Origin of the sequence: Gordonia sp. 135 (genome assembly GCF_009720185.1) — a bacterium.
Lineage (GTDB): Bacteria > Actinomycetota > Actinomycetes > Mycobacteriales > Mycobacteriaceae > Gordonia > Gordonia alkanivorans.
In genome coordinates this window covers 4,767,955-4,882,440 of sequence record NZ_CP046257.1, presented here as the reverse complement: position 1 = coordinate 4,882,440, position 114,486 = coordinate 4,767,955, and the positions used below count along the sequence as shown (strand labels likewise).

The following is a 114,486-nucleotide window of genomic DNA, read 5'->3' as shown; positions in this document are numbered from 1 at the left end:
CCGTTGGCGTAGAAGCCCGCGATCGCGGGTGTGCACATGAAGGATGCGAGATGGCCGTTGCGCTTGGCGATCTGCTTGGTCGTGGTGCGGAACAATGCTGCCGCGTCGGCGGCTGCCAGCCCGTCGAGGATGTCGAAGGTGGTCTCCATCTGGCTGGGCGCCCACTCGTCGTCGAACGAACGGATCGGCAAGCCCATGTCCGACAGTGCGTTCCGGATCGGACGCAGGATGTCGTCGACCTCGTCGAGGTGGTCGACGAGCAGGTAGTTGTAGCCGCGCGCGACCGGAGCGACTGACGGCGGGTCGGCCGGGGAGCCGGGTGCGCCCAGCGAACATGTGCCCAGCCCGTTGTCGACGACCTTGGTGAGGTACCACTCCATCTCGATGCCGGCGACCAGCTTGTAGCCGTTCGACGCCATCTCGGCCAGCGTGTTCTTCAGGATGGTGCGCGGTGCGAGCGGGAACGGCTTGCCATCGGACATGTAGAGGTCGCAGAAGACCAGGGCCGTCTTCTCGGCCCACGGCAACACGGTGAAGGTGCCGGGGTCGGGGACCATCTTGACGTTCGGGCTGCCGCCGAGGCCGTCGAAGTCGAACCCGCCGTCGGGGCTGAACGGGTTGAACACGATGGCGTTGGCGGTGTCGAAGAAGAACGGGGCCATGGTGATCTCGTTGCCGGCCTTCATCGCGGCCAAGAATGCCGGGACGGTGAGGGCCTTGCCGCGCAGCAGACCGTGCTGGTCGGGCCAGACCACGCGGACGACCTCGATGCCCTCGCGGTTGATGGTGTCGATGGCGTGCTCTGCCGCACGGTGGTCTTCGGGTCGGTACAGGTCGTACTTCTCGACGAACTTCGCTGCGGTCATGAGAACCTCCTGGAGTGGTGACGGGTGGTGCGGATCTGGTCGGGATGGTCGATCGGTCAGGGGCGGGCGGGATCTCGTACCGGCACGTCGTCGAGCCAGGTGTCGAGGAGGCGGCGCCCCGGTTGGGGACCGCCGGTCGGGATGGATTCGCGGATGGCGTCGACGTCGACGCCGAACTGTCGGAGTTTGGGTCCCTCGAGGGCGAGTAGGGCGTCGATGCCCGCACCGTCGAGTTCGGGATGGAACTGGATCGCCGTGGACGTTCCGAGGCGCCAGGCCTGGAGGTAACGGTCACTGCGGGCCAGGATCTCCGCGTCCGGCGGAGGCTCCGCCGAATCGGAGTGGAAGGAGAAGAACGTGCCGTTGAGCAACGACTTCGGGTTGGTCGCAATGACATCGATGAAACCGCACTCCAGGCCGCTGTCCCCGGGACGCGATCGCCCACCGAGCGCGTCGGCGAGCAATTGCGAACCGAGACACAGGCCGAGAAGCGGGATCTCGCGTGCATAGACGTCACGAAGGTAGGCGACCTCGTCGGCGAGGTACGGATGGCTCTCGCCGTCATAAGCGCTCTGCGGCCCACCGAGCACGACGAGCGCCTCGACAACGTCGGCGTCGGGTAGCGGATCCCCGCGGAAGGGCCCGACCACCGACATCGTCCAGCCGCCGGCGACCGCGGATTCCTCGAGGACTCCGATCGACGGATTGTTCACGTGGGTGATCACGGTGAGCGTACGGGTACTCATGGTTGTGGCCTCGCCTCGATCGGCGTCGACCACGGTTGCCAGTGATCGATCTTGGCGAGGGCGGCGAGGAGTTCCGTCGCCGCAGTCCGGTCGATCGCCACCCAGTCGCTACCGGGGGCCACCCCGTACGGGGTGTAGTCCCAGATGTCGAGGGCGCGCACCGCGGCCACGAGAGGCCGTGAAGCGGCGACCTCGCGCTCGATACGTCCCACCCGTGCGCGCAGCAGTCCCAGCTCTGCGGTCAACGTGTCGACTGCCTGGGCGAGATCGGCTTGCCCTGCGGCGGACGAGGTTTCGATATCCATGGTCAGAACACCAGGGTCAGGTTCTCGTGATACTGCTCGGAGTCGATGAGGTTGACCGACTTGAGCCGAATCCGCCAGCCGTCGTCGGTCTCGCGCAGCACATGCCCGTACCAGCCGGTGTAGGTCTTCGCGGTGCCCGCGCGCATCTCGTGGACGACGAAGTTGGAGCGCACGTACCGGAGCCCGTCCGGATGGTCGAGACATTCGACGTTGGTGATCAGTCGTCGTGTGCGTGACGGCGGCAGCTGGCTGTAGGCCAGACCGGTCCGCAACCAGTAGACGCGGTCGGTGAGACGACGATGGTCGTCGAAGGCGTGACTGACCTCGCGACGGGGGTCGCCACCACCGGCCGTGACCGGAACCCAGTACAGGCAGTCCCCGGTGAACAGGTCGAGCCAGTCATTGAAACGGCCACTGTCGATCAGGCGGGCCTCGGCGAACAGGAACGACTGCGCGCCATGCCATTCGGTCGGCTGAGAGATGGGCCAGTCGTCGGACAGGACCTGTCGGAATCGGTCGAGCTCGTCGTACCAGTCGGCGTCGACGTGGTACGAGAACGACGATGTGTCGGCGTAGGTGTCCGGGAGGCGGTCGAGATTCATCGCTGTGCTCCTCGCATCCGGCGCTGCCACTCCTCGTAGTAGCCGCGCATGTGGATCTCATCGGTGACCGCGCTGCGGATCACGCCGTCGTGCTCGACGGTCTGCCAGTCGGCTTCGAGGCCGCGGTTCATGAAGACCCACTCGGCTTCCGGCGCGGCCAGACCGCGTTGCGCCTCTTCGAAATTGGCCTGGTCGTCGGGTTCGCCGAAAGCGGGGAAGTCCTCTTGGGAGCGCATCCGCATGGTGTTGATCTCGTCGGGGACACCGCCGATCGAGGTGGCATGCCAGGTGAGCTGGGTGCGGTCGACCGCGAGCGGCTCGACGACCTGGATCTGGTTTCCGATGACCAGCAGGTTGGGGAAGATGCTCAGGTTGATCTGCGCACCGATGGCCAGGTCGAGGAGCCGGTCGGCGTCGTCACCGTGTTCGGCGCGCACCTTCTCCTCGAACCGCTCGCGGCCCGGCTGGGGGCGCTGATTGGCCCAGAAGCTGCCCGGGCCCTCGTACACGGGACGCTGATCGATGACGCTGTGCCCGTTGCCCAGCGAGTACACCTTCATCGGTCCGTCGTCGGGGGTCTTGCCGAAGTACGACATGTCCTTCGAATCGCCCATACGAGAGGCCATTTCGAGCAGGGATCGGTGGGAGAACGCGGGATGGTAACCGTCGCCGGCATTGTCGAACGCCAGCTTCCAGTTGCCGCGGTAACCCATCCGGTAGGCCGCAGACTTCACCACGACGTCACTGGTGGGGGAGCGGTCGATCCAGTAGTCGAGCCAGGGCCGGGCGTGTCCGAGCCACTCGTCGACCGGAGGGGCGTCGGTGTTCATCGTGCCGAAGATGAAGCCGCGGTAGCTCTCGACGCGGGGGACGACGGTGAGGCCGAACCGCTCCTTGTCGAGTTCGCCGTATCCCGACGGCCACGGTGCGCCGACCAGCTCACCGGTGTTCCGGAACGTCCAGCCGTGGTATGGGCACTGGAAGCTCTTCGCGGTGCCCGACTCCTCGCGGCACACCGTCGCCGCACGGTGGGCGCACCGGTTGAAGACCGCGTGCAGGCCACCCTTGCGATCGCGGGTGACGATGACGGGTCGGAGGCCCATGCGGACCGACAGGAACGAGTTGGGGTCGGGTACCTGGGACTCGTGGGCGAGGTACACCCACGACTGACCGCCGAAGACCTTCACCATCTCCTCGTCGAAGACGGCGGAGTCGACGTAAAGCGTGCGGTGGACGCGGTCGTGCTGAATGAGATCGGACCATCGGCCATCGAGGGGGGCGGTCGTCTGCGGTGCATCCCACGTGGTGGTGGGTGCGTGCGACGGGCTGTTCTGCAAGGTCATCGCTGCTTCCTGGTCGAGCTGAACCGGGGGATGTGAGTGACGTTACATCTGTTACGCGGGATTGTGTAGACGTAACGTGTAAAACGTTTGTTTCCGGGTATTTGGACTCTTGCCCGTCTAGGATGCGCGGATCGTGGGCGTGGGCAGCGGTCTCGGTCCGTCCCGACCCGACCACGACAACTAGACTTCGCCCATGGCTCAGGGTGCACCGCTGGAGGGGACCGTCGCGCAACGCATCCGTCAGGTACGCGGATCGTTGGCCCCCGGTGAACTTCGGGTGGTCGCGGCCCTCACCGACGGGTATCCCACCGCAGGTCTCGTTCCCATCGCGCAACTCGCGGCGGAGGCGCAGGTCTCCGCGCCGACGGCGTTGCGCCTGGTGAGCAAACTCGGCTTCCCCGGTTACGGCGCGTTTCAGGAGTCCCTGCGCGCGGAGGTTCAGACGCGGTTGTTCTCCCCGGTGACGGTGTACCCGACCGACGATCCCGGCGTCGACCGGGCCGGGCCGGCGGATGACGCCGACCTCGCCGATGCGCTGGCGCTCTACACCGACGGTGTCCGGGCGACCATCAACAATCTGTCGCGGGCCGACCTGGCCGGCGCGGTTGCCGCGCTCGCCGACACCGATCGGCGCGTGATGCTCCTGGGCGGCCGGTTCACCTCGGTGCTGGCCGCCGAGTTACACCAGTATCTCCGGATGCTCCGGTCGGGTGTCGTTCTGGTGCAACCGAATTCGGGCGACCGGATGGCCGCGATGACCGATGTCGACGATCGCACCGTGGCTGTCCTCTTCGACTACCGGCGGTACCAGCAGACCACGATCGAATGGGGACTGCGCGCTGCCGAGCGCGGCGCGGAACTCGTGTTGATCACCGACGTCTACCTGTCACCGCTGGCGTCGCAGGCCGCGTCGGTCCTGACGACCAGTCACACCGGTCCGGGCCCCTTCGATTCCATGGCGCACGGCTTCGTCCTCGCCGAGCTGCTGGTCTCGCTGGTGACGAAAGAGCTCGGGGAGCCGGCGCGGAACCGACTCGCCGACTTCGAGGAGATGCAGCTCGCCGAGGAACGGCAGCGTCGCCTTCCGCGTAAGGGTTGACGCATCGGAGCAGGTCAGGGGTGGTCAGGAATATCCCCCGCCTCCGCGTGCCTTGAACCTGAACATGGTCGTGCGAGTCCGGGCCCGCGTGTCGGATGACCGGCGACCCGCCTGTCGAGGTAGGCCCTCGTCTCGCTGCAACGAAAGGACAGATCGCGTATGACAGTCCCCAACATCACGCTCAACAACGGCATCACCATCCCGCAGTTGGGATTTGGCGTGTTCCAGGTTCCGCCGGAGGACACCAGGGCCGCGACGCTGACCGCTTTCGAGGTCGGCTACCGGCACATCGACACCGCCGAGATGTACGGCAACGAGAAGGGCGTCGGCGAGGCGCTGCGCGAGTCAGGCCTCGCCCGCGACGAAGTCTTCATCACCAGCAAGCTCAACAACGGCTTCCACGACTTCGACGACGCGCTCAAGGCGCTCGACCGGACCAATGCCGATCTCGGCGTCGACCAGGTCGACCTGTTCCTGATCCACTGGCCATTGCCCGAGGTGGGCGACTACGTCCAGACCTGGAAGGCGCTGGAGAAGGCCTACGCCGACGGCAAGGCACGTGCCATCGGTGTCTCGAACTTCCAGCAGGCGCACCTGCGGCGCCTGTTCGACGAAACCGACGTGGTTCCGGCCGTGAACCAGATCGAGGTCCATCCGTACCTGTCGCAGAATCCTCTGCGGGCCTTCAATTTCGAGCACGGTATCGCCACCGAGGCATGGTCACCCATTGCGCAGGGCAAGGTCGTCGACGACCCGGTGATCACGAAGATCGCGGAGGCCAAGGGACGTTCGGCCGCCCAGGTCACGCTCCGGTGGCACATCCAGCGCGGCGACATCGTTTTCCCCAAGTCGGTGACGCGCGCCCGCGTCGAGGAGAACTTCGCGCTCTTCGACTTCGAGCTGTCCGACGACGAGGTCTCAGCGATCGAGGGCCTCAACGCCGATGAGCGCATCGGCCCCGATCCGGACACGTTCAACTACATCCCCTGACCTGACCTGTCGGGGCGCTAGCGGGCGGACCACCCGAACAGGTGGCCCGCCCGTTTTCTGCCTCCTCCTCAGTGGCCGGCTCGTCTGGTCAGCGAGGCACGCAACTGGCTGAACCGGAAGAGCGCGGGTTCGCCGACCGTCAACTGGTATCTCTCGATCACCTCGGCGACGAACCGGTCGGTCTCCGAGTCGGGGAGCCGGTTCGTCCAGTCCGGGGAGCCGACGGTGAACCAGGCGTGGAAGTCCTCGACGGAATCGAACGTCCAGGACAGGTTCTTCACCGTCAGGTCGTCGACGGTGAAGCCGGCCGCGGTGGCGAGTTCACCGAAACGGGCGGGCTCCACATGTTCGTACGGCGCGTCGAATGCCTCGAAACTTCCGGCCCACTGCGGATCGGTCGCGACCTGCATGGCGACGTCCTCGATGCTCGGCCGGTCGGTCGCGCAGACCATCTGCAGCACCGCGCGCCCGCCGTCGACGAGGCTTCGCGCAATCTGCCGCAACGCCTCTCCCTGGTCGTGCACCCAGTGCAGGGCGTTGAAGGAGACCGCGATGTCGAAGTCCTGGTCGAATGGCAAGGCCAGCACGTCGTCGACGTGGAACTGAACACGCAGCGTGTCGAATGGCACCCGCGCCAGGGCACGGTCGATCATCCGGTGGGAGGCGTCGACGCCGACCACCGATCCCTCGGGCAATCGCTCCGCCAGCAGCATCGTGATGAACCCGTCCCCGCAGCCGACGTCGAGCAGACGTTCGTTCCCGATGAGCGCGAGACCGGAGATCGACTCCTCGGCGACCATGCGTTGGAGCCCACTCACCTTCGCGTACCGTGCACCATCCCAGTCGGCCATCGCTTCTCCCGCCGTCGGAGCATCGGCCTCCATGGTCCACCGCTCCAGGCGGGTGCGGGCGGGTTCGCCTGAAACCGGGGCGCCCCTCTGCTGCCGGGTTGTGTCGCCCTCTTTCGGATCAGCGAGCGGAGGCGGCGACTGCGCCCGCGATCTCGCGGTAGCGTGCGTACACCTCAGGGGTGGCTGTTGCGGTGAGTGTTTCGCGAGCCGCCTTCCACTCCGGCAGTTCGCCGGCGAACGCCCAGGCAGCCTGGCGTGCTGCGCCGAGTGCCACGTGTTCACCGTCCGCGGGGACCTCGACCTCGCCGCCGAAGAGTGCCGGCGCGATAGCCCGCACCGCAGCCGATTTCGCACCGCCCCCGGTGAGGAGGACGCGGTCGACGCGCACTCCCTGGTCCTCGATCTTCTCCCGGCAGTACACGACGGACGAGATGAGCCCCTCGACCGCGGCGCGGGCGATCGACGACGGACCGAAGTTGGCTGCGGTGATGCCGGTGAGGGTCCCGGTGGCGTTCGGGAGGTTGGGGGAGCGTTCGCCCGCGAACCAGGGCACCATCGTCAACCCTCCGGCGCCCGGTTCGGCGGAGATGGCGAGCCGTGCGAACTCGTCGAGGTCGACACCGAGCATCTTCGCCGTCGAGGCCAGTACCGGCGCACCGTTGAGGGTGCAGACCAACGGCAGGTGCCGGCCGGTCGCGTCGGCGAAACCGGCGACCAGGCCGTCGGGGTCGTTGGGGGCGGTGTTCGAGACGGCACACACCACGCCCGACGTCCCGAGCGACACCACCGCGTCCCCGCGTCGGGCATGGAGTCCGAGGGCTGCTGCTGCGTTGTCTCCGGCCCCCGCACCCACGACCGTCCCGTCCGAGGTGGTTCCTGCGCGATCGCCTGCTCCGACGACGGTCGGCAGGTGCGGGCTCCGCCCGCGAAAAGCCAGTTCCAGCAGATCTTTGCGGTACTCGCCGGAGGCCGCGCCGAAGTAACCGGTGCCCGACGCGTCGCTGCGGTCGGTGGTCAGCTCGGTGATGTCGGCGCTGCCACGAAGCCGCCAGGTGAGCCAGTCGTGGGGAAGGCACACTGCGGCAGTGGCATCGGCGTCCCGGGGTTCGTTGTCGGCGAGCCAGCGCAGCTTGGCCGCGGTGATGGCGGCAACCGGGACCACGCCCACGGCCTCCGCCCATGCTCCCGGACCGCCGAGGTCGTCGACGAGATCGGTGGCGCTCGACGCCGAACGAACATCGTTCCACAACAAGGCATCTCGTACCACCTGCCCGGAGATGTCGAGACACACCATCCCGTGTTGCTGTCCCGCGACCGACACCGCGGCCACGTCGTCGAATCCGCCGGCCCCGGAGATGGCGTTGCACAGGGCATCCCACCACCGGTCGGGGTGTATCTCGGTACCGGCCGGGTGCGGTGCGCTCGCCGACCGGACGACGGTCCCGGTCTCGGCGTCGCAGATGACGACCTTGCACGACTGGGTGGATGAGTCGATCCCGGCTACCAGGGTCATGACAGCAGCTCGGTGAGTGTGGCGCGTGCGCCCTTGGTACGCAGGCAATCCAGCGTGGCCAGGTACGGCGTCGTGAATCCCTCCTCTTCGGCGAGGGTCCCGAACAAGTCGGGATCGGCGACGAACGCCAGTGGATCGGTGCGCGAGCGCTTGGCCCGCGGCACGAGCTCCGCGGCCAGGGGATCGACGACGTCGATGGGGTCACCCTGTTCGTCGGTGCCCTCGGCGTATCGGGTCCAGCTCGCGACGACGGCCGCGGCCAGTTCACTACGCTGCCCGGATGCCAGACGTTCGCGGATCACCGGCAGCAACCACTTCGGGATGCGGTCCGACGAGTCCTGGCACAGCCGCGCGATCGTGTCGGCGATCGCCGGGTTGGCGAAGCGCTCGAGCAAGGTGTCGATGTAGGACTCGACGTCAACGCCGGGCATCGCCTGTAGCGTCGTCCTGCCCTCTTCGATCATGTAGCGCCGCAGCAGGGTTCGGATGTCCGCATCCGACGCGGCGTCGTGGACATAGCGGTAGCCGAGCAGATATCCGAAGTAGCACAGGGCCTGATGGCCGGCGTTGAGCAACCGCAGCTTCATCAGCTCGTAGGGGATCACGTCGTCGACGACCTGTACGCCCACTGTTTCGAGGGCCGGGCGGCCCATCGAGAAGTCGTCTTCGAGCACCCATTGGGTGAAGGGTTCGGCGACCACCGGCCACGCGTCGGCGATCCCGGTGCGTGCGGCGACCTCGTCGGCGAGGTCGGGAGGCGTAGCGGGAGTGATGCGATCGACCATCGAGTTGGGGAAGCGGGTGTTCGTCTCGATCCAGTCGGCGAGGCCCTCGTCGCGGAGCCGTGCGTAGGCGAGGAACGTCGACCGGGCCATGTGTCCGTTGCCCTGAATGTTGTCGCAGGACATCACGGTGAACGACGGAATTCCGCGTTCGCGGCGTCGGGCGAGTGCTTCGGTGACCAGGCCGAAGACCGTGCCCGGCGGTGCCGAGCCCTCGAGGTCCGCGACGATGTCGGGGTTAGTGGCGTCGAATTCGCCGGTCGCGGGGGAGAAGTTGTACCCACCCTCGGTAACGGTCAGCGACACGATTCGGGTGGCCGGATCGCTGAGGCGTTCCAGGACTGCCTCGGGATCGTCGGGCGCGAAGAGGTATTCGACGATCGACCCGATCACGGCGGTCTCGGTGTCACCGTTCGGATGCTTCAGGGTGAGCGTGAACAGGCCGTCCTGGGGGACGAGCGCATCGCGCATCGCGGAATCTGCCGGCCGCACCCCGACACCACAGATACCCCACTCCTTCGCGGCGGGATCCGCTGCGAGCAGTCGATCGAGATACATGGCCTGGTGCGCGCGGTGGAACGCGCCGACTCCGAAGTGCACGATGCCGGGCGTGACGGCGGTGCGGTCGTACGCGGGAACGGCGGCCCCGTCGATGCGGGTCAACGATTCGGCGTTCAGCGGGGTGCTCATCGGCGAGCCTCTCCTGTCTGTTGGTCGGCGGCGCGCCACTCCGAGATGCCGGGATAGACGACGGCCTTGATGTTCCCGGGCCGGAGGTCGGCGTTGAGGGCGTCGGTGAGCTCGTCGAGACCGAACCGTGCAGTGACCATGGCGTCGAGGTCAACGGCGCCGGTCCGGACAAGGGCAAGGGCGGTCGGCCAGGTGTTGGAATACCGGAAGACGCCGGTCACCACGAGCTCTCGGTTCTGGATCAGCGTGACCGGTAGTTCCATTGTGTCCGAACCCATTCCGACGAGTACGACGTGACCGCCGGGTCGGACCCGGGTCATTCCGTCCCGGACGGCGGCAGCAACGCCGCTCGCGTCGACGAAGGCATCGACCGGGTCGGTGTCCTCGCCGGGCGCGATAGCATGCGAGGCACCGAAGTCGGTTGCGCGTTGGCGCCGCTGCTCGTCGGGTTCACTGATCACGATGCGTGCCAGACCCGACGCGCGGGCGACCTGGGCGATCATCAACCCGATCGGTCCGGCGCCCGCGATGAGGATCGAGTCGCCGGCCGCGACCGCCGCCTTGCGGAGTGCGGCGATGCCCACGCACAGCGGTTCGAACAGGGCCGCGGCCTCGTCGGAGACCTCCGGCGGTACCGGATGCGCGAAATCGGCTCCGATGGTGACGTATTCGGCGAAGGCGCCGTCGATCGGCGGCGTCGCGTAGAACTCCATGTGCGGACACAGGTGGTAGTCGCCGCGTTTGGTCTCGGCGGTGGTCGGGTCGGGTCGTTGCGGCTCGATGGACACGCGTTCGCCGACACGGTTCGGGCTGACTCCGTCGCCGACCGCCACGATCACCCCGGACGCCTCATGACCGAGAACGAGCGGTGCGTCCACGACGTGGTCCCCGATGCGTCCATGGCGCAGGTAGTGGGTGTCGGAGCCGCAGACGCCGACTGTCCGCACCTCGACCAGCACATCTCCGCGGGCGAGCCGCGGTGACCTGCGGGTTTCGGTGCCGACTGAGAGGTCCGGGTGCAGAACGCCGGCCCGCATCACCTGTGGAGCGCCCGGAACGTTCGTATCGGTTGTTGCGTGGGTCACACCAGGATGTTAGCTTACTGAGCATATTCACCGCTAGTGAGCATCTGCTCACAAGAGAACCGGAGTAGGCCATCGATGGCACCTCGTAAGCAGTCGGTCGACACCGCCGACGACCAACAGGGTTCGTCGGGACGGGCGGCGGGGCCGCGCGGCACCGACGCCGGCCAGGATCTGCGCTTGCTGGTCCGCGCCGCGACGATGTACCACCTCGAAGGCCTGACCCAGGCGGAGATCGCCGCCCGCCTCGGAGTCTCCCGACCCACGGCCGGCCGCCTGGTTGCCCGCGCCCGCGCGCAGGGACTCGTCCACGTCTCGGTCTCGGCGCCGCCGCATCTGTCGTCGTCGATCCACACCGAGCTCGAACGCGCGGTCGAGGAGACGTTCGGTCTGGACGAGGTCCTGGTGATCGACGAGGTCGCCGACGGATCGACCACCGGCAACGCTGCACTGGGGCGGGCCGGGGCGTCGGTTCTGACCCGACGTATCCAGGCCGCGGACACCTTCGGGTTCACCTGGGGGCCCGAGCAGGTCGCGGTCGCCGACGCCATGGGAGCCGCAGCCTCCTGTCAGCGGGTTGTGCAGATGGACGGTTCGATGACGTCGGTGGAGTACCACACGGGTGTCGACCACGCCCTGTCGCGTTTCTCCGAACGCCTGCACGCCCGGCCTCTGCGCCTGGTCGCGCCGCTCTACGTCGATCCCGAGACGGTCACCGCCGTCAACCGCGATTCGATTCTTTCGCAATCGCTCTCGGCCGCCCGCGGTGCGCAGGTCATGCTCTTCGGCGTCGGTTCGGTCTCGACCTCGACCACCCTCTTCGAAGGCGCTTTCATCGACGCGATCGTGCTCGACGAACTCGTCGAACTGGGCGCGGTCGGCGAGATCGGCGGCCGGTTCTACGACGCAGACGGAAACGCGGTGGCATCGAGCCTCGTCGACCGGACCGTCTCGGTCTCCCTCGACGCGGTCCGCGCCTGCCCCACCTCGATCCTGGTCTCCGGTGGTGAGCACCGGCGGGAGTCCATCCTCGGTGCTCTCCGCGGTGGTTACGCCACCATCTTGGTCACCGACGTCCCCACGGCGGAATGGCTTGTGTTGCAAGAGAAAGGTGAACAATGAAGTTCTCCCGACCCCGGATGTTCGGCGCCCTGGTGGCGACCTTGACGCTGGTGATGACCGGCTGTTCCGGCGCCGGTTCCCTCACCGGTGGAGGCGGGCGCGAGATCACCGTCGCGATGGTCTCCAACTCCCAGATGCAGGACGCGGTCGCGCTGTCCGACCAGTTCGAAGAGCAGAACCCCGGCGTCTCGGTGAAGTTCGTGACACTCTCGGAGAACGAGGCGCGAGCCAAGATCACCGCGTCGGTCGCCACCGGCGGCGGCGAGTTCGACGTCGTGATGATCAGCAACTACGAGACCCCGATGTGGGGCGAGTACGGCTGGCTGGTCAACTTGAGCCCGTACATGGACGCTGATCCGGAGTACGACGCCGACGACTTCATCCCGACGCTGAAAACCGCTCTGTCACACGATGGGTCGATGTACTCGGCGCCGTTCTACGGTGAGTCGTCGTTTCTGATGTACAACAAGAAGCTCTTCGAGCAGGCCGGGGTCACGCTCCCAGCGAATCCGACCTGGCCCGAGGTGGCGGAGGTCGCGAAGAAGCTCGACAACGAGCGCACTGCGGGGATCTGCCTGCGCGGCAAGCCCGGCTGGGGTGAGGTGCTCGCTCCGCTCAACACCGTCATCAACGCCTTCGGCGGCCGTTGGTACGACGAGGATTGGAACGCACAGCTCGACAGCCCGGAAGTCGAGGCGGCCGTGCAGTTCTACGTCGACACCGTCCGTAACCACGGTGAGGCCGGCGCGTCGTCGTCGGGCTTCCAGGAGTGCGGAAATCTCCTGTCCCAGGGGCAGGTTGCCATGTGGTACGACGCGACGTCGGCGGTCTCGGTCCTCGAGAGTCCGGAGACCTCGTCGATCGCCGGCGACGTCGGCTACCTCCCCGCACCGAGCATGGCCAAGCAGGACAACGGTTGGCTCTACACCTGGTCGCTCGGCATCCCCACCAGCAGCAAGCACCCGGACGAGGCGTGGTCGTTCATCCGCTGGATGACGAGCAAGAGCTACATCGAATACGTGTCGGAGAAGCTCGGACCCAGCCACGTTCCGCCGGGCAGCCGGCTGTCGACGTACGAATTGCCTGCGTACAAGGAACTCGCGAAGCCGTTCGCCGAGCAGACATTGACCTCGATGCAGGCCGCGAACCAGCTGAAGCCCACTCTGCAGCCGGTGCCCTACACCGGGGTGCAGTTCCTCGCGATCCCTGAGTTCCAGGATCTCGGTACCCGTGTCAGCCAACAGATCTCGGCAGCCATCGCCGGACAGATCAGCGTCAAGGACGCGTTGGCCCAGTCCCAGGAGTATGCCGAGGTCGTCGGCAAGTCCTACCAGAGGGAGCAGTGATCATGGCCACCGCAGTCTCGACGCGCTCGCCCGAGGAATCCTCGCCCGAGCGGACACCACTGACGTCATCCCGCGACCGCATCTCGCGGGCGGAGGGGTGGCGGCGACGCGGACCCCTGCTGCCGGCCCTGATCTTCATGATCGTGGTCACGCAGGTCCCGTTCGTGTTCACCCTGTACTACTCCACCCAGTCGTGGAACCTCGTCCGTCCCGACTCCCGGGCGTTCGTCGGCCTCGACAACTACGTCGCGGTCTTCGGTGACAGCCAGTTCTGGCGGGTCACGGTCAACACGATCCTGCTGATCGTCGGCACCGTGCTGATCTCGGTGATCCTCGGACTGATCTTCGCGCTGCTTCTCGACCGGAAATTCTTGGGACGCGGCGTGGTTCGGACCCTGCTGATCACCCCGTTCCTGGTGACACCGGTGGCGGCGGCACTGCTGTGGAAGACCAGCCTGCTGTCGCCCACCAACGGCTTGGTCAACTGGATGCTGAGCCCGTTCGGCGTCAAGGTCGACTGGCTCTCGGAGTTCCCCCTGATGAGCGTCATGGCCGAATTGGTCTGGCAGTGGACGCCGTTCATGATGCTGCTCATCCTTGCCGGACTCCAGTCGATGCCCCGCGACGTCCAGGAGGCCGCCCGCGTCGACGGTGCGACGAGCTTCCGGCTGTTCCGTGAGCTGACGCTGCCGCACCTGCGGCGGTTCATCGAACTCGGCGCCGTGCTCGGCGCGATCTACCTGGTCAACACCTTCGACGCGGTGTACATGATGACCTCGGGTGGCCCGGGAGTCTCGAGTTCGAACCTCTCGTACTACATCTACCAACGCGCCTTCCTCGGCTTCGACATCGGTCAGGCCGCCGCGATGGGTGTCGTGACGGTGGTCGGCACGATCGTGGTCGCCACGCTGGCGCTGCGTCTGATCTTCAAATCATTCTCCGGAACAGAGGAGCCGGCCTGATGAGCACCGACATCCGCCCCGACCGCACTGCGACCGAACCCGCAGAACAGCGCCCCGGCAGGGAGATCCGACGACGCCGCAACCCCCGAGGGGGTCTGTTGACCGCGGTCACCTGGATCATCGCGATCGGATTCTTCTTCCCCGTCCTGTGGATGGTCCTGACCGCGTTCAAGCAGGAGAGCGACGCGGCCACCAACCCGCCGACCTTCTTCTTCGAACCGACGCTGCAACAGTTCCGCGACGTCTTCGACGCGGGAATCGCGACACCGCTGCTCAATTCGCTGTTCGCGACCATCGTCTCCACCATCCTGGTGCTGCTGCTCGGCGTACCCGCCGCATTCGCCCTGTCACTGCGGCCGGTGCGAAAGACCAAGGACGCCTTGTTCTTCTTCATCAGCACCAAGATGCTGCCGATCGTCGCGGCGATCATCCCGCTGTACGTGATCGTCGGCGAGATCGGCATGCTCGACAGCATCTGGACTCTGGTGATCCTCTACACCGCGATGAACCTCCCGATCGCCGTGTGGATGATGAGGTCCTTCTTCCTCGAGGTCCCCGGCGAACTGCTCGAGGCCGCCAGCATCGACGGCGCGAGCCTGTGGACCTCGGTGCGGGAGGTCATCCTTCCGCTGATCTCGCCCGGGATCGCCGCCACCGCCCTGATCTGCGTGATCTTCTCGTGGAACGAATTCTTCTTCGCCGTCAACATGACCGCGGTCAACGCGCAGACGATGCCGGTGTTCCTGACCGGCTTCATGTCCGGGCAGGGCCTCTACTGGGCGCAGCTGTCGGCAGCGTCCGTCCTCGCCGCACTGCCGGTCGTCATCTGCGGTTGGATCGCCCAGAACAAGCTGGTCCGCGGGCTCTCGTTCGGCGCGATCAAGTGAAGCGGAGGTCGCGTGCCGCGGCACCAGTCCCAGCTCGGCGCCATCAAATGACCGCCCGCACCCACCGACTCGAAAACCTCTGAGACAGAACCGGAGAACATCATGGCTTCCATCACCTACGACAAGGCCTGCTGCGTCTACCCGGGCGCGGACAAGCTGGCCGTCGACTCCCTCGACCTCGACATCAAGGACGGCGAGTTCGTCGTCCTCGTCGGACCGTCGGGTTCCGGCAAGTCCACCGCACTGCGCATGCTGGCCGGCCTGGAGGAGATCGATTCCGGGCAGATCCGCATCGGCGGTGACAACATGGTCGGCGTCGCGCCCAAGGACCGCGACATCGCGATGGTCTTCCAGAACTACGCGCTGTACCCGAACAAGACCGTCGGGGAGAACATGGGTTTCGCGCTGAAGATGCGTGGTGTGCCTCTGGAGGAACGCAAGCGCAAGGTCGCCGAGGCCGCGAAACTGCTCGACCTCACCGACTTCCTCGACCGAAAGCCGGCCAAGCTGTCCGGCGGTCAGCGCCAGCGTGTGGCGATGGGACGCGCGATCGTCCGTGAACCGCAGGTGTTCTGCATGGACGAGCCGCTGTCCAACCTCGACGCCAAGCTGCGCGTCCAGACCCGCACCCAGATCGCAGCACTGCAGCGTCGTCTCGGCACCACCACGGTCTACGTCACCCACGACCAGGTCGAAGCCATGACCATGGGAGACCGGGTTGCGGTCCTCAAGAACGGCCAGCTGCAGCAGTTCTCGACGCCCACCGATCTCTACGACAAGCCGGTCAACGCCTTCGTCGCCGGGTTCATCGGCTCGCCGGGGATGAACCTGTTCACCGCACCCGTCACCGACGGCACCGTCGCCATCTCCGGTGGCACGGTGGACATCGACGCCGAATCCGAGGCGGCTCTGCGTCGTTCCGGTCTCGACTCGGTGATCGTCGGCATCCGCCCCGAACACCTGGCCCTCGCCGACGGTGGCACCGGCATCGAGGCGGAGGTCGCGCTGCTGGAAGAGCTCGGCAGCGAGACCTACATCTACGCCAACCTCGCCGATCAGTCGGTGAAGAGTCTCGACGGCGAATCGATGGTCATGGTCGCGCGGTCGGCGGAACGGTCACCGGCCAAGCGTGGCGAAGGCATCCGGCTGCGCCAGTCCGACACAGCTGTTCATCTTTTCGATCCGTCCACCGGCGACCGCCTGGTCTGACTCAGGCCAGCAACCGCCACAACCCGATCAGGCCGACGACGACGATCACCCCGCGTAATGCGCGGGGTGAGAGTCGTCTACCGTAGCGGGCCCCGATGACGCCGCCGAGGAGTGAGCCGACGGCGATGACTGCGGCCGCCGACCAGTTGATCCGGTCGAAGGCGACGAGCGTGTAGGTGACGGCCGCGACGACGTTCACGACCAGGGACAGCAGGTTCTTCGCGGCGTTCATCCGCTGCAGGTGGTCGGGGACCACGACACCGAGGATCGCCATCAGCATGATCCCCTGGGCGGCGGTGAAGTACCCGCCGTAGATGCCGACCGCGAACGTGCCGGCCACCATCGCGGCAATGCGGGCGGGGGTCAGGCGCGGCGTGCCCAGGTGCGTCGGCGCGGTGGACCGACGACCGACCCACTTCTGGATCCACGGTTGCACGACGACCAGGATCAGAGCCGCCACCAGCAGGATCGGCACGATCGCCTCGAACACCGTCTCCGGCAGATGGAGCAGCAGCCAGCAGCCGACGATCGCGCCCACGAACGACGCGGGGATCTGCCATCGCAGCTGCGGCCACTGGCCCTCGAGTTCACGTCGGTATCCCCAGGTACTGGACACTCCGCCCGCGACGAGACCGATGGCGTTGGAGATGGTCGCACTGACCGGCGGGACCCCGAACGCGACGAGCGTCGGGAAGGTGATCAGGGTGCCGCTACCGACGACCGCGTTGATCGCGCCCGCACCCACACCGGCCAGCAGGACGGCCAACAGTTCCCATGTGCTCACGACTTCTGAGGGTGCCCGGTGTCTCGGGTGGGTCGGTCACCGGGGTGAATCCCAGGGGTGCTTCTCAGTGAGCCGGGGGGCCGCGTCCTTCTTCTTGCGCTTGGGGATGACATGGAGAATCGCGACGAGGATCGCGCCCACGATCAGGCCGACGACTGCGGACAGGACGGTTCCGGCCGTCCAGGACAGCACGCCGCCGAAGCCGCCGTGCACCAGTTCGCCGAACCAGTGCTCGACGTGGTGCAACTGGTCGGCGGGCCAGTGGAAGCCGGCCTCACCCACGTTGACGATGAGGATGTGCCCGCCGACCCACAGCATCGCCGCGATGCCGACCACGGTGAGCGTCGACATGATCTTGGGCATCGCGGTGACCAGCCCGCGGCCGATCTTCTGACTGAACGTCGACTCCCGTTGTGCGAGCGCGAGCCCCACGTCGTCCATCTTCACGATGATCGCGACGACGCCGTAGACGAGTGCGGTGATCAGGAACGCGACGACGATCAGAACGCCCAGGCGAGTCCAGAACGGCTCCTCCTCGACCGAGGACAGCGAGATCACCATGATCTCGGCCGAGAGGATCAGATCGGTGCGGATCGCGCCGCTGACCATGTGCTTCTCGAACTCGGGATCGCCCCTCCGGGAGCCCGACTCCTCCTCGTGATGGCCTCCGGCGATCGCCTCGTAGACCTTCTCCGCGCCCTCGTAGCAGAGGAACAAACCACCGGCGATCAACAGGTACGGCAGCGCCTGGGGGAGGAACTGACTGAGGATCATCGCGACGGGCAGGATGACCAGGAGTTTGTTGCGGATCGATCCGATCGCGATCTTGCGGACGATCGGAAGCTCGCGGTCCGGGGTGAACCCGTCGACGTAGCGCGGGGTCACCGCGGTGTCGTCGACGACGACACCCGCAGCTTTCACGCTCGCTTTGCCGGCCGCAGCGCCGATGTCGTCGAGTGACGCGGCGGCGGCACGGGTGAGTGTCGCTATGTCGTCGAGCAAGGCGACGAGACCACTGGCCACGGGGACCTCCCGGTTCGGTGAGCTACATGCTCGATGAGCTTCGGTCATCGAACAGTATGCCGAAGACGACGGCGAGGCCGGTCATCCGTTCGCCCGGATCGGCGTATTGCCCGAATCGGCGGCCTGTGAGTGGCGGAATTCGGCGTCGGGCGCGCGCTGACCTGCGGGGACGCGGGTGCCGACCGGCGAAATTCGCCAGCCACTCGCGGGTTTCCATACCGACACGGAGACGGTGTCGAATGGCGTGCAGGTCGTGGGGACACCACGACGACCATTCTTCGTCGACGTCGAGGAGAACTGATGAACGCCATCGAGAACGCCATCGATGCCCTGCGTGCGGGCCGCCCGGTTCTGGTGACCGACGCCGCCGACCGGGAGAACGAGGGCGACGTCATCCTGGCCGCCGACCGGGTGAGCACCGAGTGGACCGCCTGGACCGTGCGCAACACCTCCGGTCTGCTGTGCGCCCCGATGACAGGCGAGCGTGCGGACATGCTCGAACTGCCGTCGATGGTCACCAACAACGAAGATCCCAAGGCCACCGCCTACACGGTGACCGTCGACGCAGCGGAGGGAGTCACGACGGGCATCTCGGCCGCCGATCGTGCGCTCACGCTGCGCATGTTGGCCGGGGCCGCATCCGGCCCCCGAGACTTCACCCGGCCCGGACACGTACTACCCCTTCGTGCCCGGCCGGGTGGGGTCCTCGAACGTCCCGGACACACCGAGGCCGCCGTCGACCTGTGCACGCTCGCCGACGTCGCCCCGGTCGGCGTGATCGCCGAACTCGTCGCCGCCGACGGTTCGATGATGCGCTACCCGCAGGTCGCCGCGATGGGTTCGCGCATGGGCCTTCCGGTGCTCACCATCGAGGAGCTGGTCAACTACCGCCGTATCCACGACGCGGACCGCTGGTCGGTGGCACCCCGGGTGCGTCGCGGGGCGGAGACGGTCCTGCCGACCCCGACCGGTGAACTCCGCGCGATCGGTTACCGCGACACCGAGACCGGCGCTGAACACATCGCCCTCGTGAGCGCCGGGATGTCCGGAGACCGCCTCGACCTGCGTGCCCCGCTGGTGCGGGTCCACTCCGAATGCCTGACCGGAGAGGCATTCTCGTCGCAGCGATGCGAATGTGGACCGCAACTCGACGCGGCGATCGAACGCATCAGCTACGACGGTGGGGTCGTGGTCTACCTGCGCGGGCACGAGGGCCGGGGAATCGGGCTGCTCAAGAAACTGGCCGCTTACCGGTTGCAGGACCAGGGACTCGACACCGTCGAGGCGAACCTCGAACTCGACGAACCGGTCGACGGACGTGAATACGGCGCCGCTGCAGCCATTCTCGCTGACCTCGGGATCGACCGGGCGCGCGTCATGACCAACAACCCCGACAAGGTCCGCGGACTCACCGACTCCGGGATCGAGGTCACCCAGCGTGTCCCGCTGATCGTGGGCGTGATGCCGGCCAACGTCCGCTACCTCGACGCCAAGCGCCGGCGACTCGGGCACTTGCTGGGCGGCACGTCCGGCGGCGGGTTCGACGCCAGTCAGACCGGCGACTTCTCGGTGGGGTCGCGCGCGAACTAGCTTCCCTTCACTTCGCGGGTCACCGTCGAGGTGGACACGAGTCGGACGCGATCCGCCCGGAAGAGGTCGAAGGAGTACTCGAACGGGATGCCCGCCCAGTCGCGGGACACCCGGGTGATGGCGAGAAGCGGACGGCGGACGCCGATGTCGAGCCAGTCGGCTTCGCGCCCGCTGGCGGCTCCGACCTCGACGGTCTCCGTGGTCTCGGCGGCGGCGAGTCCGTAGTGCGTGCGCAGTAGTTCGTAGAGCGATCCGTCCAGCGGGTGCGCCGGCAGGCCGGGTGCCAGTTCGACGGGGAAGCAGGCCAGGTCCACCGACAGTGGTGCGCCGTCGGCGAGACGGATGCGCCGGATCGCGAACACCTCTGCACTCGAGGTGATCTCGAGGGCGCGCGCCTCGATCAGTGTCGCCGGTCGTCGTTCCACACCGACCACCCGCGTCGCACTGGCGTGTCCGGACTCCGCCAGCAGCTGTGGGAGACTCGATGATTCGGCGGCGTGTCGCTCGACGACATCGGCTCGGATGAATGTTCCTCCGCCGCGGCCGGTTCGGCGTTCCAGGACACCCGCCCGGCTGAGGGGGAGGAGTGCACTGCGCAGGGTCGATCTCGACACCGAGAACTCCTCGGCCATATCGCGCTCGGTGCCGAGCCGGGCGCCGGGCGTCAAGGTCCCCTGGGCGAGCATCGCCAGGATGCGCCGGCGGACATCCTCGGCGACCGGCCCGCCGCTGGTCTCACCCATCCAGGCGTCGCGTCCGTCAGGCCGGGATCGCGTCCGGTGACTCGGGCAGCACCTGGCCGCCGTCGACCGCGATCGCCTGCCCGGTGATGTAACCGGCCTCGCGGGTGGCGAGGAACGCGGCGAGGTGGCCGATGTCCTCGGGGGTTCCCAGGGCTTTCATCGGGATGGCGCGGGTCATGCCCGCGATGTAGTCCTCACCCATCTCGACGAGCCCCTCGGTCAGGACGTTTCCGGGCATGATCGCGTTGACGGTGATCCCCTGGCCGGCGAGTTCGATTGCGGCCGTGCGCATGAAGCCCAGCTGGGCGGCCTTCGACGCGCCGTAGTGCGACCAGTTGGGGAAGCCGGTGATCGGGCCGGTGATCGACGAGGTGATGATGACCCGGCCGCTACCCGATTCGGCGAGTGCGGACAGGCAGGCCTGCACGGTGAACACCGTGCCCTTCACGTTCACGTCGAGAACCTGGCTCAGGTCCCCGTCGGTCATCGTCGCGAGCGACGCCTCGGGGAAGATGCCGGCGTTCGCGCAGACGACGTCGATCGACCCGACGGTCTCCAGCACGGTCCGGGCCATCTCGTCGCACGACGACCGGTCGCTGACGTCGGTGATGACCCCGACGACCTTGCCTTCTCCCAGACCGTCGAGTTCGGCTATGGCCGAATCGATCTCGGCGGCCGACCGTGCCGCGATCGCGACGTCGGCACCGGCCCGCGCGAACACCCGGGCGATGCCGCGTCCGATTCCCTTGGTGCCGCCGGTGACGATCACCGATCGGCCGGCCTGGCTGAACATGGTCATGGTGCTCCTCTGATGTGCGTGGTGGGGCGGTGACCGGAGGTGTCAGGCCGCGGATGTCCGGGTGGCGACCCGTCGCAACCACGACGGGTCGTCGAGGTACCTGCGGGCGAGAGCTGCGGTGCCGGAGACGAAGTCGTCGGCGATGCCCAGAGCCGCGTCGGCGTCGGCGTGGGACGCCACCCACGCGGTCAGGTGGATGCGGCGGAGCAGCACGAAGGTCGGGATCATCGCGAGATGAGCGTCCGGCAGCGGTCGGACCGCGGTGTACCCGCGGAGCCAGTCGTCGATGAGGTCCTCGGTCCCGGGCTCGTGTTCGACCCACGAGACGGCGGACCCGAGATCGGCGAGGTGCCAGGACCATCCGCAGTCGTCGAAGTCGATGACGGTGATCGCCGGGAGGTCCGCTTGCGGATCGACCATCAGGTTGGCCAGCCGCAGGTCGGCGTGGACGAGTCCGAACCGATCGGGCCCGCTGCCGAACTGGGTGAGCCGTTCGGTGATGACCCGGACGGCACGGTCGATGTCCGCGCGGTCTTCGGGGGACAGCCCGGGCGCCTCTCGCCACTGCCCCCACCGCGCGTCCGGACCGAGGATGGTCTCGACGTCCCAGGTGAACCGGACGAAGTCCGCGGGCGCCGGCCACCTGGAGGCGTGCTCGTGCAGGTGCGCGGTGATCGCGCCGATCGTCGCGAAATCGACGACGCCAGGAGATTCTTCGGCGGTGCACCCCGGCACCACCGTGACGGCGTCCACCAGAAGGGTCCGGCCGTCCACGGTCACATCGACGACTTCGGCACCGTCGGCGGCGGCGACCGGTGTGGGGGTGGACACGGGGCTCTCCGCCCCCAGGGCGGTCATCCACCTCAGTTCGGAGCGGATCGCCTCGATGGAGTGATACCCGGGACGGTGCACGCGCAGAACGAGTCGACGGGCGGGGTCTTCGGCGAGGTAGGTGGCGTTCTCCGACAGACTCAGCAGGCGGAGCGTCGCGGACGGGGCGAAGCCGTAGTGGCGCAACGCCTTCTCCGCGAAGGCGTGATGGTCTGCGGGTAGTCCGGGCACCGGAACAGTGTCACCCGGAATCCGAATGAGAGCAGACCAAAAGGCGATGTTTAACGTGGCCGTAGCGATCGCGGGTCGGCGGAAACGCGGTGGAAACAACCGGGCGCCGACGGCTCGTCGATATGTTGCCCACCAACGCAATACGGCGTAGAAGTGAGGATGACGCCGAGCCGGTCCCGGACCACTGTGCCTGGGCGTACCCGGATGTGGTCCCCATCGAGCAGACCAAAACGTTCGGCGGATCGATCCCGATCACCACTACTCCAAGAAAGACCCCACGTGAGCTTCTCCAACATCATGGATTCCAACAGCTACACCGGTGGTTCGGTGGGGCGGCACGGGGACGGACTCATCGAGGCCCGTGAACGGATGCTCGGGCCGGCGTACCGGTTGTTCTACCGCAAGCCCGTTCACCTCGTGCGCGGCGAGGGGAGTCACCTCTTCGACGCCGACGGGGACCGCTACCTCGACGCCTACAACAACGTGGCGAGCGTCGGACACTGTCATCCGCACGTCGTCGACGCCGTGATGCGGCAGATGACCTCGGTCAACACCCACACCCGCTATCTCCACGACGGGATCGTCGACTACTCCGACCGACTGCTGGGCACGCTCGGACCGGGCATCGACCAGGTGATGTACGCGTGCACCGGCTCCGAGGCCAACGACCTGGCGCTGCGGGTCGCGTCGATGCACACCGGGACGACCGGGGTCGTCGTCACCACCGAGGCATACCACGGCAATACCCAGGCGGTGACGGCGATCTCGCCGTCGAACGGAGGGCCGGCGGTGCTCGGTCCCCACGTCCGCACGGTGCCGCCGCCCGACCGGCGTGGGACCGGTTCGGCGGCAGAGGCGTTCGCCGATCACGTGCGCCGAGCCGCCGACGATCTACAGGCCGCGGGCTTCGGGCTCAGCTGTCTCATCGTCGACACGATCTTCTCGTCGGACGGCATCTTCGCCGCGCCCGACGTCCTCGCTCCCGCGGTCGCGGCCGTGCGTGAACACGGTGCGGTGTTCATCGCCGACGAGGTGCAGCCCGGCTTCGGCCGAACCGGTGAGGCCATGTGGGGGTTCGATCGGCACGGAGTGCGGCCCGACATCGTCACGATGGGCAAACCCATGGGCAACGGCCTGCCGGTGTCGGCGATGGCCGTTCGGTCCGAGGTCCTCGAGCGATTCGCGTTGACACAGCCCTACTTCAACACTTTCGGGGGCAACCCGGTGTCGATGGCGGCGGCGGCCGCGGTGCTGGACGTCATCGAGAGCGAGGACCTGCCTGCTCACGCGCTCCGGATCGGCGGCCGCCTCCGGGGGGAGATCGCCGGCGTCGCGGCCGAACACGCCGGCGTCGACGACATCCGGGGCACCGGCCTGTACATCGGGGTGGAGATCGTGACCGACGACGGTGCTCCCGACCGGCGGCGCGCCCGCGCGATCGTCGAGGCCATGCGGGACGCCCACGTCCTCATCTCGGTTTGTGGCGAGCACGGCAACGTTCTCAAGATCCGCCCGCCGCTCGTCTTCTCCGACCCGGACGTGGACTGGTTCTGCACGGCACTGGAATCCGCACTGACCACGACACTCACGACCGTGGGCTGATCGGACGGCGCCGGTCAGGTCCTCGGGTCAGAGACGGTTGAGCAGTTCTGCCTTCTTCGACGAGAATTCCTCGTCGGTCAGGATCCCGCGCTGGTGGAGGTCGGCCAGCGACTCGATCGCCGCGACGATGGCGGACGAATTCTGTGCAGGTGCCGCCGGTTCCGGAGTGGCGGCGGGCACCGGCGGCTGCGCGGGTGCGTCCGACGAGGGTGCAGGTGCCGCCACCGGGGTTCCGGCGTCCCGTTGCGGTCCGAGCTCGACGAGGCTCGACACGTCGAAGGTGCCGTACTGGCTGGAGAAGCTCACCGAGCCGTATCCGGAGCCCTGCTGTTGCTGGACGCCCCCGATCCGGTGATCCGCAGTGTCGAAGATCCGCGTGACCCCGGCGACCTGGATGGCGAGGCGACGTGTTGCCGGGAACACGGCGTACCGGACGTCGTTCTGGCCCCCGGTGGAGCTGGGCGCACCGAGGTCCGCCGGCCACCAGGACCCCGCGGTGACGAAACCGGCGCCCGGCTGCTGCCCCGGCGCGGCCGGGAAGATCGACGTGGTCGTCAGGACGTCGGCGAGTTCGTTGCACAGCGAATCGACCCGGGACTTGAGGGAGTTGTCGAACATGTCGCCGACCATCGTCATGCCGCCGCGCATCCACTGACCGGAGCCGCCGAGTTCGGGAATGTTGAACTGGGCCATGGTGCCACCGCCGGCATTCACCGCCAGAAGCATCGCCAGAACGGCGTCGCGAGACAGGCCGAACCGGACGGCGATCTCGATGATGGCGTTCTCTGCTTCAGGTGTCACACGGCTGGTCATCGTGATGTCCTTCGTCGAGGAATGCCCCAACAGGGTACACACGGATCGCCGACGTCCGACGCCACGAATCGACGAGCGGGTCGACTCAGGCGCTGAGCCGCGCGAATGCCGAGCGGTGGAAGACGATCGGTTGTTTCGAGTGATCGTTGGCCAGCCCGGTCACCCGCAGCACGACGATCTCGTGGTCGCCGGCCGTGTGCGAACTCTCGATGGCGCACTCGAAGTGCACCGGGGCATCGTCGAGGAGCATTGCCCCGCTGGACAACACGGTTGTCTCGACACCGGCAAAACGCTGGGTCTTGTCCTTGGCGGACAGCTGGCGGATCACGTCGGTGTGGCTCTCGCCCAGCACCGAGACGCCGAGACTGGGCAGCTCGCGCAGGATCGGCCAGGTGGTCGAGCTCTGCTGCACGGCGAACATCACCAGGGGTGGTTCCTGGGAGACGCCGACGGCGAAGGAGGAGGCGACGATGACGGCCGGTTCGGCACCGGACATTCCGGCGAGCGCGACGACGCCGGTCGGGAAGGCGCCGAACGCCTTTCGCAGTTCGGTGCTGTCCAGGTCGGTGGTGGGGGTGACGGACGTGGTCATCGGTCACCGGCCGGGACCGTTGCCTTCGTCGAGGCGAGCACGACCGAACCCCAGCGGTCGATCCAGGGCTGGAATGCCTCGGTGTCGTCGTAGAGCTTGTCGACGACGTAGAGACCGGCGGCCGGGACGGTCGCGCCCAGCTCGACGAGCACCGGCTTGAGAAGCAGGTCGGGCGCCAGGTAATGAGCGGGTCCGGCACCCAGCATCAGCGGGATGGCGGTGACGTCCTGGAGGCCGTCACTCGTCGAGAACTGATCGAGGAAGAGCTTCAACAGCCCCGTGTAGGTGGCCTTGAAGGTCGGCGAGGCGAAGACGACGAGGTCGCTGCCCGCAACGGTCTCCACGGCTTCCGCGACCGCGGTGTCTCCCCAGCCGAGCAGGCCTGGACCCAGGTCGACCACGTCGACGACATGGTCGGGTTCCTTGCCGGTCAGGGTCGACGCCAACAGGCTTGCCGCCGTCAGTGTCCTCGATGCAGGCTTCGGATTGCCTGCCACAACGGAAACGATCACGATGCTCCCCTTCGAATGTCGCGAGATGCGTTCTCGTGCAGAGTGCGCGGGCGACATTGCCGATTGGTCAACCGACTATTTCCCCTAGATTGCGCGAGGAGAGCCGATCGCTCCGGGCTGCGGGTCCTGCGATATCCCGTTGGTGCGCAGGGATTCTTCCGCGGAAGAGACCGGGTCGGGCTCCGGGCACCAAGTGACGTCGGAGTTGTCGATCTGCGATTCGAACCGGATCCGATCCGCCCGGAAGCGGTCGAAGACGATCTCCACCGGTGTGCCGTCGGCGGTGGTGTAGAGGATCTCCCGGGACAACAGGGTCTCGCCGGGCCGGACGTCGAGCAGGCGTGCGGTCCGTTCGTCGGCGCGCTCGGCGCCGATGGAGACCGAGGCGCCGCCCGGTGCGACCCCGAAGAACTCGGCGAGTGTCCGTGCCATCGACATCGGCTTGTCCCGAAGGACATTGGGGTCGGCATTGAACCGCGGGGAGAAGTAGGCGCTGCGCATCCCGATGATCTCGTCGTGGGCGATGAAGGAGTTCTCGACGAGACGCACGACGTCGTCGTCGATCTTCAGGCGCTCGCGGATGAGTGGGAAGGCCGGCACGATGCACTGATCGGTCACCTGGATGTGAACCAGTTCGCCGCCGGTTGCGGAGATGTCGTCGAGTGCGACACCCAGATCCCGGCGGTTCACCCGCGTGCCGACACGTGGGCGCCGGATCACGACACCCGTCTCGCTCAACTCGCTCAGCGCCGCGCGCACCGAGCCGCGGCTCGAGTTGAACATGATCATGAGGTCTTCCTCGACCAGTTGCGCGTCGATGTCGATGGTGCCGTTGCGAATCGAGGCGAGTATGAGGTCGCGGACGCGGCGGGACGACACCTGGCGCCCACGCGCGGAACCGCCGCGCGAACGCGGGTGGAATGGGGGTGGTGTCGTCATGGAGATGACTTCCGATCTTCTTCCAACAGCGGGGGCTGAACTGCCGATGGGTTGTGAGTCTAAGGACTCTTGCACGCATCGGCGCGGGCAAGTTGTGTGCGTCACATTCGGCGCGAAAACGACCTTGCCGATGCCGAACGGCCCCTTGACCTGCGGCTACGCGTCAATGGTCACGAATGTGAACCCGCGCAATTGACCAGTCACGCCAGGACGCGGGATTCGAAACAAATCGGCCAGAGGATCAGCACCCAACAGATCGAGACCCAACAGATCGAGTCCTAGATGGGAGGGATCGAGTGACCGTCGATATCAGTGTCGAGCCAGGCATTGCCGGCCCGGGCGCAGTCGATGCACGACATGCGACGACGACCGCCGGTGGCGGTGGTGCCGGGACGAAGGGGTCCGCCGTCAGGGTGGTCCTGTCACGACTTTCCGAGTGGGCGTGGATCGGACGTGCGGCCGGCCGCGGCATCGTCAACCTCCTGATCTTCGTCGTCGTCGCCTTCTTCCTCGTCCAGCTGATCCCGGGTGACCCGCTGGTCTCCGCCTCGGGTGGCCGCCTGTCCGGCGCCGCACTCGAACAGGCGCGGGAGTCATACGGGCTCAACGGATCTCTGTCGACCCAGTACTGGACATATCTGACCTCGCTGATCAGCCTGGACCTCGGCAACTCGATCGCCACCGGCCGCCCGGTCGCCGAGGACATGGCCACCCGGGTCCCCGCGACCCTCGAGCTCATCGGCGCCGGCCTGTTCTTCGCCTGTCTGGTCAGCCTGCCGATGTCCTACCTGGTCGTGACCCGGCCGACCAACCGGTTCTCCAAAGTGCTTCGCTCGTACGCGAGTTCGGCGGGAGCGATCCCCGAGTACGTCGTCGGTATCCTGTTCCTGTTCGTGTTCTTCGCGACGCTGGCCTGGGTTCCGGCGCCGTCCGGACGACTCGACCCGATCCTCATGCCGCCGACCGAGGTGACCGGATTCCCGGTCCTCGACGCATTCATCGCCGGCGACACCGCCGCTGCCAACTCCTACATCGCGCACCTGATCCTGCCGGTCGCGGTGATGACCGTGTCGCACTCCGCGATCCTCGTGAAGTCGCTGGTTCTTGCGCTCGACACCGAGATCGACAGCCCGGCAACGCGGTTCCGGATCGCCTCCGGTGCTCCACGACGAGTGGTCGTCCTGAGCATCTACCGCCGGGCGCTGCCGTCGGCGGTAGCGATGCTCGGCATGATCTTCGGCCTCCTCCTCGGCGGTGCGGTGGTCCTGGAATCGCTCTTCGGTCTCGGTGGCCTGGGTCAGTACGCGGTCGACGCGGTCCGCTCGTCGGACGTGTTCGCCCTCCGGTCCTTCCTGATCGTCATCGCCGGCATGTGTCTGATCGTCTACTTCCTCACCGAGGTGGCCACCGGCCTTCTCGATTCCCGTCGACGCGACTCGCGCAACCCGGAGGTCTGACACATGGCCATGGCACCGCTCTCCACAACGACGGAAATGTCCGGTGCACCAACGAGTGCCAGGAAGACGTCCGGGCTTCGTGACTACGCGGCTCTCATCCCGTTCGCCCTCCTGCTACTCCTCGCGGTCTTCGGGCCGATGCTGGCACCGCAGGCGGCGACCGAAGTGGTCGGCACCCCCTCGACCGCGCCGTCGGGCGCCCACTGGTTCGGCACCGACTCCAACGGATTCGACGTGCTGTCCCGGACTCTCACCGCCTTCCGGTTGGACATCGCCATCGCGATCGGAGTGACCCTGCTCGCGACCGTCGTCGGCATCGCCATCGGATCGATCGCCGGCATGTACGGCTCGAAGGGCGGACCGCTCGGTGTGATCGCGGCGACACTCGGCCGCACGATCGATCTGGTCCAGGCGCTGCCCGTCATGATCGGCGGGCTGGTCATCGTCTCCTTCTTCGGCCGCAACTCGGTGGTCATCGCGCTGGCGCTCGCGTTGGTACTCATGCCCTTCCAGGGCAGGTTGATGCGCACCGAGGTGCTGCGCACCCGAAACGACGGTTTCGTGACCGCGGCGCGGATGAGCGGCGAATCCGAGTTCCGCATTCTCACCCGCCACGTAATCCCGAACTCGTGTGCTCCCGTCCTCGAGAACGCCTCGGCGATCTTCGGAATGGGGATCATCTTCTGCGCCGGCCTGGGATTTCTCGGCGTCGGCATCCCGCTCCCGACCGCGGAGTGGGGCAACATGCTCGCCGACGGAGCGGCGGACGCAGCGGTCGGACGCTGGTGGCCCGCCCTGTTCCCGGTCCTCGCACTCGCCTACTCCGTGTGGGCGGCCTCCCGAGTCACCACCTTCATCTCCCGTCGCCGACGTTTCTGACCGCACGACGTGTAACAGCTGCTCTCTCAACCCTTCCCAGAACGGAGTCCCCGATAACCATGAAACGACTGTCCACCCTGGTGAGCGGAACCGCGCTCGCCCTCGCCGCCGCACTGACACTCAGCGCGTGTGGTGGCGGGTCGTCGAACAACTCCGCCGAGGGCGGCGTGGTCATCGTGACCGCGGCCCAGCCCCCGAGCTTCAGCTACGAGACCAGCGCAACCGGCTACGAGGCCGCGGAGTTCTTCCTGAACACCGGTGCCACCCTCATCCGCAACCCGTACGTCGCCGGTTCCGACGGCCTCTCGGCGCACCAGGAGCTCTTCAAGTTCGAGCCGGTCCTGGCCAAGAGCTATGAGGTCAGTCCCGACGGCAAGACCTACACCTTCCACCTCAACACCGAGGCGAAGAGTGCAGCGGGCAACGCCCTCGACGCCGACGACGTGATCTTCTCGTTCAAGCGCAAGTTCGACGTCGACACCAGCATCGTGTCGTTCGTCAGCGCTCCGGTGATCACCTCGACCGATCAGGTGAAGAAGGTCGACGACGCCACCGTCACCATCTCCATCGCCGATCCGTCGCACGGCTTCACGCTGCTGTCGCTGCTGGCGAACACCCCGTACGCCATCTACGACTCCGAGGTGCTCACCGCGAACGCCACCCCGGACGACCCGTACGGCGTCGAGTACTCGAAGACCAACGCGGACTTCGGCTTCGGTGCGTACAAGTTGACCAGCTACACCCCCGGCCAGCAGATGGTCTACGAGGCCAACCCCGGATACGCCCTCGGTGAGCCAGGGGTGAAGCGTGTCGTCCAGCGCGTCGTCGCCGACGCCGGCCAGCGCTCCAACCTCGTGAAGAGCGGTGACGCATCGGTCGCCACCCAGCTGCGTCCGGCCGACCAGGTCGCCCTGCGCGACGCGAACGCCGCCCAGATCTTCACGGTGCCCAGCAATGCCTACGTCTACGTCCCGCTGACCACCACCAAGGCGCCCTTCGACAACGTCGAGGTCCGCCGCGCGTTCTCGTACGCGGTTCCCTACGACGCGATCATGAAGGACGTCTACAAGGGCCGCCTGGGTCCGATCTCGTCGATCCTCAACGACACGCTCCCGGACTACAACGGCAACGGCCTGAAGAGCAACACCACCGACCCGGCGAAGTCGTTGGAGATCCTGCGCAACGCGGGGATCACCACGCCGGTGAAGTTCGAGCTGACCGTCAACAACGCCGTACCCGATCTCAAGGAGTCGGCCGTCCAGATCCAGACCGCGGCCCGCGCAGCGGGATTCGAGGTCACCCTCAACGAGGTGAACTCGGCGGTCTTCCAGGAGGGACTGGCCAACAAGACGTTCCAGGCATCGATGGGTCGTGACTACGCGGTCGTGCAGTCCCCGCCGTACGTGCTGTCCCTCTTCTACACCCCGGGATCGCCGATCAACTGGCCGGACTTCGACTACGCACCGCTGAACAACGCCATCGCGGCCGGCAACGCCTCCGGCGAGCCGCTGACCCCGGCCGCATGGGGTGAGTGGAACGAAGCCGAACGCATCCTGCAGGACCAGATGCCGACCGTCTACATCGGATACGTGCAGCCGCTCAACGCATTCGCCAACGGTGTCGAGGGCTACGTCTTCCGCACCGACAGCGTGATCGACTACTCGGAGCTCAAGCCATGACCACGCTCACCGACCAGGTCTCGGTAGCCGGAGAGGACGTGACGGGCACCGCTGCCCCGGTCCTCGAGGTCACCGATCTGACGATCCGTTACGGCGGGGTGGAGAAGGTCCACCCGACCTCGTTCACGATCGGCCGGCGCGAGCGGGTCGCGATCGTCGGCGAGTCTGGCTCGGGGAAGTCGAGCATCGCCAACGCACTCGGCGGGTTCATCCCGCCGGGTGTTGGCGAGGTGTCGGCGGCGAGGATGTCGCTGTCGGGCCGTTCGTTGCTGGCGGAGAAGGCTCAGAGGATCCCGGCTCGGCGTGAGGGGATCTCGATGATCTTCCAGGACGCGATGAGCTCTCTCGATCCGATCTGGTCGGTGGGCAGTCAGCTCACGGCGGTCCTCCCGAAGAGCAGGTACGGCTCCCGCAAGGGCCGTGCCGCGGCCGCCGAGGCCCGTCTGGAGCAGGTCGGCATCGTCGAACCGCGCCGGGTGATGACGTCGGTACCGGGTCAGCTCTCCGGCGGCATGCGGCAGCGAGTGATGATGGCGATCGCGCTGGCGTCCGAGCCGGAACTGCTCATCGCCGACGAACCGACGAGTGCTCTCGACGCGTCCCTGGCGGTGTCGGTCATGGAACTCATGACCGGCCTCACCATCGAGAACGGGGCATCGCTGGTCTTCATCACCCACGACATCGCACTCGCGCGTCGTTTCGCCGACAAGGTGCTCGTCATGCAGGCCGGCGGCGTCGTGGAGACCATCGCCGCCAGGGACCTGGACCACGCGACCCACCCGTACACCCGGGGATTGCTGGAATGCATGCCCACGCTGAGTTCCGCTCAGTTGGAACGTCTTCCGACGCTGGACACGGTCATGAGAGAGGAGGCCGCAGCATGAGCACGATCATCGAGGTCGTCGACGTGCACAAGCAGTACGGGCGCAAGGTGACCGCCATCGGCGGGGTGACCACCAAGTTGGAGAGCGGCCGCGCCACCGGAATCGTCGGCGAAAGCGGTTCGGGAAAGTCCACTCTCGGCAAGATGATCGTCGGACTCACCGCACCGACCTCCGGGCAGGTCCTGGTCGACGGCCGCGACCTGTCCCGGCTGCTGGAACGTCGTCCCGGCCGTCTCGAGTACCGCCGCAAGGTGCAGCTCGTGGCCCAGGACACCACCACGACGTTCGATCCGCGGCGGATCATCCGCGAGGCGATCCGACGTCCGGCGCAGATCCTCGGCGGGCTCGACGAGAAGGCGGCCGACGCCGCCGTGGACGCCATCGTCGCCGAACTCGGCATCGCACCCGAACTCGTGGAGCGGTATCCGCACCAGCTTTCCGGCGGCCAGCGGCAACGTCTTTCGATCGCGCGTGCTCTCGTCGTCGGACCGGACATCCTGGTCTGCGACGAGGCGGTGAGTGCACTCGACGTGTCGGCACAGGCCGTGGTCCTCAATCTCCTCAAGGACTACGTGCAGACGCACTCGCTCGGGCTGGTCTTCATCTCGCACGGCCTGCCGGCCACCGCCTTCATCACCGACGACCTGCTCGTGATGAACCGCGGCAAGGTCGTCGAATCGGGCGAGACGATGTCGATCCTGCAGGCGCCGTCGAACGACTACACGCAGACGCTGGTCGGCGCATACCAGGCCATGGAAGCGGCGGCCTGACCCCACGACTCGCCGGCCATCCCGGTCGGTGGCAACACATCTCACAATCATTTCTCACGACAGGAGATCGCAATGTTCCACATGGGTTGGTTCCTCGGAGACGGCTTCGGCATTCACCCCTGGAGCCCGACGAACGGTGACGGTCCGTGGACCGGCACCAACCACCTGGACTGGATGAAGCCCGACATCCACGTCGACATGGCCAAGAGCCTCGAGCGTGCCGGCTTCGACTACATCCTCATCGAGGACACCTCGATGGTCGAGGACTCCTACAACAACTCCGCGGAGACTTCGCTGCGTCGTGGCTTCATGGCCCCCAAGAACGATCCGCTGCCGCTGGTCCCGCTGATGACGCAGGCCACCAAGCACATCGGCATCATCCCGACCGTCTCGACCATCCAGTACCCGCCGTTCCTCGCCGCACGCGCCTTCACCACCCTGGACCACCTGACCGAGGGTCGTGTGGGCATGAACGTGGTCACCAGCGTCACCGACCGGGTTGCCCAGAACTTCGGCTACGAACGACATCTCGAACACGACGAGCGCTACGAGATGGCGATGGAGTGGATCGACGTCGTCAAGGCGCTGCAGAACTCGTGGGAGGAGGGCGCCGTCATCGCCGATCCCTACGCCGGCGTCTATGCCGACCACACCAAGGTCAACCCGATCGAGTTCGTGGGCAAGTTCTTCAAGTGCCGCGGCCCGCTGAACACCATCCCGGGTCCGCAGCGTGAGGTGCCGGTGTGCTCGGCCGGTAGCTCGGAGCCGGGTCGTGTGCTCGCCGCCAACTACGACGACACCCAGATCGCCATCGTCAAGGACGCCGCAGACGCCAAGGCCTACCGCGAGGACATCCGTGCCCGCGCGGCCGCCGCCGGACGCAACCCCGACCACATCAAGGTCCTCTTCATCGCGACCCCGACGATCGCGGCCACCGACGCCGAGGCCCAGGCCGCCTACGAAGCGGCGCAAGCGTTCCGCAAGACGGACAAGGCCATCGAGTACAACCTGTGGAACATGTCCTACACCTCGGGTGGTCGTATCGACTTCGGTGCCATCGATCCCGACACCAGGGTCGGCGACATCGATCTGTCCAAGCAGAACGGCGAGTACACCTCGATCGCCGGACTGTTCGGCGGCCGCGAGGACGAGACCCTGCGCGAGGTCGTCGCGAGCAGCTTCCAGGTCAAGGACATGGGACTCATCGGTTCACCGTCGACCATCGCGGACAAGATGGGCGAGATCATGGAAGAGGCGGGTGGAGACGGCTTCCTCTTCTATCTGCCCACCACGCGCATGAACATGGCGATGATCTCCGACGGCCTGGCACCGGAACTGCGTCGCCGCGGACTCATCCGTGAGGAGTACACCGGATCGACCCTCCGGGAGAACCTGCGCGCCTTCTGATCACCGAGACCACTGTGTCCCCGCACGTCTCGGCGTGCGGGGACACAGGCGATCGTCTAGCGGTACGCCGCGCGGGCGTGCGGCACCATGCGGATGGCCCTGGGCAACCGCGGGATGATCAGCCGCGACTGCAGCGAGATCAGGCGGAAGAGAAGGCGGCGTCCGGCACCCCAGTCGATGCCGAGCAGCTCGCGGAGCTCCGGTGTGAGCAGACCGGCGGTGACGGTGGCCAGGACGAGACCGGCCACGGGACGGACCGTCGTGTTCCAGACGAGCGCGTGCCGTAGGACCGGGATGTGCGGCGGCGGTTTCGGCGACGTCACCACACCGAAGACGCGATCGGTCATGTCGGAACGCTCGAGTCGGGTGCGGGTCATCTCGTCGAACCAGGCGCAGAATGCCTCCCAGTTCTCCGGCATGTCCTGCTCGCGCACGCCGTACATGAGCCCGACCCGGCGCATCTCGAGGTAGAACTGCTCGACCTCGCCGGGCTTCCACCCTCGTCCGAGTTCCTTCTGCTGGGTGTAGATCCCGTGCACGAGGCTCGCGTGAACCCAGTGGAACGCTTCGGGATTCAATGAGCTCCAGCGGGAGCCGTCGGGATTCCGGCCCTTGATGTCGCGGTGGCGTTCGCGCAGCCGGCGCGCCATGGCGAGTGCGTCGTCGCGGCCGTAGACGACGCCCATGATCATGTCGAGTGTGCGTTCGGCACGTCCGTACGGGTCGGTCTCGAAGACCGAGAACTCGCGCACGCCGGTCGCCACCACGGGGTGGGCGACGTCGATGAGGAGCCGACGGGGCGCACCCAGGACGAAGGTCAGGTCGCCGAAGACCGTCCAGGCCACCGAATCCGGTCCGAGGGGAGTGATCTCGGAGTTGTCGATGGACGCCTCGGGTTCTGCTGTCATCTGCCTTCGCTCATTCCCGGATAGAACGGGTCGACCTGGAAACAGGGTACGCGCGTTGCCTCGGCGGGCGTCAACGCATTCTTCACGTGACGCCAGGTGCGCTCGCTGAAGTTGATCGACAGGTGCTCGGAGAGATCTACCGGACAGTCCTGCTGCAGAAGAATGTTCGTGACGTTGTCACCCTCGAGGAAGCCGTTGGTGAACGGGGTCGCGATCTCGTCGTACTTGGTGACGATCGTCGTGTAGTGGGGTCCCGGCTTGGTGTCACCGTTGCCGTAGACCTTGCGAACGAGGTCCGAATACTGTGCCTGCTGTGCGAAGGCGGGGAACAGTGCCTTGAAGATGTCGTAGCCGACGGGTCCGAACGGCGGGATGAAATACCGTACGTAGGTGAGCATGTCGCCCGTCGAACCGTGGTTACCGGGCGCGATGCCGATGACCTTGTCGACCTTCTTGTCGCCGCCGAGGAAGTCGATGTAGTAGTGCGGCAACAGGCCACCGCCCTGCGACCAACCGACCAGATCGACCTTCTTCGCCCCGGTGCTGCGCATGATCCGGTCGATGTTGCGCGAGACCTCGCGGGCTGACCGCTCGATGTCGGCGAGACCCTGGATGGGGAAGCTCGGCAGCGGCGTGATGTTGCCGTAGTTGAACGTGTAGACGCAGTACCCGCGGTTGGCGAGGTACGGGGCGCCGGCACTGTAGGCCCACTGGGTGGTGGCGGTGGCGTTCAGCAGGATCACCGGGTTGGGGCGGTCCTCGGTCAGCTTGCACGACGGGTCGTTGGCGCCCGGCGGGGACCAGTTCGCGTCCAACGTCTGGTTGAGCACGTTGGGGATCGCGGACCGGAAGTCCCAGGACACGGGGTGTTTCTTCGACGGCGCGGCCTCGGCCGAACCCACCCCGGTCAGACCCAACGTCGCTGTCATCGTGCATGCCACCGCAGCGGTGACGATCGTCGTCAGCCGTCTCATCTTGAACATGTTCCTCCACCCTCGATCTGAGGACAGATGTTGTCAGAGTCGTCGCGGATCCGCAACGAATCAGTTACCCGATCGCCCGCCCGACCCCCCACCTGCCGCGAGGCGTCCGGCAAGATCGACGACAACCGTTGGCACCCGGCCGATTTCGTCGAAGCGGGAAATTGCTCGCAAGGTCGCGACCTACTCTGGCACCTGCATCGGCCCCTGGTGACGCCCGTGACCAACGTCGCGTCATCGTCGAGCCGACCCCGTGGGCGCGGACTAGCGGCTCCGGCCGCGAAAGGTGAGTGGACATGGTCTCGGTGACCGGCGCAGTCGGAACCGCCGTCGAACAGGTGCAGGACGCCGTCGGCGCCTTCAAGGTGCTCAAGCGTTCGGGTCTGCTGGACCCCACGCGACCCAAAGAGCTCCTCACCACGGTCAAGCGCGCGAAGATCATCGGGCCCTGCGCGTCGGTGGTGGCGCAGGGTGCGGACGAGTACCCGGAAGCGGGTGCGGTCGCCGACGAACGCGGTGAACTGACCTACGGTGAACTGAACGCGAACGCGAACGCGTTGGCCAACCATCTGCTCTCCTCCGGCGTCGAGCGAGGCTCGGTGATCGGCGTGATCGCGCGCGACCATCGAGGTCTGCTGACGACGATGAGCGCCGCGGGCAAGGCCGGTGTGCGGCTGGCCATGATGAACACGGGATTCGGAAAGACCCAGTTCGTCGAGGTCGCCGAACGCGAGAAGATCGTCGCGATGCTCTACGACGAGGAGTTCAGCGATCTCGCCGACGCCCTACCTCCCGAGACTCTCCGGATCGTGACCTGGGTCGATGGCGAGCGCCCGGTCCCCGAAGGGGTTCGCACCCTCGACGACATCGTCGCCGGCGGGGACACGTCAACACCCGCGGAACCGGATGAGTGGGCCGGACTCGTGATCCTGACGAGCGGCACGACGGGACTGCCCAAGGGGGCTCAGCGCTCCAAGTTGTCCCCGTTCTCGAGCGCCCTTCTGCTCGACCGAATCCCGTTCCCGCAACGCGGGACCATGGTGATCGTCTCGCCGATCTTCCACTCCACCGGCTTCGCGCTCTGGGGTGTGGGGGCGGCTCTGGGCAACAAGGCCGTCGTGATGCGACGGTTCGATCCGGAGAAGACGCTGGCCGCGCTGGCCGAACACAAAGCGGAGGTGCTGGTCGCGGTACCGACCATGCTCCACCGCATGGTGGCTCTCGGACCCGACGTCATCAAGAAGTACGACACGTCCGCGCTGCGGATCATCGTGATCGCGGGATCGGCTCTGTCGCCGACGCTTTCGGAGGCCGTCCAGGACACGTTCGGCGACGTCCTCTACAACCTCTACGGGTCGACCGAGGTGGCGGTCGCCTCGGTGGCGCAACCCGAGGAACTGCGTCTCGCGCCGGGCACGGTCGGCCGGCCGCCGGTCACCAGCCGCCTCGCCCTGTTCGACGACGAAGGTCGACGGATCTCCGGAACCAACGTCCGTGGAAGGCTCTTCGTCCGCAACGGTGCTCCTTTCGAGGGGTACACCGACGGACGCAACAAGGAGGTCATCGACGGCTTCATGTCCACCGGCGACATGGCGCGGTTCGACGAACACGGCCTGCTGCACATCGACGGCCGCGACGACGACATGATCGTCTCCGGCGGGGAGAACGTCTATCCGCTCGAGGTGGAGAACCTGCTCGGCGAACACCCCGACATCGACGACGTCGCGGTGATCGGCGTGGACGACGACGAGTTCGGAAAGCGGCTGCGCGCCTTCATCGTTGCGGCTCCGCATGCCAACCCTTCGCCCGAGGACGTCAAGGCGCATGTGAAGGCGCATCTCGCCCGGTACAAGGTGCCGCGCGACGTGGTGTTCGTCGACGAGTTGCCGCGCAATCCCACGGGCAAGCTCGTCCGCCGGCAGTTGCCGACGGGGCCGCTGTAGGTCTCGATCAGCGGAGGTCAGCCGGCGGCCCGGTCTCGCTTCAGCTGTGCGACAACCAGATGCAGCGCGGCGGTGGTGGTGAGGGAGCGGACCCGTTCCCGGTCACCGGGGAAGCGCCGCGTGATCGTGTGGGTCGGGCGGCCCTTGATCGCGACGCCGAAGCAGACGGTGCCGACCGGCTTGGCCTCGGTGCCGCCGTCGGGACCGGCGATTCCGGTGGTCGACACCGCGACATCGGACTTGAGATGGCGGAGGGCTCCCTCGGCCATCGCCGCGGCGACCTCCTCGCTGACCGCGCCGCGTGAGGCGATGAGTTCGGCGGGAACGTCGATGAGATCGGACTTCGCGTCGTTGGAGTACGACACGACGCCGCCCGTGACGTAGGCGGAGGAGCCGGGACGGTCGGTGAGTCGAGCTGCGACGAGCCCGCCGGTGCAGGATTCCGCCGTGGCGATCAGCCGACCGTCGAGGGTCGCGATGAGCTGGTCCTCGATCGTCGATCCGTCGGTCGAGAAAATCTGTCTCCCATGGTGTTCGGTGAGAAAGTCCAACAGCTGTCCGTAGGTGGCGGTGTCGGCGGCGGCGAACCGGGTGACCATGTCGAGTTCCCCGCGTCGCAGGCAGGTGGTGATCTCGAGGGCAGCGAAGCCGGGAATGGTCTCCTCGGCACGGCGCAGGGTCTCGGCGAGCTCGGCCTCATGCAGACCGTAGGCCCGGATGGTCTCCTGCGTGAGGTCGTCTGCCCGGGACACCACGTCGGCGATGGCGGGTGAGGCGATCGCGGCCGGCCACATCGCCTGAAGTTCACCGGGCGGGCCGGGCAGGACGAGGATCGCCGGCAAGGGTTGCGTACCGGGGACTGCGGGAATGGCGACGCCCGGCGCCGTGCCGGTGGGCGGTATCGCCACGGCACCGGCGGGAACGCGGGCCTGCTTGTGGATACCGATGCGGGTCGGGCCGTCGTCGAGGTCGACGGTGTCGGGTCGCCAGCGTCGGATGATGCCGGCGATGTGCTCCTCGAGAGCCGGGTCGAGCTGCAGGTCGCGCCCGCAGAACTCGGCGACCGTCGCCACCGTGAGGTCGTCGGCCGTGGGACCGAGACCGCCACTGGTGACGATGAGATCGACCTGCTGGTCGGCGAGGAATCGCAGCTGCGCGGTGAGGTCGGCAGGGCGATCCCCGCAGATCGTGATGTGGGCGACGTCGACGCCGGCCGCGAGTAGTTGCTCGGACACCCACGGGCCGTTCTGGTCGGCGATCCGTCCGGTCAGTACCTCGGTTCCGGTCACCACGATTCCTGCGCGCACAGTCACGGGTTCGAGCCTAGTCGGGGACTCCTCCGGTGAGGGTGCCTGCTGGTTCGAACCGTACGAACTCAACTCGGCCGCCAGACTTCGATCGAAGTCTGGCGGCCGAGTTGAGATCTGGGAGTGAGGTTCTCTACGCCTTCTCGGCCTTCGCCTTCTCCTGCATCGACGACCGGGCCGGGTTGGCCTGGTCATCCGACTTCGGGTCGGACTCGTCCTTCTTCTCGGTCACGCCCGACTTGATGCGGGCACCGATGTCGGGATCGACGCGGTGCCAGTACTCGAACGCGCGCTGCAGAACGGGTTCGGAGACACCGTTGAGGAGATGGCCGACGACGTTGTCGACGAACCGCTCTCGCGCGTCGTCGTCGAACACCTCGCGGACCAGCGTTCCCGCCTGGCCCCAGTCGTCGTCCTCGGGATGATCGACATAGGCGCTGCGCAGGATCTCGCCGTTGGCCGCCCACTGTGGTTCGCCCTGACCGGGATACAGCGCCGACGGGCCTCCCTTGGAATTGGGTGCGTAGACCGGGTCGGTGACGTTGTGGATACGCATCGCGCCGTCCTTGGAGTACGAGTGGACCTCGTTCTTGGGCGCGTTGACCGGGATCTGCTTGTAGTTGCCGCCGAGACGGTGCCGGTGGGCGTCGGCGTAGGAGAAGACGCGGCCCAACAACATCCGGTCGGGGCTGAAGCCGATGCCGGGCACGACGTTGTTCGGCTCGAAGGCGACCTGCTCGATCTGCGTGTGATGATCGACCGGGTTGGTGTGCAGCGTCATCTTGCCGACGTCGATCAGCGGGTAGTCGCCGTGCGGCCACACCTTGGTCAGGTCGAATGGGTTGAACCGGTAGCCCACCGCGTCGTCGAACGGCATGAGCTGGACCTTCAGCGTCCAGCTCGGATGGTTACCGGCGTCGATGTTCTCGAACAGGTCCCGGGTGTGGAAATCGGTGTCGGCAGCGGCCATCTGATCGGCCTCGTGCTGCGTCAGGTGCTCGACGCCCTGGTCGGACTTGAAATGGTATTTGACCCAGTGCTTCACGCCTTCGGCGTTGACCCACAGATACGTGTGCGAGCTGTAGCCGTTCATGTGACGCCACGTCTTCGGGATGCCGCGGTCGCCCATCAGCCAGGTGACCTGGTGGGCGGACTCGGGCGACAGCGTCCAGAAGTCCCACTGCATGTCGTGGTCGCGAAGGTTGTTGTCCTGCCGACGTTTCTGGGAGCGGATGAAGTGCTGGAACTTCATCGGGTCCTTGACGAAGAAGATCGGCGTGTTGTTGCCGACCATGTCGTAGATGCCCTCGGACGTGTAGAACTTCAGCGCGAAACCGCGTGGGTCACGCCAGGTGTCGGGGCTGCCGCGTTCGCCGGCCACCGTCGAGAACCGCGCCACCATCTCGGTCTTCACGCCGGGCTGGAACAGTGCGGCGCTGGTGTAGGCCGAGACGTCCTCGGTGGTTTCGAACGTCCCGAAAGCGCCACTGCCCTTGGCATGTGGCTGTCGTTCGGGAATTCGTTCGCGGTTGAACTGGGCCATCTGCTCGATCAGATAGTGATCGTGCAGGACGATCGGTCCTCCGGCGCCCACGGTCAGAGAGTGTTCGTCACTCCCGGCCGGCGCGCCCGAATCCCGGGTTGTGTAGAGCGAATCGTCGGACATATCGCCTCCGAGAGGTCGTCGTATCCGTGCAAGAAAATGCGCGACCCGAGGGCTGCAGGTCCGCCCAGCCGATCCTACGCTGAGCCGATCGCCGTCACGGCCGCTCGCCCGCGACGATGCCGAACTCGCGGAGCACCGCGTCGGTGTGTTCGCCCAGGGCGGGTACCGGTCCCATCGCGAGCTCGACGTCGTCGAACGTCATCGGCGGCAGCACCGCCTTGATCGGTCCGACCTCGGTGTCGACGTCGCGCCAGCGGTCGCGTTCGCCGAGCTGCGGATGCTCGACCACGGCCTCGAGATCGCGGATCTCGGCGGCCGGCACACCTGCGTCGGCGAGGCGCCGGTCGAGCTCCTCGGTGGTGAACCGTTTGGTCTCCGCCGCGATGACGGCGTCGACCTCCGCCCGACGGGAGACGCGATCGATGTTGGTCTTGTACCGGGGGTCCTCGGCGAGATCCGGGCGATCGAGCACGACGCGGGTCAGCGTGTCCCACCCGCGGTCGTTCTGGACCCCGATCAGGATGGTGCCGTCCTGGGTGGGGTACTTGTCGTACGGCACGATCGCCGCGTGGCCGAGGCCGACGCGAGCGATCTGTTTGCCGCCGTAGAGCCGCATGTACATGGCGTGACCCATCCACTCGACCGTGGAGTCGAACATCGACACGGCCACCCGTGCGCCGATGCCGGTGGTGGCGCGGCGGAACAGCGCCGACAGCACCGAGGTGAGGGCGTACATCCCGGCGGCGATGTCGGAGGACGGGATGCCGGTCTTGGTCATGTCCTCGGGCGTCCCGGTCACGGAGATCAGGCCGGTCTCGGCCTGGACGAGCATGTCGTAGGCCTTGCGGTCGCGGAACGGGCCGGCGTCGCCGTAGCCGGACATGTCGACGACGATCAGTTCGGGATGGTCGGCGCGCAGGACGTCGGCGCCGAGTCCGAGGCGCGCCGCGGCGCCGGGAGCCAGGTTCTGCAGGAAGACGTCGGCTCCGGCGATCAGCGTCTTGATCGCGTCGCGGCCGGCTTCGCTCTTGAGGTCGAGTTCGACCGATTCCTTGCCGCGGTTCAGCCACACGAAATGCGAACCCGCGCCGCCGCGTACAGCCGAGTCGTACTGCCGGGCGAAGTCCCCTTCACCCACGCGCTCGACCTTGATGACCCGTGCACCCAGGTCGGCGAGGTGCCGGGTGGCGAGGGGAGCGGCGACGGCCTGCTCGAGGGCGACGACGGTGATCCCCTCCAGCGGCAGCAGGGCTGAGTCCGAGGAGGGCGACTGGTCCGAATTCACCGGCCAAGGATCACCTGCACTTGTCGGGTTCGTCAACGCGATCGGGATCAACCCGACCATCTGTGAGTCCCGCGTCACGATCGGCGTTGTGCGCCGTCGCGGGCGGGGGTCATGAGCTGCGGTCGACCGGTTTCACCGCCGGGTCGGCGAGCGCCCGCCGGTCGAGGTCGGCGTCGACCCCTGTGCCGTCGAACGTCTCGCCGGCGATGACCTGGGCGAACTCCTCGTCGGCCGTCTCCACGGCCGCCTCCGCGGCGAGCCGCTGCTCCTCACCGGTCAGGGTGTTGAGAGCGACCTCCTTGATGAAGAGGACCGCGATCGTGCCGACGATCGCCATCGCCATCGAGACCAGGAAGATCCGGGCTGTGCCGTCGCCGTACGCGCCGCGGACGATCGCCGCGATGGGTGCGGGCAGTTCGTTGAGGTTGGACAGGCCGGCACCGCCGGAGCCGGACTGGGTGATGCCGATCGCGCGCAGGCCCTTACCGATCAGGTCGGTGACGTGGTTCGACAGCACCGCTCCGAGCACCGAGACGCCGGCTGCACCACCGAGTGAGCGGAAGAAGGTCACGGTCGAGGTGGCCGCACCGAGGTTCTTCGGCTCCACGGTGTTCTGCACCGCGAGCACCAGATTCTGCATCGTCATGCCCATACCGAGTCCCAGCGCGAACAGGTAGCCGCTCAGGACCGCCATGTTGGTGTGGGCGTCGATCGTCGCGAGGAGGCCGAAGCCGACCGCCATCACGATCGAGCCGGCGACCAGGTAGTTCTTCCAGCGGCCGTACTTGGTGATGAGGCGCCCGGAGAGGGTCGCCGAGACCACCGAGCCGAAGACCATCGGGAGGGTCAGCAACCCGGCCGCGGTGGGGGAGTAGCCGCGGGCGATCTGGAAATACTGGCCCAGGAACACCGCGCCGCCGAACAGGGCCACACCGACCGCGATGCTGGCGATGGTCGCGAGGGTGGTCGTGCGCTCCTTGAACAGGTGCAGCGGGATGATCGGGTCCTTGGCCCTGGACTCCACCCAGATCGCGACGGCGAGCAGGGCGAGTCCGAGTGCGACGAGACCGAACGACACGCCCGAGACCCAGTCGAAGTTCTTGCCGGCGAGGGTGACCCAGATCAGGATGACACTGACGCCGGCCGAGATGAGCAGGGCTCCGGCGTAGTCGATGTAGACCTTGCGCCGGACGACCGGGAGGTTGAGGGTGCGCTGCACGACGATCATGGCGATGACGGCCAGCGGGACACACACGTAGAACGTCCAGCGCCAACCGAGCCAGCTCGTGTCGACGATGACGCCGCCCATCAGTGGTCCGGCGACGGTTGCGATCGACATGACGCCGGCGATGGCGCCCTGGTAGCGGCCGCGCTCACGCGGGCTGAACATCGACGCGATGACGATCATGACCAGCGACTGCATGCCGCCGAGGCCGAGGCCCTGGATCACGCGGAAGCCGATCAGCATCGAGACCGAGGTCGACAGACCGGCGAGCATCGAGCCGATCGTGAACACGCCGAGCGACAGCTGGACGAGGAGCTTCTTGCTGAAGACGTCGGACAGCTTTCCCCAGATCGGGGTGGCGGCCGTGGAAGCGAGCAGGGTCGCCGTCACGACCCAGGTGTACTGATCCTGGGTGCCGTGTAGCTGGGTGATGATCGTCGGCAATGCGTTGGACACGATCGTGGCCGAGGTCAGGGCGACGAACATGCCGAGCAGCAGGCCGATCAGCGCGTTGATGCGCTGCTTGTGGGTCATCGGTGTGTCGACGGGTTCCACTTGTGGTGGGGACGTTGTCATACGGGGGTTCCTCCGGGGTCGTGCGTGCGCCGTGTGGACGGAGCCGGATGGCGGCGACCACAGAACATCGACGAAAAACGGGCTCGTCGACCTCGTGGACTCAGGTGCCGGGAACAGCTGGCGGAAACGGGGGTCCGGCATAGGCCGCCGCCCGTTTAGTTGAATGCTGCAACTATAGGGCGCGAAAGGTGTAACGCGCAACTAAACGGGTTATTCCCGATGCCCGGAACCCGGTGGGGAATTGTGCCGCCTGCCCGACCCGGCGCGTCAGGACTCCGGGTCGACGACCGGGTCGTTGGTCGCCTCGCCGAGCCGGTGGAGCAGGCGTGTGAGGGTGCGGATGTCCTCGGGGTTCCACTGGGCCAGACGGGCTCGCCACTCGGAGATCGCCGACGCGAGAACGGCGTCGACCCGTTCGCGCCCATGATCGGTCAGCGTGACCATGCGGGCCCGTGCGTCACGCGGGTCGGGGTGCCGCTCGGCGAGCCCGAGTCGTACGACCGCGTCGATCTGCCGCGTGACCGTCGACTTCTCCATCCCGACCGCACTGACCAGGTCGGACATCGGCATCGAGTTGTGACGGGCGAGCACGGAGATGAGCGGATAGCACGACGGGTCGAGACGGCCGTCGATCTCGCGGGCCCGCAGACGCGTCCGGATTCGGCCGCGTCGCCAGAAATCGGTGAGCTCGGCTTCCAGGCCGCCGATGGCGTCGGGGCCGATGGGGTCGGCAGCCGTCGGGTCCGAGCTCATGATCGGGGAGTCCTTTCGCCGGTACGCCGTGCCGAGTCGCGGTCAGACTACCGACCGAACAGCCGTCGAGCACACGCAGCCATGGCCCATTTGCCCGATTATCGGGGTCTGTCTATGGGCGATCGCGTGGGAGCGGCCCGGTCGACGGGAGTGTGGCCTGCGTCAACCTGCTTGGAGTCGGCCTCCCCGATGGGGCACGATCGAGGAGTGAGCACGACACAACGCACCACCCCGAACGTCTGGGAGTACATCAAGTACTGCTACTGGGCGCCCCTGCCGAAGTCGATGACCGCCTGGGTCGAGAACGACCTCGCGGGACCCGGGGCCTCGTGGCGGATGGTCGTGCGGTGGGCCATCCCCTGCATCATCCTCGTGAGCCCGATGATGTTCGTCCCGGCGGACTGGGGTGTGCGGGTCATCATGACGTTTCCGATCCTCATCGCCTACCTGTTCTTCTCGATCGCGCTGAACCGCGTGTACCGCCGTCATCGGCTGGCCCAGCACGGACTCAACCCAGACCTGATCAACCGGCTCGAGCGGGAGAAGAACTCCGATCTGTACGACGAGTACCACCGCAAGTACCGCGGGGAGCATCGTCGCCGCTGATTGCGAGGTCAGTACAGGTAGTCCTCGCCGCTCGCGCGCACGGTCACGTCAGAGAGGCTGATCCCCCAGGGCTGATCGATGACGTGGACGACGGCGTCGGCCAGGTCCTCGGGAGTGATGAGCCAGTACCGGATCGAGTCCGCGTCGGTCAGCTCGGGCGGTAGTTCGCCCTTGAGCATCTGGACGACGTGCTCCCGGTACGACGCCGCGCGCTGGCCGACGATGCCGCGGATCGCGCGGTCATTGACGATCCAGCTCGCCAGATTGGTGCCCGCGACACCGGTGGGCTTGACCGTGGTGACCTTGATCTTGCCCTTCGCCTCGATCCGCAACGAGTCCGACAGCATGGTGACCGCCGCCTTCGTCGCGCTGTAGACACCCGATCCCTCGAAGCCGCCGTTGCCGTAGATCGACGCGATGTTGACGACCTGCCGGCGGCCCTGCGCGATCATCTGGTCGTAGACGGCGGAGATGCCGTTCACGACGCCCTTGATGTTGATGTCGATGGCCTTGTGCCACTTCTCCCAGGCGCGTTCGTGATCGGCGAAGAAGGCCAACGGCATGACGCCGGCGTTGTTGACGATGACGTCGATGGCCCCGAACTTCTCGACGGCGAGCGTTGCGGCCGACCGCATCTGTGCCATGTCGGTCACGTCGGCGACCTGCGCGACCGCCGATCCGCCGGCGGCGACGATGCCGTCGACAACGGCGGTCAGACCGTCGGTGTCGATGTCCACGCCGACGACATGGGCACCACGCGAGGCGCACCTCTGGGCGATGGCCTTGCCGAATCCGCCACCGGCTCCCGTGATGATGATGGTCTTGTCCTGCAAGTGATCTGACATGCATCTCCCCCGGCCGCGAATAATCGGGCCACCCTAACAGCGAACGCGGGCAGCAAGTTGGACACGAGACCCGGTCAGGGTGTGCACCCCTCAGCGCACCATGACCGAGGGGGCGCATCAGAAGAGCCCGCCGGATCCGCGGCCCTACTCGACAGACCCACCCCGGGTCGATCGTCGGCTGTGGGTCTGTCGTGTTGACCCGCTGGCCATCGATTCAGTCATATGACTCAGCATCTGTCAAGCCTTGCGGCGAGCTGATCAGAACGAGGGACGAAAACCGTTGTAGCCCTTGACAGGACTGTGTTCATGCCGAATTCTGCTTCGGGCGGCTGCATCTCGCAGACGTCATCTTCTCCCTATCGCGGTCGAGAGTGCCGTGACTTCCTCAGTGCATGCGTGTGCGGGATCGTCTCGTGCACCGACGACAGGAGATCCATGTCCGGGGCGTTACCGACGAGACGAACCTTCCTCAAGGCTGCGGCGGTCACCGCGGCCGGCGCAGCGGGCGCGATCGCTGTGTCCGCGAACGGGACCCCGGCGTCGGCGGCGCCGACGCGCCGTGTCCGGCGCACCCGGGAGGAGCATCGGGTGGTGGTGGTCGGCTCCGGATTCGGTGGAGGTGTCTCGGCACTCCGCCTGGCGCAGGCCGGTGTGCCTGTCCTGATGCTCGAGCGGGGGAAGCGATGGCCGACCGGGCCGAACTCGGAGACCTTCCCGCGGGCGTTGAGCCCCGACAAACGCATGCTGTGGCACGAGTCCACACCGAATCTGTTCGGTAAACCGCTGAGCGTCGAACCCTATGTGGGACTGTTCGAATCGGTTGCGGGCGAGAACATGACGGCGTTGTGTCCGGCGGGACTCGGTGGCGGATCGCTGGTCTATCAGGGCATGACATTGCAGCCGAGCGAGGCGGTCTTCAACGAGCACTTCCCCAACGCTCTCGACTGGCAGCTGATGAACCGCGTGCACTATCCGCGGGTCGCCGAGATGCTCAAGGTCGCGGTGGCACCCGACTCGGTGGTGCGGTCACCCCAGTATCTGGCCCCGCGTCAGTTCGCCAAACGGGTTCGCGCCGAGGGACTCCCGCTGCAGAAAATCCCGATGCCCATCGACTGGGGATACGCCGAGGCGGAGCTCCGCGGTGAGATGAAGCCGTCCTACACCAACGGTGACGGCGCGATCGGCGTGAACAACGGCGGCAAGCACAGCGTCGACGTCACCTACATCAAGCAGGCCGAGGCGACCGGGCTCGTGACCGTGCGGACACTGCACACCGTCCGGCAGGTCAGCAGGCGGAAGGACGGCAAGTGGTCCCTCGACGTCGAACGCACCGATGAGACCGGAAAGGTGCTGGAGCACAAAGAGATCGTCACCAAGACGCTCATCATGGCGGCGGGCAGTGTCAACACCACCAAGCTTCTCGTGCGGGCCCGCGAGGCAGGCGCGATCACCGACCTGCCCGATGGCCTCGGCCGCGGCTGGGGGACCAATGCCGACCGCATCTACACGTGGACGAGCCCGAGCATCGATTTCGGCACGGCGCAAGGCGGTCCGGTTGTGTACGGCAGTCCCAATTGGAGCAACCCGAAGAGTGCGTTCACCGTCATCCAGGCGTCTCTGCCCCCGATGCCGGTCTACGCCGGGACCACGATGCTGGTGGGCTTCGGTGTCAGTTCCGGACGCGGAGTCATCTCCTACGACTCGAGGGCCGGCGACGCGATCATCAAGTGGCCGCACGAGGGCGACTCGGAGATCCAGACCAAACACATCGACGGCGCGGTCCGCAGGATCGCCGGGCCCGACGCGATCCTCACCGACACCAACGCATTCTTCCCGTCGACGTGGCATGCACTCGGGGGCGCCAACATGGGCACGGTCTGCGACCTCGAGGGGCGGGTCAAGGGGCAGCCCGGTCTCTACGTCCTCGACGGTGCGCTCATGCCGGGCACCACCGCAGCCTGCAACCCGTCCATGACCATCGCCGCGGTGGCCGAACGCGCGCTCGACCACATCGTCGCCAAGGACGTGGGGGCCACGATCTGACCCTTCGTGGCTCGCTTCGCTCGCACCTCAGGGATCGAGAGGAGGTCCGCCGATGGAATGCACCCACCAGGGGCCGCCCGATGACACTATGTCGGCGATGTCGCTGCACCGGGCGGTTTCCAGGCGCGCTGTTCAGGGGTGGTTCTCGGTCGCGGTGGTCGGGGTGACCGGGGCGAGCCACATGCCGGTGAGGGCGTCGACGACGATCGAGCACTGGTGCTGCCAGGGCGTGACCGGGCGATCACCGGAATCGGCGGCGCGCTCGATGTCCGCCAGGATGTTCACGATGATGTGGCGCGTCATGTTGTTGCGGATCTCGAGAACGGGACCGGGGAACTCCGGCAGCGCACCGTACAAGCCCTCGAGGATCGCCAGCAGCGGTTTCGACTCGCCCATCTTCTCGTACAGCAGGATGGTGGTGGCCGGATCGCTGGAGACATTCGCGAAGAACCGGGCGAAGTACGTCGGGGCGCCGAGCCCGCCGACATACTCGATCTCCGGGCACACCAGACACCGGATCCAGTCGCGGACCTCCGGGTCCGGTCCGATCGCGTCGAGCGCCTTCTGACGCATTCGATCGATGGTGGCGTTGTGTCTGTCGAGGGTGGCCCGGATCAGGTCGTCCTTGGAACCGAAGTGATGGCCGACCGCATAGTTGTTGCCCTGACCGGCGGCTTTGCTGATCTGCCTGCTGGAGACCGCAGACACGCCGTGCAGCGCGATCAGCTCCTCAGCCGCGCTGATCAGCGCCTGGCGGGTACGGGCAGACTGCTCCGTCTTCCCATCGGTCATGGGTAGATGATGCCCTACCGTCGTAGGCTTGCGGCGCCGGGATTGTGACCTGTTATCCGGGTCCCGACGCGCGCGCCGACCTCCGCGGACGGACCGGTTTGCGTCGGTCAGGCCACCCGGCCCTAAGGTGGATCGACTGTACTCAAGTGAATCCGGTCCACGCCCTCACGCGGCGGGCCGTCCACGACCTGTGTGAGGGGACCTGATGGCGATCACGCCCACGGCCACGACGAGTCTGCGAGAGCTGACGCTCCGAGGGGTCATCCTCGGCGGAGTCATCACCCTCGTCTTCACGGCGGCCAATGTCTATCTCGGTCTCAAGGTCGGGCTCACGTTCGCCACCGCCATCCCGGCGGCGGTGATCTCGATGAGCATCCTGCGGTACTTCGCCAACCACTCGGTGGTGGAGAACAACATCGTCCAGACGATCGCGTCGGCTGCCGGCACGCTGTCGGCGATCATCTTCGTGATCCCCGGTCTGGTGATCATCGGGTGGTGGACGGGATTCCCGTACTGGATCACGGTCGCCGTCTGTGCGATCGGCGGCATCCTCGGCGTGATGTATTCGATCCCGCTGCGCCGGGCGCTGGTCACCGGATCCGATTTGCCCTATCCGGAAGGTGTTGCGGCGGCTGAGGTCCTGAAGGTCGGCGACTCGGCCGGCGGTGCCGCGGAGAACAAGGCCGGTCTGCGCACGATCGTCATCGGTTCGATCGCGTCGGCGGGTTTCGCTCTGCTGACGAAGCTGAAGGTCTTGAGCGACTCGATCGCGACGACGATCAAGGTCGGCGCGGGCGGCACGCTGTTCAGTGCCGGACTCTCGATGTCGCTCATCGGCATCGGGCACCTCGTCGGCGTCACCGTCGGTGTCGCGATGCTCGTCGGTCTGGTGATCTCCTACGGCGTCCTGCTGCCCATCGAGAGCCAGAACCAGGGTGAGGCAGGAGAGTCGCTCAGCGATGTCGTCTCCTCGGTGTTCGCCAACGACGTCCGGCTGATCGGCGCCGGCGCGATCGCCATCGCTGCGATCTGGACTCTCATCAAGGTGATGGGACCCATCGCAAGCGGGATCAAGGGCTCATTGGCATCGTCGCGGTCCCGCCGCGAGGGGGTGACCGTAGACATCACCGAGCGCGACATCCCGTTCAACATCGTCGGCGGCAGCATCCTCGTGCTGCTCATCCCGATCGGTCTGCTTCTGTGGGACTTCGTGCACGGCACGGTCCTCGATGGCAGCGCAGCCGGGATCATCGCGGTGAGCGTCGTCTTCGTCTTCGTCATCGGCCTGGCGGTGGCGGCGGTCTGCGGCTACATGGCCGGTCTCATCGGCTCGTCGAACTCCCCGATCTCCGGCGTCGGCATCCTGGTGGTCCTCATCGCCGCTCTCCTCATCAAGGCGACCTTCGGTGGTGCCGACTCCGCCCAAACCGACGCCCTGATCGCCTACACGTTGTTCACGGCCGCGGTGGTCTTCGGCGTCGCGACGATCTCCAATGACAACCTGCAGGACCTCAAGACCGGTCAGCTGGTCGGCGCGACACCGTGGAAGCAGCAGGTGGCGTTGGTGATCGGTGTGCTCTTCGGTTCGGCGATCATCCCGCCGATCCTCGGACTGATGTACGACGTCTTCGGTTTCGTGGGTGCTCCCGGCGCCGGCCCCGACGCTCTGGCCGCACCGCAGGCGGGCCTGCTGTCCACCCTCGCCAAGGGTGTGCTCGGCGCCGATCTGAACTGGGCCCTCATCGGACTCGGAGCCCTCATCGGCGCGATCGTCATCCTCATCGACGAACTGCTGGGTCGTGCGGGCAAGTTCCGGCTGCCGCCGCTCGCGGTCGGCATGGGCATGTACCTGCCGATGTCGGTCACCCTGATCATCCCGGTGGGCGCCTTCCTCGGTCACTTCTACAACCGCTGGGCCGAGCGCAGCGGCGGCGCAGTCGAACACAAGAAGCGCATGGGAGTGCTGCTCGCGACCGGCCTGATCGTCGGTGAGGCACTGTTCGGCGTGGTCTTCGCGGGCATCGTCGCCGCGACCGGCGACGACTCCGTGCTGGCCATCGTCGGCGACGGCTTCGAGACCTGGGCGCAGATCCTCGGCGTCATCGTGTTCGCCGGCGTCGTCGCCCTGCTCTACGACCGCATCGCCAAGCTGGCCGCCGCCAGCGGTGTGGTGCCGGAGAAGGCGGCTGCTTTCGACGCCGGTGACACCACCAAGACCGACCCCAAGGGCTGAGACCGAGAGGTCAGTCTCGGCGGATCAGACTGCCGCCGAGACGCATTCGGCGATGGCGGTGTCGAGGATGTCGAGACCGGTGCGGATCTCCTCGTCGGAGGCGGTCAGCGGGGGTGCGATGCGGAAGATCCCGCCCATGCCCGGTAGCTGGACGACGTTCATGTGGAGTCCGAGCTCGAAACACCGTGCGGTCACGGCAGACCCGAGCCGGTCGGCGCCCTGCTTGGTCGCACGGTCGGTGACGAGTTCGATGCCCTGCATGAGTCCGCGGCCGCGTACGTCGCCCACGCATTCGTGGCGCTCCTGTAGTTCGAGCAGTCCGGCGCGTAGGGCCGAACCTGCTTGTGCTGCACGGGTGTCGAGGCCGTCGCGCTGCAGGACGTCGAGCACGGTCACGCCGACGGCCGCCACCAGCGGGTCGGACACGTGGGTGGTGAAGAAGAGGTAGCCCCGGTCGTGGGCTGCCTGCTCGATCTCGGCGGTGGTGATGACCGCGGCGAGCGGGAGCCCCGCACCGAGCGTCTTCGACAGGGTGAGGATGTCGGGCACGATGCCGTCGCGCTCGAAGGCGTACCAGGAACCGGTGCGGCACAGTCCGGTCTGCGCCTCGTCGACGATGAGCAGCATCCCGCGCTCCTCGCACTTGCGTTTGAGTGCGGCGAAATAACCGGCCGGTGGGTCGATCACACCGCCCGAGGAGAGGATCGGTTCGACGATGCACGCCGCCAACGATCCGGTCGACTGGGCGTCGATGAGTTCGAAACCGAAGTCGAGCTGGCGCTGCCAGTCGAGAGCGCCGTCGGGGTTGGTGAAGTCGGGGCGGTAGGGGTTGGGCGTCGGCAACGCGAAATTGCCGGGCGCGACCGGACCGTACCCGTGCGGCCGGCGCTGTAGGTCGACGCCGCCGCGGCATGCGTCATGCCGTGCCACGACCGCGCGAAGGACACGATCTCGTGCTTGCCGGTGACGAGCTTGGCCATGCGGATCGCGGCCTCGTTGGACTCCGCGCCGGTGCTCAGCAGCAGCACCTTGTCGAGAGCGTCGGGCAGCGTGTCCGACAGCCGGGCCGACAGTTCCAGTACCGGAGGCGAGATCATCCCGCTGAACAGGTGATCGAGTTCGCCGATCTGCCGGGTGACGGTCGCGACGATGTCCGGATGCGAATGCCCGAGGATCGCCGACATCTGTCCCGAGGTGAAGTCGAGAACGGGTCGATCGTCCGCGGTGTGGACCCAGCTGCCCGATGCCCGGACGATCAGCTCCGGCGAGAACTGGCCGCCGTAGCGGACGAGATTGCGGGTGTCGACGCCTGCGGCGCCGGTGATGCTGTCGGGCTGCGTGGTCATGACAGACACCGTACGAGCGACGACCACTCCGCGCGCATCCAGACCGGGGCCCAGGTGACCTCGGACACCACGGCGGCACGACGCCGAATATCGTGTGCTGTGCAGTCGGTTTCCTCCGAAGAACCAGGGAGACACCATGGCAGTCGAGCAACCGTTGAGCGCGGCGATCGAGGACTACCTCGCGGGCGCCGACCATTATCTGGCACTGGTCGCCGAGGTGAGCCCGCAGCAGTGGGACCAGCCGGGACTGGGGGACTGGTCGGTCCGTTCACTGGTCGGACACACGAGCCGCTCGTTGACGACGGTCGCCGACTATCTCGCCCAACTCGAGCCGGACGTCGTCGACATCGATTCGGTGGCAGGCTATTACGCCCGAATCCAGGGGCTGGCGTCCTCGCCGGAGGTGACCGCGCGCGGCGTCGCCGCCGGCGTCGACCTCGGCGAAGACCCGCTCCGAAGGGCGACCGAACGCCGGGACCGCGCGGCCGAGGCGATCAGCGGTATCGCCGACCGGCGGGTCGCCACCCCGTGGGGCTCGATCCTGTTGTCCCACTATCTGCCGACGAGAACCTTCGAACTGGCCGTCCACGGACTCGACATCGCCCGCGCCATCGGATCGTCGTCGACGCTGCCGCGGACGGTGCTCGCCTCGGCCCTGGCCACGGCGGTGGAGGCGGCCGAGCTGACCGGCCAGGGCGAGCAGGCGTTGCTGATCCTCACCGGACGCGAGCAGGGTCCGATCTCGGTGGTGTGACCTCAGCCGGGAACCCGGCTGTGGGCGAACTCGGCGACGATCGCGGCGTTGAACGCCGGGAGGTCGTCGGGCTTGCGGCTGGTGATCAGCACGTTGTCGCCGCTTCGACAGGTCACGACCTCTTCGTCGATCCAGTTGCCGCCGGCGTTGATGACGTCGGTCTTGATGCTGGGGAACGAGGTGAGGGTGCGGCCGCGTACGACGTCGGCCTCGATGAGGGTCCACGGTGCGTGGCAGATCGCGGCGACCGGTTTACCGGCCTCGAAGAAGCCACGCACGAAGCGCACGGCCGGCGCCGAGGCGCGCAGGAAGTCGGGGTTGGCGACGCCACCGGGGAGAACCAGGGCGTCGAAGTCGGCGATGCGGGCATCCTCGAGGACCTTGTCGACGGGGAAGGTGTCGGCCTTGTCCAGGTGATCGAAGGCCTGGATGGTGCCGGAATCGGTGGACACCAGAACCGGCTTCCCGCCGCAGGCCTCGACAGACTTCCAGGGCTCGGTGAGTTCCACCTGCTCGGCACCCTCGGTGGCCACCAGGAATGCGACGGTGACGTTGTTGAGTTCTTCGGCCATGGTGTCTCCTCCTCGTACGCACCGGCGGACAGGGATGTGCAACGCCGTGCGGGCTGATCGGTTCGACCGCGTCTTGATCGCCGGCACCGGCCTCCCGCCGTGGTGCCTCGATCCGGACATACCCGCCCACGCTCTGCCCCAACCATGTCGCTCGCCGACGCACCGTGTTGAATGGCCTGCGATCACGCGCGCCCGCGGGGGCGGACGAAGTGAAGGGGGAAGCGGTCATGGGTGGTCTCGACGGCGTCGCGACGCTGGTTCACCTGGCCCGAGGCGGGGAGATCGGGGAATCGCACCAAACCCCGCACACCGTGCTCGTGACCGCGCCGCACCGGCAGGTGCGGCGGTACGGCACGGTCGAACAACTCGACTCCGCCCGGCGGGCCTCGACGCGGCCGGTGCTGCTCGTCCCGCCGCTGGCGGTGTCGACCGACTGCTACGACCTCTCCCCGGGACTGAGCGTCGTCGAACACCTGCTCTCCACCGGACGGGTGCCGTACGTGCTCGACTTCGGGGACATGACCCGCGGCGACCGCCACCTCGGGTTCGCCGACTTCTTCGCCGACATCGTGCCCGGCGCGATCGCCGCGACCCTGGCGGACTTCGATGGCGGCCGGTCGACCGGCGAGGGCGTCGACCTGCTCAGCTGGAGTCTCGGCGGCACCATCTCGTTCCTCACCGCCGCCGCGGACCCTGGTCTGCCGGTGCGGTCGATCACAGCGGTCGGAACCCCCCTGGACTACGACCAGGTCCCGCCGTACCCGCTGGTGAAGACCCTGATGCGGCCCATCGGGACCAAACCGGTGTCGCTCGCGCTGCGAGCCCTGGGTGGCATCCCGGCCCCGCTCGTGCGGACCGCCTACCGCGGCACCGCCTGGCAGCGGGAACTCAAGAAGCCCGGCTACATCATCCGCAACGCCGACGACACCGAGGCGCTGACTCGGATGAAGGCCATCGACCGTTTCCAGGAGACGATGCCCGGATATCCGGGCAAGGCGTCCGAGCAGATGTGGGAAAACTTCATCATGCGCGGCGAGCTGGCACGCGGCGTCCTCACCTTCGACGACGTCACCGTCGACCTCGCGAAGGTCTCGGTGCCGGTGCAACTGTTCGGCAGCCACCGCGACGCCATCGTCAGCTGGGCGGCGGCCCACCACGGCGTCGATCTGTTCACCGGGTCACCTCGCGTCGAGTTCGCGACCGTCGAGACCAGCCATCTCGGACTCATCGCCGGGTCGGCGGCCGTCGAGCAGACGTGGCCGCGGATCGACGAATTCCTGTCGAGTCTGAACTAGGGTGCGACGCTGAGCCAGTCGGCGAAGCCCGACGGGTCGTGGCGGCCGAGCGCACCGTGCTCGAACAGGCCCCAGCCCGTGCGGGTGGTGCCGTCGCCTTCCCGGCAGGTCGCCCGTCCCACGTGGTCGATGACGCCGAACGGCATGCGCCCCACGATCTCCGGGCTGGTCATGTCGTAGGTGAGCCGCTCGGTGAAGTCCTCACCTCGCCAGACACCGTGGAGCCAGTCGGGATCGCCACCGTAACCGCCCCCGACGTGGATCGGGACGGGGAGAAGTGACTCCACCTCGAACGTCACCGCCGATCCGTCCGATGCGGTGGCGGAAATGGTTGCACCGGTGGGAATCCGGGTCCCTGAGGCGTAGTGCACCGAGATTCGCGGCCAGCCGAGTTGTTCGACGCGGCCGTCCTTCCACACGCGGGAGCAGTCGTTGAGGGTGCGGAATCCGTTGGGCTCCTCCTGGACGATGAGGACGAGCTGGAAGTCGTCGAAGGCCATCGGCACGTACAGCCACCACATGCCTTCGAAGGGCGGATCTGCCGGTCGCCCTGCGGGTTCCGGCTCGCCTACCGGCCGGATTCCCCAGGATCGGTCGCGGGTCCCGATCCATGTGGACGGGTCGACCGCGATGTGTTCGCCGTCGACGGTGATGGACCCGCGCCAGGTGCCCACCTGGGCGAAGCGCTGTGCATCGAGGGTGACCTTGGTGCCCTGCCGCATGATGTGGGGCTGCTCGAGGACTGGGTCGAACAGGCCTTCCCAGTGCAGGTCGACGGCGATACCCTCGGTCTCCTCGAGAGTGAGATGCAGTGAGCGCAAGGGCTCGTCGACGGCGAGCCGGTAACCGCCGACATGCTGGTCGAGGCGATCACCGTCGATGGCATCGGACAGGTGCACCGCGGTCTGGGTGTCCGGACCGTCGTCCTGGCGACGCCGGATCAGGACGAAGGCATCCTTGATCCCGAGGTTGGGGTAGTAACCGATCCCGGTTATCAAGAAGATGCTGCCGCTGCGATCGTGGGCGTTGAGATAGGCGCGGTCGTAGAAGTTGCGATCGGAGTTCGCGGGCCACGCGATCGGTTGTGGCAGTTGATGAATCGGGAACTCGTCGAGCGGTCCGAGACCGGACATGCGATCAGCCTTCCTCGAGGAGACGTTCGAGCAGTGGACGGTGGTAGAAGAGCGTGCCGTCGACGTCGTCGGGCCGCTCGAGTTCGCCGAAGTGCACGCGTCGGGCGCCGGTACGCATGAAGACGCAGCACCACTGCACGGCGGCGTAGACATAGAACCAGCGCAGGTCGCCCAGCTCGGCGCCGGAACGTTCCCGATAGGTTGCGCGGACGTCCTCCTCGCGGAGGAGGTCGGGTAGGCCGGGAAGTCCGGCCATCGTCGCGAGCTCCTGGAACACGCTGTGCGCGAATATCACCCATGCCGCATCGAGCTCGCGTGGGCCGATCTTCGCCATCTCCCAGTCGAGCACGGCGGTCGGTTCGAAGTCGACGAACATCATGTTGCCCAGCCGGGAGTCGCCCCACGACAGCACGGGGTCGGCGGAGGCGGCGTCGTCGGGGAAGTTCGTGGTGAGCCACTCCAGAGCCCGTTCGACGAGGGGTGACCTACCGATGTCCTCGACCGACAGGTCGTACCAGTCCTGCAGCCAGGCGAGCAGTCGCGCCAGGATCGAGTCCCCCGCGGGCAGGTCGTCGAGCAGGAAATCGAAGTGCTCCGCCGCGTCGGGGATGGCGTGCAGGTCGGCGATGACGTGGACCGCGGAGTCCTGCGCACGACGACGATCGGCCGGGTCCGCGTCGGCAAACCAGTTGTCGCCGAACGTGTACGGCATGACATCGGGCGGCACGTCACCCTCCAGACGGTCCATGAGGAAGAACGGCGCACCGAGTAGCGATCCCGTCGGCTCGAGGTGATGCACGCGCGGGACCGGGACGTCGGTCAGTGCGGCGACCTTGCGCATGACCTCGAACTGATGGTCCATCCGGTAGGTGCGGAACACCGGGATGTCACCGGCCGCGGGCGCCATCCGCATCACCCACTCGCGGGTGTCGGAGCCCGGCCAGGTCGCGGTGACCGGGATGGTCTCCGACGACATGCCGTTGGCGTCGCCACCGGCCGCGACCGTCACCTCCGGAGTGGCGTCGGGGGTGTCGGGTTGTCGGGCGAGCCAAGACGCGAGGATGTCCGGGACCGAGGTGTTGTCCCTGCTGGATCGTTGTAGGTGGTCGATGCGTTCGACGGCGGGTTCGGTGGCCACGGGCACCCCCAAGATTCGCTACGGTGAGTAGCGTAATGACAGCAGGCGGGTCGCGGGACCGCAGCGACTTCGGCAAAACAGCGACTGCGACGAGAGTTGGGCCCATGGACGCTGGACGTGATGGTGCTGGTCTCGCTGCTGCCGGCCTTGATCGAGCGGAATCCGTCGAGGCGGCAGCCGGCCGGCCCCGTGATGCGCGGATCGACTCCGCGGTGCTCGACACCGCGGCCCGACTCGTCGTCGAGGTGGGCTACCACCGCCTGACGATGGCCGCGATCGCCGAGCGGGCGGGTACCACCAAGACGGCGCTGTACCGGCGATGGTCGGGTAAGGCCGAGCTCGTACACGACGTGGTGTTCGCGCAGATGACGCGCTTACCTCCGTCGACCGGAGAGATGGAGGCCGATCTGCGGTCGATGGTCGACGCCGCCCGGGACCTGTTCGCGAGACCGGTGACCCGGGTCGCGCTGCCCGGCCTGATCGCCGACATGTCCGCCGACCCGGCCCTCGCCGCCCGTGTCCACGCCGGCTTCGCCGCGGTCTTCGGCGGTGTGCGCGAGAGGTTGGTGGTCGCGGTCGAACGCGGCGAGGTGCACCCCGACGTCGACCCCGACCGTCTGATCGAGGTGGTCGGCGGATCGGCGATGTTGCACGTGCTTCTGCTGCGGGACCAGGAATTCGACGACACCTGGGCAGAGCGATTGGTGGCCATCGTCCTTCACGGTGTGATGCGCTGACCCTTCCGATCGCCGGTGACGTGGCGAATCGTCCGTCGTCGGCACATACACTCACAGAATGGCTACCCCAGACTCCGCCGGCCCCCGCACCACAGACGAGATCGTCGAGAAGATCCTGTCCACCTACGACACCATCACCGTGGTCGGTGCCAGTGCCAACACGGCCAAGCCCGCCAACGAGGTGCCCGCGCACATGAAGCACCTCGGGTGGCGGATCATCCCGGTCAACCCGACCGCCGACGAGATCGTCGGCGAGAAGGTCCACCGATCGCTCGCCGACGTCCCCGAACAGGTCGGCCTCGTCGACGTGTTCCGCCCCGGTCCCGAGTGCGCCGACGTTGCGCGCGCCGCGGTCGAGGCCGGCGCGACGGCGCTGTGGCTGCAGCTCGGAATCCGGTCGGAGGAAGCCCGCAAGATCGCCGAGGACGCCGGACTGCTCTACGTGGAGGACCGCTGCCTGATCATCGAGCAGCGGCGCACGGGCATCGTGCCCGCATGATGAGGGAGTGAGTCGACGGTGGAGTTCCTCGATGATCTGACACATCAACGACTTCCGCTGTTCCTGTTGTTCGCCTCGTTCACGGTGACCTTCGTGGTGACACGGGTGATCACCCGGCTGATCCGCGCCGGCAAGGGACCGTTCAAGAACAACGTGTCCGATGGCCTCCACGTCCACCACATGGTCCCGGGGCTCGCCCTGATGATCGTCGGGGCGTTCATCTCCGTCGGCGTGAACGGCGTCGAACCGGGTGCGTCGATCAGTGCTGTCCTGGTCGGGGTCGGCGCATCGCTGGTGCTCGACGAGTTCGCGCTGATCCTCCGTCTCCAGGACGTGTATTGGTCACGCGAAGGCCAACTCTCGGTGCAGGTCGTCGCCCTGACGGTGGCCGCCCTGGGGATGGTCATCCTCGGCTTCAACCCGTTCAACGTGGAGGCGGACGTCGAGTTCGGCCCCATCGCGTTCGCCCTGACCGCACCGATCAACATCGCCGCCGCCATCTTCTGCGTCGTCAAGGGCAAGTACTCGACCGCGATCGTCGGCGTCTTCATCCCGATCTTCGCGTGGGCCGGTGCCATCCGTCTGGCCCGGCCGAAGTCGACGTGGGCCCGGCGCCGCTACTCGCCGGCCAAGCTGGAGAAGGCTACCGCGCGGGCGCAGAGGTTCGACCATCGTTGGGGCCGTCGCGGATTGAGCATCGGCGACTGGATCGCCGGCGCACCCACCGATGATCCGATCGACCCGGCTGTTCCGGAGAAGCCGACCGAAGAGACCGGGGACGCGCTGGCGAGCTGAGCTCGCCGCGTCAGTCCGGACCGAGGCCGAAGGCCTCGTGGGCGACGTCGACGAACCGTCGCGTCGCGGGAGACGGGTCGCTTCTCCACAGGAAGCCGAGTCGTGCGCGGACGTCGACGCCCTCGATCGGCAGGCCGGTTACCCGATCGTCCGCCGCGGCGATGGATGCACTCAGGATGCCGGTTCCCATGCCGCCGCACACCAATTCGACGATCGCGTCGGGAGACGACGCCTCGATCGCGGGTCGGATGGGACCGCCCTGCGCGACTGCGGCGTCGTCGAAGACGGCCCGGATACCCGCGCCGCGCGGCAGGCAGATGAGAGACCGTTGTCGCAGGTCCGCAAGCCCGGTGGAGGTGCTTCGCTCTACGTCGGCCGGGACCACCGCGACGACGGGTTCGGCGATGACGGTGAGTGATTCGATGCCGCGCGGTAGCTCGTCGCCGTAGCCGGTCAGCGCCACGTCGAGACTGCCGTCGACGACCGAGGAGATCAGTTGATCCGATGGGGATTCCCGCAGGCTCAGAGCGACTTTCGGATGGGCGGAACCGAAGGTGCCCAATGCGGCGAACAGCGGTGCGATGGTGCACCCCTCGACCATTCCCACCGACAGACTCCCGCGGAGCAGGCCGCGAACCTCTGACACCGCATCGGTCACCTCTCGGGCCGCAGCCAGAGCCGCGCGAGCTGCGGGGAGGGCGGCCCGCCCGGCATCGGTGAGCCGGACCGACCGTGCGGAGCGATCGAAGAGCGCTGATCCCAGCTCGCGTTCGAGGCCTCGGATCTGTGCGCTGATGTTGGGTTGCGTGGTGTGCACCCGCTGCGCCGCCGAGGTGAAGCTCTCCTCGTCGGCCACGGCGACGAAGTACTCGAGCTGGCGCATCTCCATAACTGAGGATGATACCCACCATCACAACCATCACTTGGAATTATTCATGCCGGCGACGCATGGTGAAGGAGCCTGGAAAGTCCAGCTGAAAGGAAGTCATGACCAACCGCGAAACCGCCCGCACCCCCGAAGACGTCACCCGACTCTTCGTCGAGTTCTCCAACGCCGGCGATGCCGACGCCGTCGCGTCGCTCTACCATCTACCACGAGGACGCGGTCATGGCCTTCCCGCCGGGGCAGGTCACCCGGGGCAGGGCGGCGATCCGGGACCTCTGGGCCTCGGTCCTCGAACACCGGCCGACCTTCGTCGCCGAACCCCCGCTGCCGACGCTCGTCTTCGGCGACGATGTGGCCTTGACCTCGACCCCGCCGCGCGACGGCGCAGGTGCTCGCGCACAGGTCGTCACCCGACGCTCCGACGGATCCTGGGTGCGCATCATCGATCAGCCGGAGTTCCAGACCCCGGCGCGCTGACGCCGGGCCGCCACGGCCGTTTTTCTGACAGTGGATTCAGCTTCCGTGCTAGCTTCGCTGTGTCGGGGATTACACCGGCACGGCAGTCGATCGGCGCGTGAAGGGATGGGTCTGCGTGGGAGTGCCTGAGGCCGGCGAAGTCGCCGCACGAGTCGCCGAACGACTCGGCACGATGCGAGGCGCCCCGGTGTCGGTCGAATCCGCCAGGCAACTACCCGCGGGCGCGAGTCGCGCGACCTACGCCGCGACCCTCGTCGACGCCGCCGGCGTACCCGAACCGATCATCATCCGCGCCGTTCCGGCCGCGGAGGACGACGGGGGACTGGGCGCGGAAGCCGAGGTCCTGCGGGCCGCCGCCGACGCCGGGGTTCCGGTGCCGGAGATCCTCGACGTCGGCCTGGGCGACGACAGCGTCCTCGGGTTCCCCTACCTGGCAATGAATTTCATCGGTGGAGAGTCGATCCCGCGGCGGATCCTCCGCGACGACACGTATGCCGCCGCACGCGGCCGGTTCGTCGAGCAGTGCGGCGGGATCCTGGCGCGCGTCCACCGCATCGACGCCACGCAGACGCCGGGACTCGACGAACTCGTCGACCCGGTCGAGGCGCTTCACGCGCTGTTCCCGCGTGAGTTCGACGCGATGCCGGCCGGCCTGGTCCTCGCGACCCAGTGGCTCGTGGCCAATCCGCCGCCGTCGTCTCCCGGTTCCTGCGTCGTCCATGGTGATTTCCGGCTCGGTAACCTCCTCGTCGATGCCGATGGTGTTGCCGCGGTGCTCGATTGGGAACTTGTCCACATCGGCGACCCCGTCGAGGATCTCGGCTGGCTGTGCGCGAAGGCCTGGCGTTTCGGCGGCGCCACCCCGGTCGCCGGAATGGGCGAGCGTGCTTCACTTCTCGACGCCTATGCCGAGGTGGCCGGGTGGCGACCCACCGAAGAAGCCCTCCGCTGGTGGGAGTTGTACGCCACGGTGAAGTGGGGTCTGATCTGTGCGGTGCAGGCCAACCGGCACCTCGACGGCATCGAACGGTCCGTCGAACTCGCCGCGATCGGACGACGAAGTGCCGAGCAGGAATTCGACGCTCTGCTCGATCTGGGAGTCGTCTCGCCGGAGGTTGTCCCGGATCCGCTGGGCGTCGAAGCCACTGTCCCCGACGAGGAGCCGCACGGGTCGCCGTCGTCGTTCGAGTTGCTCGATGCCCTCGCCGGCTTCCTGCGCTCCGACTCCGTGACCGCCGAGATGTCACCGCAGGTCAGGTTCCACACCCGGGTCGCCGGCAACGTCGTGGACGTCGTCCGGCGCCAGGTGCTGCTCGGCGCGACCCACGCCGCGGAGAGTGCTCAGCGCCTGGCGGCCCTGGGCGTCGCCGATCAGCGTGCCCTGTGCGACGCGCTGCGGTCCGGCGAACTCGACGGCACCGACGAGAAGGTGCGCGCAGCGATCGCCGCCGACGTCCGGGCGCGGTTGCTGGTCGCCAACCCGAAGTACTTCGCGGTCCCGCATCCGTGACCGCGTGACACCCGATCGAGAAGGATTCACCGTGGACTTCGCACTGCCCGAGTCGCTGAGCGACTACCTGGAAGAACTCGACGCCTTCATCGAGGCGGAGATCAAGCCGCTCGAGCAGGCCGACGACAACATCCGGTTCTTCGACCACCGGCGTGAGGACTCGCGCACGGACTGGGAGCGCGGTGGTCTGCCGAATGCGGAATGGGAGGCGCTGCTCGGCGAGGCGCGTCGGCGGGCCGACGCCGCGGGCCATTTCCGCTACCCGTTCCCCAAGGAGTTCGGTGGCCGCGACGGATCGAACCTCTCCATGGCGATCATCCGCGAGCACCTCGCGTCGAAAGGGCTGGGCCTGCACTGCGATCTGCAGAACGAGCACGCCATCGTCGGCAACAACATCGGACTGCTGCTGATGCTGGCGTACGGCTCCCCCGAACAGCAGGAGGAGTGGGTCGAGGGGCTCGCTGCCGGGACCAAGTTCTTCGCCTTCGGAATCACCGAGCCCGAGCACGGTTCCGACGCGACGTACATGGAGACGACCGCGGTTCGCGACGGCGACGACTGGATCATCAACGGCGAGAAGACCTGGAACACCGGCATCCACGCCGCCCACCGCGACATCGTCTTCGCCCGCACGAGCGGCGAACCCGGTGACGCACGGGGCATCACCGCGTTTCTCGTCGACCCGCAGGCGCCGGGTTTCGCTGTCGAGGAGTACCTGTGGACGTTCAACATGCCCACCGATCACGCGCACATCAGCCTGCGCGATGTGCGGGTGCCGGAGTCTGCGGTGTTCGGTGAGGAGGGCGCCGGTTTGCAGGTGGTGCAGCACTTCTTCAACGAGAACCGGATTCGGCAGGCCGCTTCGAGTCTCGGTGCGGCGCAATACTGCGTGAACCGTGCCGTCGAGTACGCCAACGAGCGGGCGCCGTTCGGCAAGAAGCTCTCGACCAACCAGGCGATCCAGTTCCCGCTCGTCGACCTGCACACGCGCTGCGCGATGGTCCGCGCGCTCATCCGGGAGACGGCCTGGAAGATGGACACCTACGGCAACTTCGCGGCGTCGGCGGAGGTGTCGATGTGCAACTACCAGGCCAACCGGTTGTGCTGCGACGCCGCCGATCAGGCCATGCAGGTGTTCGGCGGCAAGGGTTACTCGCGGCACGAACCGTTCGAGCACATCTACCGTCACCACCGGCGTTACCGCATCACCGAGGGCGCCGACGAGATCCAGATGCGACGCGTCGCCGGATACCTGTTCGGTTTCATGTCGGGCAAGGCGCCCAAGGGAGTGGGCTCGGCCTGAGTAGGCTGAACACCATGCGAGATCGTGTGCGAAGCGTGCCGAATCGGGTGATCCGGTCATGATCGCGGTCATCATCATCGTCGCGACCGTGGTGGTCGCACTGTTCGTCCTGGGCGGGGCGGCGTGGTTCGCCTGGGACTCCGACAAACGGGTGCGCAACTTCGCGCGGTCCACCGACCTCATCCCCGGCCGGCCAGGACGCGCACCGGCGAGTTGGACCACTGACAACAGCCGAGAGGCATTGCTGCATCGGCGTATTCGTTACGCGATCGCCGACGTGCACGCCAATCCGGCCATCCCACTCGACGAGGAACTGGTGTCGGCGCGCGACCGGCTGGACGACGCGGTCTTCGAACTCGACGACCGGCTCATCGCGGCTGCCGAGACCGGTGGCGACGAGGCCACCGAGGTCCTCGACAGCGCCGAATCGGCGGTCAAGGCGCTCGAGGCCCTGCCCAAGAAACTGTGGGAGGCGCCCACGTCGGATCAGCTCGCCGACCTGGATCGCGTGACGCGGGTCCTGTCGCGCGGCTGACCCGCAGATCTCGTCAGCCCTCGGTGAGATCCAGCAGCTTTCGCACAGTGCGCAGGTTACGGCCGGTGCCCTGCACACCCAGCCCTCGCGCGATCGCAGGAGCGGTGAGTTTCGACCGGCCGGCGCCCTCGGCGTAGCGGATGTGGAGATCGGAGCCGATCACCCGTTTGATGTCACCGCCGAAGTCCTTCCCCTCGAAGGCGGCAGCCTTGTCGGCATCGGGTTCGGCGACGAGGAAGTAGACGTAGGAGTACTTGTCGTCGACAACCTCGAAGGGGTGCGCGTCGAGCGCTGCCCGCACTTCGGCGGGTGTGCGACTGACGACCTCGCGGAAGAACCCGTAGCGCTTCTCGATCTCGTGCCCGAGTGCACGGTCGAACTCGGCGGGATCACCCGGTGGTGAGCAGAGAAGATTGCCGGACGCGATGTAGGTCGAGACATCGGTGGCTCCGAGTTCGGTTGCGATCTCCCGTAGTTCGGCCATCGGCAGCTTGGCGCCGCCGACGTTGACCGCTCGGATGAGGACGATGCGCGTCGTCGATGATTCGCTCACCGGTTCATGATGGCAGCGGCCTCACAACTTGGACAGGTCGGTGCGCGCCAGCATCACGTTGTAGTCGTCCCAGCGCGACACCACGAAGTACAGATTCTTTCCGCTCGAACGTGGGTGGATGTACGGCGTGTACAGGCCGCTCGACTGCTTGTTGGAGACGAGCACGCGCTCGCCGCTCCACGGGCCGACCGGGGTGGGGGACGTGCGCATCATGACGGTGCCGGCACGTTCGGTGAGCATGACGAACTTCTTGAGGTAGTTGTTGTAGGCCACCGACATCTCGCTGACCGGCCGCCCGACGATCGGCGCGGCGTCGGCCGGGTTCGGCGACCATGCGTTGCCGCCCCGGAAGTATTGGTAGCGGCTCAGATTCAGGATGTCCGCGGGTCGGAAGCGAGCGACGAACGCCGAGCCGTGCCGGCCGTTGGGCGTGCCGTACTGGTAGATGTAGTCGCCGCTGCGCAGGAAGGCGCCCATCTGGAATCGGCTGTGGCCCTGCGCGATCTGCGGTACGCCGGGCACGGTCAGTTCGAGGTTCGCACGGATGGTGTTGTTGTCGACGGTCCAGGTCTGACCGTTGTTGCGTGACACCGCGATCGCCGAGTAGTTGGTGGCCCATCGTCCCGGACCCAGCCACTTGTGGATCGACATGAAGCTCAGGAACTGGGTGCCGTTGATCGAGATGCCGCCGGTCGGGATGCGTCCGACCTCGGTGTTGCGGACGCCTATTGCGTTGAACATCGGCTGCGAATAGGTGGGATGCGCGGGCGTCACCGATGCGCCGGAGCGGACCGACCCGGGTATGGCGGTCGGGAAGCGGATGGCCTTGTCGAGATTCGAGTTCGCGTCGCTGCGGAGCATCGTGTTGTGTCGCCACACCATCTGACCGGCGCATTTACCCCAGGTGTCGCCGAAGGCCATGAGGACCTGACCCGAACCGTTGTCCCACGGCACCCCGACGTCGGTGGCGGTGATCCCGAAGCGGGCGTCGGTGCGTTCAGGGCTCCGCGGTCCGGTGACCCACGAGACGGCGGTGGTCGCGCCCTTGAGCTTGGGCAGCGGCCCCTGCGGCTTCTTGCCGTCGGCGCGGTAACTACCGAAGTCGATGCTGCCCCAGCCGAGGTCGCTGGACCCGGAGCTGCCCGTGCTGCCGACGTCGCCACCGGTGATGCCGGTGACGTTGCAGACCGCCGCGGCGGCGGGGGAGGCCGCCGCGGAGAGGAGGCCCGCGACCAGGCCGACGGTCACGCCACCGACCACGAGGGCGTGCGAGAACGGGCGCAGGCGTACACGGCTGCGTCGGGACATGGGGACCCCCTGTGGCTACGGCTGATGCCAGTGTTGCAGAAGTGGCAGGTCCGAGTGGTGGAGGTGGCCAAAGCTTGACCGGGGCGTGATCCGGGAGCCGCTTAGTGGCGCGTCGCGACCGCGAAGGCGCGCCGGAACGGCATGAGCGTGCCCCAGTCGTGGCGAGGGTAGGCCTCGGCGAGCCGACGCTTGAGCTCGGGGACGAACTCCTCGCGCAGATGGGTGGGCAAGGCCTGCAGGTACGACCGGGCGCCGGTGCTGAAGATCCAGTCGAACACCGGATCGTTGCCGCCAAGGACATGCAGGTAGGTGGTCTCCCACGCGTTCACCCGGAAACCGCGATCGACGAAGAACCGCAGGTAGTCCTCGGCGTCGAGGCGTGGGAGCGGCTTGACCTCGCTCAGCGATTCGGCGAACGGTTCGGTCGTGGCGAGATCGGCCAGCGCGGTGCGGAACGGGGCGTCGTGCCCGTTGGGGACCTGGATCGCGAAGGCGCCGCCGTCGGAGAGGTGGCCCAGCAGACGGTCGATGACCTCGAGCTGGTCGGGGACCCACTGGAACATCGCGTTCGAGATCATCAGGTCGAACGTGCGGTGCGGTGTCCAGTCGACCACGTCGGCGACGTCGAAGTTGGCGCGTGGATCGAAGTTGTCGCTGATGGCACGGTCGATCATGGCCGCGGACTCGTCGATGCCGAGGATCTCGGCGCTCGGCCACTGGGCGCGCAGATGTTTGGTGAGATGACCCGGGCCGCATCCGAGATCGACGATCGTCGTGGGATTGGTGGGGATCTGCGCGATCAGGTCGAGGAAGGGTCTCGACCGGTCGTCGGCGAATTGCAGATAGCGTGCTGGATCCCAGACAGCCATGTGTCCACACTAGGGGTCCGGCGGGGGTGGTGTCACGGAGCGAGAGCTTCGGCCGGCGTGGTTCTGCGACAGGATCGGTCTGGGGAGTCGTCGTGGCGCTGCCGTAGGCTTCCCTGCGTGACAGATCCCGCGAACCCTTCTTCCGAGAACCCGACCAGCACCGATGGTGCGGCTGTCGTGGAGATATCCACCGATGGCGCATGCCTGGGCAACCCCGGGCCCGGCGGGTGGGGTGCGGTTCTGCGGTACAAGGGCACCGAGAAGCGGATCTCCGGGTCGGAACCCGAATCCACGAACAACAAGATGGAACTCACCGCTGCCATCGAGGGTCTCGCCGCGCTGACCAGGCCGTCGAAGGTGATCATCTACACCGACTCCACCTATGTGCGGAACGGCATCATGAAGTGGGTCGCCGGCTGGCAGGCGAACGGCTGGAAGACCAAGGACAAGAAGCCGGTGAAGAACGCCGACCTGTGGCGCCGCCTCATCGAGGAGGAGAAGCGTCACGAGGTCGAGTGGCGCTGGGTGAAGGGTCACGCCGGTGACCACTTCAACGAGATCGCCGACGAACTCGCGACCACCGCGGCCCGGGCGGTCACCCGGTGAGCAGCCTGCCCGTCGCCGTCGAGCCCAACCGGGACGAGCACCTCGTCGCCGCAGTCGAGGGCGCCGGCGGCACGATCGTCGGGCTCGACGAGGCGCGGGTACTGGTCTGGATCGGCCCGCCCGCCGAGTTCCCCGAGCTGCCGGATGCCGTCGAGTGGGTGGCCCTCAAGACGGCGGGTATCGAGGACTTCCTGGATGCCGGCCTCCTCGACAACCGCCGTGTCTGGACCAACGCGGCCGGTTTCTACGCCGAGAACGTGGCCGAGCACGCGCTCGCGCTGCTTCTCGCCGGTCTCCGCCAGATCAACACCGCGGTCACGCGGCACTGGGACAAGGAGCGGATCGACACCTCGGTGCGGTCGCTGCACGGTTCGACGGTCGCCATCATCGGCGCCGGCGGCATCGGCGCGTCGCTGGGCCCGCGGTTGAAGGCGTGCGGAGCGCGTGTCGTCGCGGTGAACCGTTCGGGCCGCGATGTGCCCGGCGCCGACGAGGTGCGACGCTCCAGCGAACTGGACTCGGTGTGGTCCTCGGTCGATCATGTGGTGCTCGCCGCGCCGTCGACGGCGAAGACGCGGCACATGATCAACGCCGAAACCCTTGCCGCACTTCCGAGTCACGCGTGGGTCGTGAGCATCGCGCGCGGTCCGCTGGTCGACGAGGAGGCCTTGTACCGAGCGCTGGTCGACGGTGAGATCGCCGGCGCGGCGCTCGACGTGACCGATCCCGAACCGCCGGCCGAGGACCACCCGCTGTGGTCGCTGCCGAACGTCATCATCACTCCTCACGTCGCGAACCCGGCCTCGGGCCTGACACGCGAGATGGCGCCGTGGCTGGCCGAAAACGTGCGCCGATTCGCGGCGGGCGAGGAACTGATCTCGGTGGTCACACCCGGCCGCGACTACTGAGCAAGGCCAGTTTCTAGAACACGTTCTCGTTTCCGGCCCGTTCGTGGCAAGGTCGGGGAGTGATTCTCGACAGATTCCGTATCGATGACCATGTCGCCGTCGTCACCGGTGCCGGTCGCGGCCTGGGTGCGGCCATCGCCGTGGCCTTCGCGCAGGCAGGTGCCGACGTGGTGATCGCGGCGCGCAGCGAGTTCGACCTCGACCAGGTGGCCGGACAGATCGCCGACGCCGGGCGGCGCGCCCACGTCGTCCCGGTCGATCTCAGCAATGCCGACGCCGCCGCCGCGCTCGCCCAGGCGGCGGTGGAGGAGTTCGGGCGGCTGGACACGATCGTCAACAACGTCGGCGGCGCGATGCCCCGGCCGCTCCTCGACACCACTCCCAAGCACCTCGTCGACGCCTTCGACTTCAACGTCGCCAACGCTCACGCGCTCGTCGTGGCCGGCGCCAAGCAGATGCTCGCGACGACCGGTCACGGCTCGATCATCAACATCACCTCGGCCGTCGGCCGGGTGCCCGGTCGCGCGTATGCCGCCTACGGAACCGCGAAAGCCGCTCTGGCGCACTACACCCGGATCGCCGCGATGGACCTGAACCCGAAGATCCGGGTCAACGGCATCGCGCCGGGCGCGATCCTCACCTCGTCGCTGGAGATCGTCGCAGGCAACGACGAGATGCGGACCGCCGTGGAGAGTGCCACCCCGATGCACCGGCTCGGCGAGCCGGAGGACATCGCCGCCGCCGCGCTCTACCTCGCATCGCCGGCGGGCGCGTACGTGACCGGCAAGATCCTCGAGGTCGACGGCGGGATCATCGCCCCCAACCTGGACCTGCCGATCCCGGACCTGTAGGGGTTTCGACGGGGCTCAACCAGCGGGGAGGGCTCAGCCGACAGTCAGGGGCGGATGTTCTGCGCGGCCTGCTCGACGATGGTCGCGATCCGCTTGGTCTTGGTCTCGGGTCTCTTCGCCAGCGCGATCTGAGCCAGCCCCATCTTCCGGGCGCTGGGTGGGAAGGCGTCCCAGCTGGCGCGGGCCGTCGGGTCCGCGTCGAGGGCGGCGGCGAGTTCGGGGGGCTCGATGCCGGCCTCGGCGTCGTCGAAGATGGTCCACAGGCCACGTGCTTTGGCGTCGTCGATGACCGCCTGGCCGGCCGGTTGCATGCGGCCGGACTCGATCAGGTCGGCGACCCGCGCCTTGTTCGACGCCGCCCACGGACTGTTGCGGCCACGCCGCGTGAACCACAGGCCGCGCCGCGCGTCGTCGAAGACACGGCTGTGGCCGTCGATCCAGCCCCAGCAGCGCGCCTCCCGGACCGCTTCGTCGTAGTCGAGCGGCTCGCGTCCGGAGTCTTTGCGCCAGAAGATGAGCCACACACCGGACGAGCTCTGGTGGTTGTCGCGCAACCACTCTCGCCACTCGTCGAGGGTGTCGACGGCGAGCTGTGGCGCACGCGGATCGGCCATGCGTTCACCCTAATCGCGGACCGTCCACCTCGGTACAGTTGAGAACGTGACCGGCATTCTCGAGTTCGCGAGCAACAACTGGTGGCTGATCTTCCCCATCGGTGGTGTCGTCGGCGGCTGGGCCGGGTCGATCGCGAAGTACAACGAGAAGCGGCGCAAGGACAAGATCGAACTCGCGCGCATCAAGGCCGCCGCTCAGACCGAACAACTGAAGCTGACCACGACGTCCGTCGAGCAACTCCGCAAGACACTCAAGCAGCATGACGGGCTCAACGAGAAGTGGTTCGCCTACGAACTCGACCTGGCCACGCTGATCGAGTACCCGCTCATGACCGACATGCGCGAACCCCTCACCCTCGCCTTCCATCGTGCGCGGGTCCACGCCGACGACCTGAGACCGGAACCGCCGCACGCCGGCGACACCGAGACGACGCTCGCCCCGGCGGACTTCGTTGATTACCGGGACGCGGTCGGCGACTACGCTGCGACCTTCGACGCCGCGGAACGGGAGGCACGACGCCGCAAGCAGGCCGGCTTCTCGCCGATCGAACGGGAAGCGCTCGACCGCGCCCGCAAGCTGATCAGCGTCGCCTCCGACTCGGGTGCCACCGCCGCGGAACGCCAGGCCGCGTACAAGAAGGCGCGCGCCGAACTCGACGGGCTCATCGACGTGCCGCCCTTGGCCGCCGAACGCCTCGAGCGCCAGATCGCCGGGGAGCTCGAGCGGGGGCGCGGAGACTGAGCTCGCGGCAGATGTCGCCTTTCGTGTCGCCGGGCGATACGAAAGGCGACACCTGCCCCCTGGTGACTACCCACGGTCTTCGCACCTCGGGGAGCGGGAGGTCAGCCCGCCTCGATCGCCCCGGTGAACTGGCTCTCGTAGAGGCGGCAGTAGGCGCCGCGGGCGGCGAGGAGTTCCTCGTGGTTGCCCTGCTCGACGATGTGACCGTCCTCCATCACGACGATCACGTCGGCGTCGCGCACCGTCGAGAGTCGGTGTGCGATCACGAAACTCGTGCGATCGGTGCGCAGGTTGGCCATCGCCTTCTGGATGAGCAGCTCGGTGCGGGTGTCGACGGAGCTGGTGGCCTCGTCGAGGATGAGGATCGTGGGCCGGGCGAGGAACGCCCGGGCGATCGTGATGAGCTGACGCTCACCGGCACTGACGCCGCCGCCCTCGTCGTCGAGAACGGTGTCGTAACCGTCCGGGAGTGTCCGGACGAAATGGTCGACGTGGCTCATCCGGGCGGCTTCGAGCACCTCCTCGCGGGATGCGGAGGGGTCGCCGTAGGCGATGTTGTCGAAGATCGTCCCGCCGAACAGCCACGAGTCCTGCAGCACCATGCCGGTGCGCTCGCGCAGGTCATCGCGGGTCATCTCGGCCGAGTCCACGCCGTCGACGCGGATGGTCCCGGAATCGACGTCGTAGAACCGCATGATCAGGTTGACCAGGGTGGTCTTGCCGGCGCCGGTCGGTCCGACGATCGCGACCATGTGTCCGGGACGCGCTGTCAGGGTGAGGTTCTCGATCAGCGGCTTGTCCTCGACGTAGCGGAACGAGACGTCGTCGAACTCGATGAGCCCGTTGTCGACCGCGGGGGTCTTGGGGTTCGCCACGTCCGGGGTCTGCTCGTCGGCGTCGAGGATGTCGAAGATGCGCTCGGCAGAGGCGACACCGCTCTGCATGAGATTGATCATCGACCCGATCTGGGTCAGCGGCTGCGTGAACTGGCGGGAGTACTGGATGAACGCCTGCACCTCGCCGAGGCTCAGCGAACCCGACGCCACGCGCAGGCCGCCGACGACGGCGACGGCCACGTAGTTGAGGTTCCCGAGGAACATGATGGTCGGCATGATGACGCCGGAGATGAACTGTGCACGCCAACTCGACTGGTACAGCTTCTCGTTGCGTTCGTCGAAGGTGGCCTCGATCTCGCGCTGACGGCCGAAGGCGGTGACCAGCTCGTGGCCGGTGAACGCCTCCTCGACCTGGGCGTTGAGAGCCCCGGTCGACGCCCACTGCGCGGAGAAGTGCGGCTTGGAACGCTTCGCGATGACGGCGGTCGCGACGATCGCCAGCGGGACGGTCGCGACCGCGATCAGTGCGAGCAGTGGCGAGATCCAGATCATCATCACCAGCAGGGCGATCACGGTCAGCACCGAGTTCACGAACTGGGCGACGGTCTGCTGCATGCTCTGCGACAGATTGTCGAGGTCGTTGGTGACCCGGCTGAGCAGCTCACCGCGCGGCATCGTGTCGTAGTACCGCAGGGGCAGACGGTGGACCTTCTCCTCGACTCGGGCGCGCAGCTCCCGGATCGTCTCGACCACGATGATGTTCAGCAGGTATGCGGCCAGCCACGCCATCCCGGACGCCACGACGTACATCGCGAAGGTGATGAACAGGACTCGGCCGACGTCGCCGAAATCCACTCCGACGCCGGGTGTCACGTCCATCGACGAGACCATGTCGGCGAAGGTGTCGTCACCCTGGGCCCGCAGACCTGCGACCGCCTGGTCCTTCGACACGCCGGCCGGCAGCATGCGGCCGATGACCCCGTTGAAGACGAGGTCGGTGGCATGTCCGAGGACGCGCGGCGCGATGGCCAGCAGGATCACCGAGCCGACGATCGAGGTGAGGGTGACCGTCATCAGGCCGCGGTACGAACCGAGCTGGGCGACAACCCGTTTGATCGACGGCCAGAACGAGCGCGGCTTGGACTCGGGGCCGCCGGCGGCCATCGGTCCACCCGGGCGGGTCATGCGCGCTCCTCCATGGCCAGCTGGGATTCGGCGATCTCGGCGTAGGTGGGACACGAGGTCAGCAGGTCGTCGTGTGTGCCGATGCCGACGACGCGGCCCCGGTCGAGGACGACGATCTGCTCGGCGTCGACGATGGTCGAGATACGTTGCGCGACCACGATCACCGACGCGTCGCGGGTAGCCGGACGCAGCGCCGCCCGCAATCTGGCGTCGGTGGTGAGGTCGAGGGCCGAGAACGAGTCGTCGAACAGGTAGATCGCGGGGCGCCGGACCAGTGCACGCGCGATCGCGAGCCGTTGCCGCTGTCCGCCGGAGACGGTGGTGCCGCCCTGGGCGACGCGGGTGTCGAGGCCGTCGGGCATCGCCGAGACGAACTCGTCGGCCTGGGCGATGCGCAGCGCCTCCCAGATCTCGTCGTCGGTGGCGTCGGACTTGCCGTGCAGGATGTTGGACCGGATGGTCCCGGAGAACAGGTACGGCCGCTGCGGGACCAGGCCGATCACCGAACGCAGTTCGTCGGGATCGAGTCGCTTCACGTCGGTGCCGCCGACGCTGACCCTGCCCTCGGTGGCGTCGATGAGGCGGGGCACGAGTCCTAGGAGCGTCGTCTTGCCGGACCCGGTCGAACCGACGATGGCGGTCGTGGTTCCCGGCGTCACGCGGAAGCAGATGCCGCTCAGCACCGGATCGTCGGCGCCCGGATAGCGGAACTCGGCGGCGTCGAACTCGACGGTTCCGGGATGGCCGGCGAATCCGATCGGGTCGCTCGGCGGATGCACCGAGGTCTCGGTGTCGAGGACCTCGGTGATGCGCTCGGCGCACACCGCGGCGCGCGGCGCCATCATGGCCAGGAACGACGCCATCATGACCGACATCAGGATCTGCATCACGTAGCTCATCAACGCGGTGAGCGCGCCGATCTCGACGTTGCCGTCCGACACTGCGTGCCCGCCGAACCAGATGACCGCGACGATCGTGACGTTCGTGATCACCAAGACCAGCGGGAACATCAGCGCCATCAGCTTGCCGACCCGTAGCGTGGCGTCGGCGAGATGGTCGTTGGCGGAGCCGAAACGCTTCCGCTCGTACTCTTCACGGACGAAGGCGCGTACCACGCGGATACCGGTGATCTGTTCGCGCAGAACACGATTCACCGCGTCGATGCGTTCCTGCATCGACCGGAACCCGGGAATCATGCGGGCGATGACGAGACCCATCGACAGCCCGAGAATCGGCACCGCGATCGCGATGACCCACCACAGTGCCGGGGCCTCGCGAATACCCATGATGATCCCGCCGAAGCACATGATGGGAGCCATCACGAGGATCGCGCTGCTCATCACGATCAACATCTGCACCTGCTGGACGTCGTTGGTGGTGCGCGTGATCAACGACGGTGCGCCGAAGGTGCCGACCTCACGGGCCGAGAACGAGTTCACCCGGTGCAGCAGGTCGCCGCGGATGTCGCGGCCCACACCGAGAGCGGCCCGGGCGCCGAAGAACTGCGCGATGATCGTCGCCACGATCTGCACGACGCTCACCAGCAGCATCCAGCCGCCGATGCGCATGATGTAACCGGTGTCGCCGGTCGCCACGCCGTTGTCGATGATGTCGGCGTTGAGGCTCGGCAGGTACAGCATCGCCGCGGTCGCCACGAGCTGCAGCGACACCACCATGACGATGTTGATGCGGTACCGCTGCAGGTACGTACTGATGAGGCGGGTCAACATGGCACGATCACCTGCGCCAGACTAGTTGCCTCCGCTAAAGGGCGAACGTCGGTCTCCCGTCGATCAGCCGCCGAACAACGCGACGGCCGCCTCCCCGGTGTGGGTGAGGTAGGTGAACGATTCCTGGAAGTAGAGGTTCACCACGTCGGCGTCGTGGGAGTCGTAGCCGATCGACACGTCTTGCCCGATCGTCAGTTCGAAGTCGCCGCCGCGGGTGCTCATGACGAATGCGCCGCGGATCGCCGGCGCCCACACGATGTCCCCGTCGAGGAGCCGCTGGATGTGCTGGCGGATGGGGTATCCGTGGTTCGACGTCTCGTTGACCTGCGTGTACACGTCGGCCGACATGGCGACGGAGTACGGCCCGTCGACAGAGGCGAGCCGCAGCGTGGTCAATGCCTGGCTGACGGCCTCCGGGTAGTCGCGGACGTCCTCGGGCAGCTGGATCGGGGTCGCGGTGGCCTCGGAGCGGATGCCGGTGATCGACGCCGCCGCGTAACCCTCGAAGATCGCGCGGTCCTCGGCGAGCGCGAGTTGGCGTGCGGCCTCGACGACCGGGTCCCAGTCGGAGTCCTGCGCACCGCGATCCACATCGTCGATGGCCTCCCGCGAGACGGTGAACGGCACCTTCAACTCGACCAGCGACTGCGTCCGCCTGATGAACGCCTGGATGCCGTCGGCCGGCGAGTCGATCTTGCTGCGATGGCCCAGCGTCACCGCGGCCGTGTCGGCCCCCATCGGGCCCTTCACGTCGACGAGCCGGCGGCCGGCGATGTTCCGCTTGAACGACCGGGTCGCCTCCTCCTCGATCTCCGCCCACGCGGCATCGGAGATGGGAGCGAGCTCGCGGTGCAGGTTGTTCATGGTGGCCTCCTGGTGCGGTGGTGTCGGGCGATGGTCTGTCTGTGGTGGCGCTAGTGCAGGGAACCGATCCCCAGGGAACCGTCGGTGCGGCGGGCCGGGGCCGCGACGGTGGGCTCGACTGTGCCGGGTGCGGGCGGCAGGTCCTCGAGGAAGTCGAGGGTCGGGGTGAAGAACTGCGACCCGGTGACAGCGGTGGTGAAGTCGAGGAGGCGGTCGTAGGTACCCGGCGGATCGCCGATGAACATCTTGCGCAGCATCTCCTCGGTGACGTCGGGGCCGGCGGAGTAGGCGATGTAGAAGGTGCCGTTCTCGCCGTTCCCGGAGACGTCGCCGTAGGGCATGTTGTCGCGGACGACGTCGATCTCCTCGCCGTTCTCGTCCTCGACCTTGTTGAGCGCGATGTGGGAGTTGGGGGGTTTCACGTCGTCGGACATCTCGACGTTGTCGAGCTTGGTGCGCCCTATCGCGGCTTCCTGCTCACTCGTGCTCAGGTCGTTCCACGACGAGAGGTCGTGGACGTAGCGCTGGATGGCGACGTAGCTGCCGCCGGCGAAGGCGGGGTCCTCGTCTCCCACCGTGATCGCGTCGATCGCTGCCTGTCCCACGGGGTTCTCGGTGCCGTCGACGAATCCGATGAGGTCGCGCAGGTCGAAGTAGCGGAAGCCGTGCACTTCGTCGACGACGGTCACCGCGTCGCCGAGGGCGTCGGTGATGAGGCGGCCGAGCTCGAAGCACAGGTCCATCTGGTCCGACTTGATGTGGACCAGCAGATCCGCGGGGGTCGCCGGCGCGGTGTGGACCGCGCCCTCGTAGGGGACGAACGGCCGCAGCGAACGCGGGCGGGGGCCGTCGAACAACCGGTCCCAGGCATCGGAGCCGATCGAGACGATGCCGGCCAACGCTGCCTCCGGTGCGCGCGAGGACACCGCGTTGTTCAGTCCCGGGATCTCCTTCAGCACATCACGAACCGTGTCCTCGCCACCGTCGTTGATGGTGAGGACGAGAAAGATCGCCGACTTGGTCTTACGCGTCAGGATCGTCTGCGGCACGGGCACGCCCAATACCCTAGCCGACCCATGTCCGAAATGGGATCGCCGACCGTGCCGTCAAAAAGTAGGGCAGGCAACCCTTTTCGGAGCCGTCCCGAACCGCCGTGCCGGGACGTCGAGATCAGCTGCGCGCGACGGCCCTTCCGGCGGCACGTCCGGAGAAGATGCACCCGCCCAGGAAGGTGCCCTCGAGGGCGTTGTAGCCGTGCACACCGCCGCCGCCGAAACCCGCGACCTCGCCGGCCGCGAACAGGCCGTCGAACGCGCTGCCGTCGGGTCGCAGCACCTGCGAGTCGAGGTTGGTCTCGAGGCCGCCGAGGGTCTTGCGGGTGAGGACGTTGAGTCGCACCGCGATCAGCGGGCCGTGCGCGGGGTCGAGGATCCGGTGGGGCTTGGCCACCCGAACGATCCTGTCGCCGATGAACTGTCGGGCGTTGTTGATCGCCATCAGCTGGGCGTCCTTGGAGAACTTGTTCTCCACCTCGGCGTCGCGGGCGGAGATGACGCGTTCGATGTGCGCGAGATCGAGCTCGGGGCCGCGGGCGATCGCGTTCATCCCGCTGACCAGCTCGGGCAGGTTGTCGGCGACGACGAAGTCGATGCCGTTGCGCACGAAGGCATCCACCGGTCCGGCGGCACCCTTGGCGAGTCGGCTCTTCGCGGCCAGCTTGAGGTCCTTGGAGGTGATGTCGGGGTTCTGTTCGGAACCCGAGAGCATGAACTCCTTCTCGACGATGGACTGGGTGAGGATGAACCACGAGTAGTCGTGACCGGCGGCCAGGATCGCCTTCATCGTCGAGTTCGTGTCGAAGCCGGGAAAGTTCGGCGGCGCGAGGCGGTTGCCGTTGGCGTCGAGCCACAACGACGACGGTCCCGGGATGATCCGGATGGCGTGGTCCGGCCAGATCGGGTCCCAGTTGTGGATGCCCTCGGTGTAGTGCCACATGCGGTCGCGGTTGACGATGCTCGCACCGGCGTCCTCGCTGATCCCGAGCATGCGTCCGTCGACATGTGCCGGGACGCCGGAGATCATCGTCTTGGGTGCGGGGCCGAGACGGTCCACCGGCCAGTTCTTGCGGATGAGGTCATGGTTGTGGCCGATGCCGCCGGACGTCACGATGACCGCTCCGGCGCGAATCTCGAAGTCGCCCACCACATCGCGGTTCGACGCCTTGCCGCGTTCGAGGTCGGTCGGTGCGAGGGTGGCGCCCCGCACGCCTGCGGCGACGCCGTCTTCGATGATGAGTTCGTCGACGCGATGGCGGAACCGGAACTCGACGAGCCCTCGCTTCTCGGCCTCGAGGACCGGTTCGGCGAAGATCCGGACGACCTCGGGGCCGGTGCCCCAGGTGAGGTGGAAGCGTGGCACGGAATTGCCGTGCCCGTCGGCGAAGCCGCCACCGCGTTCGGCCCAGCCGACGATCGGGGTGATGCGCAGCCCGAGATCGTGCAGATACTGCCGCTTCTCGGTCGCCGCGAAGTCGACATAGGCCCGGGCCCACTGACGCGGCCAGTAGTCCTCGTCGTCGCGGTCGAATCCCGCCGACCCCATCCAGTCCTGCAGGGCGAGGTCCGCGGAGTCGGAGATGCCGAGCCTGCGCTGTTCGGGGGTGTCGACCATGAAGAGTCCGCCCAGCGACCAGAATGCCTGTCCGCCAAGATTGTTGCGGTTCTCCTGGTCGACGACCACCACGCGTCGTCCGGCCTTGGTGAGCTCATATGTCGCGACCAGACCCGCCAGACCCGCACCGACGACCACCGCGTCGGCCACCTGCTTCGTCACGACAACTCCTCACCGCGTCGATGTGCCGCCTGTCCCCACCCGGACACGCGCCCCAGAGAGAACATTAGCGCCGCGTCACACCGAGATGTCGGCGTACCGGTGGAACCACGGCGCGGCGTCTTCGAGGGATGCGGCGAGCGCCAGGAGATCACCGTCGGCGCCCAACCGGCCGACGAACTGGACCCCGAGCGGAAGCCCGGTCCCGGTCCAGTGCAGCGGCACACTGATCGCCGGACGTCCGGTCATGTTCGCCAGCTGCGTGTAGGGCACCCAGCCGAGGTTCTCCTCGATGAGCTGGTCGACGATCCCCACCCGCGACATCACCTTCCCCACGCGGGCGCGGGCCGCGAGCCGGGCCGCCCGCTGCAGGAGCGGCGGGGTCGTCATCGACCCGACGGCCGGCGGCGGAACGGCGAGGGTCGGGGTCAGGAGCAGGTCGTGCGTGTCGTGGAAGCGTTCGAGAGCGCGAACGTGGTGGTTGACGTGGTCGAGTGCCCGGAAGAGCGGCACGACCCCGGCCGCCCGGCCGATCTCGGCGAGGGCGAGCGTGTCCGCCTCGAAGTCGGCGTCCCCCGCGCCGGACAGGCGTGCCTCGTCGACCTGGGCGGCCGCCTTGGCGAACCAGATCTCGAGGAAGTCGCGTGCCAGCTCCGCGTCGTCGTGCGGCGGGTCCACCTCCTCGACATGGTGGCCGAGTTCGGTGAGCAGCTGCGCGGCGTGCTCGACGGCCGCGACCGCCTCGGGATGAGGTGCCGGGTTGATGGCCGAACGGGTGGTGAACCCGATCCGCAGCAGCCGCGGGGGAGTGGCGATCCGCGCCGTGAACGACTCGGTGTGGAGGGGTGCGGGATAGGTCGACGACGCGGTGGGCCCGATGATCGCGTCGTAGAGCGCGGCCGCATCGCGCACCGTGCGGGTCACGACGCCCTCGACGCCCATCCCGAAGAGCGGCTCGCCGGTGGCGGGTCCGAACGGCATCAGGCCGCGCGACGCCTTCAGTCCGACGAGTCCGGTACAGGCCGCCGGGATGCGGATGGAGCCGCCGCCGTCGTTGGCGCCGGCTGCGGGTACGACGCCGGCGGCCACGGCCGCAGCGCTGCCTCCGGATGAGCCGCCGGGGGTCACGTCGAGGTTCCAGGGGTTGCGCGCCGGACCCCACAGGTCGGATTCGGTGATCGCCTTGGAACCGAACTCCGGGGTGTTGGTCTTGCCGAAGACCACCAGCCCGGCGTCGAGGAAGCGCTGGACGACCGTCGCGTGCTCGGTGGCGACGTGCCGCGCCAGCGACCGGGAGCCGCGCGTCGTCGGATAGCCGCGGTAGTCCTGCGCGAGGTCCTTGATCAGGAAGGGAACGCCGGCGAACGGGCCGGTCAGCTCTGTGCGGGCCCGGTGGTCGGCCTCGGCCTCGATCGGGATGACGATCGCATTCAGGTCGGGGTTCACCGCGGCGGCACGGGCCCGCGCCAGGTCGAGGAGTTCGGCAGCCGTGACCTCACCCGATGCGACGAGCCCGGCGAGGGCGGTGGCGTCGGCGCCGAGGTATTCACCCATGTCCACGGCCCCGACCCTAATGAGTGCGGGGTCGGGGTGCGGCCTGGATGGCCGATACGGCTGCCTCGGTGATCGAGCTGATCCCCACATCACCGTTAACCACCCAAACGAATAACGGTGCGGTCGCGACAATTTCGTCCGTTCAAAGGGCAAAATCCGACACTTGTGCCGCATATGGGTCATATGAGCTGTTCACAATGAGGCAGATGTGACGCGCACCACTGCCCATCGGTGTCACGAAGGCCCGTCCAGCCTTTGCCGCGACGTTATCGTGCCGTTACACTTCACAACGACGGGTACCGCTCCTGACGGGGATCAATAGAATCCCCCTACGTATGACTTCCGCAGTACCCGGTAGGCAAGACCCAGAAGCGGCCGGCTCCGGCCGAGATCCAAAGGAAAACTGACGAATGCTGACTCGCGCCCGTAAGCGCCTCGTCGCCGGACTCGTGGCTCTCGTGGCCGTGTCAGGTGCCACGCTGGTCGCAGCTCCGCCGGCGTCCGCAGCCAATGGTTGCAACGTCGAGTACGTCCGCTCGAACGCCATGAACCGGACCGTGCCCGTGTGCATCGTCTCGGCTGGTGGCGGCGGACCGAAGCCGACGCTGTACCTCCTCGACGGCCTGCGTGCCCCCAACAACAACAGCGGTTGGCTCATCAACACCGATGTCGCCCGCTACATGGCGGGCAAGGGCACCAACGTCGCCATCCCGTTCGGCGGCGGCGGCAGCTTCTACACCGACTGGCAGTCCTTCGACCCCAAGCTCGGCAACAACAAGTGGGAGACCTTCCTGACCCGCGAGCTGCCGCGCTACATGGCCGCCCGCCATGGCAGCGACAACCGTCGCAACGGCATCGCCGGCCTGTCGATGTCGGGCACCTCGGCGCTCAACCTCGCGTCGCGTCACCCGGGCTTCTACCAAGCGGTGGCCTCCTACAGCGGCTACCCGACGGTCACCCTGCCGGGCTTCACCCAGGGCATCCAGGCCTCGGTCATCGAGATGGGCGGCAACCCGTCCAACATGTGGGGCTTCTACCCGGCCGGCAGCTGGTTCCAGAACGACCCGTTCCTGAGCGCGGGCAACCTGGCCGGCAAGCACGTCTACATCTCGTCCGGTAGCGGCGTCGGCAGCAAGTACGACTCGTCGGTCAACCCGACCAGCAGCAACTTCGACCCGGTCAAGTTCGCGCAGATGATCCCGCTGGAGGTCGCCGCGTCGACCAGCAGCCAGCTGTACGTCGGCCGCGTCGCGCTCGTTCCGGGCGTCAAGCTCACCACCCGGATCACCCCGGACGGTGCGCACTGGTGGGACTACTGGCAGAGCACCTTCAAGGAGTCGTGGGCCAAGACCTTCCGCCCGGCGTTCTTCTGAGCCGCGTAGGCGGTCTCGCAACTTCATAGAGACAACGGCAAGGGCCGGTGACCTTCGGGTCACCGGCCCTTGTTGTTGTGCGGGTGGCATGCGGCCCGGAGCTTGCGGAGCCTCTCGTCCGGCTCCCTGAGGAGGTCCCGGAGCTTGCGGAGGGGCCGTCTCGAAGGGCTGGTGAGGGTTCGCGACGGGAGCGCCCGAGGGCAGATGCAGCGGAACGTATCGCCGACCGACACCTTTCGCTACATCTGCACCCATACGAAAACACCGCGGGTGCATCCGGTGATCCGGATGCACCCGCGGTGGTCGTTCTGGCAGCTGGCCCTACTCGGGCGGCGGCTGCTTGCGGAAGGAGCGCGTCGACGAGTCGTCGGCGGGCGGTTCGCCGCCGTCGACCTTCGGGATCTGCTCGGTCGGACGCTCCCACGGGTTGCCGGCCGACGATGCGGTACCGGCCGCCGGACCGTCCCGCTTGATCATGGAAGTCCGGCGGTCATCTGCGGCGGGCGCGGTGGCAGCCGGGCCTGCGGTGGCCACGGCGGCGTCGTCGCGACGTCCGCGGAAGAACATGAAGGCCGCAAGCGCCAGCATGATCACGCCGAGCACGCCGAGGACGATCGGCAGCCAGAAGCCCAGGAGCTTCAGCTGCGTCACGTATCCGCTGGCGGTGTCGGCCTGCTTGGTGACGATCCCGTCGGCCCACTTGAAGGTGCCCTTCAGCGCGTCCATGCGGAAGTTGCGGACGACCTCGGGGTTGGACTCGCTCTGGTCGGGCGACTTGAAGTACTGGTGCTGATCCTCACGGCCGTCGACGATGGTGCCGGTGATCGGCTCGACGTAGACGTGGCGCACCGCCGCAGCGTGGCGGTGCATCGTGATCGGATCGTTCGGGCGGACGCCCTGACCGCTGATGCCCCACCACTTGGCAGGCATCGTCAGCATGGTGCCGAGGGCGGCTTCGCCCTGGGCGTTCGGCAGGCTCGACAGGTCCTTCTCCGGGACGTCGCAGGCGAAGTGAAGGGTCTTGATGCCCTTGATCTCGACCTCGTCCTGGAACTTCGCGGTGCAGTCCTGGCGGGTGTTGAGGTCGTAGTAGAGGTAGTCGCGCTGCTGGACGTCGAACCCGAACTTGTACTGGAAGCCCTTGCGGTTGTCCAGGGCGACCGAGACGTCGTTGACGTTGCCGCCCGGCGGCACGGCCTCGAGCTGCAGCGAACTCACGGCACCGTTGGGGACCGACGTCTTGCGGTTCACCGACACGCGGTCGATGCTCGCGGTGAGCAGGCCGTCCTTACAGGTACGGGTCTCGCCGGCAGCGGCGACGGTGGGCTCGGTCTCCTGACCGTCGGCGTCGCGCAGGCGGTCGATCAGGACGGTCTGCGCGGACTGCAGAGTCGCCTGGCGGCTGTCCGAAGGCTCGACGATCACCGAGCGGCGTTGCTGGGTGAGATGCGCCTCGAATGTGCGGGCACGATCCTCCGACACCGAGCAACGGTCGAAGATCACCGCCGGGAAGCGGTCACCGGTGGACCCGTCGGCGGCGACGGTCGTGGCATCCGAGGTGATGTCGAGGTCGAGGGGCACCACCTTCAGCGTCGGCACCAGGTACAGCGGGATGGCAAGGGCGACCGCGAGGAACGCGGCACCGAAAAAGGCCAGCAGTGCCGGCACGAAACGTCTCATGTGTGACTCCTGTGAATCAGCAGCGTAATCGGTATCACCCTAGCGGGCGTCTCGCGTTCCGTACGCGTCAGTAGGCCCGACATGCCGGGATTCGCGATCGTGCATCAGTTCGTGCGGGTCCGGTCGGCGCGCCGATCGCGTTCGGCCTCCTTCAGGATGCCGGCCATGTACCCGTAAATCTCTTTGTCGGACATCGCTTTCCACCTCGGGGCCAGGAGCTTCGTGTACTTCTCGACGTACAGCAGCTGTTTGCCGACCAGAACCAGCTCGCGGGGGAGTCGGGCGTCGTGGGCCTTGGCCACCGCGGCGAGCTGTCGGCCCAGGTCGGTGTAGGACATCGAGCCCAGATCGGTCGTCGACAACGGGGTCGTCACCTTCTTGATGTCCTCGGCGCCCTTGGTGGTCGACCCGGGCTTGTGCACGGCGCCGAGCAAGAAGATCGCCCGACCCGCGGATTCGTAGTCCGCGCGGACCACCAGGTCGACGACGAGCTGGCGGAGGATGCGACGGGTGCGGGGCGTGAACCGCCCGACGATGCCGAAGTCGAGCAGCACGATCTTCCCGGCGTCGTCGACGAGGACGTTCCCGGCGTGCAGGTCGCCGTGGAAGAGACCGCCGTGGAATGCCGAGTCGAGCAGCGACAACAAGAGGTTGCGGCACAGCGCGACGCCGTCGTGCCCGGCCGCCCGGACCGCCGCGGCGTCGTCGATCCGGACCGCGTGGATGCGCTCCATCGTCAGCACGCGCGGCGTCGTGAACTCGTCGTAGACGCGCGGCACACGGACGCGGTCGCCGAAGGGGCCCGGCTGTAGGCATTCGAACCACTCGCGCATGGTGTCGGCCTCGATCCGAAAATCGAGTTCGGCGTCCAGGCCGGCCGCGAAGTCCTCGACGACGTGGCGTGCACTGAGCATCCGGCCGTACTCGGAGATCTCGACGAGACCGGCGATCCTCTCGAGGATCGCCACGTCTGGGGCCAGACGGTCGGCGATCCCGGGTCGCTGGATCTTGACGACCACCTCGTCGCCGCTGTGCAGGGTCGCGGTGTGGACCTGGGCGATCGACGCCGAGGCGATCGGCACCGGATCGAACTGTGCGAACACCTCTTCGGGCGGGCGGCCGAGTTCGGCGACGAACTGTGCGCGCATCGCGTCGGGATCGGCCGGCTTCACGCGGTCGAGCAGCGACTCGAACTCGGAGGAGAGGGCGTCGGAGAAGACGCCGGGACTGGAGGCGATGAGCTGCCCGAGCTTCACATACGTCGGGCCGAGATGTTCGAAGGTGGCGCGTAGTTCATGCGCGGCGCGCGCAGCACTGGGTGCGCGACCGCGCAGCGCGTCGCCTGCCGTGTGGAGGACGAAGCGTCCGAGGCCCGCAGCCGCGTGCGCAGTGGTCGTCCCGAATCGCGTGACCTCGGCGATGGGCGACACCGGGTGCAACTGCGTGCGCCGGCCGTCGTCGGCCGAGCTGTTGATAGTCACCGTCGGCCATTGTAACGATCATCGATGTCCGATCCAGTGTCTCCACGGGCTGCGTCGGGCTCCGACGTGCCGAGGTGGCGGAGACGCACGGACGACGGCAGACTTGTTCCGTGCCGACCCATGCGCCCTCGCGCATCGGTCCTTCGACCGCGAACAGTGTCGACACCCTCTAGCACCCCACCCCCTAGGAGATCCCCGTATGCCCACGACGGTCAACGCGTACATAGCCACGGCAGCGGATCGCCCGCTCGAACCGACCACGATCGAGCGACGCGACCTCGGGCCGAACGACGTCGCGATCGCCATCGCCTACGCCGGCATCTGCCACTCCGACATCCACACGGCGCGAAACGAGTGGAACGGCACCAAGTTCCCGGTGGTGCCGGGGCACGAGATCGCCGGTACGGTCTCGGCCGTCGGTGCAGGCGTCACCCGCTACGCCGTCGGCGATCGCGTCGGCGTCGGCTGCTTCGTCGACTCCTGTCGTGAATGCGAGCCGTGCCGCCTCGGTGAGGAGCAGTACTGCGAGCGGGGAAACACCGGAACCTACAACGCGACCGGCCGTGACGGGCAACGCACCCACGGTGGATACAGCACATCCATCGTCGTCGACGAGAACTATGTCTGCCGCATCCCGGAGGGCATCGCGCTCGACGTGGCGGCTCCGCTGCTGTGCGCCGGGATCACCCTGTATTCGCCGCTGCGACACTGGGAGGCGGGTCCCGGCAAGAAGGTGGCCGTCATCGGGCTCGGCGGTCTCGGACACGTCGGCGTCAAGATCGCGCACGCACTCGGCGCGGAGGTGACGGTCCTGTCGCAGTCGCTGAAGAAGATGGAGGACGGGCTGCGCCTGGGCGCCGACCACTACTACGCGACGAGTGATCCGCAGACCTTCCGCGAGTTGCGGGGGCGGTTCGACCTCATCCTCAACACCGTGTCGGCCAACCTCGACATCGGGAAATACCTCGGCATGCTCGCGCTCGACGGCACGCTCGTCGAACTCGGTCTGCCCGAACATCCGATCGAGGTCCCGGCGGGCGCGCTGATCGGCAAGCGCCGAAGCTTCTCCGGTTCGATGATCGGTGGGATCGCCCAGACCCAGGAGATGCTCGACTTCTGCGCCGAGCACGGTATCGGTGCCGAGATCGAGGTGATCTCCGCCGACCGGATCAACGAGGCGTACGACCGGGTGGTCGCCTCGGACGTGCGCTACCGGTTCGTCATCGACACGGCCACGCTCTGACCCGACGACTCGTCTCGGCCCGGTCCGCTCAACCGGCGGCCGGGCCGGATGTTTGATGTACTCGTTGCTGGGAATCCGTACGCGGAACAATCCGCACCAACCTCGAGGAGGCGGCCGCGCATGACGTCAACGGAACTCGCGCCGGTCGAGCAACGCACCGATGCGCCGCGACACGTCGAACTTCCCTTCACTCATGAGGGGGTGGGCGCGACACAGATGGTGCCCTGGCGCAACGGAATTCGGCACGACGCCAGGTCCTCGACGATCCTTCCCGATCGCCGACGGGCCGATCGGACCTCAGAAAACCATCGTGATGAGCCCGATGATGATCACCACCATCGCGATCACCAGCAGCCCGACGCCCAGCAATGCGCCGACCCCGCCGGCCGGGAAGCGTTTGGTCCGATCGGGTTGTTCGTGCGAAAGGCCTGACGTCTGAGGGGTATCGGGAGGGGTGTCGCCGGGCGCGACGCCGCCACCGGCCTCGAGGTCGGGTGTCCCCTCCGGTGCTGGGTCCATTGACTCGCGTGGTTCGTCTGACATGTCAGTCGCATACCCGCGTCACCGGGGTCCCACACTTCGAGTCCAGCGCGTGGGGCGTGGGGCGGCGTTTGGAACACGTCCGTACCGGGAAACCGGACATCTGACGGATACCCGAAAAGGATTGGTGGTGAAGGCCCTACATGTCCGAAGAGCTTCCGATGGAGCCGGCCGAGACCGGCACACCGGACCAGACACCCGACGACGCGCGCCGCAAGGTCGACGAACTCGAGGCGGAACACGTCGACGAACCCGATGAGAAGCCGACGTCGGCTGAACCGACATCCACATCCGACGACGAGGACGATCTCGAGGCACCTGCGTCCGGCGACCCCGAGCCGCCGGACTGACCAGCGCCGAGGAGGCCGTCGGTGGATTCCACAACCGTCGAGCGCCAGGAGGGCAGGAGTATCCCGAGTCTGCGCATGGTGGCCGAGCACGGGTTGCCGGAGACGCTGATCACCAACGGGGAAGACCGGATTCGCGGCATAGCCGAACGGTTCGGTATGGACTACCGCGGGGTCACGGTCACCCGTGACACAACACTTCAGATGACCCCGCGCGGTGATCTCGAGACCGTCTGGGGATCCGACCGGATTCCGGACGAGGTCGTGGTCTTCGTGACGGAGATGCCCCGTCTGTTCAGTGGGCTCGGTGGTGACACCCGTGCCCGGGACAGCGTCGTGCTGGCCGAACTCGACCGGGAACGCGGCGCCGCGGTGATCTCGCTGCCGGCGCTGGGGCCCTCGCCCCGCCGACGGCTGGGAAAACTGATCACGATGGTCGTGTCCGTGCTCAAGGATTCCTCGACCGAGCCGTTCGAACTGTCTCGCGGACTGGTGGTCGAACGGGACGGCGAGACGGAATACGTTGTGGCCCAGGGTCTTGTCTCGCGAGCGCTGCTGACGGCGGGGATGGTCCGCGGCAACCGGCCGTGGCGTCTGATCCCGATGCTCACGGGTATGACAGCAGCGGCGGCCGCGGCGGCGTCGTTCGGTGTCTTCTTCTCCACCATCTGGTCGATGGCCAACGCGCTCAGTCCGTGGCGCCTGGCCGCCATCTCCGTATTGTCGATGGTGCTGGCGACACTCTGGCTGATCGTCAACAACCGCCTCTGGGAGCGGACCACCGACACCTACCGGCCCCGCGCCCGCCTCTACAACACGGCCACGGTCTGCACCGTCGTCTTCAGCGCGGTGGTTCTCTACGTCGGCCTGTTCCTCGCGGTCCTCGTCGCCGCGATGACCGTCATCGACGAGACCTTCCTGTCCTCACAGCTCGGATTTCAAGCAGGACTGAACAATTACCTCAACCTCGCCTGGCTGGCGACCTCGATGGGGATCTTCGCCGGCGCGCTGGGGTCCAGCGCCGACAGCCACGACGACGTGCTCCGGGCGACGTACGGTTATCGAGAACGCCTGCGACGCCGCGCAGCGCAGTCGTCGCAGGGCGGCGAGATGAGCGAATCCCACTGACCCGCAGCATCGTGCTGCCACAAACTGATCGGAGTCCGACATGCCGTCTCTGGATCAATCTCGAGCTCCGCTCCTGGAAGCGCTCGACAAGTACCGTCGCAACAACCGATACGGCTACACGCCGCCCGGCCACCGGCAGGGGAGAGGCGTCGACGAGCGCACCCGTACCACGATCGGAGCGGCCGCGTTCGAATCGGATGTCCTCGCGTCCGGCGGCCTCGACGACAGGCGGATGTCCAACGCCTACTTGTCCGACGCCGAAGAGCTGATGGCGGATGCCGTCGGAGCCGAACTGGCATTCTTCTCCACCTGCGGCAGTTCGTTGTCGGTGAAGGCAGCGATGATGGCGGTGGCCGGCGGTGAAGGCGGTGAACTGCTCATCACCCGGGACGCGCACAAGTCGATCGTCGCCGGGTTGATCTTCTCCGGCCTTCGTCCACGGTGGGTGCGCCCGCGCTGGGACGAGAATCTCCACCTGACGCATCCGCCGTCGCCCGAGGAGGTACGCAAGGCGTGGGAGACGGATCCGCAGGCGGCCGGCCTCCTCATCGTCAGTCCGACGCCGTACGGCACCTGCGCGGACATCCGGGCGATCGCCGACGTGTGTCACGAGTACGGCAAGCCCTTGATCGTCGACGAGGCGTGGGGTGCGCACCTGCCGTTCCACGACGAGCTGCCTACGTGGGCAATGTATGCCGGAGCCGACCTGTGCGTCGTCAGCGTTCACAAGATGGGCGCGGGATTCGAACAGGGGTCGGTGTTCCACGTACAGGGGGACCTGATCGACCGCTCCCGGCTGTCCCAGTGTGCAGACCTGCTCATGACCACGAGCCCGAGTGTCCCGATTTACGCCGCGCTCGACGGTTGGCGCCGGAACATGGTCGAATCGGGTCGCGAAATCTTCGGTGGTGGATTGGAGTTGGCCCGACACATACGACGGAGCGTCGACGAGATGGAGGGTCTGATCGTGATGCACGACGAACTGCTCCACGAGGAGGCCAGTCACGATCTCGACGAGATGCAGGTCCTGATCGACGTCCGAGATCTCGGGGCCAGCGGCTATCAGTGTGCGGACTGGCTCCGATCGCACCACTGCGTCGACGTCGGAATGAGTGACCACCGCCGTATCCTCGCCACCATCTCACACGCGGACGACGAGGACACCGCGGATCGGTTGCTCACCGCGCTGAGCGACCTCGCTTCCGCCGCAGGATCTTTCGATCACCCTCCGGCGATCCACCAACCGACTCCGGAGGAGCTGCAGCTGGAGACAAGGATGCTCCCGCGGGATGCGTTCTTCGGAGACACCGAGCGGGTACCACTCGACGACGCGCCGGGACATGTTGCCGCCGAACAGATCACGCCGTATCCCCCCGGCATCCCGGTGGTGGTCCCGGGCGAGGTGCTGAACGATGCGGTGGTCGAGTACCTGCGGACCGGCAAGAACGCAGGGATGAACCTGCCCGATGCCGCAGACGACGATCTGGACACCATCAAGGTCGTGTGCCGCCCTTCCTGATATCGAAGGGCGCAGACGCCATGTAGACGGTTACCCGCGAACGGCGGGGAAGGTCAGCTGGGTTGGCGCTCGGCGAGCATTGCCAGACGGGTCAGACACTCGTTCAGCCGGGGAGACATGGCCGTCTGCTGCACAACCGGCGGAATCCATTTCAGTGGTGCGGTCTCGACGAACTCTTCCATACCGATGATCGAGCCGTTGCCGTCCTTCTCGATCGTCATCCGGATGCGGGCGCGACCGAAGGGCCAGCCGGCGGCGGAGAGCTCCAGCAGCCCGGCCTTGGATTCGCACGATGTGGTCTCGTCGTTGAGCAGCGCCGGCCAGACACCCACCGAGTGGTGGATCCTCGACCCGGCCTGAGGCCAGTTGGCATCGACGTCGCGGATGCGTGATGCGCCGACCACCCAGGAGGCGTAGAGCCAACCGTTGGACAGCACCGACCAGACCTGTGCGGGAGTTGCGGATGTGTGGCGTTCGACGCGATTCATGGAATGTTCTCCGTTCAGTCTTTGTCTCGGGACTTGGTGAGGTGTCTGCTGATGGTGCGGCTCAACGTCCGTCGTGGTAGCCCGCGCAGGCCGTCAGAGGCGAGGGCGGCGCGGGCGGCGTTGCTGCCGCAGGCGCCGTGGACTCCGCCTCCGGGATGTGCGGCTGACCCCGCGAGGTATAGGCGGTCCACGGGGGTCGTGGCGCCACCGAGGTTCGGCGTCGGCCGGAAGACCAACTGCTGGAACAGTTGTGCCGTACCGCCGTTCACCGTCCCGTGAACGAGGTTTGCGTTGGCGGTCTGCAGGTCGTGTGGGGTCTGCACGTGGCGGCCGACCATCATGTCCGAGACACCCGGAGCGTGTTCCTCGAGGACCTCGTCCATTCGAGCGGCGAGGAGTCGAGCGGCCTCGTCGTCGGTGACGCCACGGGGGAGATGGCTGTAAGACCACGCGCTCTCGGTGCCGGTAGGCGACCTCCCCGCGTCAGCCGTCGTCATCTGACCGAACAGCAGGAACGGGTGTTCCGGGATGTTGCCGGTCTCGATGTCGGCGGTGGAGTAGGCGATGTTGCGTGCGTCCGCCCCGAGATGCACGGTCCCCGCTCCGGTCAGATTCGAGCTGCGCCAGGGGATCTTCCCGTCGATCGCATAGTTCACCTTCACGACCGGGGTGTCCCAGACGAACCGCTGGAGGTCGTCGAGCACCCGCGCTGGCACGTCGGCTGGCGAGAGCAGTTCTGTGTAGAGCGCAGATGCCGAGACGTCGGCGAGGACGGCCCGATCGGCCTTCCACCGCCGTCCGCCGCGGTCGACGACGCCGACCGCCCGGCCGCCCCGGACATCGATCCAGGAGACTCGGCTGCCGCAATGTATCTGTGCACCAGCACTCTCTGCGCGACGCCGGAGTGCGGCCGAGAGGGCGCTCGCCCCACCGACTGGAACCGGGTATCCGGTGTCCTGACCCAACATGGTCAGCAGGTATCCCATCACGCCGCTCCCCGGTGCGTGAAGGGGGATGTCGGCATGCAATGCGTTGCCCAGGATGAGTAATCCGGCCTTCTCGCTGCGGAAGAGCTCTCGCACCATCTGGTCGGCCGGGAGCACCAGGAACCGCGCGAGACGCAGTGCTTCCGCGGTGCCGATCGAGCGCAGGAGGGACAGGACCGCGCGAACCGGCGGAAACGGCCCGAAGAGGGTGTTGAGGATGGCGGGTCGGAGCGTCTCCCATTGACCGACCAGATCGAGCCAGGCCTGGCCGTCGCGGCGGTCGAAGGTGGCAAGGTGGGCTGCGGTGTCGGCGGCGTCGGGGTGGATGACCGGGGCGTCGTCGTCCTCGGGGCCGGCCGGGTGGCCGAACGCCAGCGGTGCCCGGCTCCACTTCAGGCCGTGTTCGTCGAGTGCGAGGTCGGTGAACACGGGGGAGGCGACCGCAAGAGGATAGAAAGCGCTGAACAGATCGGTGACATAACCGGGGGTCAGCTCGGCACTCTTGATCGCGCCGCCGACCTCGGGGGCGGCTTCGAGGACCGTGACGTCCCAGCCGGCGTCGGCCAGCCTGATGGCGGAGATGAGCCCGTTGTGTCCGGCGCCGACCACGACCGCGTCCGACACTCGCCCCAACTCCCTTCGCTGCTACGCGGGCCGTCCGGCCCATGGGTGGAAGGGATACCCGTCCGGTCGCGTGGCAAACGCGGCGCGAAGGTGTAGGACGTGACCGCGCGGGTAGTCCGAAACGGTGAAGATCTCCCTGAATCTGGGCCACGTGTGGCATCCGCGAGTCACCGACGAACGCCTCCGCCGGTTGTGTGCGGGGCGGATCGCCGTGATCACCGGCGCCGGCTCGGGCATGGGTCGATCGCTGGCGAACAGGGTGGCCGCGGCGGGGATTCCGGTGCTGATCAGTGACGTGGACACGCGGGCCCTTGCCGAGACCGCGAGATCGGTGGCACGCCATGGGGTGGAACCGGACGCCACCGAGGTGGATGTCGCCGACGCCGCGGCTGTCACCGCCTACGCCGACGAGGTGACGCGACGGCACGGTGCACCCGCGCTGGTGTTCAACAACGCCGGCATTACCATGGTCGCGTCGGTCCTCGACGAGGACGACGACTACGCGCGGCGGATCATGGCCGTCAACTTCGGTGGCGTGGTGAACGGTACGCGAGCGTTTCTCCCGTATGTCGATGCCGTTGGTGGACGAATCGTGAACACCTCGAGCGCATTCGGGTTGATGGGGTCCCCCGCGCAGTCCGCGTACTCGGCGTCGAAGTTCGCTGCTCGCGGGTTCTCGGAGAGCATGCAGAAACAGTTGCGCGCGAACGACTCCCGAGCCCGTATCCATATCGTGTGCCCGGGGGTCGTGCACACTGCGATCGCCCGGCGGGCCCGGTACGTGGACCCGGCGGTGCGAGAGTACGTCACCAAGGGATTCGACCGGCGACTGCCAGGTGCCCGCCCCGACGCCGCGGCGACCGCGATCCTCGCGGGGGTGCTGGGTGACCGCGACCGAATCCTCGTCGGGATCGACGCACGGGTCCTCGACCTGGGCGTCCGACTGCTGGCCGGCGCTCTGCAACGCCCCGTCGCGACGGTGACCGGACCGGCGTTCCGGCGGATTCTCGGCGCGCGGTGACGTGCTGCGGATCAGCTGTCGGAGGAGTCCTGCGAGAACAGCTTTCGAGTCGCAGGACCTTCGAGTACCTCGCCGGAATGACTGAACCGAGAGCCGTGCAGCGGACAGTCCCAGGACTGCTCGGCGTCGTTCCAGCGCAGCACGCCGTACAGATGGGTGCACAGCGGTGCGACGGACTGCGTCTGGCCCGCCACGGTGCACACGCCCTTCGGTGAGGCCCCGGAATGCCCGACGCTGCCGTCGCCCTCGGCGGGTGAGGAGTTCGCCGGTTTCAGCAGGCCGAGGTAGCCGCCCACCATGTAGGCGGCCACCTGCGCGTTGGCCGATGCTGCCGACGCCAGTGATCCGGGCTTGGTGATCTCGGAGGAGCGCCAGGGGCGAACGGTCTTGGACCAGTGGGGTTCCGAACCGAGGATGCGCCCGGTCATCGACAACGCCGCCGCGACGCCGTTGGTGAGCCCCCACTTGGCGAACCCGGTGGCGACCTGAACGCTCTCCATGCCGGGGAGAAGTGGTCCGACGTAGGGCAATTCGTCGATCGTCGTGTAATCCTGCGCCGACCATCGCGCCACCATGCGGGCGGTGGGGAAATGCTTCTCGGTCCACGCGATCATGTCCAGGGCATGCTGCCGTTCGGATTTCGTGCGGCCCACCTCGTGTCCGAAGCCGCCGACCATCAGCAGCTCGCCGTCGTAGCCCGGTCGGGTCGCGGTCCGCAGCGAGACCGACGGATTGTCGGCGCCGAGATACATCTCGCGCGGGATCTCCTCGTCGACGGTGAACGCCGCCGCGTACGAGCGCTGCGGATGCACCCGCGCGAAGAACCCGGCGCGATCGAGGAACGGAACACCGGTCGCGATCACGACCGATTCGGCTCGGACGTCGCCGGCATCGGTGGTGAGGGTGTGCGGCGTGCCGTGGCGCAAGCCCTGCACGCGGACGCCCTCGTACAGGTGGCCGCCGTGCCCGCGCAGGTCGTCGGCGAGGGCGCGCAGCACCACCATCGGGTCGATCTGCGCTTGCCCGTCGAGACGGATGGCCGTCTTGACGTCGAACGGGAGTTCCGGAACGTCGACGTGTTCGACCGGGATGTCGTGCGCCCGGCAGGCCTCGAACTCCTTCTCCACGGTCTTCGCACCCGACGCGGTGGCGGCGAAGGTCAGCGCCGCACGCTCGTCGACCTGCAGACCCCGGTGGGTGAGGTAGTGCCGGAGCCAGGCCTGGCCCTCGAGGTTCGCGTCGACGTAGTCCTGCACTGCGGGCTTCCCGTGCCGACTCGAGATCGACGACAACCGCGTGCCCTGCAGCAGCGACAGCTTGCCGGTGGTGTGGCCGGTCGCGGCGGCGCCGATGTGGCGGGCTTCGAGGACGGCGACCTTCTGTCCGGCCCGCGCCAGCAGAAGTCCCGTGGTCAGGCCGGTGATGCCCCCGCCGACGACAATCTGGTCATAGGTGTCGACGGTCCCGAACGGGGTGGTCTCGGGACGCACGTCGGGGAGCCCGGCGTGATCGGAGTCGTTCGCCGGGTCGAACCAGAGGGTTTTCATGGTGGTCGGGGTTGCCGCGATCAGGCGCGATCAAACATTTCGCCGCCGGGAGCTGCGGGGTAGGGTTTTCGACTGGGAATCGAAAACATCCCGCCGGAGTTGAGACAGTACGACCGGCGAAAGGCGGATGACATGAGTACGTCCACATACGGACCGGGGGCGGACGCGGGTGACGCGGACCGTGCCGATCTCGTCGTGGTGGGGGCCGGTATCGCGGGCCTGACCGCCGCACTCTGCGCCGCACAGAGCGGACTCTCGGTCGTCGTGGTCAACAAGGGCCCGAGCTGGCGTCCCGACCGTGGGGAGCAGCCGACCTCGACGTTCTACGCCCAGGGCGGCGTCGCGGTGGTCATGCCCGATGTCCGCTCGACCGGTCCGGACGACGTCGACTCGATCGATCTGCACCTCGCCGACACGCTCGCCGCGGGCGGCGGCCTCACCGACCCCGTGGCGTCGCGCCCGATCCTGGCCGACGGATGGTCGTCGGTGTCCGCGCTGATCGCGTGGGGCGCCGACTTCGATCGCGATGCGGACGGCGAGCTCCTGCGCACGCGTGAAGGCGGCCATTCGGTGCGACGGATCATCCACGCCGGCGGCGATGCCACGGGCGCCGCGATCCAGCGAGCGCTCCACAACGCCGTCGCGCAGCGGGAAGCCGGCCCCGGGCGGTGCATCCGCTTTCTCGACGACGCCATCGTGACCGGGATCCGGGTCGACGACGGCCGGGTCGCGGGGGTCTCGTATCTGCGGAACGCTCGATGGGGTGTGGTCGACGCGCCGACCGTCCTGCTCGCCACGGGCGGTGCGGGGCATCTCTACGCGGCGACGACCAACCCGTCCGGTGCCACCTGCGACGGCATCGCGCTGGCGCTGCGGGCGGGTGCGCACGTCGCCGACCTCGAGTTCATCCAGTTCCACCCGACGATGCTCTACACGCCGGGCGCCCGCGGACGCCGGACGCTCATCAGCGAGGCCGTGCGAGGGGAGGGCGGTCGACTCGTCGACGTGCACGGACGGTCGGTGACCGACGGCGTGCACCCCATGGGCGACCTCGCACCACGCGATGTGGTCGCGAACGCCGTGGAGACCGCCATCGAGCTGACCGGGCATCCGTGCGTCTACCTCGACATCAGTGGGTTGCCCGACTTCGAGCGGCGATTCCCGACGGTGAGCGCCGGAATCCGGGCGGCCGGTATCGACCCTGCCGACAACCGCATCCCCGTCGTGCCGGGTGCCCACTACCTCTGCGGTGGCGTGGTGACCGACGACGAGGCGCGCACCGCCGTCGACGGTCTCCTGGCAGCCGGGGAGGTCGCGCGGACCGGCCTGCACGGGGCCAACCGGCTGGCGTCGAACAGCCTGCTCGAAGGGCTCGTCATGGGACGCCGTGCCGCAGCGGTCGCCGTTGGACGACGTCACCTGCGGCCGACGCGCCCGGTTCCCGTCACGACGCCGGGACCGGCGCCGATCCTCGACCGCGACCTGCTCCAGGACACGATGTCGCGCCGGGTGGCTCTCCGCCGGTCCGCCGACGGACTGGCAGCCGCGGCGGCGACGATCGCGAGTGCGCCTCGGCGAATCCCCGCAACGGTGCGCGAGGTCGAGGACGCGGCACTCACGCTGACCGCGTCCGCGGTCGTCGCAGCCGCGACCGCCCGGACCGAGTCGCGCGGCGCTCACGTCCGAACGGACTGCCCACTCACGGCCGAGGTCGGGGAATCCCACACCTTCCGCCTCGTCGACGGGGAGATCCGCGAGTCGGGATTCGCCGGCATCGCGGTCTGAACACCAGGCGCGCGCCGCGCACCCGAACACGCAAGTAGATGCGGTCGTCGGATACGAGCGATACATTGGCGCCGATGACCCAGAGCTCACCAGACGCGCACGACGCCGAACCCCACGACCACTCCGATACCCCGCGACACGAGACCATCGACCTCGGACACATCACCCTCCACGCGCTGGTGTGGGGCCCGGTCGACGGCCCGGTTGCGGTGTGTCTGCACGGCTTTCCCGATTCGGCGTGGACGTGGCGTCTCCTCGCGCCCGAACTCGTCGCCGCCGGATATCGCGTCGTCGCACCGTTCACCCGTGGGTACGCTCCGTCGGACATCCCGCGGGACAAGGACTTTCATGTCGCGGCCCTCGCCTACGACGCCCGCGAGATCCACCGTGCGGTGGGCGCCGGTCCCGACGCGGTACTCATCGGGCACGACTGGGGTTCGTTGACGGTCAACGCCCTGTCGCACCGTTCGGACAACCCGTACTCGGCGGTGGTCGCGATGTCTGTTCCGCCGATACCCGCCATCCGGCGCGCGGTCGCCGAGGGGCCGGGAGCGGTCCGACTCCTGGCACGACAGGCGACGATGAGCTGGTACATCGGGTTCAACCAATTGCCGTGGCTGCCCGAGCGGAGTCTCGACTGGCTGATCCCCCTGCTGTGGCGACGCTGGCGGATCCGACGCCCCGGAACCCCGCGGCCGAATTACGACCTCGACGTCGACCGTGCCCTGGCCGCCCTGCCGACACGCGCACATCGCGCTGCCGCCCTGGGCTACTACCGCGCGATGCTCCGACCCCGGACCGATCCGCGGTACGCCGACCTCCGCGACGCCTGGTTGGGTGAACCCCGTTGCCGCACGCTGTATCTGCACGGCGCCGACGACGGCTGCATGCAGTCGAGATTCACCGACCACGTGCGGGGCGTGTTGCCCGACGGCAGTGCCGCCGCGGTCATCGCGGACGCCGGACACTTCCTCCACCTCGATCGCCCGGAGGAGGTGAATCGCCGGATCGTGATGTTTGTCGCCGGGACGCGCGGGGGCGAACAGGGTGGCACCGGACCGGCCTCCTTCGTAGACTGACGCCCGGGATCTTCACAGCACCGCGGCCGCCGGGGACGCCGTGGCGCTTGCCGGGGGGCGAGCCGAGGTCGGCACGAACACTCGAGAACCACTGCGAAGACCGGCGTGGCATGGCTGGATGGCGCGCGTAGACGTGAAGTACTGCAGGTATGAAGGGGAGTCCGTATGAACGGCGAAGGCTGTTGGTCGACGGTGGTGTGCCGGCCGACCGAACGGGCGGCGCTGGGACTGTCGGGTGACTCCGATTGGTTGTTGCAGTGCCGTCTCGCGATCGGCCATCGCGGGAACCACGCGACCGATGCGAGCACCCACCCGCGGCACGACCGCCGCCTCTGGCTCGAGTGGAACGACTTCGACGATCGCGCCCAGTCCCTCATCGAACGCAACCCGTGCCCGGTCCCATCGCCGGAAGGCGTCGGCTGCGTCTTCTTCGTCGGCCACGGCGAACCCCATTTCTATGCGCATTCGAACGGGCACGCCCCGTCGGTGATGTCCGGTGCCGGAACCGGTCATCATCAACGCCCTGCTCCCGGTCCCGACCGGACGGGGTCGCAGCCGCCGGCCCCGCATCCGCAGCGGATGGGGTCGCACCGGTTGCCGGACTCGCATCAGCCGCCCGCACCGCTTCCCCCGGCCGGGGCACCTGCTCCCGAGTCGGCCCACAGGGCCGAGCCCGAACCCACGCCTGAGTCGGGATACCGCGGCGGCCGCCGGTCGACGAACGCCGAACCGATCGCCGCCGAGGACTACCACGGCCGACGCCACCGGTCCGTCGCGCCGGGCCGAGACGTTTCCGGCCCGGCGGCACCGAACGCTCCGGCACCGAACGCCGCAGCACCCAACCCTGCAGCACCCAACCCTGCGGCACTCGGCCCGGCGCAACCCGGCCCGGTGGTGCCGCAGGCCGCTTCTCCGGCGGGCGCAGCTGTCCCGCCCGGGGTTGTCCCGGATGCGCAGGCAGAGGTTGCCGACCATTCCTCGGAGCCGGTTTCCGCAGCCGAAGCCGCACGTCGCGCCGAGATCAGCGCGGCCCTCGACGACGTCGCCGTAGCCCTGGCGCGCCTCGCCGCCGCATTGCGGCCGTAGCTCCCGCGATCCCCGAACCCCGACGCGCCCGTGTCGGGGTTACGCGTTGCGCTCGCGCTCGACGGCCGCCGATCGCGATCACATACGGTAGGGGGGTACCGTCGACGGTTGAACGCTGGTATACCTGGTGAGGCATACCCCTGAGGGGTACCCGTCACAACAGGAGCGACATGGACGAGCACCAGCACGGCTACATCGGCCGCAAGGACGACTACCTCAAGCGACTCCGCCGCATCGAGGGTCAGGCACGTGGGTTGCAGCGCATGGTCGAAGAGGACTCGTACTGCATCGACATCCTCACCCAGGTGTCGGCCATGACCAAGGCACTGCAGGCGGTCAGCCTGGGTCTGCTCGAGGAGCACATGGCCCACTGCGTCGTGCGCGCCGCGCAGGAGAGCGACGCGGCCGGCAAGGAGAAGGTCGACGAGGCCATGGCCGCGATCGCGCGGCTCGTGAAGTCCTGACGTCGACGTTCGGCCACACCCACGAGACTTCAACCAGAGGAGTACGGATGAGCACCACCAGCAACTACACCGTCACCGGCATGACCTGCGGCCACTGCGTCGCCTCCGTCCGCGAGGAGATCGAGGAGATCGCCGGCGTCACCAGCGTCGACGTCACCCTCGAGAACGGAGCCGTGCGCGTCGTCGCCGATCGTGAGATCCCGCGCGAGGAGATCGCCGGAGCGGTCGCCGAAGCCGGGTATTCACTGATCTGACATGAGCATCCCCACGGGTCCTCTGGCCTACGTCGTCGCGCTGATCGCCGCTTTCGCGATCGCCTTCGGCGTCGGCCGGGCATGGGGACCGCAACCCGAGCCGGTCACCCACGACGCACCCTCGCACGGCGTCGTAGAGACGACCGTTCCCGACTCCAGCCCACGAGGCGACACGACACACACCGACACCGATCACGGCGACGTGACGAATGGAGGCGACCACTGATGTCCGCGAGTCCTGGCCTGCAACTGGTCGACCTCGACATCTCCGGCATGACCTGCGCGTCGTGTGCGAACCGCATCGAGCGAAAACTCAACAAACTCGACGGCGTGACCGCCTCGGTGAACTACGCGACCGAACGCGCCCACGTCGAGGTCCCCACCGGTCTCGCCGCCGACGACCTCATCGAGGTGGTCCGGGCCGCCGGTTACGACGCCGCGCCGATCCTGCCCGACCCGCCGACCGGGTCGGAAGCGGACACGACCGACACCGCACCGACCGCAGATCCGGAACTCGACGCGCTTCGGCAGCGGCTGATCGTGTCGGCGGTGCTGTCGGTCCCGGTGATCGCGCTGGCGATGATCCCGGCCTGGCAGTTCACCTACTGGCAGTGGCTGTCCCTGACGCTGGCCGCGCCGGTGGTCGTGTGGGGCGCCTACCCGTTCCACCGCGCGGCCTGGATCAACCTGCGGCACGGCGCGACCACGATGGACACGCTCGTGTCGGTCGGCACGCTCGCCGCGTTCGGCTGGTCGCTGTACGCCCTCTTCCTCGGCACGGCCGGTACGCCCGGCCTCACCCACGGATTCGACCTGCTGCCCCAACGAACCGATGGGGCATCGCACATCTACCTCGAGGCGGCCGCGGGCGTCACGACCTTCCTGCTGGCGGGTCGCTACTTCGAGAAGCGATCCAAGCGGCGCGCCGGTGATGCACTACGTGCACTCATGGACCTCGGGGCCAAGGATGTCGTGGTCCGCGGGCGCCGGGAGCGAAGCGAGCGGGCCCAGGATTCAGAGAGCGGCGTCGAGACCCGAATTCCCATCGGCCAGTTGGTCGTCGGCGACGAGTTCGTCGTGCGGCCGGGAGAGAAGATCGCGACCGACGGCGTCGTGATCGAGGGTGCTTCGGCAATCGACGCGTCGATGGTGTCCGGGGAATCGATCCCGGTCGAGGTGACCGCGGGTGATGCGGTCATCGGCGCCACCGTCAACACCAGCGGACTGCTCGTCGTCCGGGCGACCGCGGTGGGTTCCGACACCGCGCTCTCGCAGATGGCACGCATGGTCGCCGCCGCGCAGGAGGGCAAGGCCGACGCGCAGCGTCTGGCCGACCGCATCTCCTCGGTGTTCGTGCCCGCGGTGATCGCGATCTCCGTTGCCACGCTGGGCTTCTGGCTGGGTGCGGCGTCGTTGGACGACTTCGCAGGCGGTGACGTGACCTTCGCCTTCACCGCGGCGGTGGCGGTCCTCATCATCGCCTGCCCGTGTGCGCTCGGGCTCGCCACTCCGACCGCTCTGATGGTCGGCACGGGCCGCGGCGCACAGCTGGGCATCCTGCTGAAGGGGCCCGAGGTGCTGGAGTCGACCCGGCGCGTCGACACCATCGTGCTGGACAAGACCGGCACCGTCACCACCGGCGACATGTCGGTGTCGACGGTGACCGCGGCCGCCGGTAGGGACGAGTCGCAGGTCCTCGCGTGGGCGGCGGCAGTGGAGGCCGGGTCGGAGCACCCGATCGGACGCGCCGTCGTCGACGCGGGGCGTGAGCACGTGTCGGAGAAGGCCCGGGATTTCGTGTCCACGCAAGGTGCCGGTGTTGCCGGCACCGTGGGAGACAGGCGAGTCCGGGTCCTCTCGCCCAGCAAGGTGACCGTACAGATACCCGCCGACCTCGCGACCGCGGTGTCGACCGCCGAGTCGGGTGGCGCGACAGCGGTCGTCGTGCTTGTCGGGGATACGAAAGAGGATGCGTCCGAACCGGTTCCGGTCGGCGTGATCGCGGTGGCCGACCGGATCAAGGAGTCGTCGGCAGAGGCCATCGCCGAATTCCGGCGTCTGGGTCTCACGCCGAAGCTGCTCACCGGCGACAACGAGGGTGCGGCCCGCGCAGTGGCCGACGAGGTCGGGATCGACGACGTGACCGCGGGTGTCAGCCCGCAGCGCAAGCTCGAGGTGATCGCCGAACTCCAGGAGCAGGGCCGCGTGGTGGCGATGGTCGGCGACGGCATCAACGACGCCGCGGCACTGGCGCAGGCGGACCTCGGTCTCGCCATGGGCACCGGCACCGACGTTGCGATGGCGGCCAGCGACCTCACGGTTGTGAGCGGTGACCTACGCGTGGTCGCCGACGCCATCAGACTGGCGCGTCGAACCCTCGGCACGATCAAGGGAAACCTGTTCTGGGCCTTCGGTTACAACGTCGCCGCGATCCCGTTGGCGGCCGCCGGAATGCTGAATCCGATGATCGCCGGGGCTGCGATGGCACTCTCCTCGGTGTTCGTCGTGGGAAACAGCCTGCGGTTGCGCCGGTTTTCCCCGACCCGCTGAGAACCGCCCCGGAAGTACGCCCAACTGAGAACCGCCCCTGAGAGCAACCCTCCAGAGAGGTGCCGGCGACATAGTGTCGTCGGCCCCGCTCCACAGGGTGTCTCTCAGGGGCGGTCTTCAGTGAGTGGGTACTTCAGCTCACACGCGAGGTCACCTTCGCCGCGGCGTGACGACCGGCGCGGCGACCGAAGTACGATCCCTCGCCCAATTGCGTTCCGCTGCAATACCCCTTGCAGTCTTGCGCGATGTTGGTGGCGCTCGCGCCCGCGGCGTACAGGCCATTGATGACCGACCCCGACTCGTCGAGCACCTCGCCGTCGAGCGAGGTCGCCATGCCGCCCATGGTGAAACCGGCGTACACCGCCTTACCCAGTGAGAGGTCGTAGACGGCCCAGGGGCCCTTGTCCTGGGGTTCGAGGAACTCGGCCGCCTTGTGGAAGTCGGGATCCTCCTTCTTCGCGGCGTTCTCGTTGTACCGCGCCATCGTTTGCTGCAGATTGCCCTCGGGGATGCCGAGTGCGGCTTCCATCTCCGCGATGGATTCGTAACCGTCGATGAACTTGATCAGGTAATTGTGCTCCTGATTCATGTGCGATTCGTCGACGATGAGGTATGCCGTCGAATCCGGTTGTTCCAGAATGAATCCCGAGGTGCGGGCGTGGTACGAGTCCTCGGTGACGAATCGCTCGCCGAACTTGTTGACGATGACGCCCATGACCATGCTGGCCGGCGGGTAGATCGGGGCGGTGATGAACGCCTTGTCCATGTACTTCAGTTCGGCGCCGACCGAGCGGCCCATGCGGAGTCCGAGGCCGTCGTCGTAGGTGTTGCCCAGGACGAACGGCTTCTCGGCGAGGTGCGGCGTGTGCTCGGCGACCATCTCGGGGTTCATCACGAAGCCGCCGGCGGCGATGATCACCGAGGTGGCGCGGATGACGCCCTCCTCGCCGGGCCTCTTCCAGGTCACTCCGGCGACCGTTCCGTCGGAGTCGACGACGAGCTGCCGGGCGCCGGTTTCATACCGTACTTCGACGCCGAGCTCGCCGAGACGCTTGACCAGCAAATCGATGACCAGCGAGGCGCCACCGGTCTCGCCGGGAACCGGCACCTTGTGACCGCGCGGGGCGGGGACGGCCTGGTCCTTGAACGGCCAGACCTTCTCGTTGCCGGTGTACATCAGCCCTTCGGTGCCCGGTTGGATGACGGCTTTCTCCGGGTAGAAGCTGCGCTCGAAGGTGAAGCCCAGCCCCTCGAGCCAGTTGAAGTGGTCGACGCTGTCGACGCAGTACGCGTGGATCTTGTCGGCCTCGGGGTCGATGGACACCGCGGTCAGGTACTTCTCCATCTCCTCGGGCGAGTCGTCCTGACCCGTCGCCTTCTGGACGGCGGTGCCGCCACCGAGATAGAAGAAGCCTCCCGACAGTGAGGTGGTGCCGCCGGCCGCGGCGGCACGTTCGATGAGCAGGACGCGCGCCCCGTTCGCGGCGGCCTCTGCCGCGGCGCATCCGCCCGCGATGCCGAATCCGATCACGACGACGTCGACCTCGTCGGAGAATTCGGTCACCGATTCGAGGGCGACGGTCTCCGGGATCTCGGTACTGGTAGCCATGCGGCCAGATTAGCGGACTAACTAGAACCTGTTCTAGTCTTGGCGTCCATTCATCGGGACACCTTAGTGTTCGCACCGAATCAGCAGGTCAGCCGATTGATCGTCGGATGAACGGCGGGCCTTCGGCCGCGACCCGCCGCCACGTGCCCGAACTCCGGTATCAAGAAGTGTGACCTTCTCGTCGACCCCTCGTGCGCACACCGCGGCCCCGTGGCTGGCGGGGATCGTCGCGGTGGGTGCCGGACTGGCGGCCGGGGAGATCGCCGCGGTCCCGGTGTCGCCGGACGCGTCCCCGTACTTCGCGGTCGGCTCGTCGGTGGTCGACCACTCGCCCGAGGCGGTCCGGGAATGGGCCATCCAGACCTTCGGCATCGCCGACAAGGTCGCCCTCTTCGTCGGGATGGGCATCATCATCGCCGTGATCGCCGGCGCCTGCGGGTACCTCGAGCGGCGGCGTCCACCGCTCGGTTCCGCGATCATCGCGGTCTTCGCTGCCGTCGGAGTGCTGGCGGCGGTGAACCGGCCGGGCGCTACGTGGACGTATGCGCTGCCGTCGGTCCTCGCCGGGGTCGTGGGCATCGTCGTACTGAGGCTGCTGCTGGCACAGCTCGACGACGAGCCGCCGCCGGTCGAGGATGGTGATGCGGAAGATCGCGTCCACCAACCGATCTCGCGCCGGTTCGTCCTCGCGGCGGGTGGCGTTGCCGTGGCGGCCGTCGCGATCGGCGTCATCGGCCGTCGCATGCTCGCCGACACCGCGAGCACGCTGGCCGACCGTGCGCGGATCCTGCTGCCGAAGCCCGTCGACCCGGCACCGCCGATCCCGCCGGGTACCGAGATCGACCTCTCCGGCGCAACGTCTTTCATCACCGGCAACGACGACTTCTACCGCATCGACACCGCGCTCCAGGTGCCGACGCTCACCACCGTCGAATGGCGACTGCGGATACACGGCGAAGTCGACAGGGAGGTGACGCTCGCCTGGGACGACCTGCTGGCGATGCCGATGACCGAACGGCTCGTGACACTCGCGTGCGTGTCCAACGACGTCGGGGGAGACCTGATCGGCAACGCGCGATGGCTCGGCGTGCCGATGCAGATGGTCCTCGATCTCGCCGGAGTGCGGCCCGGAGCGGACATGCTGCTCTCCACCAGTGTCGACGGATGGACCTGTGGCACACCGATTTCGGACATCACCGATGGTCGCGACGCCCTGCTGGCGGTCGGTATGAACGGCGGGCCGCTACCCATCGAACACGGGTATCCGGTCCGTCAGGTGGTTCCCGGTCTGTACGGGTACGTGTCGGCGACCAAGTGGGTGGTCGACTGGGAGATCACCAGGTTCTCCGAGGCCAGGGCGTACTGGACCGATCGCGGATGGTCCGCGCTCGGACCCATCAAGCTGGCCTCACGGATCGACCGCCCGGCCCGGGGTACCTCACATCCTGCGGGTGAGGTCGTCATCGCCGGAACGGCGTGGGCGCAGCACATCGGCGTCGAGCGCGTCGAGGTCCGGATCGACGACGGGCCGTGGCAGCTCGCGGAACTGGCGACCGAGTACAGCGTCGACACCTGGCGTCAGTGGAAGTTCGTGTGGCAAGCGGACAAAGGCGACCACACGGTCACGTGCCGTGCGATCGACAAACAGGGGCGCCCACAGGTCGAGCGGTATCAGTCCCCCGCGCCCGATGGCGCGACCGGTCTGGACGAGCGTAGATACACCATCGCCTGATCGTCTCACCAGCGATTTCGGGGCCGGACGCTGGTCAGATAAAGATTATGAGAAATGGCGTTGTCAAGGGTTGAGTGAGGTATCCGACTCTCCTGAGATTGCGCTGAGAGCCCGTGTTATGTTTCTCCAACCTCTATATGTGAGCCGGGTGACAGTCATCGCTGTCAGAGCCCGAGCACTTCGTGACCTGCGTCAGGTCGTCCGCACCGCCGACACATGGCGGAGCTGCACGATTTGCACGCAGGTCACGGCGTTGTACGCATGTGCGCCGACGACGGCGCCGAAAACAAGGCGGCGCTGACTCAGCGTCGCCACCAGACAGGGTGAGAGTTATGACAGTGGGTGTCGTGCGCGAGACGGCCCCGGGGGAGCGCCGCGTGGCGCTTGTCCCGAAGGTGGCCGCCTCGCTGGTGGGCAAGGGTGTGCCCGTCGTGGTGGAGTCGGGGGCCGGTCTCGGCGCCCTGATTCCCGACGAGGCGTACACCGAGGCCGGGGCCACGATCGGTGATCCGTATTCGGCTGATGTGGTGCTGCGGGTGTCGCCGCCGTCGGATGCCGAGATCGGCAAGCTGCGCAGTGGGCAGAAGCTGATCGGTTTCCTGGCGCCGCGCAATGCCGACAACAAGATCGGCGCCCTGCGTGCGGCGGGTGTGGAGGCGTACGCGGTGGAGGCGATCCCGCGTATCTCCCGTGCGCAGGTGATGGATGCGTTGAGTTCGCAGGCCAACGTCGCCGGTTACAAGTCGGTGATCGTGGCGGCGGATCTGTCGACGCGGTTCTTCCCGATGCTGACCACTGCGGCGGGCACGGTGAAGCCGGCGACGGTGCTGGTGCTCGGTGTGGGTGTGGCCGGTCTGCAGGCGTTGGCCACGGCCAAGCGTCTCGGTGGGCGGACCACCGGCTACGACGTGCGCCCCGAGGTGGCCGAGCAGGTGCGGTCGGTCGGTGCGCAGTGGCTCGATCTCGGTATCGACGCCGCCGGCGAGGGCGGTTATGCCCGCGAGCTGACCGAGGAAGAACGCGCGCAGCAGCAGCAGGCGCTCGAGGACGCGATCAAGGGCTTCGACGTGGTGATCACCACCGCGCTGGTCCCGGGTCGTCCGGCCCCGCGCCTGGTGACCGCAGCCGCGGTCGAGGGTATGAAGCCGGGCAGCGTCGTGGTGGATCTGGCCGGTGAGACCGGCGGCAACTGTGAGCTCACCGAACCCGGTGAGACAGTCGTCAAACATGACGTGACGATCACCGCGCCGCCGAATCTGCCGGCGACCATGCCCGAGCATGCCAGCGAGCTGTACTCGAAGAACCTCCTCGCCCTCATCGAGCTGATGCTCGACGACAACGGTGCGATCACACCGAACTTCGACGACGAGGTGCTCGCTGCTTCGTGCGTCACGCGTGAAACACCCCAGGAGGTGAAGGCCTGATGTATTCCGGACTTCTGGCGAATCTGGCGATCCTGGTGTTGGCCGGGTTCGTCGGTTTCGCGGTCATCTCGAAGGTTCCCAACACCCTCCACACCCCGTTGATGTCGGGTACGAACGCCATTCACGGCATCGTCGTGCTCGGTGCGCTGGTGGTGCTGGGCAAGCTCCCTGCCGATGCCGGGTGGGGTGTGCGCATCATCGCATTCGTCGCGCTGGTGTTCGGCACGCTCAACGTGATCGGTGGCTTCGCGGTCACGGACCGGATGCTGGGCATGTTCAAGGGTAAGAAGGAGGCCGCCAAGTGATCGGCTCGCAATTGGTGCTCGCCGCAGGCGCGCACACCCCGAGCGAGGGCCTGTCCTACCTGGTCATGGCGCTCTACATCGTGTCCTTCTCGTTGTTCATCTACGGCCTGATGGGCCTGACCGGCCCCAAGACCGCGGTGCGCGGCAACTGGATCGCCGCGACCGGTATGGGTCTGGCGGTGGCGGCGACGCTGCTCTACATCTACAACGCGGGCGCGGTCGGCGAGGACGGACATTCGACCGTCGGTGTGCCGACGATCAACTGGGTCCTGATCGCGATCGGTCTGGTTCTCGGTGTGGTGCTGGGTATCCCGCCGGCGCTGAAGACCAAGATGACGGCGATGCCGCAGCTGGTGGCACTGTTCAACGGTGTCGGTGGTGGCACGGTCGCGCTGATCGCGTGGGCGGAGTTCATCGAGACCTCCGGGTTCTCGGTGTTCCACAACACCGAACCGGCCTCGCCGCTGGTGGTGGGCTCGCTCATCGCGGCGATCATCGGTTCGATCTCGTTCTGGGGATCGCTGGTGGCGTTCGCGAAGTTGCAGGAGATCATGCCGAAGGGTCTGGAGAAGACCTTCGTGGCGAACGCGAAGTTGTTCCAGGCCGCCAACATCGTGCTGCTGCTGGTTGCGTTGGGTCTGGCGATCTACCTCGGCGTCCAGGCCACCGACGGTGGCGGGGCGAGTGTGTGGTGGATGGTCGGGCTGCTGCTCGCCGCCGGTGTGATGGGTCTGTTCGTGGTGTTCCCCATCGGCGGTGCGGACATGCCGGTGGTCATCTCGTTGCTCAACGCGATGACCGGTCTGTCGGCTGCGGCGGCGGGTATCGCGCTGGACAACACCGCGCTGATCGTGGCCGGCATGATCGTCGGTGCGTCCGGTTCGATCCTGACCAACCTGATGGCCAAGGCGATGAACCGGTCGATCCCGGCGATCGTGTTCGGCTCGTTCGGTGGCGGCGACGCCGCGGTCGCCGGTGGTCCCGGCGCCGAGGGCGGCACGGTCAAGGCCACCTCCGCTGCCGACGCCGCGATCCAGATGGCGTACGCCAATCAGGTGATCGTGGTGCCCGGTTACGGTCTGGCCGTGGCCCAGGCACAGCATGCGGTCAAGGAGATGGCCAGCCTGCTCGAGGCCAAGGGCGTGGAGGTCAAGTACGCCATCCACCCGGTGGCCGGTCGTATGCCGGGGCACATGAACGTGCTGCTGGCCGAGGCCGACGTCGAGTACGACGCGATGAAGGAGATGGACGACATCAACGGCGAGTTCGGCCGTACCGATGTCGCGATCGTGATCGGCGCCAACGACGTCACCAACCCGGCGGCCCGTAACGATCCGTCCAGTCCGATTCACGGCATGCCGATCCTCAACGTCGACGAGGCACGCTCGGTGATCGTGCTGAAGCGGTCGATGAGTTCGGGTTATGCCGGCATCGAGAACCCGCTGTTCTTCGCCGACGGCACCTCGATGCTGTTCGGCGACGCCAAGAAGAGCGTCGACAGCGTCATCGAGGAACTCAAAGCGCTGTAGTCGCTTACGGTTTCGACGACAGACCCCCGGTGATTCCGCGAATGCGGGACCCGGGGGTCTGTTGCCTGATCAGGGCAGGATGTCGAGGGCGGCGGAGACGATGCTGTCGGTGTCGATGCCGTGATGCCGGTAGACGTCGTCGAGAGAGCCGACCTGACCGAACCTGGAGACGCCGAGATTGGTGCTGCGCACCCGGTTGATGCCGGCCAGGAAGGCCAGGGTGTGCGGGTGTCCGTCGAGGACCGTGACCATCGGGGTGGCACGGTCGCCCGGGAAGAGCTGATCGAGGATCCAGCTCTCACCGGTACCCCGCCCCTGCCGCGCCTGCCAGGCCTCGAAGAGAAGGCCGGGGCTGGTGATGCAGAGGACGTCGGCGTTGATCCCCGACTGCTGCAAGCGATCTGCGGCGCTGAGGGCTTCGGGGACCAGGGCCCCCATCGCCACGATCGTCACCTGTGCGTCCCCACCCCGCCGGAGGGGATAACCGCCGGCGACGACCTGGCGGCGTCGACGCTCACGCGCAGCGGGGTCGGCCGGTACCGCGGCGAGGGACTGATCGACCGGACGGGTCGAGAGACGCAGATACGCCGAGGTGCCGTCGGGGCGGCCGAGCCGGGACAGAGAGGCCAGCAGGGTCCACTCGACGTCGATCCCGAACGCCGGTTCGTAACTGACACAACCCGGTTGCTCGAGGCCGATCGATGGCGTCTTGATCGACTGGTGGGCGCCGCCCTCGGCCGCCAGCGTCACCCCGGAGGGGGTGCCGACCAGGATCGACTGGCCGCCGGCGTAGATGCCGTACGACCAGGGTTCCAGGGCGCGTTCGACGAAGGGGTCGTAGAGCACGCCGATCGGCAGCAACGGCTGTCCCCAGCGGCTCCACGTGGCACCGAGTTCGCCGATCAGACCCACCAGATTGGTGGCTCTTCCTGATTCAGAGTGCGTCGAGGTGTTGTGCGAGGCCGCCGGAGTGGATGAGTGACCGCAAGATGTAGTGGTTGAGGTTGCGGAAGCCCAACGCGATCCCGCGGAGGTGTTCCAGGCGGCCGTTGATCGCTTCGACGGGTCCGTTGGAGGCGCCGGTGTCGAAGTAGGCCAAGATCTCGGCACGCCGCGCCCATAATGATCGGCCGAGTTGGGCCAACTCTGCCAGCCCGGACGGAACGCCGGTATGAATCCGTTTGAGCAGCTTGTACATCGCGATCTTGCCGTCACGCTTGTTCTCCTGGCCGTAGGCGTTGATCAGCTCTTGGTAGATCGCGTAGGTGACCGAGACGGCCACGTGCTCCTCGTGAGCCTCCAACCCGCTACGTAGCCGGGCCTTCTGCTTGTCTGTCAGCAACGCGATCCGGGTCAGCAGTGGTCGGCGGATACCGTAGAGCGGATCACCCGTGCGGCCGCGGTGCCCACACGTATCGTGTTGCACGCGTTGACGACACACTGTGAGCTTCTCGGCGGCCAGATGGACCACGTGGAACGGGTCCATCACCGCCCGCGCCTTATCCAATGCCTCGGCGGTCGCGGTGCGATACCCGGTGAATCCGTCCATGGTGACCACCCGGATCCGGTCCCGAAAGGAGTCATCGCGGGCATCGAGCCAGTCCTTCAACGCCGCTTTGGACCGGCCGCCCACCATATCCAGCAAGCGCGCCGACCCGGTCCCATCCACAATCGGTGTGAGGTCGACCAGCACGGTCACGAAACTCGAATCACCATTGCCGCGAACATGTTTCCACTTGTGCTCATCAACACCGAGAACCCTGACACCGTCGAGTCGGCCAGGCGCCGAAGCCACCGTACGCGCCGCCTGCAACGCGAGGGCATTCACGGTGTTCCAGCCCAACCCGACCGACGCGGCGACCGCAGAGACGCTCATCTTGTCCAGAATCATCCGCCGAAGAATCCACGCGATCGTGCGGCGCGTCACCGCCGCGCGCGGCGCGACGATCGCCGAGATGTCGGCGCGAAAGATGCCCTGACCACACGCGCCGTTCTCGCAGGCGTAGCGCGGCACCCTCAGATGCAACCGGGTCGGATGGCCCACGATCGGTAGATCTGCCACCTCACGATCGACATGATCACGCAACCGACCCGCCCGCTCGCACCTCGGGCAGCTACTCTTCGGGGCCAAGACCTCGCAGAACAGGTGTGTGCGATCCTCGCCGTCGAGAGCGGCATCGGTGATCGTCACCCCGAGTTCGATCGTGCGGCAAATCGTGTCGGCAATGGCGCTACGCTGCAACGAGGGTCCTGTCGGTGTGAGTGATGAGGTGTAGGGGCTTTCATCTTCACACCACAGGACCCGCCCGCATCCCCGGCTCGCCGCCGCCGAACCCGACCTACATCTTGTGCCCGGTAGAACCCGTTCTACGCACCGTCAATCAGGAAGAGCCAGATTGGTCTCGGCGATACCGAGTTCCATGTGCTGCCCGGTGGGCCGCTCGTTCCAGTGCATGATCGTCTCGGGGTCGTCGGCGAACCAGTTGTGCCGCTCGGTGGGCGACCAGACGCCGACCTTGTTCACCCAGCCACCGAGATTGGTGGTCGAGCTGACATCCGGGCTGACGGTGACGACTCTTTTCGCCGCATCCGGCGACTGGCGGGTCAGGTCGAGCAGCGACCGGCCGAGCGCGGCCTGGGTGGTGCTGGTGCCCTTCGGGGTGCGTCCGAAGTCGGACGGGATGTCGACATCGGGCAGCGGCGGGACCGGATCCCGTTGCAGCCGTTGTGCCGCAGCGGCACACAGTCGGCCCGCCGGGTCGTCCTCGGCGAAGCGACCCCACGGCTGGTCCGGGTCCATCCGGAGGGTGGCCGCCAGCTGTCGGTACTCCTCGACGGTCAGCAACGCCGAATGATTCTGTGGGTGGCCCTGGGTGGGCAATCCGTAACCCTTGATGGTGTAGGCGATGATCACCGTAGGGCGGGTGTCGTCGATTTGTCGATACGCCTGCGACAGTGCCTGCAGATCGTGTCCGCCGAGGTTGCGAACAGCCGCCAGGAGTGTCGAGTCGTCCAGCGTGGCAATGAGATCGGATATCTGCCGACTCTCGGAACCGGTGCCGGGCAGGCGGTCCCGGACCTCGTCCGCGGTGCAGCGAAGAAGTCGCTGGTACTCCGGGTTCGGCATCTGCAGGATGCGGGTCCGCAGTGCGTCGCCACCGGGGCGGGCGAAGAGCGATTCGAGCAGCTGACCGAACCGTACGGGGATGACCTGCCAGCCGGCCGCCTCGAACATCTTCTCCAGGCGACGGGCGGCGATGTTCGGTACGACGCGGTCCAGTGACTGGCGGTTCAGGTCGACGATCCACACCACCTCGCCGAGATCGGCGATCCCCGGATCGAGGATGGCCTCCCAGACGGCGCCCTCGTCGAGTTCGGCATCTCCGACGAGCGAGTACTGCCGGCCGCGGCCGGTGTCTCCGACGTGGGTGTCGACGTAGCGTCGTGCCATCGCGCCCCAGATCGGGGCGGTCGCGCCGATGCCGACCGAACCGGTGGAGTAGTCGACGGTGTCCGGATCCTTGGAACGGCTGGGATATGACTGCAGACCGCCGAACTCGCGAAGCGTGGTCAGGTACTTCTCGTCCAGCGTGCCCAGCAGATAGTTGATGCCGTGGAGCACCGGCGACGCATGCGGTTTCACCGACACGCGATCGCCGGGACGCAAGTGCTCGAACCACAGCGAGGTCATGATCGAGACCATCGATGCGCACGACGCCTGGTGGCCGCCGACCTTCAGCCCGGTGGGGTTCGGCCGAACCCGGTTGGCGTGGTGGATCATCGAGGTCGACAACCAGAGCACACGTTGCTGGATCGACTCAAGCGCGGCAAGCTCGGCCGTCACCGCGCCGTCCGATGCCGGCGGAGCGGTGACGGTCTCGAGGAACGCGGACTGGGGCACGGGAACTCACTTTCGAACACCATCCACGCGAACCGCGGCACGGCGTGCGGATGTGAATGTTGAATGGCGCCCCCTCGGCGGCGACGGATCGATCGCGGCCGACGGGGCGAAAACCGGGTCGCCGACGGGATCGTGTTCCGTCGAAGCTGGCCGGTTCTACGAGAAGGGGTGCACACAGTCCAACAACACCATTCTCTTTGCGCAATACTTGACGTCGAGACTGGGCAATATGCACAACCCTGATGGGTGTGTGTGGAACGGAGGTTGGCATCGTGCCAAGCGAACATCGGGCCGACCGGATCGACGCCAAGATCCTGACGGCTCTCGCCGACGACCCGCGAGCGACGGTGATGGCGGTCGCCGAACGGACCGGGCTGTCCCGCAACACCGTTCAAGCCAGGCTGAGCAAGCTTGATGCGGCCGGCGCCTTGCGGTCCTTCGAACGCCGCGTCGATCCGGCTGTCCTCGGATATCCACTGCAGGCCTACGTGCTCACCAATGTCACCCAGCGCAAGCTTGATCAGGTCGGTGCAGCGCTCGAGGCGATACCGGAGGTGCTGCAGGTCCACGGCCTCACCGGAGTTGCCGACCTCCTGGTCCACGTCGCCGCCAAGGATGCGGATGACCTGTATCGCATCGCCGGGGACATCCTGGACATCAAGGGTGTCAAGCGCACGACGACCGCCCTCGTGATGAGGGAGATGGTGGACTTCCGGGTTCGACCGCTCCTCGACGCTCTCGCGGAGTAGGCGCCTGGCGTCGATCCTGCCGAGCGGGTCAGCAGCGCGTACATCGAGCAGGAATCGAGAAGCTCCTCCGGGTCGTGCCGGATAGCGTCGAGGACGACCGTATGGGGAGCGAATCTAAGGAGGATCATGTCGATCTGGCAGTGGTATCAGCGGAAGGTGAACGAGCGCACCGTCAAACGGATTCGCAACAAGAGCGGGACGATGTGGGGCATGGACATGGTCATCCTGCGCACCAAGGGCCGCAAGTCGGGTCGGCAGCGAGAGACGCCGCTCAGCTGGTTCGCGCATGACAACGGCTGGCTGGTCGTGGCTTCCGGTGGCGGAAAAGGCAATCCGGACTGGTACGCGAACCTCGCGGCCCACCCCGACTCCGTAACCGTGGAACGGCATGGCGGACAACCGGTCCCGGTCACGCCGGTGGTGTTGACCGGTCCGGAACGAGAGGCCGCGTGGGATGCCGTCGTCAGTGCGCAACCCAGGTACGCGAAGTATCAGAAGAAGGCGACCCGCGAGTACCCGCTGGTGAAGCTGGTGTCCGCCTGACCCGGGCGAGTTACGACGGTCGATGAGTTTTTCCGACGAGCTGTGTCTATCCCTGCACGACCACCACACCGCTCGACCACCAGGGAGAACATCATGGCCACCGACATCACCACACGGAACTCGTCCGAGACCACCGCCAGCCGCAACTGGCACCGCATCGTGGGAATCGTCATCAGCGTCATCGTCGGCGCATTCCTCGCCTTCGACGTCGTCGGGAAGCTGGCTCGCCCGCAGGCGGTGATCGACGGCACCGAGAAGCTCGGCTTCGACCCCGATCAGGCCATCGTCATGGGTGTGGTGTTGCTCGTCTGCCTTGTCGTGTACGCGATTCCGCGTACCGCGGTGCTCGGCGCGCTCGGCATCACCGCCTACCTGGGCGGCGCGGTCACCGCGAACTTGAGGATCGAGGAGCCGCTGTTCAGCACGGTTCTGTTCGCGGTCTACCTCGGCGTCCTGATGTGGATCGGCCTGGTCCTGCGTCGTCCGGAACTGTTGAAGGTTGCCGGCTTGCGCCGCTGACCAGCACGAGAAGGCGTCGCGACGGCCTCGTGCCCGTTACCGATCTGGAATCGGACGGGTGCGGGGCCGTTGCGGTGGTCTCGTACTGTTACGCGAGTGACTGGTGTGACCAGAGTTAAGCGTATCCGGCTGGCGGCTGCCGCGACCATCGCGGTCGCCGCGCTCGGCGGTGTGGCCGTCGGATCTCTCCCCGCCGACGGGGCGGGCGTCGTGACAGTGGCGGACGCCGTCGACCCGGCCGGACTGTACAACGAGGCCCAGTCGAAGTTCGCGAACGGAGACGTCGCCGGCGGCCTGGCGGCGTTGCAGAAGGCGTTGACCCTGGCTCCCGCGGATACCGATGCGCTTGCATTACAGGCGATCTGGGCCGATCAGATGGAGCAGGCGTCGGTCAGCAATGCCGCGCTCAGCCGTCTGCGGGTGCTGAACCCGCTCCTCGCCACCACGGCCCGCAACGTGATCTCGGGAGTCGCCACCGCTGCGCAGATCGTGCCCGACACCACGCCCAAACCCGTGTCGGGTCGGGTCGCGATCGTCGTCCTCGGCTTCGGGTTGAACGCGAACGGAAAGATGGCCCCGGAGTTGGTGAATCGGGTGTCGGCGGGTAAAGCACAATCCGAGATCACCACCGCCGCACCGATCGTCGTCACCGGCGGGGCCCCCAAGAACGGCATCACCGAGGCCGCCGCGATGAAGACCTGGCTGGTCGAGAACGGCGTCGACACCGGCCGCATCCTGACCGAGGACAAGTCGGGTTCGACCGTGGCCAATGCGCAGAACACCTCGGAGATCCTGCGTGCGAAGGGTATTCGCGACATCATCCTGGTCACCTCGCCCAACCACATCCGTCGCGGGGCGGCGGACTTCGGTGCGACCGGGCTGCGAGTGGTCGGAACCCTCACCACTGCCACCGATCTCAGCAAGTACCTGACGCCGCTGACCAAGGATCAGACGCGGGGAATCCGGCTCGAGGCCACGCGTGCCGCTCGAATCCCCGCCACCCATCAGCCCGGTGCGCTCCCGCAGAATCTGCCCGATCCCGGGCCGGGTCTGCTCACCGATCTCGGCGGCCAGGTCCTGAAGCAGCTGCTCGATGCCGGATCGTCGGCCATCGGTTCGGGTACCGAGGGTTAGACCGAACGGGAGTTCGGTCAGAACACCACCGAACGGTAGTGGGTGACGAGGCGTCCCTTGTCGTAGATGTGAAAGGCGATCCCGGGCGGCTGTCCGCGGTTGACGATCTCGGTGCCCTCGAACGGCAGGTTGAGCGTCGATGCGACGCCCGGCGCGACGCACAGCGGGCGGTCGGCGAATCGGGTCACCGCGGGGGTGTGGGCATGTCCGCACAGGAACGCGACGATGTTCGGGTGGCGTTCGACGAGCGGGATCAGTCGCTCCTCGCCGGTCTGCCGGATCGAATCCATGAACGGCATGTGCAGTTCGACCGGCGGGTGATGGA

General features: G+C 67.3%; 102 protein-coding genes and 4 pseudogenes (2 of these 106 cut by a window edge). 53 read left to right on the top strand and 53 right to left on the bottom strand.

Going from position 1 to position 114,486, the window contains the following annotated elements; genetic code table 11:
* The 5 genes in view from GKZ92_RS22060 to GKZ92_RS22040 are tightly spaced (at most 56 nt apart) and all read right to left on the bottom strand, a layout consistent with a single transcriptional unit that may run on beyond the window.
* Positions 1-866: the 5' portion of a glutamine synthetase family protein gene (locus GKZ92_RS22060; RefSeq protein ID WP_155225640.1), read on the bottom strand. 625 nt of this gene lie to the left of the window's left edge; 866 of the gene's 1,491 nt are visible here — the first part of the coding sequence; it begins with the start codon at positions 864-866; its stop codon lies off the left edge, out of view.
* A gap of 56 nt (positions 867-922) precedes the next feature.
* Positions 923-1,612 (bottom strand): type 1 glutamine amidotransferase, encoded by a 690-nt coding sequence (locus tag GKZ92_RS22055; RefSeq protein WP_155225639.1) that lies wholly within the window; start codon positions 1,610-1,612, stop codon positions 923-925.
* Positions 1,609-1,917, bottom strand: a complete 309-nt coding sequence (locus tag GKZ92_RS22050) for a hypothetical protein (RefSeq protein ID WP_035754013.1) — start codon at positions 1,915-1,917, stop codon at positions 1,609-1,611. The genes GKZ92_RS22055 and GKZ92_RS22050 overlap by 4 nt, the downstream gene beginning before the upstream one ends.
* 2 nt (positions 1,918-1,919) lie before the next feature.
* Positions 1,920-2,519 carry an aromatic-ring-hydroxylating dioxygenase subunit beta gene (locus GKZ92_RS22045; protein WP_155225638.1) on the bottom strand — a complete coding sequence of 200 codons (600 nt, stop codon included), beginning with the start codon at positions 2,517-2,519 and terminating at the stop codon, positions 1,920-1,922.
* The gene (locus GKZ92_RS22040; protein WP_155225637.1) at positions 2,516-3,862 is read right to left on the bottom strand and encodes an aromatic ring-hydroxylating oxygenase subunit alpha; all 1,347 of its coding nucleotides are present in this window, start codon (positions 3,860-3,862) and stop codon (positions 2,516-2,518) included. The genes GKZ92_RS22045 and GKZ92_RS22040 overlap by 4 nt, the downstream gene beginning before the upstream one ends.
* Positions 3,863-4,055: 193 nt before the next feature.
* On the opposite strand from GKZ92_RS22040, the gene GKZ92_RS22035 reads away from it, so the two are divergent.
* Together GKZ92_RS22035 and GKZ92_RS22030 are read left to right on the top strand one after the other, a co-directional pair.
* Positions 4,056-4,961 carry a MurR/RpiR family transcriptional regulator gene (locus GKZ92_RS22035; RefSeq protein WP_006357776.1) on the top strand — a complete coding sequence of 302 codons (906 nt, stop codon included), beginning with the start codon at positions 4,056-4,058 and terminating at the stop codon, positions 4,959-4,961.
* Positions 4,962-5,120: 159 nt separating this feature from the next.
* On the top strand, positions 5,121-5,951 hold the full coding sequence (locus GKZ92_RS22030; protein ID WP_035754016.1) for an aldo/keto reductase: 831 nt from the start codon (positions 5,121-5,123) through the stop codon (positions 5,949-5,951).
* 68 nt (positions 5,952-6,019) lie between these two features.
* Here the strand turns inward: GKZ92_RS22030 and GKZ92_RS22025 are convergent, their stop codons facing one another.
* From GKZ92_RS22025 to GKZ92_RS22010, 4 genes are all read right to left on the bottom strand, one after another.
* Positions 6,020-6,802: a class I SAM-dependent methyltransferase gene (locus GKZ92_RS22025; RefSeq protein ID WP_042376000.1), complete on the bottom strand. Its 783-nt coding sequence runs from the start codon at positions 6,800-6,802 to the stop codon at positions 6,020-6,022.
* Positions 6,803-6,920: 118 nt separating this feature from the next.
* A complete protein-coding gene (locus GKZ92_RS22020; RefSeq protein WP_035754017.1) occupies positions 6,921-8,315 on the bottom strand; it encodes an FGGY family carbohydrate kinase in 1,395 nt (464 codons plus the stop codon).
* A complete protein-coding gene (locus GKZ92_RS22015; protein ID WP_035754018.1) occupies positions 8,312-9,787 on the bottom strand; it encodes a mannitol dehydrogenase family protein in 1,476 nt (491 codons plus the stop codon). The genes GKZ92_RS22020 and GKZ92_RS22015 overlap by 4 nt, the downstream gene beginning before the upstream one ends.
* Positions 9,784-10,824, bottom strand: a complete 1,041-nt coding sequence (locus tag GKZ92_RS22010; RefSeq protein ID WP_042375998.1) for an NAD(P)-dependent alcohol dehydrogenase — start codon at positions 10,822-10,824, stop codon at positions 9,784-9,786. The genes GKZ92_RS22015 and GKZ92_RS22010 overlap by 4 nt, the downstream gene beginning before the upstream one ends.
* A 123-nt stretch (positions 10,825-10,947) precedes the next feature.
* Here GKZ92_RS22010 and GKZ92_RS22005 point away from each other — a divergent pair, with 123 nt between their 5' ends.
* The 5 genes from GKZ92_RS22005 to GKZ92_RS21985 all read left to right on the top strand — a co-directional run bounded on the left by GKZ92_RS22005 (position 10,948) and on the right by GKZ92_RS21985 (position 16,395).
* Positions 10,948-11,991 carry a sugar-binding transcriptional regulator gene (locus tag GKZ92_RS22005; protein WP_035754019.1) on the top strand — a complete coding sequence of 348 codons (1,044 nt, stop codon included), beginning with the start codon at positions 10,948-10,950 and terminating at the stop codon, positions 11,989-11,991.
* On the top strand, positions 11,988-13,337 hold the full coding sequence (locus GKZ92_RS22000) for an ABC transporter substrate-binding protein (RefSeq protein ID WP_155225636.1): 1,350 nt from the start codon (positions 11,988-11,990) through the stop codon (positions 13,335-13,337). The genes GKZ92_RS22005 and GKZ92_RS22000 overlap by 4 nt, the downstream gene beginning before the upstream one ends.
* A 2-nt stretch (positions 13,338-13,339) precedes the next feature.
* The gene (locus GKZ92_RS21995; protein ID WP_035754057.1) at positions 13,340-14,299 is read left to right on the top strand and encodes a carbohydrate ABC transporter permease; all 960 of its coding nucleotides are present in this window, start codon (positions 13,340-13,342) and stop codon (positions 14,297-14,299) included.
* Positions 14,299-15,186 (top strand): carbohydrate ABC transporter permease, encoded by an 888-nt coding sequence (locus GKZ92_RS21990; protein WP_155225635.1) that lies wholly within the window; start codon positions 14,299-14,301, stop codon positions 15,184-15,186. Before GKZ92_RS21995 ends, GKZ92_RS21990 begins: the two co-directional genes overlap by 1 nt.
* 102 nt (positions 15,187-15,288) lie before the next feature.
* Positions 15,289-16,395, top strand: coding sequence for an ABC transporter ATP-binding protein (locus GKZ92_RS21985; protein WP_035754022.1), 1,107 nt, complete (start codon positions 15,289-15,291; stop codon positions 16,393-16,395).
* Position 16,396: 1 nt separating this feature from the next.
* Here GKZ92_RS21985 and GKZ92_RS21980 read toward each other — a convergent pair whose 3' ends face one another.
* Positions 16,397-17,179: a sulfite exporter TauE/SafE family protein gene (locus GKZ92_RS21980; protein ID WP_035754023.1), complete on the bottom strand. Its 783-nt coding sequence runs from the start codon at positions 17,177-17,179 to the stop codon at positions 16,397-16,399.
* Between the two features lie 36 nt (positions 17,180-17,215).
* The gene (locus tag GKZ92_RS21975) at positions 17,216-18,202 is read right to left on the bottom strand and encodes a DUF808 domain-containing protein (RefSeq protein ID WP_196222020.1); all 987 of its coding nucleotides are present in this window, start codon (positions 18,200-18,202) and stop codon (positions 17,216-17,218) included.
* Positions 18,203-18,502: 300 nt separating this feature from the next.
* Here GKZ92_RS21975 and GKZ92_RS21970 point away from each other — a divergent pair, with 300 nt between their 5' ends.
* The gene (locus GKZ92_RS21970; RefSeq protein ID WP_006359597.1) at positions 18,503-19,792 is read left to right on the top strand and encodes a bifunctional 3,4-dihydroxy-2-butanone-4-phosphate synthase/GTP cyclohydrolase II; all 1,290 of its coding nucleotides are present in this window, start codon (positions 18,503-18,505) and stop codon (positions 19,790-19,792) included.
* Here the strand turns inward: GKZ92_RS21970 and GKZ92_RS21965 are convergent.
* Genes GKZ92_RS21965 through GKZ92_RS21955 form a run of 3 tightly spaced genes read right to left on the bottom strand, consistent with a single transcriptional unit; the run spans position 19,789 to position 22,396 of the window.
* A complete protein-coding gene (locus GKZ92_RS21965; RefSeq protein ID WP_006359598.1) occupies positions 19,789-20,535 on the bottom strand; it encodes a GntR family transcriptional regulator in 747 nt (248 codons plus the stop codon). The genes GKZ92_RS21970 and GKZ92_RS21965 overlap by 4 nt on opposite strands.
* Before the next feature lie 16 nt (positions 20,536-20,551).
* Positions 20,552-21,328 carry a 3-oxoacyl-ACP reductase FabG gene (gene fabG, locus GKZ92_RS21960; protein ID WP_035754059.1) on the bottom strand — a complete coding sequence of 259 codons (777 nt, stop codon included), beginning with the start codon at positions 21,326-21,328 and terminating at the stop codon, positions 20,552-20,554.
* 48 nt (positions 21,329-21,376) lie between these two features.
* On the bottom strand, positions 21,377-22,396 hold the full coding sequence (locus GKZ92_RS21955; protein WP_006359600.1) for a phosphotransferase enzyme family protein: 1,020 nt from the start codon (positions 22,394-22,396) through the stop codon (positions 21,377-21,379).
* Positions 22,397-22,675: 279 nt separating this feature from the next.
* Here GKZ92_RS21955 and GKZ92_RS21950 point away from each other — a divergent pair, with 279 nt between their 5' ends.
* The gene (locus GKZ92_RS21950) at positions 22,676-23,998 is read left to right on the top strand and encodes an aspartate aminotransferase family protein (RefSeq protein ID WP_006359601.1); all 1,323 of its coding nucleotides are present in this window, start codon (positions 22,676-22,678) and stop codon (positions 23,996-23,998) included.
* A 27-nt stretch (positions 23,999-24,025) separates the two neighbouring features.
* On the opposite strand, the gene GKZ92_RS21945 is transcribed toward GKZ92_RS21950, so the two are convergent.
* The 4 genes from GKZ92_RS21945 to GKZ92_RS21930 form a co-directional block, all read right to left on the bottom strand.
* The gene (locus GKZ92_RS21945; protein ID WP_006359602.1) at positions 24,026-24,811 is read right to left on the bottom strand and encodes an SHOCT domain-containing protein; all 786 of its coding nucleotides are present in this window, start codon (positions 24,809-24,811) and stop codon (positions 24,026-24,028) included.
* Between the two features lie 85 nt (positions 24,812-24,896).
* Positions 24,897-25,403, bottom strand: a complete 507-nt coding sequence (locus tag GKZ92_RS21940) for a flavin reductase family protein (protein WP_006359603.1) — start codon at positions 25,401-25,403, stop codon at positions 24,897-24,899.
* On the bottom strand, positions 25,400-25,915 hold the full coding sequence (locus tag GKZ92_RS21935; protein WP_006359604.1) for an NADPH-dependent FMN reductase: 516 nt from the start codon (positions 25,913-25,915) through the stop codon (positions 25,400-25,402). The genes GKZ92_RS21940 and GKZ92_RS21935 overlap by 4 nt, the downstream gene beginning before the upstream one ends.
* An 84-nt stretch (positions 25,916-25,999) precedes the next feature.
* Positions 26,000-26,854 carry a GntR family transcriptional regulator gene (locus GKZ92_RS21930; protein ID WP_035753649.1) on the bottom strand — a complete coding sequence of 285 codons (855 nt, stop codon included), beginning with the start codon at positions 26,852-26,854 and terminating at the stop codon, positions 26,000-26,002.
* 296 nt (positions 26,855-27,150) lie between these two features.
* Between GKZ92_RS21930 and GKZ92_RS21925 the strand changes: the two genes are divergently transcribed.
* The 6 genes from GKZ92_RS21925 (at position 27,151) to GKZ92_RS21900 (ending at position 33,930) form a co-directional block, all read left to right on the top strand.
* Positions 27,151-28,311 (top strand): ABC transporter permease, encoded by a 1,161-nt coding sequence (locus tag GKZ92_RS21925; protein ID WP_040004230.1) that lies wholly within the window; start codon positions 27,151-27,153, stop codon positions 28,309-28,311.
* 3 nt (positions 28,312-28,314) lie between these two features.
* Positions 28,315-29,190, top strand: a complete 876-nt coding sequence (locus GKZ92_RS21920; protein WP_006359607.1) for an ABC transporter permease — start codon at positions 28,315-28,317, stop codon at positions 29,188-29,190.
* Between the two features lie 59 nt (positions 29,191-29,249).
* The gene (locus GKZ92_RS21915) at positions 29,250-30,869 is read left to right on the top strand and encodes an ABC transporter substrate-binding protein (protein ID WP_006359608.1); all 1,620 of its coding nucleotides are present in this window, start codon (positions 29,250-29,252) and stop codon (positions 30,867-30,869) included.
* Entirely contained in the window at positions 30,866-31,753 is an 888-nt protein-coding gene (locus GKZ92_RS21910) for an ATP-binding cassette domain-containing protein (RefSeq protein WP_042375993.1), read from the top strand. The genes GKZ92_RS21915 and GKZ92_RS21910 overlap by 4 nt, the downstream gene beginning before the upstream one ends.
* Positions 31,750-32,523, top strand: coding sequence for an ABC transporter ATP-binding protein (locus GKZ92_RS21905; protein ID WP_006359610.1), 774 nt, complete (start codon positions 31,750-31,752; stop codon positions 32,521-32,523). The genes GKZ92_RS21910 and GKZ92_RS21905 overlap by 4 nt, the downstream gene beginning before the upstream one ends.
* Before the next feature lie 72 nt (positions 32,524-32,595).
* Positions 32,596-33,930 carry an NtaA/DmoA family FMN-dependent monooxygenase gene (locus GKZ92_RS21900; protein WP_006359611.1) on the top strand — a complete coding sequence of 445 codons (1,335 nt, stop codon included), beginning with the start codon at positions 32,596-32,598 and terminating at the stop codon, positions 33,928-33,930.
* Positions 33,931-33,986: 56 nt separating this feature from the next.
* On the opposite strand, the gene GKZ92_RS21895 is transcribed toward GKZ92_RS21900, so the two are convergent.
* Both GKZ92_RS21895 and GKZ92_RS21890 read right to left on the bottom strand, forming a co-directional pair.
* Positions 33,987-34,838, bottom strand: coding sequence for an oxygenase MpaB family protein (locus tag GKZ92_RS21895; RefSeq protein ID WP_006359612.1), 852 nt, complete (start codon positions 34,836-34,838; stop codon positions 33,987-33,989).
* Positions 34,835-35,821: an esterase/lipase family protein gene (locus GKZ92_RS21890; protein WP_035753653.1), complete on the bottom strand. Its 987-nt coding sequence runs from the start codon at positions 35,819-35,821 to the stop codon at positions 34,835-34,837. Before GKZ92_RS21890 ends, GKZ92_RS21895 begins: the two co-directional genes overlap by 4 nt.
* Before the next feature lie 293 nt (positions 35,822-36,114).
* Here GKZ92_RS21890 and GKZ92_RS21885 point away from each other — a divergent pair, with 293 nt between their 5' ends.
* Positions 36,115-37,761: an acyl-CoA synthetase gene (locus tag GKZ92_RS21885; RefSeq protein ID WP_040004231.1), complete on the top strand. Its 1,647-nt coding sequence runs from the start codon at positions 36,115-36,117 to the stop codon at positions 37,759-37,761.
* 17 nt (positions 37,762-37,778) lie between these two features.
* Here the strand turns inward: GKZ92_RS21885 and GKZ92_RS21880 are convergent, their stop codons facing one another.
* From GKZ92_RS21880 to GKZ92_RS21860, 5 genes are all read right to left on the bottom strand, one after another.
* Positions 37,779-39,074, bottom strand: coding sequence for a competence/damage-inducible protein A (locus GKZ92_RS21880; RefSeq protein WP_035753656.1), 1,296 nt, complete (start codon positions 39,072-39,074; stop codon positions 37,779-37,781).
* A 127-nt stretch (positions 39,075-39,201) separates the two neighbouring features.
* Positions 39,202-40,734 (bottom strand): catalase, encoded by a 1,533-nt coding sequence (locus tag GKZ92_RS21875; protein WP_006359616.1) that lies wholly within the window; start codon positions 40,732-40,734, stop codon positions 39,202-39,204.
* Positions 40,735-40,828: 94 nt separating this feature from the next.
* Complete coding sequence (locus tag GKZ92_RS21870) at positions 40,829-42,019, bottom strand: CaiB/BaiF CoA transferase family protein (RefSeq protein ID WP_006359617.1); 1,191 nt, start codon at positions 42,017-42,019, stop codon at positions 40,829-40,831.
* Between the two features lie 109 nt (positions 42,020-42,128).
* Positions 42,129-43,820 carry an MDR family MFS transporter gene (locus GKZ92_RS21865; protein ID WP_035753659.1) on the bottom strand — a complete coding sequence of 564 codons (1,692 nt, stop codon included), beginning with the start codon at positions 43,818-43,820 and terminating at the stop codon, positions 42,129-42,131.
* A 267-nt stretch (positions 43,821-44,087) separates the two neighbouring features.
* Positions 44,088-44,573, bottom strand: a complete 486-nt coding sequence (locus GKZ92_RS21860) for a MarR family winged helix-turn-helix transcriptional regulator (RefSeq protein WP_006359619.1) — start codon at positions 44,571-44,573, stop codon at positions 44,088-44,090.
* A 189-nt stretch (positions 44,574-44,762) separates the two neighbouring features.
* On the opposite strand from GKZ92_RS21860, the gene GKZ92_RS21855 reads away from it, so the two are divergent.
* Positions 44,763-45,179 carry a DUF5313 domain-containing protein gene (locus tag GKZ92_RS21855; RefSeq protein ID WP_042375989.1) on the top strand — a complete coding sequence of 139 codons (417 nt, stop codon included), beginning with the start codon at positions 44,763-44,765 and terminating at the stop codon, positions 45,177-45,179.
* Between the two features lie 8 nt (positions 45,180-45,187).
* Here the strand turns inward: GKZ92_RS21855 and GKZ92_RS21850 are convergent, their stop codons facing one another.
* Positions 45,188-46,024, bottom strand: coding sequence for an SDR family oxidoreductase (locus GKZ92_RS21850; RefSeq protein ID WP_006359621.1), 837 nt, complete (start codon positions 46,022-46,024; stop codon positions 45,188-45,190).
* Between the two features lie 435 nt (positions 46,025-46,459).
* Between GKZ92_RS21850 and GKZ92_RS21845 the strand changes: the two genes are divergently transcribed.
* Complete coding sequence (locus GKZ92_RS21845) at positions 46,460-48,067, top strand: GMC oxidoreductase (RefSeq protein ID WP_006359622.1); 1,608 nt, start codon at positions 46,460-46,462, stop codon at positions 48,065-48,067.
* A gap of 132 nt (positions 48,068-48,199) precedes the next feature.
* Here the strand turns inward: GKZ92_RS21845 and GKZ92_RS21840 are convergent, their stop codons facing one another.
* On the bottom strand, positions 48,200-48,859 hold the full coding sequence (locus GKZ92_RS21840) for a TetR/AcrR family transcriptional regulator (protein ID WP_006358058.1): 660 nt from the start codon (positions 48,857-48,859) through the stop codon (positions 48,200-48,202).
* A gap of 205 nt (positions 48,860-49,064) precedes the next feature.
* Between GKZ92_RS21840 and GKZ92_RS21835 the strand changes: the two genes are divergently transcribed.
* Positions 49,065-51,092: an OPT family oligopeptide transporter gene (locus GKZ92_RS21835; protein ID WP_006358057.1), complete on the top strand. Its 2,028-nt coding sequence runs from the start codon at positions 49,065-49,067 to the stop codon at positions 51,090-51,092.
* 24 nt (positions 51,093-51,116) lie between these two features.
* On the opposite strand, the pseudogene GKZ92_RS21830 reads toward GKZ92_RS21835, so the two are convergent.
* Positions 51,117-52,438: pseudogene (locus GKZ92_RS21830) on the bottom strand (aspartate aminotransferase family protein).
* Positions 52,439-52,574: 136 nt separating this feature from the next.
* Between GKZ92_RS21830 and GKZ92_RS21825 the strand changes: the two are divergent.
* Entirely contained in the window at positions 52,575-53,192 is a 618-nt protein-coding gene (locus tag GKZ92_RS21825; protein ID WP_006358054.1) for a maleylpyruvate isomerase family mycothiol-dependent enzyme, read from the top strand.
* 2 nt (positions 53,193-53,194) lie between these two features.
* Here the strand turns inward: GKZ92_RS21825 and GKZ92_RS21820 are convergent, their stop codons facing one another.
* A complete protein-coding gene (locus GKZ92_RS21820; protein ID WP_006358053.1) occupies positions 53,195-53,764 on the bottom strand; it encodes a type 1 glutamine amidotransferase domain-containing protein in 570 nt (189 codons plus the stop codon).
* Between the two features lie 227 nt (positions 53,765-53,991).
* Here GKZ92_RS21820 and GKZ92_RS21815 point away from each other — a divergent pair, with 227 nt between their 5' ends.
* Positions 53,992-55,059: an alpha/beta hydrolase gene (locus GKZ92_RS21815; protein WP_006358052.1), complete on the top strand. Its 1,068-nt coding sequence runs from the start codon at positions 53,992-53,994 to the stop codon at positions 55,057-55,059.
* Here GKZ92_RS21815 and GKZ92_RS21810 read toward each other — a convergent pair.
* Complete coding sequence (locus GKZ92_RS21810; protein ID WP_006358051.1) at positions 55,056-56,192, bottom strand: hypothetical protein; 1,137 nt, start codon at positions 56,190-56,192, stop codon at positions 55,056-55,058. The genes GKZ92_RS21815 and GKZ92_RS21810 overlap by 4 nt on opposite strands.
* Positions 56,193-56,196: 4 nt before the next feature.
* Complete coding sequence (locus GKZ92_RS21805) at positions 56,197-57,330, bottom strand: phosphotransferase family protein (protein WP_006358050.1); 1,134 nt, start codon at positions 57,328-57,330, stop codon at positions 56,197-56,199.
* Between the two features lie 104 nt (positions 57,331-57,434).
* Between GKZ92_RS21805 and GKZ92_RS21800 the strand changes: the two genes are divergently transcribed.
* From GKZ92_RS21800 to GKZ92_RS21790, 3 genes are read left to right on the top strand one after another with little or no spacing between them, the layout of a single operon-like run.
* A complete protein-coding gene (locus GKZ92_RS21800; RefSeq protein WP_035753667.1) occupies positions 57,435-58,067 on the top strand; it encodes a TetR/AcrR family transcriptional regulator in 633 nt (210 codons plus the stop codon).
* A 58-nt stretch (positions 58,068-58,125) separates the two neighbouring features.
* On the top strand, positions 58,126-58,566 hold the full coding sequence (locus GKZ92_RS21795; RefSeq protein WP_006358048.1) for a CoA-binding protein: 441 nt from the start codon (positions 58,126-58,128) through the stop codon (positions 58,564-58,566).
* 18 nt (positions 58,567-58,584) lie between these two features.
* Positions 58,585-59,361, top strand: coding sequence for a hypothetical protein (locus GKZ92_RS21790; RefSeq protein ID WP_006358047.1), 777 nt, complete (start codon positions 58,585-58,587; stop codon positions 59,359-59,361).
* A 10-nt stretch (positions 59,362-59,371) separates the two neighbouring features.
* Here the strand turns inward: GKZ92_RS21790 and GKZ92_RS21785 are convergent, their stop codons facing one another.
* Positions 59,372-60,250: a LysR family transcriptional regulator gene (locus GKZ92_RS21785; protein ID WP_006358046.1), complete on the bottom strand. Its 879-nt coding sequence runs from the start codon at positions 60,248-60,250 to the stop codon at positions 59,372-59,374.
* A gap of 98 nt (positions 60,251-60,348) precedes the next feature.
* On the opposite strand from GKZ92_RS21785, the pseudogene GKZ92_RS21780 reads away from it, so the two are divergent.
* From GKZ92_RS21780 to GKZ92_RS21765, 4 genes and pseudogenes are all read left to right on the top strand, one after another.
* Positions 60,349-60,724 (top strand): annotated as a pseudogene (locus GKZ92_RS21780) (YybH family protein).
* Positions 60,725-60,839: 115 nt separating this feature from the next.
* Positions 60,840-62,234 (top strand): phosphotransferase family protein, encoded by a 1,395-nt coding sequence (locus GKZ92_RS21775; RefSeq protein WP_035753826.1) that lies wholly within the window; start codon positions 60,840-60,842, stop codon positions 62,232-62,234.
* 31 nt (positions 62,235-62,265) lie between these two features.
* Positions 62,266-63,537, top strand: a complete 1,272-nt coding sequence (locus tag GKZ92_RS21770; protein ID WP_006358043.1) for an acyl-CoA dehydrogenase family protein — start codon at positions 62,266-62,268, stop codon at positions 63,535-63,537.
* Between the two features lie 58 nt (positions 63,538-63,595).
* Positions 63,596-64,072, top strand: coding sequence for a hypothetical protein (locus GKZ92_RS21765; RefSeq protein ID WP_006358042.1), 477 nt, complete (start codon positions 63,596-63,598; stop codon positions 64,070-64,072).
* A 13-nt stretch (positions 64,073-64,085) separates the two neighbouring features.
* Here GKZ92_RS21765 and GKZ92_RS21760 read toward each other — a convergent pair whose 3' ends face one another.
* The 3 genes from GKZ92_RS21760 to GKZ92_RS21750 all read right to left on the bottom strand — a co-directional run bounded on the left by GKZ92_RS21760 (position 64,086) and on the right by GKZ92_RS21750 (position 66,802).
* Positions 64,086-64,625, bottom strand: coding sequence for a DUF1697 domain-containing protein (locus tag GKZ92_RS21760; protein ID WP_006358041.1), 540 nt, complete (start codon positions 64,623-64,625; stop codon positions 64,086-64,088).
* 21 nt (positions 64,626-64,646) lie between these two features.
* Positions 64,647-65,933 (bottom strand): DUF4185 domain-containing protein, encoded by a 1,287-nt coding sequence (locus tag GKZ92_RS21755; protein WP_006358040.1) that lies wholly within the window; start codon positions 65,931-65,933, stop codon positions 64,647-64,649.
* A 101-nt stretch (positions 65,934-66,034) separates the two neighbouring features.
* Entirely contained in the window at positions 66,035-66,802 is a 768-nt protein-coding gene (locus tag GKZ92_RS21750; RefSeq protein WP_006358039.1) for a methyltransferase domain-containing protein, read from the bottom strand.
* Positions 66,803-66,919: 117 nt separating this feature from the next.
* On the opposite strand from GKZ92_RS21750, the gene rnhA reads away from it, so the two are divergent.
* From rnhA to GKZ92_RS21735, 3 genes are read left to right on the top strand one after another with little or no spacing between them, the layout of a single operon-like run.
* Positions 66,920-67,408: a ribonuclease HI gene (rnhA, locus tag GKZ92_RS21745; protein WP_006358038.1), complete on the top strand. Its 489-nt coding sequence runs from the start codon at positions 66,920-66,922 to the stop codon at positions 67,406-67,408.
* Complete coding sequence (locus GKZ92_RS21740) at positions 67,405-68,316, top strand: D-isomer specific 2-hydroxyacid dehydrogenase family protein (RefSeq protein ID WP_006358037.1); 912 nt, start codon at positions 67,405-67,407, stop codon at positions 68,314-68,316. Before rnhA ends, GKZ92_RS21740 begins: the two co-directional genes overlap by 4 nt.
* A 59-nt stretch (positions 68,317-68,375) precedes the next feature.
* Entirely contained in the window at positions 68,376-69,167 is a 792-nt protein-coding gene (locus GKZ92_RS21735) for an SDR family oxidoreductase (protein ID WP_006358036.1), read from the top strand.
* 44 nt (positions 69,168-69,211) lie between these two features.
* Here the strand turns inward: GKZ92_RS21735 and GKZ92_RS21730 are convergent, their stop codons facing one another.
* The gene (locus GKZ92_RS21730; protein WP_006358035.1) at positions 69,212-69,781 is read right to left on the bottom strand and encodes a YdeI/OmpD-associated family protein; all 570 of its coding nucleotides are present in this window, start codon (positions 69,779-69,781) and stop codon (positions 69,212-69,214) included.
* Positions 69,782-69,827: 46 nt separating this feature from the next.
* Between GKZ92_RS21730 and GKZ92_RS21725 the strand changes: the two genes are divergently transcribed.
* Positions 69,828-70,523, top strand: a complete 696-nt coding sequence (locus GKZ92_RS21725) for a hypothetical protein (protein WP_042377118.1) — start codon at positions 69,828-69,830, stop codon at positions 70,521-70,523.
* Positions 70,524-70,624: 101 nt separating this feature from the next.
* Here the strand turns inward: GKZ92_RS21725 and GKZ92_RS21720 are convergent, their stop codons facing one another.
* From GKZ92_RS21720 to GKZ92_RS21695, 6 genes are all read right to left on the bottom strand, one after another.
* Positions 70,625-72,544, bottom strand: a complete 1,920-nt coding sequence (locus GKZ92_RS21720; RefSeq protein WP_042377116.1) for an ABC transporter ATP-binding protein — start codon at positions 72,542-72,544, stop codon at positions 70,625-70,627.
* Positions 72,541-74,274: an ABC transporter ATP-binding protein gene (locus GKZ92_RS21715; protein ID WP_035753675.1), complete on the bottom strand. Its 1,734-nt coding sequence runs from the start codon at positions 74,272-74,274 to the stop codon at positions 72,541-72,543. The genes GKZ92_RS21720 and GKZ92_RS21715 overlap by 4 nt, the downstream gene beginning before the upstream one ends.
* A gap of 63 nt (positions 74,275-74,337) precedes the next feature.
* Entirely contained in the window at positions 74,338-75,138 is an 801-nt protein-coding gene (locus GKZ92_RS21710; protein ID WP_006358031.1) for a family 1 encapsulin nanocompartment shell protein, read from the bottom strand.
* A 50-nt stretch (positions 75,139-75,188) separates the two neighbouring features.
* A complete protein-coding gene (locus tag GKZ92_RS21705) occupies positions 75,189-76,193 on the bottom strand; it encodes a Dyp-type peroxidase (protein WP_035753676.1) in 1,005 nt (334 codons plus the stop codon).
* Between the two features lie 115 nt (positions 76,194-76,308).
* Positions 76,309-77,970 (bottom strand): FAD-binding dehydrogenase, encoded by a 1,662-nt coding sequence (locus GKZ92_RS21700; protein WP_035753677.1) that lies wholly within the window; start codon positions 77,968-77,970, stop codon positions 76,309-76,311.
* A gap of 75 nt (positions 77,971-78,045) precedes the next feature.
* On the bottom strand, positions 78,046-79,521 hold the full coding sequence (locus GKZ92_RS21695) for an amidase (RefSeq protein WP_155225751.1): 1,476 nt from the start codon (positions 79,519-79,521) through the stop codon (positions 78,046-78,048).
* A 410-nt stretch (positions 79,522-79,931) separates the two neighbouring features.
* On the opposite strand from GKZ92_RS21695, the gene GKZ92_RS21690 reads away from it, so the two are divergent.
* Positions 79,932-80,894: an alpha/beta hydrolase gene (locus GKZ92_RS21690; RefSeq protein ID WP_006358027.1), complete on the top strand. Its 963-nt coding sequence runs from the start codon at positions 79,932-79,934 to the stop codon at positions 80,892-80,894.
* 321 nt (positions 80,895-81,215) lie between these two features.
* Here GKZ92_RS21690 and GKZ92_RS21685 read toward each other — a convergent pair whose 3' ends face one another.
* A complete protein-coding gene (locus tag GKZ92_RS21685; RefSeq protein ID WP_035753681.1) occupies positions 81,216-82,574 on the bottom strand; it encodes a DUF3068 domain-containing protein in 1,359 nt (452 codons plus the stop codon).
* Between the two features lie 104 nt (positions 82,575-82,678).
* On the bottom strand, positions 82,679-84,055 hold the full coding sequence (locus GKZ92_RS21680; RefSeq protein ID WP_155225634.1) for an ABC1 kinase family protein: 1,377 nt from the start codon (positions 84,053-84,055) through the stop codon (positions 82,679-82,681).
* Positions 84,056-84,254: 199 nt separating this feature from the next.
* Here GKZ92_RS21680 and GKZ92_RS21675 point away from each other — a divergent pair, with 199 nt between their 5' ends.
* Positions 84,255-85,298 carry an NAD(P)-dependent alcohol dehydrogenase gene (locus GKZ92_RS21675; protein WP_006358024.1) on the top strand — a complete coding sequence of 348 codons (1,044 nt, stop codon included), beginning with the start codon at positions 84,255-84,257 and terminating at the stop codon, positions 85,296-85,298.
* Positions 85,299-85,595: 297 nt separating this feature from the next.
* Here GKZ92_RS21675 and GKZ92_RS21670 read toward each other — a convergent pair whose 3' ends face one another.
* Positions 85,596-85,841, bottom strand: coding sequence for a DUF6480 family protein (locus GKZ92_RS21670; RefSeq protein WP_035753689.1), 246 nt, complete (start codon positions 85,839-85,841; stop codon positions 85,596-85,598).
* Between the two features lie 140 nt (positions 85,842-85,981).
* Here GKZ92_RS21670 and GKZ92_RS21665 point away from each other — a divergent pair, with 140 nt between their 5' ends.
* The 3 genes from GKZ92_RS21665 to GKZ92_RS23975 all read left to right on the top strand — a co-directional run bounded on the left by GKZ92_RS21665 (position 85,982) and on the right by GKZ92_RS23975 (position 88,832).
* Positions 85,982-86,188, top strand: a complete 207-nt coding sequence (locus GKZ92_RS21665) for a hypothetical protein (RefSeq protein ID WP_006358022.1) — start codon at positions 85,982-85,984, stop codon at positions 86,186-86,188.
* Between the two features lie 75 nt (positions 86,189-86,263).
* Positions 86,264-87,313: a hypothetical protein gene (locus GKZ92_RS21660; protein WP_035753692.1), complete on the top strand. Its 1,050-nt coding sequence runs from the start codon at positions 86,264-86,266 to the stop codon at positions 87,311-87,313.
* A gap of 49 nt (positions 87,314-87,362) precedes the next feature.
* Complete coding sequence (locus GKZ92_RS23975) at positions 87,363-88,832, top strand: aminotransferase class I/II-fold pyridoxal phosphate-dependent enzyme (RefSeq protein ID WP_075863771.1); 1,470 nt, start codon at positions 87,363-87,365, stop codon at positions 88,830-88,832.
* A gap of 53 nt (positions 88,833-88,885) precedes the next feature.
* On the opposite strand, the gene GKZ92_RS21650 is transcribed toward GKZ92_RS23975, so the two are convergent.
* Together GKZ92_RS21650 and GKZ92_RS21645 are read right to left on the bottom strand one after the other, a co-directional pair.
* Complete coding sequence (locus GKZ92_RS21650) at positions 88,886-89,320, bottom strand: SRPBCC family protein (protein WP_075863724.1); 435 nt, start codon at positions 89,318-89,320, stop codon at positions 88,886-88,888.
* Positions 89,321-89,334: 14 nt separating this feature from the next.
* Positions 89,335-90,930, bottom strand: a complete 1,596-nt coding sequence (locus tag GKZ92_RS21645; RefSeq protein WP_075863725.1) for a phytoene desaturase family protein — start codon at positions 90,928-90,930, stop codon at positions 89,335-89,337.
* Positions 90,931-91,054: 124 nt separating this feature from the next.
* On the opposite strand from GKZ92_RS21645, the gene GKZ92_RS21640 reads away from it, so the two are divergent.
* Entirely contained in the window at positions 91,055-91,951 is an 897-nt protein-coding gene (locus GKZ92_RS21640; RefSeq protein ID WP_075863726.1) for an SDR family NAD(P)-dependent oxidoreductase, read from the top strand.
* Between the two features lie 11 nt (positions 91,952-91,962).
* Here GKZ92_RS21640 and GKZ92_RS21635 read toward each other — a convergent pair whose 3' ends face one another.
* The gene (locus tag GKZ92_RS21635; protein ID WP_006358015.1) at positions 91,963-93,498 is read right to left on the bottom strand and encodes an FAD-dependent oxidoreductase; all 1,536 of its coding nucleotides are present in this window, start codon (positions 93,496-93,498) and stop codon (positions 91,963-91,965) included.
* Between the two features lie 132 nt (positions 93,499-93,630).
* Here GKZ92_RS21635 and nadB point away from each other — a divergent pair, with 132 nt between their 5' ends.
* The 7 genes from nadB to GKZ92_RS21600 all read left to right on the top strand — a co-directional run bounded on the left by nadB (position 93,631) and on the right by GKZ92_RS21600 (position 100,716).
* Complete coding sequence (gene nadB / locus GKZ92_RS21630) at positions 93,631-95,283, top strand: L-aspartate oxidase (protein WP_006358014.1); 1,653 nt, start codon at positions 93,631-93,633, stop codon at positions 95,281-95,283.
* A gap of 74 nt (positions 95,284-95,357) precedes the next feature.
* A complete protein-coding gene (locus GKZ92_RS21625) occupies positions 95,358-96,362 on the top strand; it encodes an alpha/beta fold hydrolase (RefSeq protein ID WP_075863727.1) in 1,005 nt (334 codons plus the stop codon).
* Positions 96,363-96,527: 165 nt separating this feature from the next.
* Positions 96,528-97,448, top strand: coding sequence for a hypothetical protein (locus GKZ92_RS21620; RefSeq protein ID WP_075863728.1), 921 nt, complete (start codon positions 96,528-96,530; stop codon positions 97,446-97,448).
* 170 nt (positions 97,449-97,618) lie between these two features.
* Positions 97,619-97,912, top strand: coding sequence for a metal-sensitive transcriptional regulator (locus GKZ92_RS21615; RefSeq protein WP_006358011.1), 294 nt, complete (start codon positions 97,619-97,621; stop codon positions 97,910-97,912).
* Positions 97,913-97,959: 47 nt separating this feature from the next.
* Positions 97,960-98,166 (top strand): heavy-metal-associated domain-containing protein, encoded by a 207-nt coding sequence (locus GKZ92_RS21610; RefSeq protein WP_075863729.1) that lies wholly within the window; start codon positions 97,960-97,962, stop codon positions 98,164-98,166.
* A 1-nt stretch (position 98,167) separates the two neighbouring features.
* Positions 98,168-98,392, top strand: coding sequence for a hypothetical protein (locus tag GKZ92_RS21605; protein WP_006358009.1), 225 nt, complete (start codon positions 98,168-98,170; stop codon positions 98,390-98,392).
* On the top strand, positions 98,392-100,716 hold the full coding sequence (locus GKZ92_RS21600; RefSeq protein ID WP_075863731.1) for a heavy metal translocating P-type ATPase: 2,325 nt from the start codon (positions 98,392-98,394) through the stop codon (positions 100,714-100,716). The genes GKZ92_RS21605 and GKZ92_RS21600 overlap by 1 nt, the downstream gene beginning before the upstream one ends.
* Positions 100,717-100,849: 133 nt before the next feature.
* On the opposite strand, the gene GKZ92_RS21595 is transcribed toward GKZ92_RS21600, so the two are convergent.
* Positions 100,850-102,325 carry an FAD-binding protein gene (locus GKZ92_RS21595; RefSeq protein WP_155225633.1) on the bottom strand — a complete coding sequence of 492 codons (1,476 nt, stop codon included), beginning with the start codon at positions 102,323-102,325 and terminating at the stop codon, positions 100,850-100,852.
* 169 nt (positions 102,326-102,494) lie between these two features.
* Between GKZ92_RS21595 and GKZ92_RS21590 the strand changes: the two genes are divergently transcribed.
* The 4 genes from GKZ92_RS21590 to GKZ92_RS21575 all read left to right on the top strand — a co-directional run bounded on the left by GKZ92_RS21590 (position 102,495) and on the right by GKZ92_RS21575 (position 107,315).
* Positions 102,495-104,057 (top strand): molybdopterin-dependent oxidoreductase, encoded by a 1,563-nt coding sequence (locus GKZ92_RS21590; RefSeq protein ID WP_006358006.1) that lies wholly within the window; start codon positions 102,495-102,497, stop codon positions 104,055-104,057.
* A gap of 332 nt (positions 104,058-104,389) precedes the next feature.
* Entirely contained in the window at positions 104,390-105,481 is a 1,092-nt protein-coding gene (locus tag GKZ92_RS21585; RefSeq protein ID WP_006358005.1) for a Re/Si-specific NAD(P)(+) transhydrogenase subunit alpha, read from the top strand.
* Positions 105,481-105,786 carry an NAD(P) transhydrogenase subunit alpha gene (locus GKZ92_RS21580; RefSeq protein WP_006358004.1) on the top strand — a complete coding sequence of 102 codons (306 nt, stop codon included), beginning with the start codon at positions 105,481-105,483 and terminating at the stop codon, positions 105,784-105,786. The genes GKZ92_RS21585 and GKZ92_RS21580 overlap by 1 nt, the downstream gene beginning before the upstream one ends.
* Positions 105,783-107,315, top strand: coding sequence for an NAD(P)(+) transhydrogenase (Re/Si-specific) subunit beta (locus tag GKZ92_RS21575; RefSeq protein ID WP_006358003.1), 1,533 nt, complete (start codon positions 105,783-105,785; stop codon positions 107,313-107,315). The genes GKZ92_RS21580 and GKZ92_RS21575 overlap by 4 nt, the downstream gene beginning before the upstream one ends.
* Before the next feature lie 69 nt (positions 107,316-107,384).
* Here GKZ92_RS21575 and GKZ92_RS21570 read toward each other — a convergent pair.
* The 3 genes and pseudogenes from GKZ92_RS21570 to GKZ92_RS21560 all read right to left on the bottom strand — a co-directional run.
* Positions 107,385-108,260, bottom strand: a pseudogene (locus GKZ92_RS21570) (transketolase-like TK C-terminal-containing protein); the annotation flags it as partial.
* Positions 108,250-109,557 (bottom strand): ISL3 family transposase, encoded by a 1,308-nt coding sequence (locus GKZ92_RS21565; protein WP_006358292.1) that lies wholly within the window; start codon positions 109,555-109,557, stop codon positions 108,250-108,252. The pseudogene GKZ92_RS21570 and the gene GKZ92_RS21565, both read right to left, overlap by 11 nt.
* A gap of 150 nt (positions 109,558-109,707) precedes the next feature.
* Positions 109,708-111,159 (bottom strand): annotated as a pseudogene (locus tag GKZ92_RS21560) (pyruvate dehydrogenase); the annotation flags it as partial.
* A 329-nt stretch (positions 111,160-111,488) separates the two neighbouring features.
* Here GKZ92_RS21560 and GKZ92_RS21555 point away from each other — a divergent pair.
* The 4 genes from GKZ92_RS21555 (at position 111,489) to GKZ92_RS21540 (ending at position 114,161) form a co-directional block, all read left to right on the top strand.
* Positions 111,489-111,965, top strand: a complete 477-nt coding sequence (locus tag GKZ92_RS21555; protein ID WP_006358001.1) for an Lrp/AsnC family transcriptional regulator — start codon at positions 111,489-111,491, stop codon at positions 111,963-111,965.
* 126 nt (positions 111,966-112,091) lie between these two features.
* Positions 112,092-112,508 (top strand): nitroreductase family deazaflavin-dependent oxidoreductase, encoded by a 417-nt coding sequence (locus GKZ92_RS21550; RefSeq protein ID WP_035753701.1) that lies wholly within the window; start codon positions 112,092-112,094, stop codon positions 112,506-112,508.
* A gap of 93 nt (positions 112,509-112,601) precedes the next feature.
* The gene (locus GKZ92_RS21545; RefSeq protein ID WP_006357999.1) at positions 112,602-113,027 is read left to right on the top strand and encodes a DoxX family protein; all 426 of its coding nucleotides are present in this window, start codon (positions 112,602-112,604) and stop codon (positions 113,025-113,027) included.
* Positions 113,028-113,132: 105 nt separating this feature from the next.
* Positions 113,133-114,161 (top strand): YdcF family protein, encoded by a 1,029-nt coding sequence (locus GKZ92_RS21540; RefSeq protein ID WP_006357998.1) that lies wholly within the window; start codon positions 113,133-113,135, stop codon positions 114,159-114,161.
* A gap of 17 nt (positions 114,162-114,178) precedes the next feature.
* Here the strand turns inward: GKZ92_RS21540 and GKZ92_RS21535 are convergent, their stop codons facing one another.
* On the bottom strand, positions 114,179-114,486 hold the 3' portion of the coding sequence (locus GKZ92_RS21535; RefSeq protein ID WP_006357997.1) for a metallophosphoesterase family protein. It continues 430 nt past the right edge of the window; only the last 308 of its 738 coding nucleotides appear in the window; its start codon lies off the right edge, out of view; its stop codon occupies positions 114,179-114,181.

Excerpts from the sequence above, each read along its gene's own strand:
- GKZ92_RS22055 (WP_155225639.1), bottom strand. The coding sequence starts at position 1,612 with ATGAGTACCCGTACGCTCACCGTGATCACCCACGTGAACAATCCGTCG.
- GKZ92_RS22050 (WP_035754013.1), bottom strand. The coding sequence starts at position 1,917 with ATGGATATCGAAACCTCGTCCGCCGCAGGGCAAGCCGATCTCGCCCAG.
- GKZ92_RS22045 (WP_155225638.1), bottom strand. The coding sequence starts at position 2,519 with ATGAATCTCGACCGCCTCCCGGACACCTACGCCGACACATCGTCGTTC.
- GKZ92_RS22040 (WP_155225637.1), bottom strand. The coding sequence starts at position 3,862 with ATGACCTTGCAGAACAGCCCGTCGCACGCACCCACCACCACGTGGGAT.
- GKZ92_RS22035 (WP_006357776.1), top strand. The coding sequence starts at position 4,056 with ATGGCTCAGGGTGCACCGCTGGAGGGGACCGTCGCGCAACGCATCCGT.
- GKZ92_RS22030 (WP_035754016.1), top strand. The coding sequence starts at position 5,121 with ATGACAGTCCCCAACATCACGCTCAACAACGGCATCACCATCCCGCAG.
- GKZ92_RS22025 (WP_042376000.1), bottom strand. The coding sequence starts at position 6,802 with ATGGCCGACTGGGATGGTGCACGGTACGCGAAGGTGAGTGGGCTCCAA.
- GKZ92_RS22020 (WP_035754017.1), bottom strand. The coding sequence starts at position 8,315 with ATGACCCTGGTAGCCGGGATCGACTCATCCACCCAGTCGTGCAAGGTC.
- GKZ92_RS22015 (WP_035754018.1), bottom strand. The coding sequence starts at position 9,787 with ATGAGCACCCCGCTGAACGCCGAATCGTTGACCCGCATCGACGGGGCC.
- GKZ92_RS22010 (WP_042375998.1), bottom strand. The coding sequence starts at position 10,824 with ATGCGGGCCGGCGTTCTGCACCCGGACCTCTCAGTCGGCACCGAAACC.
- GKZ92_RS22005 (WP_035754019.1), top strand. The coding sequence starts at position 10,948 with ATGGCACCTCGTAAGCAGTCGGTCGACACCGCCGACGACCAACAGGGT.
- GKZ92_RS22000 (WP_155225636.1), top strand. The coding sequence starts at position 11,988 with ATGAAGTTCTCCCGACCCCGGATGTTCGGCGCCCTGGTGGCGACCTTG.
- GKZ92_RS21995 (WP_035754057.1), top strand. The coding sequence starts at position 13,340 with ATGGCCACCGCAGTCTCGACGCGCTCGCCCGAGGAATCCTCGCCCGAG.
- GKZ92_RS21990 (WP_155225635.1), top strand. The coding sequence starts at position 14,299 with ATGAGCACCGACATCCGCCCCGACCGCACTGCGACCGAACCCGCAGAA.
- GKZ92_RS21985 (WP_035754022.1), top strand. The coding sequence starts at position 15,289 with ATGGCTTCCATCACCTACGACAAGGCCTGCTGCGTCTACCCGGGCGCG.
- GKZ92_RS21970 (WP_006359597.1), top strand. The coding sequence starts at position 18,503 with ATGAACGCCATCGAGAACGCCATCGATGCCCTGCGTGCGGGCCGCCCG.
- GKZ92_RS21965 (WP_006359598.1), bottom strand. The coding sequence starts at position 20,535 with ATGGGTGAGACCAGCGGCGGGCCGGTCGCCGAGGATGTCCGCCGGCGC.
- fabG (WP_035754059.1), bottom strand. The coding sequence starts at position 21,328 with ATGTTCAGCCAGGCCGGCCGATCGGTGATCGTCACCGGCGGCACCAAG.
- GKZ92_RS21945 (WP_006359602.1), bottom strand. The coding sequence starts at position 24,811 with ATGACCAGCCGTGTGACACCTGAAGCAGAGAACGCCATCATCGAGATC.
- GKZ92_RS21940 (WP_006359603.1), bottom strand. The coding sequence starts at position 25,403 with ATGACCACGTCCGTCACCCCCACCACCGACCTGGACAGCACCGAACTG.
- GKZ92_RS21930 (WP_035753649.1), bottom strand. The coding sequence starts at position 26,854 with ATGACGACACCACCCCCATTCCACCCGCGTTCGCGCGGCGGTTCCGCG.
- GKZ92_RS21920 (WP_006359607.1), top strand. The coding sequence starts at position 28,315 with ATGGCCATGGCACCGCTCTCCACAACGACGGAAATGTCCGGTGCACCA.
- GKZ92_RS21915 (WP_006359608.1), top strand. The coding sequence starts at position 29,250 with ATGAAACGACTGTCCACCCTGGTGAGCGGAACCGCGCTCGCCCTCGCC.
- GKZ92_RS21910 (WP_042375993.1), top strand. The coding sequence starts at position 30,866 with ATGACCACGCTCACCGACCAGGTCTCGGTAGCCGGAGAGGACGTGACG.
- GKZ92_RS21905 (WP_006359610.1), top strand. The coding sequence starts at position 31,750 with ATGAGCACGATCATCGAGGTCGTCGACGTGCACAAGCAGTACGGGCGC.
- GKZ92_RS21900 (WP_006359611.1), top strand. The coding sequence starts at position 32,596 with ATGTTCCACATGGGTTGGTTCCTCGGAGACGGCTTCGGCATTCACCCC.
- GKZ92_RS21895 (WP_006359612.1), bottom strand. The coding sequence starts at position 34,838 with ATGACAGCAGAACCCGAGGCGTCCATCGACAACTCCGAGATCACTCCC.
- GKZ92_RS21890 (WP_035753653.1), bottom strand. The coding sequence starts at position 35,821 with ATGTTCAAGATGAGACGGCTGACGACGATCGTCACCGCTGCGGTGGCA.
- GKZ92_RS21885 (WP_040004231.1), top strand. The coding sequence starts at position 36,115 with ATGGTCTCGGTGACCGGCGCAGTCGGAACCGCCGTCGAACAGGTGCAG.
- GKZ92_RS21875 (WP_006359616.1), bottom strand. The coding sequence starts at position 40,734 with ATGTCCGACGATTCGCTCTACACAACCCGGGATTCGGGCGCGCCGGCC.
- GKZ92_RS21865 (WP_035753659.1), bottom strand. The coding sequence starts at position 43,820 with ATGACAACGTCCCCACCACAAGTGGAACCCGTCGACACACCGATGACC.
- GKZ92_RS21860 (WP_006359619.1), bottom strand. The coding sequence starts at position 44,573 with ATGAGCTCGGACCCGACGGCTGCCGACCCCATCGGCCCCGACGCCATC.
- GKZ92_RS21855 (WP_042375989.1), top strand. The coding sequence starts at position 44,763 with ATGGGGCACGATCGAGGAGTGAGCACGACACAACGCACCACCCCGAAC.
- GKZ92_RS21850 (WP_006359621.1), bottom strand. The coding sequence starts at position 46,024 with ATGTCAGATCACTTGCAGGACAAGACCATCATCATCACGGGAGCCGGT.
- GKZ92_RS21845 (WP_006359622.1), top strand. The coding sequence starts at position 46,460 with ATGTCCGGGGCGTTACCGACGAGACGAACCTTCCTCAAGGCTGCGGCG.
- GKZ92_RS21840 (WP_006358058.1), bottom strand. The coding sequence starts at position 48,859 with ATGACCGATGGGAAGACGGAGCAGTCTGCCCGTACCCGCCAGGCGCTG.
- GKZ92_RS21835 (WP_006358057.1), top strand. The coding sequence starts at position 49,065 with ATGGCGATCACGCCCACGGCCACGACGAGTCTGCGAGAGCTGACGCTC.
- GKZ92_RS21825 (WP_006358054.1), top strand. The coding sequence starts at position 52,575 with ATGGCAGTCGAGCAACCGTTGAGCGCGGCGATCGAGGACTACCTCGCG.
- GKZ92_RS21820 (WP_006358053.1), bottom strand. The coding sequence starts at position 53,764 with ATGGCCGAAGAACTCAACAACGTCACCGTCGCATTCCTGGTGGCCACC.
- GKZ92_RS21815 (WP_006358052.1), top strand. The coding sequence starts at position 53,992 with ATGGGTGGTCTCGACGGCGTCGCGACGCTGGTTCACCTGGCCCGAGGC.
- GKZ92_RS21810 (WP_006358051.1), bottom strand. The coding sequence starts at position 56,192 with ATGTCCGGTCTCGGACCGCTCGACGAGTTCCCGATTCATCAACTGCCA.
- GKZ92_RS21800 (WP_035753667.1), top strand. The coding sequence starts at position 57,435 with ATGGACGCTGGACGTGATGGTGCTGGTCTCGCTGCTGCCGGCCTTGAT.
- GKZ92_RS21795 (WP_006358048.1), top strand. The coding sequence starts at position 58,126 with ATGGCTACCCCAGACTCCGCCGGCCCCCGCACCACAGACGAGATCGTC.
- GKZ92_RS21785 (WP_006358046.1), bottom strand. The coding sequence starts at position 60,250 with ATGGAGATGCGCCAGCTCGAGTACTTCGTCGCCGTGGCCGACGAGGAG.
- GKZ92_RS21765 (WP_006358042.1), top strand. The coding sequence starts at position 63,596 with ATGATCGCGGTCATCATCATCGTCGCGACCGTGGTGGTCGCACTGTTC.
- GKZ92_RS21755 (WP_006358040.1), bottom strand. The coding sequence starts at position 65,933 with ATGTCCCGACGCAGCCGTGTACGCCTGCGCCCGTTCTCGCACGCCCTC.
- GKZ92_RS21750 (WP_006358039.1), bottom strand. The coding sequence starts at position 66,802 with ATGGCTGTCTGGGATCCAGCACGCTATCTGCAATTCGCCGACGACCGG.
- GKZ92_RS21730 (WP_006358035.1), bottom strand. The coding sequence starts at position 69,781 with ATGGCCGATCCGCGTGCGCCACAGCTCGCCGTCGACACCCTCGACGAG.
- GKZ92_RS21720 (WP_042377116.1), bottom strand. The coding sequence starts at position 72,544 with ATGACCCGCCCGGGTGGACCGATGGCCGCCGGCGGCCCCGAGTCCAAG.
- GKZ92_RS21715 (WP_035753675.1), bottom strand. The coding sequence starts at position 74,274 with ATGTTGACCCGCCTCATCAGTACGTACCTGCAGCGGTACCGCATCAAC.
- GKZ92_RS21710 (WP_006358031.1), bottom strand. The coding sequence starts at position 75,138 with ATGAACAACCTGCACCGCGAGCTCGCTCCCATCTCCGATGCCGCGTGG.
- GKZ92_RS21695 (WP_155225751.1), bottom strand. The coding sequence starts at position 79,521 with ATGGGTGAATACCTCGGCGCCGACGCCACCGCCCTCGCCGGGCTCGTC.
- GKZ92_RS21690 (WP_006358027.1), top strand. The coding sequence starts at position 79,932 with ATGCTGACTCGCGCCCGTAAGCGCCTCGTCGCCGGACTCGTGGCTCTC.
- GKZ92_RS21685 (WP_035753681.1), bottom strand. The coding sequence starts at position 82,574 with ATGAGACGTTTCGTGCCGGCACTGCTGGCCTTTTTCGGTGCCGCGTTC.
- GKZ92_RS21675 (WP_006358024.1), top strand. The coding sequence starts at position 84,255 with ATGCCCACGACGGTCAACGCGTACATAGCCACGGCAGCGGATCGCCCG.
- GKZ92_RS21670 (WP_035753689.1), bottom strand. The coding sequence starts at position 85,841 with ATGTCAGACGAACCACGCGAGTCAATGGACCCAGCACCGGAGGGGACA.
- GKZ92_RS21665 (WP_006358022.1), top strand. The coding sequence starts at position 85,982 with ATGTCCGAAGAGCTTCCGATGGAGCCGGCCGAGACCGGCACACCGGAC.
- GKZ92_RS21660 (WP_035753692.1), top strand. The coding sequence starts at position 86,264 with ATGGTGGCCGAGCACGGGTTGCCGGAGACGCTGATCACCAACGGGGAA.
- GKZ92_RS21650 (WP_075863724.1), bottom strand. The coding sequence starts at position 89,320 with ATGAATCGCGTCGAACGCCACACATCCGCAACTCCCGCACAGGTCTGG.
- GKZ92_RS21635 (WP_006358015.1), bottom strand. The coding sequence starts at position 93,498 with ATGAAAACCCTCTGGTTCGACCCGGCGAACGACTCCGATCACGCCGGG.
- nadB (WP_006358014.1), top strand. The coding sequence starts at position 93,631 with ATGAGTACGTCCACATACGGACCGGGGGCGGACGCGGGTGACGCGGAC.
- GKZ92_RS21625 (WP_075863727.1), top strand. The coding sequence starts at position 95,358 with ATGACCCAGAGCTCACCAGACGCGCACGACGCCGAACCCCACGACCAC.
- GKZ92_RS21620 (WP_075863728.1), top strand. The coding sequence starts at position 96,528 with ATGAACGGCGAAGGCTGTTGGTCGACGGTGGTGTGCCGGCCGACCGAA.
- GKZ92_RS21615 (WP_006358011.1), top strand. The coding sequence starts at position 97,619 with ATGGACGAGCACCAGCACGGCTACATCGGCCGCAAGGACGACTACCTC.
- GKZ92_RS21610 (WP_075863729.1), top strand. The coding sequence starts at position 97,960 with ATGAGCACCACCAGCAACTACACCGTCACCGGCATGACCTGCGGCCAC.
- GKZ92_RS21605 (WP_006358009.1), top strand. The coding sequence starts at position 98,168 with ATGAGCATCCCCACGGGTCCTCTGGCCTACGTCGTCGCGCTGATCGCC.
- GKZ92_RS21600 (WP_075863731.1), top strand. The coding sequence starts at position 98,392 with ATGTCCGCGAGTCCTGGCCTGCAACTGGTCGACCTCGACATCTCCGGC.
- GKZ92_RS21595 (WP_155225633.1), bottom strand. The coding sequence starts at position 102,325 with ATGGCTACCAGTACCGAGATCCCGGAGACCGTCGCCCTCGAATCGGTG.
- GKZ92_RS21585 (WP_006358005.1), top strand. The coding sequence starts at position 104,390 with ATGACAGTGGGTGTCGTGCGCGAGACGGCCCCGGGGGAGCGCCGCGTG.
- GKZ92_RS21580 (WP_006358004.1), top strand. The coding sequence starts at position 105,481 with ATGTATTCCGGACTTCTGGCGAATCTGGCGATCCTGGTGTTGGCCGGG.
- GKZ92_RS21550 (WP_035753701.1), top strand. The coding sequence starts at position 112,092 with ATGTCGATCTGGCAGTGGTATCAGCGGAAGGTGAACGAGCGCACCGTC.
- GKZ92_RS21545 (WP_006357999.1), top strand. The coding sequence starts at position 112,602 with ATGGCCACCGACATCACCACACGGAACTCGTCCGAGACCACCGCCAGC.